The 113,460-nt window shown below is 44.8% G+C and carries 122 protein-coding genes, 2 tRNA genes, 1 other RNA gene, 5 pseudogenes and 3 riboswitches (2 of these 133 running past the window's edge); of the genes and pseudogenes, 32 read left to right on the top strand and 98 right to left on the bottom strand.

Translation table 11 applies throughout. From position 1 onward, the window contains the following. On the top strand, positions 1–794 hold the 3' portion of the coding sequence (locus tag RIN81_RS01310; protein WP_309086948.1) for an NAD(P)-dependent malic enzyme. Its footprint begins 466 nt before the window's first position; the window shows 794 of its 1,260 coding nt (coding positions 467–1,260); its start codon lies beyond the left edge, outside the window; its stop codon occupies positions 792–794. A 519-nt stretch (positions 795–1,313) separates the two neighbouring features. Next, entirely contained in the window at positions 1,314–1,589 is a 276-nt protein-coding gene (locus RIN81_RS01305) for a hypothetical protein (protein WP_242232215.1), read from the top strand. Between the two features lie 29 nt (positions 1,590–1,618). On the opposite strand, the gene RIN81_RS01300 is transcribed toward RIN81_RS01305, so the two are convergent. From RIN81_RS01300 to RIN81_RS01270, 7 genes are all read right to left on the bottom strand, one after another. Next, entirely contained in the window at positions 1,619–2,155 is a 537-nt protein-coding gene (locus RIN81_RS01300) for a divergent PAP2 family protein (protein ID WP_251270404.1), read from the bottom strand. Between the two features lie 88 nt (positions 2,156–2,243). Next, on the bottom strand, positions 2,244–3,143 hold the full coding sequence (locus RIN81_RS01295; RefSeq protein WP_309086947.1) for a diacylglycerol/lipid kinase family protein: 900 nt from the start codon (positions 3,141–3,143) through the stop codon (positions 2,244–2,246). A gap of 72 nt (positions 3,144–3,215) precedes the next feature. Next, complete coding sequence (gene thiE / locus RIN81_RS01290) at positions 3,216–3,845, bottom strand: thiamine phosphate synthase (RefSeq protein WP_309086946.1); 630 nt, start codon at positions 3,843–3,845, stop codon at positions 3,216–3,218. Continuing rightward, positions 3,842–4,648, bottom strand: a complete 807-nt coding sequence (thiD, locus tag RIN81_RS01285) for a bifunctional hydroxymethylpyrimidine kinase/phosphomethylpyrimidine kinase (RefSeq protein ID WP_309086945.1) — start codon at positions 4,646–4,648, stop codon at positions 3,842–3,844. Before thiD ends, thiE begins: the two co-directional genes overlap by 4 nt. Position 4,649: 1 nt before the next feature. Next, positions 4,650–5,450 carry a hydroxyethylthiazole kinase gene (gene thiM, locus RIN81_RS01280; protein WP_309086944.1) on the bottom strand — a complete coding sequence of 267 codons (801 nt, stop codon included), beginning with the start codon at positions 5,448–5,450 and terminating at the stop codon, positions 4,650–4,652. Continuing rightward, the gene (thiW, locus tag RIN81_RS01275; RefSeq protein WP_309086943.1) at positions 5,450–5,947 is read right to left on the bottom strand and encodes an energy coupling factor transporter S component ThiW; all 498 of its coding nucleotides are present in this window, start codon (positions 5,945–5,947) and stop codon (positions 5,450–5,452) included. Before thiW ends, thiM begins: the two co-directional genes overlap by 1 nt. Before the next feature lie 56 nt (positions 5,948–6,003). Next, positions 6,004–6,103: riboswitch (TPP riboswitch) on the bottom strand. 111 nt (positions 6,104–6,214) lie between these two features. Then, positions 6,215–6,652 carry a peptidylprolyl isomerase gene (locus tag RIN81_RS01270; RefSeq protein WP_309086942.1) on the bottom strand — a complete coding sequence of 146 codons (438 nt, stop codon included), beginning with the start codon at positions 6,650–6,652 and terminating at the stop codon, positions 6,215–6,217. 152 nt (positions 6,653–6,804) lie between these two features. Between RIN81_RS01270 and RIN81_RS01265 the strand changes: the two genes are divergently transcribed. Continuing rightward, on the top strand, positions 6,805–8,508 hold the full coding sequence (locus RIN81_RS01265; protein ID WP_309087492.1) for an AAA family ATPase: 1,704 nt from the start codon (positions 6,805–6,807) through the stop codon (positions 8,506–8,508). Between the two features lie 32 nt (positions 8,509–8,540). On the opposite strand, the gene RIN81_RS01260 is transcribed toward RIN81_RS01265, so the two are convergent. Genes RIN81_RS01260 through RIN81_RS01250 form a run of 3 tightly spaced genes read right to left on the bottom strand, consistent with a single transcriptional unit; the run spans position 8,541 to position 10,791 of the window. Beyond that, positions 8,541–9,263 carry an amino acid ABC transporter ATP-binding protein gene (locus tag RIN81_RS01260; RefSeq protein ID WP_309086941.1) on the bottom strand — a complete coding sequence of 241 codons (723 nt, stop codon included), beginning with the start codon at positions 9,261–9,263 and terminating at the stop codon, positions 8,541–8,543. Further along, positions 9,250–9,915, bottom strand: coding sequence for an amino acid ABC transporter permease (locus tag RIN81_RS01255; protein ID WP_251270411.1), 666 nt, complete (start codon positions 9,913–9,915; stop codon positions 9,250–9,252). The genes RIN81_RS01260 and RIN81_RS01255 overlap by 14 nt, the downstream gene beginning before the upstream one ends. A gap of 57 nt (positions 9,916–9,972) precedes the next feature. Continuing rightward, the gene (locus RIN81_RS01250) at positions 9,973–10,791 is read right to left on the bottom strand and encodes a basic amino acid ABC transporter substrate-binding protein (protein WP_309086940.1); all 819 of its coding nucleotides are present in this window, start codon (positions 10,789–10,791) and stop codon (positions 9,973–9,975) included. Positions 10,792–11,104: 313 nt separating this feature from the next. On the opposite strand from RIN81_RS01250, the gene RIN81_RS01245 reads away from it, so the two are divergent. Beyond that, a complete protein-coding gene (locus tag RIN81_RS01245; protein WP_242232227.1) occupies positions 11,105–11,584 on the top strand; it encodes a hypothetical protein in 480 nt (159 codons plus the stop codon). Between the two features lie 70 nt (positions 11,585–11,654). Here RIN81_RS01245 and RIN81_RS01240 read toward each other — a convergent pair whose 3' ends face one another. From RIN81_RS01240 to RIN81_RS01135, 22 genes are all read right to left on the bottom strand, one after another. Further along, positions 11,655–12,023 (bottom strand): 2Fe-2S iron-sulfur cluster-binding protein, encoded by a 369-nt coding sequence (locus RIN81_RS01240; protein ID WP_309086939.1) that lies wholly within the window; start codon positions 12,021–12,023, stop codon positions 11,655–11,657. After that, entirely contained in the window at positions 12,016–12,870 is an 855-nt protein-coding gene (locus tag RIN81_RS01235; RefSeq protein ID WP_309086938.1) for a family 1 encapsulin nanocompartment shell protein, read from the bottom strand. The genes RIN81_RS01240 and RIN81_RS01235 overlap by 8 nt, the downstream gene beginning before the upstream one ends. Before the next feature lie 12 nt (positions 12,871–12,882). Further along, entirely contained in the window at positions 12,883–13,479 is a 597-nt protein-coding gene (locus RIN81_RS01230) for an IMEF encapsulin system ferritin-like cargo protein (protein ID WP_309086937.1), read from the bottom strand. A gap of 103 nt (positions 13,480–13,582) precedes the next feature. Next, on the bottom strand, positions 13,583–15,040 hold the full coding sequence (locus RIN81_RS01225) for a nicotinate phosphoribosyltransferase (protein WP_309086936.1): 1,458 nt from the start codon (positions 15,038–15,040) through the stop codon (positions 13,583–13,585). A 118-nt stretch (positions 15,041–15,158) separates the two neighbouring features. After that, the gene (locus RIN81_RS01220) at positions 15,159–16,457 is read right to left on the bottom strand and encodes a hemolysin family protein (RefSeq protein ID WP_309086935.1); all 1,299 of its coding nucleotides are present in this window, start codon (positions 16,455–16,457) and stop codon (positions 15,159–15,161) included. Between the two features lie 128 nt (positions 16,458–16,585). Further along, a complete protein-coding gene (locus RIN81_RS01215; RefSeq protein ID WP_309086934.1) occupies positions 16,586–17,830 on the bottom strand; it encodes a polysaccharide deacetylase family protein in 1,245 nt (414 codons plus the stop codon). Between the two features lie 136 nt (positions 17,831–17,966). After that, the gene (locus RIN81_RS01210) at positions 17,967–19,340 is read right to left on the bottom strand and encodes a cobyrinic acid a,c-diamide synthase CobB (protein ID WP_309086933.1); all 1,374 of its coding nucleotides are present in this window, start codon (positions 19,338–19,340) and stop codon (positions 17,967–17,969) included. A 16-nt stretch (positions 19,341–19,356) separates the two neighbouring features. Next, positions 19,357–20,439 (bottom strand): cobalt-precorrin 5A hydrolase, encoded by a 1,083-nt coding sequence (locus RIN81_RS01205; RefSeq protein WP_309086932.1) that lies wholly within the window; start codon positions 20,437–20,439, stop codon positions 19,357–19,359. Continuing rightward, complete coding sequence (gene cobM, locus RIN81_RS01200) at positions 20,436–21,209, bottom strand: precorrin-4 C(11)-methyltransferase (RefSeq protein WP_309086931.1); 774 nt, start codon at positions 21,207–21,209, stop codon at positions 20,436–20,438. The genes RIN81_RS01205 and cobM overlap by 4 nt, the downstream gene beginning before the upstream one ends. Beyond that, positions 21,206–21,910, bottom strand: coding sequence for a precorrin-2 C(20)-methyltransferase (cobI, locus tag RIN81_RS01195; RefSeq protein ID WP_309086930.1), 705 nt, complete (start codon positions 21,908–21,910; stop codon positions 21,206–21,208). Before cobI ends, cobM begins: the two co-directional genes overlap by 4 nt. Beyond that, the gene (gene cbiE, locus RIN81_RS01190) at positions 21,910–23,115 is read right to left on the bottom strand and encodes a precorrin-6y C5,15-methyltransferase (decarboxylating) subunit CbiE (protein WP_309086929.1); all 1,206 of its coding nucleotides are present in this window, start codon (positions 23,113–23,115) and stop codon (positions 21,910–21,912) included. The genes cobI and cbiE overlap by 1 nt, the downstream gene beginning before the upstream one ends. Beyond that, positions 23,108–24,196: a cobalt-precorrin-5B (C(1))-methyltransferase gene (locus RIN81_RS01185; RefSeq protein ID WP_309086928.1), complete on the bottom strand. Its 1,089-nt coding sequence runs from the start codon at positions 24,194–24,196 to the stop codon at positions 23,108–23,110. The genes cbiE and RIN81_RS01185 overlap by 8 nt, the downstream gene beginning before the upstream one ends. Beyond that, positions 24,193–24,837, bottom strand: a complete 645-nt coding sequence (locus tag RIN81_RS01180; protein WP_251270425.1) for a precorrin-8X methylmutase — start codon at positions 24,835–24,837, stop codon at positions 24,193–24,195. The genes RIN81_RS01185 and RIN81_RS01180 overlap by 4 nt, the downstream gene beginning before the upstream one ends. Beyond that, entirely contained in the window at positions 24,827–25,606 is a 780-nt protein-coding gene (gene cobK, locus RIN81_RS01175) for a precorrin-6A reductase (RefSeq protein ID WP_309086927.1), read from the bottom strand. The genes RIN81_RS01180 and cobK overlap by 11 nt, the downstream gene beginning before the upstream one ends. Further along, positions 25,603–26,484 carry a sirohydrochlorin chelatase gene (locus RIN81_RS01170; protein ID WP_309086926.1) on the bottom strand — a complete coding sequence of 294 codons (882 nt, stop codon included), beginning with the start codon at positions 26,482–26,484 and terminating at the stop codon, positions 25,603–25,605. The genes cobK and RIN81_RS01170 overlap by 4 nt, the downstream gene beginning before the upstream one ends. A 12-nt stretch (positions 26,485–26,496) precedes the next feature. Next, on the bottom strand, positions 26,497–28,062 hold the full coding sequence (cobJ, locus tag RIN81_RS01165; RefSeq protein ID WP_309086925.1) for a precorrin-3B C(17)-methyltransferase: 1,566 nt from the start codon (positions 28,060–28,062) through the stop codon (positions 26,497–26,499). Then, positions 28,059–28,430, bottom strand: coding sequence for a (2Fe-2S) ferredoxin domain-containing protein (locus RIN81_RS01160; protein WP_242232244.1), 372 nt, complete (start codon positions 28,428–28,430; stop codon positions 28,059–28,061). Before RIN81_RS01160 ends, cobJ begins: the two co-directional genes overlap by 4 nt. A 135-nt stretch (positions 28,431–28,565) precedes the next feature. Beyond that, positions 28,566–28,756: riboswitch (cobalamin riboswitch) on the bottom strand. 70 nt (positions 28,757–28,826) lie between these two features. Next, a complete protein-coding gene (locus tag RIN81_RS01155) occupies positions 28,827–29,345 on the bottom strand; it encodes a PepSY domain-containing protein (RefSeq protein ID WP_309086924.1) in 519 nt (172 codons plus the stop codon). Positions 29,346–29,438: 93 nt separating this feature from the next. Then, positions 29,439–29,942, bottom strand: a complete 504-nt coding sequence (locus RIN81_RS01150) for a PepSY domain-containing protein (protein WP_309086923.1) — start codon at positions 29,940–29,942, stop codon at positions 29,439–29,441. Next, positions 29,939–31,318 (bottom strand): sensor histidine kinase, encoded by a 1,380-nt coding sequence (locus RIN81_RS01145; RefSeq protein ID WP_309086922.1) that lies wholly within the window; start codon positions 31,316–31,318, stop codon positions 29,939–29,941. Before RIN81_RS01145 ends, RIN81_RS01150 begins: the two co-directional genes overlap by 4 nt. Continuing rightward, positions 31,315–31,986 (bottom strand): response regulator transcription factor, encoded by a 672-nt coding sequence (locus RIN81_RS01140; RefSeq protein WP_309086921.1) that lies wholly within the window; start codon positions 31,984–31,986, stop codon positions 31,315–31,317. The genes RIN81_RS01145 and RIN81_RS01140 overlap by 4 nt, the downstream gene beginning before the upstream one ends. A gap of 88 nt (positions 31,987–32,074) precedes the next feature. Beyond that, entirely contained in the window at positions 32,075–32,908 is an 834-nt protein-coding gene (locus RIN81_RS01135; RefSeq protein ID WP_309086920.1) for a TetR/AcrR family transcriptional regulator, read from the bottom strand. Positions 32,909–33,133: 225 nt separating this feature from the next. On the opposite strand from RIN81_RS01135, the gene RIN81_RS01130 reads away from it, so the two are divergent. Beyond that, on the top strand, positions 33,134–34,561 hold the full coding sequence (locus tag RIN81_RS01130; protein ID WP_309087490.1) for a DHA2 family efflux MFS transporter permease subunit: 1,428 nt from the start codon (positions 33,134–33,136) through the stop codon (positions 34,559–34,561). A gap of 48 nt (positions 34,562–34,609) precedes the next feature. Here RIN81_RS01130 and RIN81_RS01125 read toward each other — a convergent pair whose 3' ends face one another. From RIN81_RS01125 to RIN81_RS01100, 6 genes are all read right to left on the bottom strand, one after another. Beyond that, on the bottom strand, positions 34,610–35,065 hold the full coding sequence (locus tag RIN81_RS01125) for a DinB family protein (protein WP_309086919.1): 456 nt from the start codon (positions 35,063–35,065) through the stop codon (positions 34,610–34,612). Between the two features lie 37 nt (positions 35,066–35,102). After that, positions 35,103–35,942 (bottom strand): AAA-type ATPase lid domain-containing protein, encoded by an 840-nt coding sequence (locus RIN81_RS01120; protein ID WP_309086918.1) that lies wholly within the window; start codon positions 35,940–35,942, stop codon positions 35,103–35,105. Between the two features lie 151 nt (positions 35,943–36,093). Then, positions 36,094–36,759 (bottom strand): CAP domain-containing protein, encoded by a 666-nt coding sequence (locus RIN81_RS01115; RefSeq protein WP_309086917.1) that lies wholly within the window; start codon positions 36,757–36,759, stop codon positions 36,094–36,096. A gap of 232 nt (positions 36,760–36,991) precedes the next feature. Beyond that, complete coding sequence (locus RIN81_RS01110) at positions 36,992–37,483, bottom strand: amidase domain-containing protein (RefSeq protein WP_309086916.1); 492 nt, start codon at positions 37,481–37,483, stop codon at positions 36,992–36,994. Between the two features lie 352 nt (positions 37,484–37,835). After that, positions 37,836–38,606 (bottom strand): IclR family transcriptional regulator, encoded by a 771-nt coding sequence (locus RIN81_RS01105; RefSeq protein ID WP_309086915.1) that lies wholly within the window; start codon positions 38,604–38,606, stop codon positions 37,836–37,838. A gap of 51 nt (positions 38,607–38,657) precedes the next feature. Then, a complete protein-coding gene (locus tag RIN81_RS01100; protein WP_309086914.1) occupies positions 38,658–40,814 on the bottom strand; it encodes a malate synthase G in 2,157 nt (718 codons plus the stop codon). Between the two features lie 386 nt (positions 40,815–41,200). On the opposite strand from RIN81_RS01100, the gene RIN81_RS01095 reads away from it, so the two are divergent. Further along, positions 41,201–41,431: a cold-shock protein gene (locus RIN81_RS01095; protein ID WP_242232256.1), complete on the top strand. Its 231-nt coding sequence runs from the start codon at positions 41,201–41,203 to the stop codon at positions 41,429–41,431. A 37-nt stretch (positions 41,432–41,468) separates the two neighbouring features. Here RIN81_RS01095 and RIN81_RS01090 read toward each other — a convergent pair whose 3' ends face one another. Next, the gene (locus RIN81_RS01090; RefSeq protein WP_309086913.1) at positions 41,469–41,780 is read right to left on the bottom strand and encodes a hypothetical protein; all 312 of its coding nucleotides are present in this window, start codon (positions 41,778–41,780) and stop codon (positions 41,469–41,471) included. A gap of 74 nt (positions 41,781–41,854) precedes the next feature. Continuing rightward, on the bottom strand, positions 41,855–42,337 hold the full coding sequence (locus RIN81_RS01085; protein ID WP_309086912.1) for a DUF456 domain-containing protein: 483 nt from the start codon (positions 42,335–42,337) through the stop codon (positions 41,855–41,857). Positions 42,338–42,405: 68 nt separating this feature from the next. On the opposite strand from RIN81_RS01085, the gene RIN81_RS01080 reads away from it, so the two are divergent. Together RIN81_RS01080 and RIN81_RS01075 are read left to right on the top strand one after the other, a co-directional pair. Continuing rightward, a complete protein-coding gene (locus RIN81_RS01080) occupies positions 42,406–42,783 on the top strand; it encodes a nucleotide excision repair endonuclease (protein ID WP_309086911.1) in 378 nt (125 codons plus the stop codon). 210 nt (positions 42,784–42,993) lie between these two features. Next, positions 42,994–43,161: an aspartyl-phosphate phosphatase Spo0E family protein gene (locus tag RIN81_RS01075; protein ID WP_242232260.1), complete on the top strand. Its 168-nt coding sequence runs from the start codon at positions 42,994–42,996 to the stop codon at positions 43,159–43,161. 62 nt (positions 43,162–43,223) lie between these two features. Here RIN81_RS01075 and ssrS read toward each other — a convergent pair. Continuing rightward, positions 43,224–43,424, bottom strand: a non-coding RNA gene (ssrS, locus tag RIN81_RS01070) — 6S RNA. Between the two features lie 127 nt (positions 43,425–43,551). On the opposite strand from ssrS, the gene RIN81_RS01065 reads away from it, so the two are divergent. Next, a complete protein-coding gene (locus RIN81_RS01065) occupies positions 43,552–44,538 on the top strand; it encodes an LLM class flavin-dependent oxidoreductase (protein WP_309086910.1) in 987 nt (328 codons plus the stop codon). A gap of 40 nt (positions 44,539–44,578) precedes the next feature. On the opposite strand, the gene RIN81_RS01060 is transcribed toward RIN81_RS01065, so the two are convergent. Together RIN81_RS01060 and ppnP are read right to left on the bottom strand one after the other, a co-directional pair. Beyond that, a complete protein-coding gene (locus RIN81_RS01060; protein WP_375164484.1) occupies positions 44,579–46,195 on the bottom strand; it encodes a catalase in 1,617 nt (538 codons plus the stop codon). A 95-nt stretch (positions 46,196–46,290) separates the two neighbouring features. Next, complete coding sequence (gene ppnP, locus RIN81_RS01055) at positions 46,291–46,605, bottom strand: pyrimidine/purine nucleoside phosphorylase (protein WP_309086909.1); 315 nt, start codon at positions 46,603–46,605, stop codon at positions 46,291–46,293. Between the two features lie 268 nt (positions 46,606–46,873). Between ppnP and RIN81_RS01050 the strand changes: the two are divergent. The 3 genes and pseudogenes from RIN81_RS01050 to RIN81_RS01040 all read left to right on the top strand — a co-directional run bounded on the left by RIN81_RS01050 (position 46,874) and on the right by RIN81_RS01040 (position 50,209). Next, a pseudogene (locus RIN81_RS01050) lies at positions 46,874–48,321 on the top strand (circularly permuted type 2 ATP-grasp protein). Next, positions 48,302–49,267, top strand: coding sequence for an alpha-E domain-containing protein (locus RIN81_RS01045; RefSeq protein ID WP_309086908.1), 966 nt, complete (start codon positions 48,302–48,304; stop codon positions 49,265–49,267). The pseudogene RIN81_RS01050 and the gene RIN81_RS01045 overlap by 20 nt, the downstream one beginning before the upstream one ends. Before the next feature lie 36 nt (positions 49,268–49,303). Then, positions 49,304–50,209, top strand: coding sequence for a transglutaminase family protein (locus tag RIN81_RS01040; RefSeq protein ID WP_309086907.1), 906 nt, complete (start codon positions 49,304–49,306; stop codon positions 50,207–50,209). 34 nt (positions 50,210–50,243) lie between these two features. Here the strand turns inward: RIN81_RS01040 and RIN81_RS01035 are convergent, their stop codons facing one another. From RIN81_RS01035 to RIN81_RS00950, 18 genes are all read right to left on the bottom strand, one after another. Further along, on the bottom strand, positions 50,244–50,543 hold the full coding sequence (locus tag RIN81_RS01035; protein ID WP_242232266.1) for a hypothetical protein: 300 nt from the start codon (positions 50,541–50,543) through the stop codon (positions 50,244–50,246). A gap of 59 nt (positions 50,544–50,602) precedes the next feature. Continuing rightward, positions 50,603–52,420, bottom strand: coding sequence for an asparagine synthase (glutamine-hydrolyzing) (gene asnB / locus RIN81_RS01030; protein WP_309086906.1), 1,818 nt, complete (start codon positions 52,418–52,420; stop codon positions 50,603–50,605). 75 nt (positions 52,421–52,495) lie between these two features. After that, on the bottom strand, positions 52,496–52,945 hold the full coding sequence (locus tag RIN81_RS01025; RefSeq protein WP_309086905.1) for a MarR family winged helix-turn-helix transcriptional regulator: 450 nt from the start codon (positions 52,943–52,945) through the stop codon (positions 52,496–52,498). Beyond that, positions 52,942–53,421, bottom strand: a complete 480-nt coding sequence (locus RIN81_RS01020) for a glutathione peroxidase (RefSeq protein ID WP_309086904.1) — start codon at positions 53,419–53,421, stop codon at positions 52,942–52,944. Before RIN81_RS01020 ends, RIN81_RS01025 begins: the two co-directional genes overlap by 4 nt. 15 nt (positions 53,422–53,436) lie before the next feature. Then, entirely contained in the window at positions 53,437–53,847 is a 411-nt protein-coding gene (locus RIN81_RS01015) for an organic hydroperoxide resistance protein (protein WP_309086903.1), read from the bottom strand. A gap of 88 nt (positions 53,848–53,935) precedes the next feature. Beyond that, a complete protein-coding gene (locus RIN81_RS01010; protein ID WP_309086902.1) occupies positions 53,936–54,529 on the bottom strand; it encodes a TerD family protein in 594 nt (197 codons plus the stop codon). A 67-nt stretch (positions 54,530–54,596) separates the two neighbouring features. Further along, positions 54,597–55,400 (bottom strand): GDSL-type esterase/lipase family protein, encoded by an 804-nt coding sequence (locus RIN81_RS01005; protein WP_309086901.1) that lies wholly within the window; start codon positions 55,398–55,400, stop codon positions 54,597–54,599. A gap of 244 nt (positions 55,401–55,644) precedes the next feature. Then, the gene (locus tag RIN81_RS01000) at positions 55,645–56,529 is read right to left on the bottom strand and encodes a peptidylprolyl isomerase (RefSeq protein WP_309086900.1); all 885 of its coding nucleotides are present in this window, start codon (positions 56,527–56,529) and stop codon (positions 55,645–55,647) included. 67 nt (positions 56,530–56,596) lie between these two features. Next, entirely contained in the window at positions 56,597–57,226 is a 630-nt protein-coding gene (locus tag RIN81_RS00995; protein ID WP_309086899.1) for a GTP pyrophosphokinase, read from the bottom strand. An 88-nt stretch (positions 57,227–57,314) separates the two neighbouring features. After that, positions 57,315–57,710 (bottom strand): hypothetical protein, encoded by a 396-nt coding sequence (locus tag RIN81_RS00990; protein ID WP_309086898.1) that lies wholly within the window; start codon positions 57,708–57,710, stop codon positions 57,315–57,317. A 64-nt stretch (positions 57,711–57,774) separates the two neighbouring features. Further along, positions 57,775–58,071: a DNA-binding protein gene (locus RIN81_RS00985; protein ID WP_309086897.1), complete on the bottom strand. Its 297-nt coding sequence runs from the start codon at positions 58,069–58,071 to the stop codon at positions 57,775–57,777. A 103-nt stretch (positions 58,072–58,174) separates the two neighbouring features. Then, positions 58,175–58,774 carry a response regulator transcription factor gene (locus RIN81_RS00980; RefSeq protein WP_309086896.1) on the bottom strand — a complete coding sequence of 200 codons (600 nt, stop codon included), beginning with the start codon at positions 58,772–58,774 and terminating at the stop codon, positions 58,175–58,177. Then, entirely contained in the window at positions 58,771–59,904 is a 1,134-nt protein-coding gene (locus RIN81_RS00975; RefSeq protein WP_309086895.1) for a sensor histidine kinase, read from the bottom strand. Before RIN81_RS00975 ends, RIN81_RS00980 begins: the two co-directional genes overlap by 4 nt. A gap of 70 nt (positions 59,905–59,974) precedes the next feature. Beyond that, complete coding sequence (desA, locus tag RIN81_RS00970) at positions 59,975–61,000, bottom strand: Delta(5) desaturase DesA (RefSeq protein ID WP_309086894.1); 1,026 nt, start codon at positions 60,998–61,000, stop codon at positions 59,975–59,977. A 99-nt stretch (positions 61,001–61,099) separates the two neighbouring features. Beyond that, on the bottom strand, positions 61,100–63,580 hold the full coding sequence (locus RIN81_RS00965; RefSeq protein ID WP_309086893.1) for a bifunctional 2',3'-cyclic-nucleotide 2'-phosphodiesterase/3'-nucleotidase: 2,481 nt from the start codon (positions 63,578–63,580) through the stop codon (positions 61,100–61,102). A 379-nt stretch (positions 63,581–63,959) separates the two neighbouring features. Then, complete coding sequence (locus RIN81_RS00960) at positions 63,960–64,913, bottom strand: TRM11 family SAM-dependent methyltransferase (RefSeq protein ID WP_375164483.1); 954 nt, start codon at positions 64,911–64,913, stop codon at positions 63,960–63,962. 79 nt (positions 64,914–64,992) lie between these two features. Beyond that, the gene (locus RIN81_RS00955) at positions 64,993–65,133 is read right to left on the bottom strand and encodes a 3-methyladenine DNA glycosylase (RefSeq protein WP_242232282.1); all 141 of its coding nucleotides are present in this window, start codon (positions 65,131–65,133) and stop codon (positions 64,993–64,995) included. Positions 65,134–65,232: 99 nt separating this feature from the next. Next, positions 65,233–65,409, bottom strand: coding sequence for a hypothetical protein (locus tag RIN81_RS00950; RefSeq protein ID WP_309086891.1), 177 nt, complete (start codon positions 65,407–65,409; stop codon positions 65,233–65,235). A 120-nt stretch (positions 65,410–65,529) separates the two neighbouring features. Here RIN81_RS00950 and RIN81_RS00945 point away from each other — a divergent pair, with 120 nt between their 5' ends. Next, positions 65,530–66,417 (top strand): exonuclease domain-containing protein, encoded by an 888-nt coding sequence (locus RIN81_RS00945; protein WP_309086890.1) that lies wholly within the window; start codon positions 65,530–65,532, stop codon positions 66,415–66,417. A 480-nt stretch (positions 66,418–66,897) separates the two neighbouring features. Here RIN81_RS00945 and RIN81_RS00940 read toward each other — a convergent pair whose 3' ends face one another. After that, a complete protein-coding gene (locus RIN81_RS00940; protein ID WP_309086889.1) occupies positions 66,898–67,449 on the bottom strand; it encodes a hypothetical protein in 552 nt (183 codons plus the stop codon). 118 nt (positions 67,450–67,567) lie between these two features. On the opposite strand from RIN81_RS00940, the gene RIN81_RS00935 reads away from it, so the two are divergent. After that, positions 67,568–68,167, top strand: coding sequence for a TetR/AcrR family transcriptional regulator (locus RIN81_RS00935; protein ID WP_309086888.1), 600 nt, complete (start codon positions 67,568–67,570; stop codon positions 68,165–68,167). A 48-nt stretch (positions 68,168–68,215) separates the two neighbouring features. Here the strand turns inward: RIN81_RS00935 and RIN81_RS00930 are convergent, their stop codons facing one another. The 3 genes from RIN81_RS00930 to RIN81_RS00920 form a co-directional block, all read right to left on the bottom strand. Then, positions 68,216–70,009: a sensor histidine kinase gene (locus RIN81_RS00930; RefSeq protein WP_309086887.1), complete on the bottom strand. Its 1,794-nt coding sequence runs from the start codon at positions 70,007–70,009 to the stop codon at positions 68,216–68,218. A gap of 18 nt (positions 70,010–70,027) precedes the next feature. Beyond that, positions 70,028–71,008 (bottom strand): BMP family ABC transporter substrate-binding protein, encoded by a 981-nt coding sequence (locus tag RIN81_RS00925; protein WP_309086886.1) that lies wholly within the window; start codon positions 71,006–71,008, stop codon positions 70,028–70,030. Between the two features lie 270 nt (positions 71,009–71,278). After that, positions 71,279–71,581 (bottom strand): iron-sulfur cluster assembly accessory protein, encoded by a 303-nt coding sequence (locus RIN81_RS00920; RefSeq protein WP_309086885.1) that lies wholly within the window; start codon positions 71,579–71,581, stop codon positions 71,279–71,281. 252 nt (positions 71,582–71,833) lie between these two features. Here RIN81_RS00920 and RIN81_RS00915 point away from each other — a divergent pair, with 252 nt between their 5' ends. Then, positions 71,834–72,577, top strand: coding sequence for a gamma-glutamyl-gamma-aminobutyrate hydrolase family protein (locus RIN81_RS00915; RefSeq protein WP_242232290.1), 744 nt, complete (start codon positions 71,834–71,836; stop codon positions 72,575–72,577). 182 nt (positions 72,578–72,759) lie between these two features. Here RIN81_RS00915 and RIN81_RS00910 read toward each other — a convergent pair whose 3' ends face one another. Further along, entirely contained in the window at positions 72,760–73,614 is an 855-nt protein-coding gene (locus tag RIN81_RS00910; RefSeq protein ID WP_309086884.1) for a glycerophosphodiester phosphodiesterase, read from the bottom strand. 507 nt (positions 73,615–74,121) lie between these two features. Between RIN81_RS00910 and sspK the strand changes: the two genes are divergently transcribed. Genes sspK through RIN81_RS00895 form a run of 3 tightly spaced genes read left to right on the top strand, consistent with a single transcriptional unit; the run spans position 74,122 to position 74,677 of the window. After that, positions 74,122–74,277 (top strand): small, acid-soluble spore protein K, encoded by a 156-nt coding sequence (sspK, locus tag RIN81_RS00905; protein WP_309086883.1) that lies wholly within the window; start codon positions 74,122–74,124, stop codon positions 74,275–74,277. An 18-nt stretch (positions 74,278–74,295) separates the two neighbouring features. Continuing rightward, the gene (locus RIN81_RS00900; RefSeq protein WP_242232293.1) at positions 74,296–74,472 is read left to right on the top strand and encodes a YfhD family protein; all 177 of its coding nucleotides are present in this window, start codon (positions 74,296–74,298) and stop codon (positions 74,470–74,472) included. Between the two features lie 16 nt (positions 74,473–74,488). Further along, positions 74,489–74,677: an H-type small acid-soluble spore protein gene (locus tag RIN81_RS00895; RefSeq protein WP_309086882.1), complete on the top strand. Its 189-nt coding sequence runs from the start codon at positions 74,489–74,491 to the stop codon at positions 74,675–74,677. Between the two features lie 236 nt (positions 74,678–74,913). Here the strand turns inward: RIN81_RS00895 and trhO are convergent, their stop codons facing one another. Further along, a complete protein-coding gene (gene trhO / locus RIN81_RS00890; protein ID WP_309086881.1) occupies positions 74,914–75,858 on the bottom strand; it encodes an oxygen-dependent tRNA uridine(34) hydroxylase TrhO in 945 nt (314 codons plus the stop codon). A 343-nt stretch (positions 75,859–76,201) separates the two neighbouring features. On the opposite strand from trhO, the gene RIN81_RS00885 reads away from it, so the two are divergent. Next, a tRNA-Cys gene (locus RIN81_RS00885) sits at positions 76,202–76,272 on the top strand. Between the two features lie 162 nt (positions 76,273–76,434). On the opposite strand, the gene RIN81_RS00880 is transcribed toward RIN81_RS00885, so the two are convergent. The 4 genes from RIN81_RS00880 to RIN81_RS00865 form a co-directional block, all read right to left on the bottom strand. Further along, complete coding sequence (locus RIN81_RS00880) at positions 76,435–76,941, bottom strand: GNAT family N-acetyltransferase (protein WP_309086880.1); 507 nt, start codon at positions 76,939–76,941, stop codon at positions 76,435–76,437. Positions 76,942–77,236: 295 nt separating this feature from the next. After that, a complete protein-coding gene (locus RIN81_RS00875; protein ID WP_309086879.1) occupies positions 77,237–77,533 on the bottom strand; it encodes a putative quinol monooxygenase in 297 nt (98 codons plus the stop codon). A 20-nt stretch (positions 77,534–77,553) separates the two neighbouring features. After that, the gene (locus RIN81_RS00870; RefSeq protein WP_309086878.1) at positions 77,554–78,189 is read right to left on the bottom strand and encodes a nitroreductase family protein; all 636 of its coding nucleotides are present in this window, start codon (positions 78,187–78,189) and stop codon (positions 77,554–77,556) included. A 19-nt stretch (positions 78,190–78,208) separates the two neighbouring features. Continuing rightward, the gene (locus RIN81_RS00865; RefSeq protein WP_309086877.1) at positions 78,209–78,640 is read right to left on the bottom strand and encodes a MarR family winged helix-turn-helix transcriptional regulator; all 432 of its coding nucleotides are present in this window, start codon (positions 78,638–78,640) and stop codon (positions 78,209–78,211) included. Positions 78,641–78,874: 234 nt separating this feature from the next. Between RIN81_RS00865 and RIN81_RS00860 the strand changes: the two genes are divergently transcribed. Then, complete coding sequence (locus RIN81_RS00860) at positions 78,875–79,594, top strand: hypothetical protein (protein WP_309086876.1); 720 nt, start codon at positions 78,875–78,877, stop codon at positions 79,592–79,594. A 16-nt stretch (positions 79,595–79,610) separates the two neighbouring features. Here the strand turns inward: RIN81_RS00860 and RIN81_RS00855 are convergent, their stop codons facing one another. Both RIN81_RS00855 and RIN81_RS00850 read right to left on the bottom strand, forming a co-directional pair. Beyond that, on the bottom strand, positions 79,611–80,051 hold the full coding sequence (locus RIN81_RS00855; RefSeq protein ID WP_309086875.1) for a hypothetical protein: 441 nt from the start codon (positions 80,049–80,051) through the stop codon (positions 79,611–79,613). Positions 80,052–80,150: 99 nt separating this feature from the next. Beyond that, positions 80,151–80,846, bottom strand: a complete 696-nt coding sequence (locus RIN81_RS00850) for a hypothetical protein (RefSeq protein ID WP_309086874.1) — start codon at positions 80,844–80,846, stop codon at positions 80,151–80,153. Between the two features lie 178 nt (positions 80,847–81,024). Here RIN81_RS00850 and RIN81_RS00845 point away from each other — a divergent pair, with 178 nt between their 5' ends. Beyond that, positions 81,025–81,405: a hypothetical protein gene (locus RIN81_RS00845; RefSeq protein ID WP_309086873.1), complete on the top strand. Its 381-nt coding sequence runs from the start codon at positions 81,025–81,027 to the stop codon at positions 81,403–81,405. A 35-nt stretch (positions 81,406–81,440) separates the two neighbouring features. On the opposite strand, the gene RIN81_RS00840 is transcribed toward RIN81_RS00845, so the two are convergent. The 12 genes and pseudogenes from RIN81_RS00840 to ltaS all read right to left on the bottom strand — a co-directional run bounded on the left by RIN81_RS00840 (position 81,441) and on the right by ltaS (position 96,780). Continuing rightward, a complete protein-coding gene (locus RIN81_RS00840; RefSeq protein ID WP_251270485.1) occupies positions 81,441–81,590 on the bottom strand; it encodes a hypothetical protein in 150 nt (49 codons plus the stop codon). Positions 81,591–81,769: 179 nt separating this feature from the next. Then, positions 81,770–82,396, bottom strand: a complete 627-nt coding sequence (locus RIN81_RS00835; protein ID WP_309086872.1) for a TVP38/TMEM64 family protein — start codon at positions 82,394–82,396, stop codon at positions 81,770–81,772. 66 nt (positions 82,397–82,462) lie between these two features. Next, positions 82,463–83,350, bottom strand: a complete 888-nt coding sequence (locus tag RIN81_RS00830; protein ID WP_309086871.1) for a TIGR01777 family oxidoreductase — start codon at positions 83,348–83,350, stop codon at positions 82,463–82,465. Between the two features lie 159 nt (positions 83,351–83,509). After that, the gene (locus tag RIN81_RS00825) at positions 83,510–84,166 is read right to left on the bottom strand and encodes a hypothetical protein (protein ID WP_309086870.1); all 657 of its coding nucleotides are present in this window, start codon (positions 84,164–84,166) and stop codon (positions 83,510–83,512) included. Positions 84,167–84,408: 242 nt separating this feature from the next. Then, complete coding sequence (locus RIN81_RS00820; RefSeq protein WP_309086869.1) at positions 84,409–85,023, bottom strand: 4'-phosphopantetheinyl transferase family protein; 615 nt, start codon at positions 85,021–85,023, stop codon at positions 84,409–84,411. A gap of 9 nt (positions 85,024–85,032) precedes the next feature. Beyond that, entirely contained in the window at positions 85,033–88,608 is a 3,576-nt protein-coding gene (locus RIN81_RS00815; RefSeq protein WP_309086868.1) for a non-ribosomal peptide synthetase family protein, read from the bottom strand. Between the two features lie 49 nt (positions 88,609–88,657). Further along, complete coding sequence (locus RIN81_RS00810; RefSeq protein WP_309086867.1) at positions 88,658–90,394, bottom strand: methyl-accepting chemotaxis protein; 1,737 nt, start codon at positions 90,392–90,394, stop codon at positions 88,658–88,660. A gap of 132 nt (positions 90,395–90,526) precedes the next feature. Next, positions 90,527–90,610: riboswitch (cyclic di-GMP riboswitch) on the bottom strand. Positions 90,611–91,397: 787 nt separating this feature from the next. After that, positions 91,398–92,618, bottom strand: coding sequence for a hypothetical protein (locus RIN81_RS00805; RefSeq protein WP_309086866.1), 1,221 nt, complete (start codon positions 92,616–92,618; stop codon positions 91,398–91,400). A 222-nt stretch (positions 92,619–92,840) separates the two neighbouring features. Continuing rightward, positions 92,841–93,336: pseudogene (locus tag RIN81_RS00800) on the bottom strand (GGDEF domain-containing protein). A 27-nt stretch (positions 93,337–93,363) separates the two neighbouring features. Beyond that, positions 93,364–93,729, bottom strand: coding sequence for a PAS domain-containing protein (locus RIN81_RS00795; protein WP_309086865.1), 366 nt, complete (start codon positions 93,727–93,729; stop codon positions 93,364–93,366). A gap of 74 nt (positions 93,730–93,803) precedes the next feature. Beyond that, a pseudogene (locus RIN81_RS15730) lies at positions 93,804–94,151 on the bottom strand (histidine kinase N-terminal 7TM domain-containing protein); the annotation flags it as partial. A gap of 715 nt (positions 94,152–94,866) precedes the next feature. Further along, positions 94,867–96,780, bottom strand: coding sequence for a lipoteichoic acid synthase (ltaS, locus tag RIN81_RS00790; RefSeq protein ID WP_309086864.1), 1,914 nt, complete (start codon positions 96,778–96,780; stop codon positions 94,867–94,869). A gap of 256 nt (positions 96,781–97,036) precedes the next feature. On the opposite strand from ltaS, the gene RIN81_RS00785 reads away from it, so the two are divergent. Next, positions 97,037–97,216, top strand: a complete 180-nt coding sequence (locus RIN81_RS00785; RefSeq protein WP_309086863.1) for a hypothetical protein — start codon at positions 97,037–97,039, stop codon at positions 97,214–97,216. 438 nt (positions 97,217–97,654) lie between these two features. Next, positions 97,655–98,644 (top strand): S-layer homology domain-containing protein, encoded by a 990-nt coding sequence (locus tag RIN81_RS00780; protein WP_309086862.1) that lies wholly within the window; start codon positions 97,655–97,657, stop codon positions 98,642–98,644. Positions 98,645–98,685: 41 nt separating this feature from the next. Here RIN81_RS00780 and RIN81_RS00775 read toward each other — a convergent pair whose 3' ends face one another. After that, positions 98,686–98,979 (bottom strand): HNH endonuclease, encoded by a 294-nt coding sequence (locus RIN81_RS00775; RefSeq protein ID WP_309086861.1) that lies wholly within the window; start codon positions 98,977–98,979, stop codon positions 98,686–98,688. 286 nt (positions 98,980–99,265) lie between these two features. Between RIN81_RS00775 and thiT the strand changes: the two genes are divergently transcribed. Continuing rightward, on the top strand, positions 99,266–99,799 hold the full coding sequence (thiT, locus tag RIN81_RS00770) for an energy-coupled thiamine transporter ThiT (protein WP_309086860.1): 534 nt from the start codon (positions 99,266–99,268) through the stop codon (positions 99,797–99,799). 117 nt (positions 99,800–99,916) lie between these two features. On the opposite strand, the gene RIN81_RS00765 is transcribed toward thiT, so the two are convergent. Both RIN81_RS00765 and RIN81_RS00760 read right to left on the bottom strand, forming a co-directional pair. Then, the gene (locus RIN81_RS00765) at positions 99,917–100,438 is read right to left on the bottom strand and encodes a cupin domain-containing protein (protein WP_309086859.1); all 522 of its coding nucleotides are present in this window, start codon (positions 100,436–100,438) and stop codon (positions 99,917–99,919) included. A gap of 67 nt (positions 100,439–100,505) precedes the next feature. Continuing rightward, on the bottom strand, positions 100,506–100,889 hold the full coding sequence (locus RIN81_RS00760; protein WP_251270500.1) for a sporulation protein: 384 nt from the start codon (positions 100,887–100,889) through the stop codon (positions 100,506–100,508). Positions 100,890–101,128: 239 nt separating this feature from the next. On the opposite strand from RIN81_RS00760, the gene RIN81_RS00755 reads away from it, so the two are divergent. Continuing rightward, the gene (locus RIN81_RS00755) at positions 101,129–101,272 is read left to right on the top strand and encodes a hypothetical protein (protein ID WP_251270501.1); all 144 of its coding nucleotides are present in this window, start codon (positions 101,129–101,131) and stop codon (positions 101,270–101,272) included. A gap of 284 nt (positions 101,273–101,556) precedes the next feature. On the opposite strand, the pseudogene RIN81_RS00750 reads toward RIN81_RS00755, so the two are convergent. Then, positions 101,557–101,721, bottom strand: a pseudogene (locus tag RIN81_RS00750) (low molecular weight phosphatase family protein); the annotation flags it as partial. A gap of 357 nt (positions 101,722–102,078) precedes the next feature. After that, the gene (locus RIN81_RS00745) at positions 102,079–102,273 is read right to left on the bottom strand and encodes a hypothetical protein (RefSeq protein ID WP_309086858.1); all 195 of its coding nucleotides are present in this window, start codon (positions 102,271–102,273) and stop codon (positions 102,079–102,081) included. Between the two features lie 533 nt (positions 102,274–102,806). On the opposite strand from RIN81_RS00745, the gene yyaC reads away from it, so the two are divergent. Continuing rightward, positions 102,807–103,388, top strand: coding sequence for a spore protease YyaC (yyaC, locus tag RIN81_RS00740; protein ID WP_309086857.1), 582 nt, complete (start codon positions 102,807–102,809; stop codon positions 103,386–103,388). Between the two features lie 11 nt (positions 103,389–103,399). On the opposite strand, the gene RIN81_RS00735 is transcribed toward yyaC, so the two are convergent. After that, positions 103,400–103,753: a hydrolase gene (locus RIN81_RS00735; protein ID WP_309086856.1), complete on the bottom strand. Its 354-nt coding sequence runs from the start codon at positions 103,751–103,753 to the stop codon at positions 103,400–103,402. Positions 103,754–103,845: 92 nt separating this feature from the next. Further along, positions 103,846–104,274 carry a MarR family winged helix-turn-helix transcriptional regulator gene (locus RIN81_RS00730; RefSeq protein ID WP_309086855.1) on the bottom strand — a complete coding sequence of 143 codons (429 nt, stop codon included), beginning with the start codon at positions 104,272–104,274 and terminating at the stop codon, positions 103,846–103,848. 139 nt (positions 104,275–104,413) lie between these two features. Here RIN81_RS00730 and RIN81_RS00725 point away from each other — a divergent pair, with 139 nt between their 5' ends. The 3 genes from RIN81_RS00725 to speD all read left to right on the top strand — a co-directional run bounded on the left by RIN81_RS00725 (position 104,414) and on the right by speD (position 106,727). Next, complete coding sequence (locus tag RIN81_RS00725; protein ID WP_309086854.1) at positions 104,414–104,881, top strand: DUF2798 domain-containing protein; 468 nt, start codon at positions 104,414–104,416, stop codon at positions 104,879–104,881. Between the two features lie 94 nt (positions 104,882–104,975). Next, positions 104,976–105,761, top strand: coding sequence for an SDR family oxidoreductase (locus RIN81_RS00720; protein ID WP_309086853.1), 786 nt, complete (start codon positions 104,976–104,978; stop codon positions 105,759–105,761). Positions 105,762–105,893: 132 nt separating this feature from the next. Next, a complete protein-coding gene (gene speD, locus RIN81_RS00715; protein ID WP_309086852.1) occupies positions 105,894–106,727 on the top strand; it encodes an adenosylmethionine decarboxylase in 834 nt (277 codons plus the stop codon). Here speD and RIN81_RS00710 read toward each other — a convergent pair. After that, a pseudogene (locus RIN81_RS00710) lies at positions 106,645–107,304 on the bottom strand (NAD(P)H-dependent oxidoreductase). The gene speD and the pseudogene RIN81_RS00710 overlap by 83 nt on opposite strands. Positions 107,305–107,423: 119 nt before the next feature. On the opposite strand from RIN81_RS00710, the gene RIN81_RS00705 reads away from it, so the two are divergent. The 3 genes from RIN81_RS00705 to RIN81_RS00695 all read left to right on the top strand — a co-directional run bounded on the left by RIN81_RS00705 (position 107,424) and on the right by RIN81_RS00695 (position 108,590). Then, complete coding sequence (locus RIN81_RS00705) at positions 107,424–107,858, top strand: MarR family winged helix-turn-helix transcriptional regulator (protein WP_309086851.1); 435 nt, start codon at positions 107,424–107,426, stop codon at positions 107,856–107,858. Between the two features lie 199 nt (positions 107,859–108,057). Then, the gene (locus RIN81_RS00700) at positions 108,058–108,321 is read left to right on the top strand and encodes a DUF3243 domain-containing protein (protein WP_375164482.1); all 264 of its coding nucleotides are present in this window, start codon (positions 108,058–108,060) and stop codon (positions 108,319–108,321) included. Positions 108,322–108,504: 183 nt separating this feature from the next. Then, a tRNA-OTHER gene (locus RIN81_RS00695) sits at positions 108,505–108,590 on the top strand. Between the two features lie 108 nt (positions 108,591–108,698). Here RIN81_RS00695 and RIN81_RS00690 read toward each other — a convergent pair. The 5 genes from RIN81_RS00690 to RIN81_RS00670 form a co-directional block, all read right to left on the bottom strand. Further along, on the bottom strand, positions 108,699–109,700 hold the full coding sequence (locus tag RIN81_RS00690; RefSeq protein WP_309086849.1) for a LacI family DNA-binding transcriptional regulator: 1,002 nt from the start codon (positions 109,698–109,700) through the stop codon (positions 108,699–108,701). A gap of 77 nt (positions 109,701–109,777) precedes the next feature. After that, positions 109,778–111,166, bottom strand: a complete 1,389-nt coding sequence (locus RIN81_RS00685) for a glycoside-pentoside-hexuronide (GPH):cation symporter (protein WP_309086848.1) — start codon at positions 111,164–111,166, stop codon at positions 109,778–109,780. A gap of 493 nt (positions 111,167–111,659) precedes the next feature. Then, on the bottom strand, positions 111,660–112,166 hold the full coding sequence (locus RIN81_RS00680; RefSeq protein WP_309086847.1) for a hypothetical protein: 507 nt from the start codon (positions 112,164–112,166) through the stop codon (positions 111,660–111,662). Positions 112,167–112,312: 146 nt separating this feature from the next. Continuing rightward, positions 112,313–112,864: a general stress protein gene (locus RIN81_RS00675; protein ID WP_309086846.1), complete on the bottom strand. Its 552-nt coding sequence runs from the start codon at positions 112,862–112,864 to the stop codon at positions 112,313–112,315. 111 nt (positions 112,865–112,975) lie between these two features. Beyond that, a protein-coding gene (locus RIN81_RS00670) for a mechanosensitive ion channel family protein (RefSeq protein ID WP_309086845.1) crosses the window boundary here: on the bottom strand, positions 112,976–113,460 show its 3' portion. The gene runs 568 nt beyond the window's last position; the window shows 485 of its 1,053 coding nt (coding positions 569–1,053); its start codon lies off the right edge, out of view; it ends in the stop codon at positions 112,976–112,978.

The following is a 113,460-nucleotide window of genomic DNA, read 5'->3' as shown; positions in this document are numbered from 1 at the left end:
TTTTTCATGACGACCAGCACGGTACAGCGATCGTTACAGCTGCCGGTTTAATTAATGCGTTAAAGATGGTGGACAAGTCCTTTTCTAATATCAAAATTGTCATTAATGGTGCTGGTTCAGCTGGTATAGCCATCGCTAAACTGCTTCAGGCATTTAACGTAAAAAATATTATTATGTGTGATACGAAAGGAGCGATTTACGAGGGACGGACCGCTGGGATGAATCCGATTAAAGAAGAAATTGCTTCGTTTACCAACCCGGATAAAGTGAGCGGACCGCTTGAGGAAGCTGTAAAGAATAGCGATGTGTTTATCGGCGTCTCTGCTGCCGGAGCGCTGACACCAGCTATGATCCAGACGATGAAGCAGGATGCGATTGTTTTTGCAATGGCCAACCCAACACCGGAAATTCTGCCGGCAGATGCCAAAGCAGCCGGTGTACGCGTAATCGGCACAGGCCGCTCCGACTTTCCAAATCAAGTCAACAATGTTTTAGCTTTTCCGGGCATTTTCCGAGGGGCGCTTGATACACGGGCTTCAGATATTAATGAGGAAATGAAAATGGCTGCTGCTTTTGCCATTGCCTCTCTTGTAGGCGATCAAGAACGCTCTGAGGAATATATTATTCCATCTGCATTTGATCCGCGTGTAGCACCGGAAGTCGCTGCTGCTGTCGCGCAGGCAGCGATGGACACTGGCGTTGCGCGAAAACATGTTTCCGTTGAAGCAATCCGCCATAAGACGTACCAGCTTTCTTCCCTTCAAGTAAAGCCGGCAGCGATCTCTCTTTCTTAAATCGTTATACAAAAAAACCCTTCTATTTAGGTTTTTTTCAGGCCGCTGACAAATTATATGAACGATCCGTGCACATGAATGGGGTGGATCGGCGGCAAGATTGTACAGAGCTCATAAGGTCGTATCTTTCTGTTTAAATAAAGAGAGAATTTTTATTCAGTTCCGGCTTATGGATCATCAACACCACTTAGTGAAGCCTGTTGGACGAAGACTCCTGCGGGAAGTACAGTGAATCGGGAGACTCCGCAGGCGCAGCCGAGGAGTCTCCCGCACTGCCTTAGGATTCGCGAGGTCCGGCAGGCTTCACTTATCGGCTCTTTTTTAAAAGTGAAAGACTTTATCTACACACTGAAAAAAAACCATCTGTTTAGGTTTTTTTTTTCATATAAGGCTGTTTATGGCATATAAATTAAGGTAATGTAAATAAATATCATTTAATTATTAATTTATTGTAAATTTTATGTTAAGATATAAATAGAAGTATTGACAAACGGAATGGAGGAAGGAGTGGAATGAGCTATGACAGTAGCTGAATTTTACGGAGGAGTTGAGTATTCTGTTACGCAATTTGCGATACAGCTTACAAACGAAATAAAGGAGAAAATCGTTAAGCGCGATTTATTTTATAAAGAGCAAATTACCCACTATATCGAATGCCACGCATTACGCTTTATTCAATCATTAACCCTCTCACCGGCCGTTTCAGCTGTGATGAAAAAGGAAATCATCCATCATGTGCTTTTCAAGCTGAAACCGGTTATGAACCGTCATGTTGTTTTCCAAGTAATCAAATAAAAAAGCACCCGCGACGGGTGCTTTTTTCGTTACCATTGATGTTTACGCCGATTGATTTCACGCCGATTGTAAATTTGTTTTTTTTGTTCTGATTTTCGCAGTCCGTCTTCAATTTTTGCAGAGACAATGCCAAGGAGAATGCCTAGCAGGGCACCTGCCCCTACTTCGACCGGCTGGTGGCCGAGCAATTCCTTTAATTCTTTTTCGCGCTGCACGTATTGAAAACTCGGAAATTCACCGGAAAATTTAGCGAGATTGTCTTCAAGATCATTGACCAGCTGGGCAATTTCCCCCGTATGACGGCGGATGCCTTGAGCATCATACATTACAATGACACCAAAAACAGTCGCTAATGCTGTTTCCGTATGGCGCCATCCTTTATTTGCAGCCACATAAGAAGCCAGTGCCGACACGCCGGCCGAGTGAGAGCTTGGCATACCGCCTGTTGTAAAAGCCTGCTTTACATCCCAATTGCCACTCACTTTTTTATGAGTGAAGATTTTCAGCCCTTGCGCAATACCGATCGCTGACAGTGCTGTTAAAATACCGCGGTTCATTTTTTCCATTCCTACGCCTCCACTTCGCTTGTGCACATATCTTCTCCTTTTTTCATACCCAAAACCTGGCTCTAATATGCAAACAAGTTTCATTTTGTTACGTAGTGATAATGAGATAAAGGGCTTTCTCTTGAATAGAAATGGCAGCAGGCGTTGCGCCAATTACTTCACCATCAACCATTATCGGCACCGGCCGGCTCGTTTGAACCATGATGCTTTTGCCTTTTTTATAGGTAACCCCTGGACGTAGTACCGGGTCCCCTTTCATAAGAAGCGGAAACAGCCGAAAAAGCAGCCGTCTTCTCGACACAGTATGTACAAGTGTAACGTCGGCTACTCCATCAATAGGATGGGCATACGGGCAAATGACAAGCCCTCCCCCATACAAAGACGTATTGCCGCTTGCGATCATCCAGGTGCGGTCTGATATGTATTGATCCTGATCAATCGTAACAATGCTTTTAAATGGCTTGTAGCGAATAATGGATGAAAGGGCGCTCAGCTTATAAGATAGGCCGCCTGCCCCAAGTTTATGAAGCGTTTTTTTATAAAAAGCCCGGGATGCCTGTCCGGCAATATGAGCATCCAGGCCAATACCGGAAACCGTCAGCCCAAAGCTGTTGTTGACTTTCAATACATCGATCCGCTGCGGAGTTTTTGACAGCATGCCTTCTACAAAGGCATGCGGATTTTTCGTCAGGCCAAACATACGGGCGAGATCATTCCCCGACCCGGCCGGGAGAAAAGCGGCCGCTGTATCCGTGTAAACAAGGTCTTGTATAACCGCGTGAAAGGTTCCGTCGCCGCCGATCACCGACACAGCTTTTATCTTTTTTTCTTTCATCCGCTTCCAAATAAACTCACGGGCTGCTACGTCCGAACCTCCCACAAGCGCTTCATAAGGAATCTGTTTCTTTTTTACAATACCCTCAACTTTTTTCCACAAAAAAACCGCCTGTCCGTTTCCGGAAGACGGGTTGATAATAAATAGGTACATTGCTTCACCCGGCCTCGTTCTAAATACGTTTTTCTTATCATAGCACGAAAAAAGGCCTGCTGCTTTTCTTTTTTATAAGGAGTTGTTTTTTAAAAGTGCTGCAGCGGAAGCAGGATTTTCAGCCAGGCTGATAGCCGTAATCACAGATACTCCGTCGGCTCCGGCCCTGATGACCTCTTCCGCATTTTCAAGCGTAATGCCGCCAATACCGACTACTGGAAACTGGGGATAACGCTCTTTCATACGGCGGATTAAGCCCGTGCCTGCCACCGGGCGGGTATCCTTTTTCGTTGCGGTGGCATATACTGGACCAGTCCCGACATAATCAGCTCCATCTTTTATCGCTTGTTCAAATTCTTCCATCGTATGAACGGATACTCCGACAATACCGCCTTTTAACTTCTCACGTACGATGGATGCCGCTTCATCTTCCTGGCCAATATGAACACCGTCTGCACCAATGTCGATAGCAAGCTCAATATCATCATTGACAATAAACGGGATGCCTGCTTCCCGGCAGATCGTCTGAAGGCGCTGAGCGGTTTGTTTTTTGGCAGCTCCCGTGAGCGCATTCTTTCCTTTTTCCCGGAACTGAAACATCGTAATGCCGCCGGCAATGGCTTCCTGCAGGATGGTTTCAATCGGCCGCGGACAGTTCGGCGTACCGGCAATAAAATATACAGCCAGCTGTTCGTTTCTCATAGCTGTCCTCCCCGCTGGCGATGTGCCCAATGATTAGTCGGCCCATGGCCTTCTCCGATATGAAGGCCGTCTTCAATCGCCGCCTGAATAAAAGATTTAGCCGTTTGAGCCGCTGAGTGGACAGATGAACCCTTTGCGATTTCCGCCGTCATAGCCGCTGAAAAAGTACAGCCGGTCCCGTGAGTGTCTTTTGTATCAATCCGCCGGCCGGTAAACGTGTGGAACGCCTCCCCGTCATATAAAAGGTCGGATGTTTGATCTCCTTCCTCATGACCGCCTTTAACCAAGACGTTTTTCACCCCGTAAGAAGCAATCCGCTTCGCCGCTTCTTTTTTATCGGCTTCTGAACGAATGGTCATTCCTGTCAGCACTTCTGCTTCAGGAATATTAGGGGTCACAACAAGCGCAAGCGGAAGCAAAACCTTTTTCAATGCTTCAGATGCTTCCTTCTGCAGCAATGAAGCACCGCCTTTGGCAATCATCACAGGGTCAATAACAAGATTTTGACATTCGTATTTCCGGAGTGTCCAGGCAGCGGCTTCAATAATGCCAGCTGAAAACAGCATCCCTGTTTTCACGGCATTTACTCCGATGTCTGACAGTACCGCTTCAATTTGTTTTTCTACGGCTTCAGCTTCGATCGGGTACACACCGTGTACACCGAGTGTGTTTTGTGCTGTAACGGCCGTTAAAGCGGACGTGCCGTACACACCCAATTCTTGAAATGTTTTTAAATCCGCTTGAATGCCAGCGCCGCCTCCGCTGTCAGATCCTGCAATTGTTAATGCTTTGGCTACTGTCATATTAAAGCACCTCTACTTTTCCATTTTCAATTATGTCCTGGCTGCTTGTTTGATAAAGTTGATTGATAAACCCGGCAGCGAATGTACCCGGTCCGTCTGCACCCGCCGCAGCGGCAGCACGTTCCGCAGCCACGCCATAAAAGGACAGCGCTGCTGCGGCTGCTTTTGCGTAGTTTTTTTCAACCGCGCAGAAAGAAGCAATTACAGCCCCAAGAAGACAGCCTGTCCCTGTAACGCGCGTTAAAATAGGATGGCCGTTTTGAATGGCATATGCTTCTTCCCCAAACACATTGTCTTCCTTTCCGGTAATTACACAAGTAAGGTTGAGCAGCTCGGCTGCCTCCATTGCCAGTCTGCGCACATCTTCATTTCCGCCGCCGTCTACTCCTTTTACTTCAATGGACCGTCCGCACAGCACGGCAACTTCTCCTGCATTCCCACGCAGTACATCCACTTTTACCTCTGATAAAATGCGCTTGGCGCTTTCTGTGCGAAATGGAGTGGCTCCTGCCCCAACGGGATCAAACAAAACAGGAATCCCTTTTTCATTCGCTGCTTTCCCTGCTGAAACCATGGCTTCTACCTTAGAAGCTGAAAGTGTACCGATATTAAGAACAACCGCAGATGCAATCCGGGCCATATCTGCTGCTTCTTCCACGGCATCAGCCATAACCGGGGAAGCACCCAGTGCAAGCAGGCCGTTTGCCGTAAAGTTTGTCACAACAGTGTTGGTTAAATTGTGAATAAGCGGCTTTTCCGCTCTTACTCTTTGGAGCAGCTGAGCTGCATCGTGATTATTCATTAGAATTGATCCTTTCGTTGAAACATTCTTGTTTTTTTCAAGCGGACGGCTAGGAGAAGGCCAAGCACGGCCCCTGTCACGCTGCTGATAAGAAATGCCGGCATAAAGGCAAATGCGGCTGCTTTCATACCGAGAAATAAGTTGGCGATCGGTACAGATACAAGCGAAGCGACCACACCGGTTCCTGCTATTTCTCCCACTGCGGCAAGAGAAGGCTTCTTCCATTTTTGATAAGCATACCCGGCCAAAGCGGCACCAATCATACTGCCTGGAAAAGCGAGAATCGTTCCAAGCCCTAATAGGTTGCGTACAGCTGCAATCAAAAAAGCGATGATGACTGCCGGGCCGGGACCGAGCAAAATGGCCGCCAGCACATTGATGGCATGCTGGACGGGAAAGGCTTTCGCCGCTCCTGCGGGAAACCAGATAAAAGTGGCGCCGAGTACGCCAATTGCGGCCAGGAGAGACATTACTGCCATTTTTTTAGGGGTAAACAACTGATTTTTCCTCCTTCATACAAAAAACGGCTCAGCAATACGCTGAACCGTTTTTTCGTCAGTGATTGCTACTTCCCTACGCCGGCATGATCCGGATCAGGTTATTGGGGTTAAGGACATTCCTCTCTCAGCCTGAAGGCACCCCCAGTAGGCTTTTATGTATGATGTGTTTTATTTTTACACAGTTGTATGAACCTCGTCAACTGCACATCCGAAATACTTGTTTTTCCCATAAAAAAACCGGCAAAAGCCGGCTTTAGTGTATCATTACACGTCGAATACTTCTACTTTCTCCATTACATCGCCATTTTTCATAGACTTTACAGCTTCGATGCCCGATGTTACCTGGCCAAAAACAGTATGAACGCCATTCAAATGAGGCTGTGGCTCATGAACGATAAAGAACTGGCTGCCGCCTGTGTCTCTTCCTGCATGTGCCATAGACAGAGATCCTTCCTGATGTGTATGCGGGTTTCCTTCTGTTTCGCATTTGATTGTGTAACCCGGACCGCCCATTCCTGTTCCAGTCGGATCGCCGCCTTGGCTTACAAATCCCGGAATAACACGGTGGAATACAACACCGTTATAAAATCCTTCATTCGCTAGTTTCTCGAAGTTTTCTACTGTACCTGGTGCTGCTTCCGGAAACAAGTCGAATTCGATTTTTTCTCCGTCTTTCATCTGAATATAGCCTTTTTTCGCCAAAGTAATCGCTCCTTTAAATTTAATCTTTCTTATCATACCACGCACCATTCGATTTTAAAACAAGAGTGTTTTGGAGCAGAAATGTTTTCCGCTTTCATCGATTCTCGTTTTCTCTTATAATAGAGAGAGACTAAAAAGGGAGTGTGATGTCAATGTTAACACGTCCCGGACTGTGGTGGAAAGCAGCGATTGCTTTTTCGCTGCTCATAGCAGCCGTTGTATTTCTATATGTACGGGATACGAATCAAGCGACTGTCGTTCCGTTTTCATCGGTTGAATCTATTATTCAAAAAGAAAACGGAAAAATAGTTGAGCTAGAGGAGCATCCTGACGGCAAGCTGCATATTTCCACACAAAACGGCGAGTTTACTTCTTATATTTCTCCGGGAAGCGATGCGGTTGACCAATTAAATAAAACATACAATATTCGCTATGAATATGTAAAAGCCAATCCATATGAAAGCTGGATTATTGTACTTGTTTTGTTAACAGCATCAGCCATTGGGTTTTACATTTACCGAAAAAAAGGCGGCGGCATGGGTGTGGCTCACTCGATGAAAAACAGCCTTTCACAGGCCCGTCCCCTTCCGGATATTACGCTTGATGATGTCGGCGGTCTTGCGGATGAGATGAAGGAAGATATTCTGCAGACGCTGTCGATTTTAAAAGAAAGAGATTTATCTACCCGCCTGGGTCTTGAACCGCCGCGCGGTATTCTGCTATACGGCCCGCCGGGAACAGGAAAAACGCTGCTCGCTCAGGCTATTGCCCGTGAAATTGGCGCTTCTTTCTTTTCATCAAGCGGTTCCGCTTTTACAGAGCTGTTCGTCGGTGTTGGTGCATCGCGTGTGCGCAGCTTGTTTACAGAAGCACGCAAACAAAAACCAGCTGTTATTTTTATTGATGAAGTTGACGCATTAGCCGGGCGCCGGAAAGCACACGGCGGCGAGGAAGGCGAAAAAACATTGACCGAGCTGCTTGTTCAGCTTGACGGCGGCCTTGACAATGATGGCATTCTGTTTATCGCTGCGACAAACCGGCGCGACATGCTTGATGAAGCTTTCCTCCGCCCCGGCCGTATTGATTTCTCGTTCCATGTGACTTTGCCGGATGCAAAAGGACGGAAAGAAATTATTGATATTCACGCCAAAGGAAGAAAATTAACCGACAACGCCGCCGCCATGCTTCAGGATTTGGCAGAGTCTACCGTCGGATTTTCCGGAGCTGAGTTGTCGGCGCTGTTTGAAACGGCAAGCCGCAATGCCATTCGAAGCGGGCGTGATACGATTGGAAAAGAAGATTTTGACTATGCGCTCGACCGAACCATTCTGGGCACAACAACACGGCCGCTCGCAGACCCTGCTACAAAGCGGCGTGTCGCGATTCATGAAGCCGGCCATGCCCTGGTAGCTGCTCTCACGAAGCCCGGCTCTGTCCGCAAGGCTACGATTATTCCGCGTGGACAAGCGCTTGGTTATGTTGCTCCTGTGCCGAAAGAGCTTCATTTATCAACGGCCAGCGAATTGATTGACCAGGTGGCTATGATTCTTTCAGGCGGGGTAGCAGAGCGCCTTTACCTTGGCGAGCATTCAATTGGCGTAAGCGGTGATGTTCAGCAGGCAAAACAGATCTTAGAACGCATGGTAGATACCGGTATTTTCCAGGATCGTTTTTCCCTGACATTCCGACAAGCAGACAAGGAAACAAAAATGAATGAGCTGTTTGAAGTCGCACTCGAACGGTCCCAAACATTAATTGAGGAAAACCGAGAGGCGTTCGAACGGCTCGTAGAAGATTTAATGACCAAAGAAACGCTTGAAGGCACAGAAATCGAAATGCTTATTTACCAGCACTAAAAAAAGCCTCCTTTTAAAAGGAGGCTTTTTTGTTATAGTACCTTGCTTAAAAAGGCTTTCGTCCGTTCGTGCTGAGGAGCATCAAATAGTGCTTTCGGTTCGTTTTGTTCCACTACATAGCCATTATCCATAAAAATAACCCGGTCGCCCACTTCGCGGGCAAAGCCCATTTCATGCGTTACGACAATCATGGTCATCCCATCCTTAGCCAGCTGCTTCATGACTTCCAGCACTTCCCCGACCATTTCAGGGTCAAGAGCTGATGTTGGTTCATCAAACAGCATGACCTTCGGCTCCATCGCAAGTGCACGCGCAATCGCCACACGCTGCTTTTGTCCCCCGGAAAGTGAATCCGGATAAGCAGAGGCTTTTTCGGCAAGACCTACTTTGGCCAGCAGCACCCGCGCTTTTTCTTCTGCTTCTGCTTTTTTTACACCCCGCACATTGATAGGGGCGAGTGTAACATTTTCAAGAATCGTTTTGTGAGGGAATAAGTTAAAGTGCTGAAACACCATTCCTACGTCTGTTCGAACCTCGTTAATATTTGTTTTCTTATCGGTTAAATCTTTTCCATCAATGATTACGTGCCCGCCATCAGTTGTTTCCAGCATGTTTAAGCAGCGGATAAACGTTGATTTTCCTGATCCGGATGGACCAATAACCACTACCACTTCCTGCGGTGATACATCAAGGGAAATGTCTTTCAGCACTTCATTGTCGCCAAAAGATTTTTTTAAGTTTTTAACGCTTATCATCAGTGCTTAATCTCCTTTCAACATAATTCATCAAGTAGGTAAGTGACAGTGTCAGTACAAGATAAATAAGTGCAACGGTCAGGTACGGCTCCCATACACGAATATACTGGCCTGCCGCAGCACGGCCCCAATACATCAGTTCAGGCGCAGCCAGCACTGAACCAAGTGAAGATTCTTTTAGCAACACGATAAATTCATTGCCGAGCGGCGGAATTACACGCTTGAACGCCTGCGGCAAAATAACGAGTTTCATCGCCTGTACACGCGTCATCCCAAGAGAGCGCGCAGCTTCCATCTGCCCTTTATCAATAGATTGAATACCTGCCCGGAAAATTTCCGCAATATATGCTGCCGCATTCAGAGACAATCCAATCACAAGAGATACAACGGGGTTAGAAGGCGACATAAACAACGGTACTATCCCAAAATGAATAATTAATAGCTGAACAAGGAGCGGTGTTCCCCGGAAAATATTAATATAAATATTAAAGGGAAGACGAATCCATCTATTAGTTGACATTTTTCCGAGTGCGATAAAAAGCCCGAGTACAAGCCCGGCCAGCACACCGGCAAGGGAAACACCGAGCGTGACTTTTAAGCCCTGCAGAAAAAACGGCATATAATCTGTGATAATATCAAAACGAAAATCCATTTTTTTCTCTCCTTTCATAGAAAATGGCTGCCCGTTAAGAAATGGACAGCCATTTTTTTATTGCGCTGCTTTTTTTAAGGTTTCCATATCCGGCGCTTCATCAAACCATTTTTCGTAAATTTCAGCGTATTTACCGTTTTCGTAAAGCGTATTTAATGCTTTGTCAAAATCGTCCTTATACTCGCTTCCTTTCGGGAAAGCAATACCGTAGTATTCAGCTGCAAACTGATCATCTGTGACTGTTTTAACACCGGCATTCGGATTTGATTTTTCATATTCAAGTGCTACTGCAATATCTGTTACTACAGCTTCAACGTCTCCACTTTGAAGAGCTTGGAACATCAGAGCGGCTGTTTCATATTTTGAAATAGCATTGTTGTTTACACCCACGATGCTTTCAGCTGCAAATTGTCCAGTTGTTCCATTTTGAACACCAATTTTCTTGCCTTTTAAATCTTCCGCTGCTTTAATATCTGTTCCTTCTTTGTAGACGATCATCGTTACGGATTCAAAATATGGAACCGAGAAATCATATGTTTCTTTACGTTCATCGGTAATAGTAATGCCCGACATGCCGATATCAAGCTGTCCGCTTTGAAGACCGGCAAGCATGGAATCCCATCCTGTATTTTGAATGTTGACGTCATAGCCAGCTTCGTCTGCTGCGGCATTTAAAAGATCTACGTCAAAGCCGGATACTTCACCTTTATCCATAAATTCAAACGGAGCGAATGTAGCTTCCGTTCCAACATTAAGTACCTTTTTCTCTTCAGAAGGACTGCCGCCCTTTTCTTCTTCTCCGCCGCCGCACGCTGCTAACAGCAAAGCAGTGCTGGCCATGATAGCGGCTGCTGCTTTTTTAAATGAATAGGTCATCTAAAAATCCCCTTTGATTTTTTTATATAGTACGATAATACTCTTTTCACTTTAAAAACTCAATCACTTTTTATGCATTTATTTATTTTTATACATGAATATTCATCGAAAATGCGCTTTTTTTGCATTTTATTACAGAATACTGAATAGATTTTGCATAAAGAACGAATTTTCTGAATAGTATTAAGTAAAGCGGAATGCTCTTTTATTCTGTACAAAAATACGCAGTTCATGCTTCCTTAACTTCTTATTGACAATGATTATCATTCCCTTTAAGATGAAAGAAGAACGACGATGGAAAGAGGGAGACTGCATGAATGGAATGCTTCACGGACTCAAAGACATCCATATGGTTATCGCCAATAGCCGAAAGCTAGGTGGTGCTGCGGAAGCCGAGTCGATTACACTTTCATCCGGTGAAACATATACCAATCCGGTTTTTACAAATGTTGATTTGTCTCAGGGAAAATACATTTCGTTCAGCTTTGTGGCAGATAGCGGCGAAAACGTTACAGCACACGTTGATCAAATCGGCGTCATGCGGGGACTTCGCCATAAATTGATCTGCCAGCTTCAAAATGCAGCCGTTCGAGAACTAATGACAGAAGAAACCCTTCGCTACTTGCGTAAGCTGTGTGAAGTAAATGAAGGATTTGTCACTCATTCCTTTAAAAAGGAAGCATTAAAGCTTGTACGGGACGTCAGTATAGACGAACTAGAAAAGCGGCATGTTCATTTGCCATTTGCAATTGAATCGAATGTAGTTGCCATCAATACGAAAAAATTTGCTTAATATATAACAGGCCTTGTTAAAAGGCTTTTTTTTTGTGAAAAACAGGGTGCCAAATCGGCTTCCCTGTTTTTTACGCCTCTCTCATTACCGCCTGGCAGGCCAGCCTGCGTAAAGAAGCACCGAGCTTTTTTTGTTCGGCTTCATTTTTAGGTGAGAGAAAAGCTTCTCCTGAAAGAATGTCCACAGCACACCGGCCGCATGTTCCTTTACAGCATTTGTAATCTATACTGCACCCTTGGTCAAGCGTCGCATCGAGCAGTGTAACACCCGGCTTGACTGATACAGTGCAGGAGGCTTCTTTTTGCTTCCAATGAACAGCTGCTGCCAGCTTATCGAGAGATGGCTGTTTTTCTTCCGCCAGGCGGGCCGGCGGCTCCAGCGGTACACGCCGTGTTTCCCTGCCTGGAATGAGCGAACCGACCGTCCACTCCCTATTCATCATCTCTTGGGTCGGCGAATGTACAAATTGCAGATGGACGTTTGATCCGGAGCACTGCCGTTTCGTATACACGGAATGGGTGGTTCATTCCTTCTTCGCCGAGATAAGCGGTTTCGAAATCTTCCGATACCGCCAAATCAAGATTATTACGACCTGTATTCACAAGCACACCTGTTTTTCCTTTTAAAACAGGCGATTGAAAAACGCCGCCTGTTACAAGCTCACGCACATGCTCAATTTCGAGCACGTTTGTATCACGGTGTACCCGGTGCAGCAGTGCATACAGCTCTGGCGACAGAACAAGCGCATACGGACCGTTATGGTTCATCTCCATCAGCTTTCCGCGTGCTTCCACTACGTCCTGGAATGCGGTTCCGGATTCGTACCAATTGCTGATTAAGTGTGTCTGGCGTCCTTTGACATTCATTAAACCAGGTATGTCAAACTGGGCCGCGCCATGAAAAATCATTTCGTCCTCGAGCAATGCCACATCACGTGCTGCATTGGCTGCTGCGGAAAAGTCGATCGGAATATCAAGTGCTTTTGCCTGCTCAATGTCACGCCAGTATAAAACAAAATCCTTATATAACATAGGAATGGTATAATTGACGCGCTTGGATGATTCCACTTCCGTGTCAAACAATCCCTGCAAATCCATATGAGCTGCGCTTTTTTCAGAAAAAATGTCTGCGTGAATGCTCTGTACGCCGCGTCCAAGCGGGCCGTATAACTCAATGAACCGCCGGCCTGTTAACTGCCCTCTGGCCGCTTCAATCATAATTTGCTCCAGCTGATTAAAGTCAGCCTCTGATAATGGTGCGTCTGGATATAAGTGTAATTTGCTCATTAACTCTTCCTCCTACTTTGAAATAAGGGACCCTACTGTAAATGTCCGCTTTGGTCCTGCCGGTTTTTCCGGAAGCGCCGCCGATGTATGCACATGGGAATGATGATCGCTGTGTGCATGATGGTTTAAATGATCGCCATGCTCGTCATGATGCGCATGCGGGTCTGCATACCCTGTGTCAAAGCGTTTGTTAATGCCGGCAAGCTTTTCTTTTACAAACTGATAACTTTTATAATTGGATTCACGCATTTGGGACAGCTTGGCCTGGCGCTCTGCATCTTTAAATTGAAAAAGAGCAAGATCAAGATGCTCCACAAAGTTATGCAGGCCGAACTTTTCAAGATTCAATTCCTGCAGCAGCCGGTTGAACGTATTGTTGGACGGTGTGAAATCGCCTCCCCGCCCGGCCTGAAAGGTTTCAATCAGCGGGATCAACTCGGCAAGCCTGGAAAGCCGCTGTTCCTCTTCTTCAAAAATATGGTGATAATACAGCCGCTCGTGGTCATCTTTTGCATTGTTAATAACCGGATCGAGCATTGCCATAAAACTTTCAATATCTTTTTTAGTGCCGATAAAGATATCGTAAAATTCACTCAATTCTTCCTTCACGAGACGCACCTCCTAGTGTACCTTCTTCCATTATAATCGCTGCTTTTTACAGGGGCAAAGATTACATGAAAAAAAGCGCCGATTTTGGCGCTTTTTCGGACCGTTACAGCTGCTCCTGCGGCTGCGCTTTAACGGCTTCAATATTTTTCATTTTATTATCCCAACAGGTCTGGCTTAAATCGACCGGATATTCTTCCGGATTAAGCGCCCGCTTGTATTCGCTCCATAATAGCGACAGATTATCCGCCGTCCGGCTCCGAATCGTATGGATATCGGGCAGTTCATATACACGCGTGCCGTTGATGAAAATCGGTTCATGCAGTTCGCGCGCTTCAAAATTGGTCACAAATTTGCTGACAAAGGTGTGTACGGGATGAAACATTTTCAGCCGCTCGGCATGCTGTGGATCTTCATGTTCCATCGCAATATAATCCCCTTCCGCTTTGCCATTCAGCTTATTGATAATGCGGTACACGCGTTTTAATCCAGGTGTTGTCACTTTTTCTGGATTGGCTGACAGCTTGATCGTATCCGTCATCCTTCCGTTGTCATCTTCAATTGACACCAATTTATAAACGGCGCCAAGAGCAGCTTGGTCATACGCGGTAATCACCTTTGTACCGATACCCCATACATCAATTTTGGCACCTTCTGCTTTTAAGTTCATAATCGTGTATTCATCCAGGTCATTGGACGCCACAATATGCGCTTTTGGAAATCCTGCTTCATCAAGCATTTTACGTGCTTCCTTGGAAAGATAAGCCATATCACCGCTGTCGAGGCGGACACCAACAAAGCGACTCTGGTCTCCCAGCTCTTTTGCGGCCCGGATCGCTGCCGGCATACCAGACTTGAGCGTGTCATAGGTATCTACGAGAAACACACAGTCACGATGCCGCTCTGCATATTTGCGAAAAGCTGTGTATTCATCTTTGTACGTTTGCACAAGTGCATGGGCGTGCGTACCGGAAACAGGAATGCCAAACAGCTTGCCTGCCCGGACATTGCTTGTTGCGTCAAAACCCCCAATATAAGCAGCACGCGTCCCCCATACTGCTGCATCCATCTCGTGCGCGCGGCGCGAGCCAAATTCCATTGCCGTTTCGTCGCCAAGCACCTGTTTAATCCGAGATGCTTTCGTGGCGATCAATGTTTGATAGTTCACAATATTAAGCAGGGCGGTTTCGACAATCTGAGCTTCCGCCAGCGGCGCTTCAATACGCAGAATCGGTTCGTTTGCAAAGACAAGCTCACCTTCCTGCATGCTTTTTAACGTGCCTGTAAACCTCATATTTTTTAAATAAGCTAAAAAATCTTCCTTATAGCCGATATCACGTAAATAGTCGATATCGCTCTCTGAAAAATGAAAATTCTCCAAGTAATCAATAATCTTTTCTAATCCGGCAAAAACACCGTATCCGTTTCCGAATGGAAGCTTGCGAAAATATAATTCAAATACGGCTTTTTTTGTATGGATGCCATCATGCCAGTACGTTTCGGCCATATTAATCTGATAAAGGTCGGTATGCAAGGCAAGGCTGTCGTCTTCATATCGTGACATTGTTTTTACTCCCTTTGCTTTTCCATCGTATTTCATTCCTATTATCCTACACCTTTTTGAGCGTTCCGGCAACTTGTCCCGGACTATTTCTTGTGACAACCACGAAAAAAAGCGCCCGTTATGTGCGCTTTTTCGCTTCAATATATAAAATATGATGATCTTCCATTTCGATAATCGTAAATACCCAGTCCTCTTCTTCGAGCATGTCATAAAGGGATGTATCAATTTTTTCTGTTAAAAACCAGCCGCCAAGCGTATCGACATCTTCATCATTTAACTCGGTGCCAAGCAGGGCATTTACTTCACTTATTAATACTTTTGCGCTGAATAGATAATGGCTATCATTCACTTTTCGTACTTCGGGAATTTCATCTGTATCATATTCGTCACGAATTTCCCCGACAATTTCTTCTAAAATGTCTTCTACCGTTACAAGACCTGATGTACCGCCATATTCATCAATTAAGATTGCCATATGGGTCTGCTCTTTCTGCATTTTCACAAGCAGGTCATGAATTAGCATGTTTTCAAACACGCGAATCACAGGTTTTACAAATTGACGCAGCGGCTGCACTTTAGGAAGCGGCTTGCCTTTTACGGCGACGCTTAAAATTTCTTTGAAGTTCACCATGCCGATTACATTGTCTTTGTCTCCGTCAATAACGGGATACCGCGTATATTTTTCTTCTCTGATAATAGCCAGAACATCATCGAGTGTATCATCAATCGATAAGCTGACCATTTCTGTACGCGGCACCATAATTTCTTTTGCAAGGCGCTCATCAAATTCAAAAATATTATTCACATATTTCAGTTCAGTTTGATTTATTTCGCCGCTTTTGTAACTTTCAGACAGCAGCATCCGCCATTCTTCCTCTGTATGAACCTCATCATGTTCAGATGCCATTTTCAGCCCGAACAAGCCGGTCACAAACCGTGCAGAGCCGTTGAGCGTCCATATAAACGGATACATAATACGGTAAAACCATATAAGCGGGACAGCAAGCGCCAGCGTGACTTCCTCCGCTTTTTGGATAGCGACTGTTTTAGGCGCCAGCTCGCCCACAACAACATGAAGAAACGTGACAATGGTAAAAGCAAGGATAAATGACAAAACTGCAGCGAGAGAAGAAGCAAGCTCAAAACGCTCAAACAGCGGATGAAGAAGCTTTTCCACCGTCGGTTCGCCAATCCAGCCAAGCCCGAGTGCCGTAATGGTAATGCCGAGCTGGCAGGCAGATAAATACTCATCTAAATGGGTTGTAACGCGTTTGGCTGCCATAGCACCCGGTTTTCCTTCCGCTACAAGCTGATCGACGCGTGAAGCTCTCATTTTTACAATAGCAAATTCCGCAGCCACGAAAAAAGCAGTAAGGGCGATTAATAAAGCAATGCCCAATAAATTCACAATCTCCAATGACAGGCTCCGATAGCTCGGAGCATCCACCTCCTGTTTTTCAAAAAATAACCGTCTTTTTTCTTATCATATCACGTTCCGCTTTATGAACACAAAATCCGGCTCAGCTTTCGCCGAGCCGGATCTCTTTACAATTCACTGACTGTGACAAGTTCATAGCCCTCCTTTTGCAGAAAAGACACGATCTTATCAAGCGATTGGGCAGTAGTTTGATGAATATCATGCATTAACACGATTGAACCGTCCTTTGCTTCTTTTTCGACAATCCCGCAGATGGCTTTTGGATTGTGCGATTTCCAGTCCATGGTGTCAATGGTCCAAAGCAGCGGTTTTGCTCCAATCACTTCATTTACACTGTCATTTGTCGCTCCATAAGGAGGCCGGACCGTAAATGGCGAAACACCGGCAGCCGTTTCTACTGCTGAAGCTGTCCGCCGAATTTCTTCTTCTATACCCTGCTTATCGAGTGTAGTCAGGTTCCGGTGGCTAAAAGAATGATTGCCGATTTCATGGCCTTCTTGTACTACTTGATCGGCGAGCTCCGGGTATTGCTCCACACGACTGCCGAGCATAAAAAAGGTGGCTCTTGCATGATGTTTTTTAAGCGTAGCCAAAATCGCTTTTGTACTCTGCGGATTTGGCCCGTCATCAAACGTAAGCGCAATTTTTCTAGATGCTTTTCCGGCTGGCTCTGCCTGAGGCTGAGTCTCTGTCGCTAACTTGTCCCGCCATTCCTTTTTTAAAAACGGCGCTGCCTTGCGAAGCGGCACACTTCCTTTATGCTTTTTACGATCACTAATAAAAACCATTTCGCCATTTTTCACATACAAACCGGCTTCGTTTATCGAAACAGGTGTATGAAGAGCCGTAGAAGCTTTTTGCGGATTGATAAATAAGTCCGGCGCTTTTGCAAGGAGGCCCGCTGCTGTATCCACGATAAACGTTTCATTTAAGATGCGGGTTTTTTCAGCCGTGATATACGTTTTTTCATTGAAAAGAATCGAGTAAATACCGCTGCTGTCTGGAACAAGCTCAAACGTTAACCGCAAGGAAGCAGGCTGTTCATTTCGCATTTTTCTATCGGTTTTCCCAGCTTCTTTTAAAAAACCTGACTCTTTTTGTTTTACATACTGTTCGATTTTTTTATTTAAGGAAGCCTGTTGAAAAACAGGATACTGTATCGCGATATCGTACCTCTTTTCATGGGCTTCTTTCGTTTTAATGTTAATATTTTCATAAGACGATTTTACTGTGCTTGTTGCCCATACCGTTTTGTTATGGTGGGTGGCTGTTACAATCAAATTGACCAGTACCATGGCGAGCATCAAAAATAAACTTGACAGCAAAGCAATGATGGTCGTTTTTTTGTTCATACGTATCCCCTAATCAAACATAATATTGGATGCACCTTCCATTTATGATTGTAAACAAAGAGATACTATAATACAATAGTTTCGTAAAAATATGGCTATGTTTTTGTCATCATTTGACGAAAAACGTACAAGTTATTTAGACTGTCGCTTTTTTCCGCTGGTAAGTCCGGGCCGCTTTCACGAATGCTTCCGGGATTCCAGTATTTGATGGAAAATAAAGATGGGCATAGCCTGCAACAGCATTATGCACTACACAGCCGTCCGGCTTCTGCCCAAATCGGCTGCCGGATTGAAAAGCCGGAGCTGGTTTTTCCTGTCCTTCAAATACAGAATAATGAAACTCATGTCCTTTTAGCTTCTCACCTTCTGGGATCCACGCACCCGGAAAAGCGGTTAATTCCCGGTAGCCTAGGGCTGCTCGGGTTGATTTCATGACCGTTTTCCCCTGAATAATGCCGCACATCGGATAAGAGTGTCCATCAACGGTGATCAGTTCTTCCGTTAAATACATAAAACCGCCGCATTCAGCCAATGTCGGCATACCGGACTCAACAGCCCGCCGGACGGACTTCCGTGCTTCGCACTGGGCAGCGAGAACGGGTGCGAATTCTTCCGGAAATCCGCCGCCAATATAAAGAGCATCTGCTGCTTCGGGTACGGTCTCGCCGGCAAGAGGCGAGAAAAAGTGAAGGTCTGCCCCATGCGTACGAAGCATCTCCAAATTTTCCTCGTAATAAAAGTGAAAGGCGGCATCCTTTGCAACCGCAATCGTCACATGGCTGTCTTGTTTTCTTCTAAATAAACGGTTTTCAGACTGCGTCAGGTCCGGCACTTCTGCAAGGCGGAGCAGTTCATCAAGGTCAATCGTCTTTCGGGCCGCCTCTGCAAGCGTATGGAAAAAGCCGGCCAGGTCTCCTCTTTCAACGGCCGGGACAAGGCCCAGATGGCGCTCTGGCACACTGGCGCCAGGCATTTTCAGCAAATGACCGATAACCGGGATTCCGCATTCCTGCTTTACTGCCTGCTCAATCAAGCGAAAGTGTCCTTCACTGCCGGTTTTGTTCGCAATAACGGCTTTGATCTGCCCAGGTGCCATCATTTGAAATCCTTTCACAATGGCTGCCGCGCTTCGTGCCGTGCCAGATGCATCAATGACCAGCAGTACGGGCGCGCCTGTAAGACGGCTGATCTCGGCTGTACTGCCGTCATCTTTGAGAGGGTCTTTTCCATCAAACATTCCCATGACGCCTTCAATCACTGAAATATCGGCATCCCGTGACGCTTCAGAAAATATCTCACGGATCGTGCTGGCATTTCCCATCCAGCTGTCCAGGTTGCGCGAAAGGCGCCCGCATATAGCCGTATGGTACGTTGGGTCAATATAATCCGGTCCGCATTTAAACGGCTGTACAGAAAGGCCTTGCTGCTTCAGGGCGCCAAGCAGCGCCAGCGTAACCGTTGTTTTTCCGGAGCCGCTGCCCGTTCCGGCAATAACGATTCGTTTTCCCATCTTATTCTTCTCTCCTTTACTTCTTGCCAAATTCGATCAGCGCAACCGAAATGGTTACGTTGCCGTTTTTTTTCTTTGGCAGAATAACTTCTCCCCCTTTTGACGCTAAATAAGCAGCCGGTTCACTGACTCCATACGCACCGGTATACTTAAACACCGTTTCTGAACGCTCTTTCATCGGCGCTTCGTTTAACTGCTCAGGCGGGAAGGTGAAAAACGGCCAGTCGTTTTTTTCGGCAACCGCCAAAATACCCTCTTCATCTTTTTTCAGGTCAATGGATGCAATGGACTGAACGCTTGTTTTGGAAAAGGCAAGATCGCGAAGGGCCTCATCGATGACCTGCTCAATTTCCTCCGCTTCTGTTCCACGATTGCAGCCAATGCCAAGGACGATTGATTTTGGGCGGTATACAACAGGATAGTGAAGCCCATCGAGTTCTTCTGCATCGAGTAGTCTGTGGGTGACGACGAGAGCGGCATTGTGCGGCGTTTCAAATGCTTCTTTTACCGAAGCCGCTGTCTTGATATGAACCGGCATCGGCCGGTCATGCTTCCACCAGTTCGGCTCTCCTGATTCCTGCACGACAAGTACCGGCTCTTCGTTCACTACGGCAGCTGCCGCCTGTGTTAAAAAGCGGTCATATTCAAACTTCCAGCCGAATTCACGGCCAAACATATCAACTGGAATCGTTTTTTGCACATCGGATGCAGTTGTAATTACCGGCCGGGCACCTGTCAGTTCGGCCACCCGGTGTGTAAGCTCGTTGGCGCCCCCGATATGGCCCGAAAGAACGCTGATTGCATGCTCAGCTCGGTCATCGAGAACGACCACTGCCGGATCGGTTTTTTTATCGCCTAAAATCGGGGCAATCATCCGGACAACAGCACCGAGTGAAATAATCAGCACAATGCCGTCGTATTCTTTAAATAATTTTGGCAGCTGAAGGCGGACAGAACCATCAAACAGCGTAATGCCCCTCTCTTCTTCATCACCGCGGCAAAATTTCCGCATGTAGTACAAATCCGCCTGCATCTCCTCGGCAAGCTTACGTGCTGTTTCGGTTCCATGTTTTGTAATGGAAGCAATCGCAACCTTCATGGCTTGATTCCCTTCCGGAAACCATGGGTAAAGGTTTTATCATATAGTTTCGAACGATGCCCCGATTTTCCAATGTCCGGATCAAGCGCTTTGCCGGCTAAAATCATCGCCTGCTTGCGAATGCCGTTTTCACGCATCGCCGCATCGAGTCCGGCGATCGTTGAGCGGACAATTTTTTCGTCCGGCCACGTGGCACGGTATACAACAGCTACCGGTGTGTCTTCCGGCCAGCCTGCTTCAACCAGCTCACGCGTTACCTTTTTGGTCAGTGTTGCGCTTAAGAAAAAAGCAATTGTACATTCATGCTTGGCTAAATCCTTCAGCTGCTCTTTCTCGGGTACCGGCGTTCTTCCCTCGGCCCGCGTTAAAATAACGGTTTGTGTAACATCCGGAATGGTCAATTCCGCACCAGCTGCCGCAGCTGCTGCAAAAACAGAGCTGACCCCAGGTACGATTTCTGTTTCAATACCCGCTTCTTTCAAGAGAGCGATTTGTTCGATGATCGCTCCATAAATAGCCGGGTCGCCTGTGTGAAGGCGGACGACTTTCTTTCCTTCCTTCACGTAATTAACCATGGTCTCTACCATCTCTTCTAAATGCATGCCGGCCGTTTTCAGTACAACAGCACCTTCCTTGCAGCCCGTCATTAATTCCTCGTTAACGAGTGAATCGGCATACAAAATCACATCTGCTTCCTTTACAAGCTTCATCCCGCGGACCGTAATTAAATCAGGGGCGCCGGGTCCTGCTCCCACAATGAACAGCTTCATTTTTTCTTCACCACCATCAGCGTCAAATAGTTCGGTTCTGCCCGCTCAAATTCATCCAGTGTCCAGACAACTTCATCACTGGATGTAACTTTTGTGACCGCATGGGCGTGCTCCTCAAGTCCAAGCTCCCGGATCACACTTGAAATAAGGGCTGCCACCTTCGCGACTTTCAGAAAAATAACGCAGTCATGCGTCTCAATTGCCTGTTTCAGCGCGTCGCGGTCATTTGTTGCTGGAATGATCGCGACATGCTCATCTCCGTCGGCAAGCGGAATGTTCAGCCTTGCCGCGGTTCCATTTACTGATGATATGCCGGGCACTACTTCTGTTTTTACGTTCGGCATTCTTTTTTGCAATACATTTTTCATGTGAATAAATGTGCTGTACAGCATTGGGTCGCCCTCTGTCACAAACGCGACGTTTTCGCCGGATTCCAGTTTTTCCGCTACGGCTTCTGCTGCTTTGTTCCATTCACGCTCTAAAATGACCGGATCCTTCGTCATCGGAAAAACAAGACCAAGCATGTCTTTTTCCTGCGGATCAATATAAGCATCAATAATCTGACGCGCGTAGCTTTTTTCACCAGACCGCTTTTTCGGAAACGCAATAACCCTGCTTTCGGACAAAATGCGAAACGCTTTTACCGTTAACAGTTCCGGATCACCCGGTCCTGCACCAATTCCATATAAAATACCTGTCATCACTGTTCCTCTTTTCTTTTAGCACATATAATGTAAACCGGATTTTGCGCCTCAAAGCGCGTCATGTTTAAAATAGGCTTGGACAAGGATACTTGAGCAAGAGCCATATCTACCTCAAAGCCGGATTCCCGGAATAACTGATGGGCTTTTGACATGTTTTCAATCGTTACGGCATTCAATACGATTGTCCCGCCCGGCTTCAGCCGCTTCGCACACGTGTCAATAAGCTTGTCCATATTACCGGCCGTGCCGCCCATAAACACGCAATCTGGATTAGGGAAAGCCTCTAATCCATCTGGCGCTTTTCCATGAACGAGCGTGACGTCCGTGCGAAATTTTTGAAAATTCGCTTCAGCATTGGCGAGGTCCGCTTCATTTTTCTCGATGGCAAAAACAGCACCGTTTCGGGCTATTTTAGCTGCTTCAATCGCGATGGAACCGGTACACGTTCCGATATCCCAAACGGTACTGTCCGGACGGATGTTCATTCGGCCAATGGTAAGAATGCGGATATCACGCTTTGTAATCAAGCCTTTGTCCGGCTTGCGCTGGCTGAATTCTTCATCTGGAATACCAGTAGTCCATGTTTTCGATGGCCGGTTTTTCTTTAAAATCACCACGTTCAACGGAGCAAACGACGCTTCACTCATTTCTTCAAGCGTTAAATGACGGCAGCGTTCGTCCGGCGCACCCATATTTTCAGCCACGAATGCATCGTACTCGGTCATGTTAAACCGAAGCAGGTAGCGGGCAATCACATCCGGTGAATGCGTTTCATCTGTCAGCAGCGCCACTTTATCTTCACCGTCAATTTTCTGGGCAAGCCCGGTGATTGGACGGCCGTGCACACTGATCGTTTTTGCATTCTGCCACGATTCATTCATCCGGGCAAATGCAAGCTGTACACTTGACGGCTGCGGCTCAATAACAGCTTCTGTACTCCCTGACAGATACGCTCCGATTCCGTAAAAAAGCGGATCGCCCGAAGCCAGCACCACGACTGGACCTTCTTCGTCCTGAACCCTTGTTTTTACTTCTTTTAAATTCCCGCCAATCACGAGCCTCTCCCCTGTGAAACCAGGAAAAAACGACAGCTGCCGTTCTCCGCCGACAAGCAGCCGGCTTTCTTCAATACGCTTCAGCTGGCGAGGGTGCAGCCCTTCCGCTCCGTCTGCACCGATGCCAATAATATGTACGTTACTCACTGTATTCCGCCTTTCCTAAAAGCTGTCCTTTCATCGCAAACAGCAGCGTTTCAACTTCCATGCCGCCGCGCACTTCCTGAACGGCATTTCTTGAGCAATTGCGGCAGAAAAGCGCAAAAAATGCCGGATAGTCCGCCATTAATTCTGCTGCATGCGTCGCTGTGTTAGCTGCCCGCACTTCTTCAATTTCATTCTCGGAGGCGCCTGCTTCTTCCGCCATCTGCGCCAAAAAATTCATATCGACCGGTGCGCTTTTGGAGTGCACCATCATGACACCTTGAGCGACTTTTGAAAATTTGCCCGGCATCCCGGCAAGTGTAACTTTTTGAATACCGAGCCGTTTACAATGCTTGAGTGTAAAGCCGACAAAATCGCCCATTTCAATAAATGCTTCTTCCGGCAGGTGCGGCAAATGATTCATGGCATATTTTTCACTGCGTCCGCCTGTCGTAGCGGCCACCTGCTTACAGCCGGCTGCAACGGCCACTTCAATAGCCTTTACAATACTGGCTCGAAAAGCCGCGGTTGAAAACGGGCGGACAATGCCGCTCGTCCCTAGAATAGACAAGCCGCCTAAAATGCCAAGTCTTGCATTTAAGGTTTTCTCAGCCAGCTTCTCGCCGCCTGGAATGGAAATGATCACGCGGACGCCTTTTCCGGCCCCCGCTTCTAAAAGCAACTCTTGAACCGCTTCAGTAATCATACGGCGCGGCACCGGATTGATCGCGGCTTCTCCCGGTGCTACGTCGAGTCCCGGCTTTGTCGCCCGGCCGACGCCTTCCCCGCCATCAAGCTCAATGCCTGGTTCGCTTGTCCAGCTTACTTCTGCACAAATAACAGCTCCGTGTGTAATATCAGGATCGTCTCCCGCATCTTTTTTAATGCCGACTTTCACAGAGCCCTCTCCTACTTCGATAAATTCCGGTGTAAAGTGAGCCCATTGCTTCGCCGGCAGATAAATAGAAACTGATTCGGGCGGCTGGCCTGTAAGAAGCGTCTGCAGCGCAATTTTTGCCGCAGCAGTCGCACAGGAACCCGTTGTGTATCCTGTGCGAAGCGGCTTATCAGGGACCGGCTTCATTTTACGGCAAGCAGCGACAGGGCATTCAGCGCTGCCACGGTGACCGTACTGCCGCCTTTACGGCCAATATTCGTAATAAACGGAATATCCAGTTTTGCCAGTTCTTCTTTGGATTCCGCTGCCGACACAAAGCCGACCGGCATGCCGATAATTAAATCAGGCTTGGCAAGGCCTTCTTTGGCGAGGCGGATAATTTCCAAAAGAGCGGTCGGGGCATTGCCGATCGCGTAAATACCGCCTTCTCCAATCGCAGCCGCTTTACGCATAGAGATAATCGCCCGTGTCAGCCCAAGTTCTTTGGCTTCTTTCATCACATCATCATCCGAGATATGTACATGCACAGAACCGCCAAACTGCTCAATACGCGGCTTTGATACACCTGATTGAATCATTTGTACATCACAAATTACACGCGTACCCTGCCGGATCGCGCGAATGCCGGACTCAATGGCCTTTGGATGAAACAGTACGCTTTTCCCGAGTTCAAAATCGGCTGAAGCATGAATCACCCGCTGTACAACAGCGAACTCTTCCGGTGATAAATCATGGGGGCCAAACTCGTCTTCAATAATCGAGAAACTAAGTGATTCAATTTCCATTGGTTTCACTGTTTCCGGTACAAAAGTTGTTTTAAAGTCCATGTTTCGTTTCCTCCAGGCGGTTTAATGTGTGGATCACTTGCTCAAATTGCTCGCATTGATTTGGGTACTGCACTGGCGGCCGGGAAATGACGATCGTTTCGATACCAAGCGACACGGCCGCTTCGATCTTTTCCGCTACCGCGCCGATCGCGCCGCTTTCTTTCATGACGGTCGTCGTCACGCCGTAATGGCGGTACAGTGCAAGGTCAAACTCTTTCGTAAAAGGACCCTGCATAGCCACAATATTTTTCTGAGACAGTCCAAGCGCAACGCATTTTTCCATATTGTCCGTACGCGGCAGCATCCGTGCAATCAGTCGGATATCCGTGTGGGGCAGCAGCTTTTCCGTGAAAACCTGCAGCGTCTTGCTGCCGGTCGTCAGGAGCACGACACCTCCCCGCTCTAGTGCCGCTTCCGCTGCTTCTTCATACGTATCCACGCGTGTGACAAGCGGATGCTCAATAACCTGCGTGCCGGCCCGCTCAAAGCGGATATAAGGAATACCGGCACGTTCAGCAGCTTCGATAGCATTTCGGGATGCTTCTTCAGCAAACGGATGGCTGGCGTCGACGACTGCCGTATAACCCTTTTCGAGCACAGACGTCATTTCATCTCCCGCCAGCCGGCCCACACGCGTTGAAATGCCCGCTGCTTCAAGTTCAATTGACGCATTCTGGGTGACCACAGATGCTGTAACCGGGTGCCCCGTTTCCTGCAGTTTCACAGCGAGCTCCCGGGCATCACTTGTCCCCGCTAGAAAGAAAATCATCGAATCGCCTCTTTTTCATGATCATGGTCATGACCGTGTTCGTGATCATGATCATGGTCATGGTGATGGTGATGGTGAATACCCGCTTCAAACCGGTACTGGCATGTATCACAATTCATGAGTGATTTACCGCCCAGCGCTTCATCAATCCGGTCTGCCACAATGACTTTAAGCTTCGGATGAAACCCGAAATAATCCGCAAGCGTGAAAGACAATTCTGGATATTGCTCACGAAACAGGGCCAAATCCTGTTCGATTCGTTTGATCAGCACACCCGTAAACAAAAAGTACGGCAGAATAATGACCTTTTTCGCGCCAAGCTTTTTAACTCTTTCCACCGCTTGGGGAAGTGATGGCTTCGTCACACCGTAAAATGCCGGTTCAACGGTTTCAAAGGATGTTTTTTCCCATAAAATACGGGCAATTTTGCATAGATCACTGTTGGCATCTGCATCGCTTCCGCCGCGCCCAAGCAGAATCACCGCATCCTGTTCGCCCGCTTCACCCGGATCAATGCCGGCATCCTGCAGGCGTTCTTTTAAAATCGCAGAAGTTTCATAATGGATACCAATTGGCTTTCCATAGGTAAATGTCACGCCCGGATACTTTTCTTTTGCTGCGTCAATCGCTGCTGGAATATGAATTTTCGAGTGCCCCGCCGGCAGCAGCATAAGTGGTATGAGGGCAACTTCAGTTGCTCCTCGGGCTATACACCGCTCAATCCCTTCCGCGATATCGGGACGCGCAAACTCTAGGAAACATGTTTCATATAAAACGAGCGGATTTAAATCCGGCAGAAATCCTTCCACAAATTGACGAATTTGGTCATTGCCTTCCGGGTCACGGCTTCCGTGCCCAACAAAAAGTACAGCTTTCATTCTTTTTCCCCCTTATTCTCCGCACGGCATCGGTTCAACGTCCGGCACCGGCATATCTCGATGGGCAAATCCTTCTATTTCCCCAACCCGTTTAAAATATTTGAAAAAGCGTTCATTTGGATGACCGGATTCACGGTATTCTTCTACAATTCCTGTGAGCATCGGAACAACTCGTTCCGGCGGAATGCCTTCTGCCACATACACACCTGGGTGCGCAGTCCGGCTGACCACTTTAGCGCCTAAAAACAGGTCAAACGCTCCTTTACGGTATACAATGCCAATATCCTCGTTCACTGCACCGTAGCACGCCATGCCGCAGCCATTCACGCCAATACGAAGCTCTTTCGGCACGTCGAGACCGCCAAGCTCCCGTCCAAGCTGCTCAGTATATGGAATCGCGTCGCCTTTATCACCGTTGCAGAAGTCACATGCTTTTACCGTGACAACATCACCGGTTGGCGCAAGGCTTAGTCCCGCTTCTTTCAACTTTTCAATAATCGGCTGCGGGTTACTCGTTTCGGTTTTTAACAGCACATAATGATGTGGTGTATATTCGATCGTACCCCTTTCGCCCGCCGCTTCAGATATAGCGATCAGCTGCTGCGGTGTAAAATGCTTGTTTACCAGCCCTGGACTGACCGCTGCTTCAAAGATTTTTTTCACAGCTGGCGGCGCCGTCTTCTGTCGCTTCAGTGCGGCGAGCGCCTGCAGGCCAAGCTCTTTAAGCTCGGGCTTTTTTTCACTTTGGCCTCCATGCAATGCCCACGGTTCGTTTTCAGGGCGAAGCCGCTCATGCGGCCGCAACGGCTGCTTTTCTTCTGTTAATGTATATTTGCGTGTGTATCCACGCGGTGTAATCATCAGTCCATCATAGAAAAAAGTCGTTGAATTGCCGATCACGACTGTTGTCAGCATCCCAATTTCGTGGTCCAGCATTTCCGCAAGTGTCGTCATCACGACTTCTTCTCGGTCACGGTATGCGCTTTTTACAAGCCCAACCGGCGTGTCCGGTTTTCGGTAATTGAGCAAAATCCGCTGTGCCTCTTCAATTTGTTTCGTGCGCCGCCCGCTTTTCGGGTTATACAGCGCAATCACAAAATCAGCAGCACCTGCAGCATCTATCCGTTTCGCTATAAGCTCCCACGGCGTTAAATGGTCACTTAAGCTGATCGTACAGGCATCATGCATAATAGGGGCGCCGAGCAAAGATGCGCATGAATTGATCGCCGATATTCCCGGAATGATTTCTACACGAATGCCGGTATCCCGCTTCCATCCCTGTTCCGCCAATACTTCATATACAAGACCCGCCATGCCGTATACACCGGCATCACCGCTTGAAATGACAGAAACGGTTTTTCCGCGCTCCGCCTGCTTAACCGCTGCTTGTGCCCGGCTTACTTCCTCACTCATTCCGGTTGAAATAACGTCTTTCCCTTCAATCAAAGGGGCTACAAGCTCCATGTAGGTTTTGTACCCAATGACGTAATCACTTTCTTTCAGCGCTTGTTTCGCCCGATCGGTAATATGATCTTCATGGCCGGGTCCGAAGCCGACAACATACAATGTGCCCGTCATTTTTTCTCCCCTTTTTCTGTTCCCTTAAAGCGGCCGTTCAGCAGCTGCATGCCTTCTCCTGACCGCTCATAGGCAATCCATTCTTTTATTGGCTGGTTGTTTTCAAGATGCGAGGCGACCATCTCTTTGGCACGATGCTCGTCCATTTCAAAATACCAGTCTGCTTCCGGGTAAACGACAACCACACACCCGTCTTTGCAGCGTCCATTGCATCTTGTTCTTGTTGTATGTACATATGCATCCAAATCCCGCTCGGTAATTTCATTCCGGATTGCCTGTGTCACTTCTTCGCCGCCTTTTCGCATACAGGTAGACCCGTTGCAAATCAGCACATGCTTGCTCATACTCGTTAAGTTCCATGTTGCCACTTTATCCGCTCCTTTTTTAAAGCATGCAAAAAGCCCCCGCTTCTACGGCAGAAGCAGGGGCAGAAAATCGCATTAAAGAAATGACTTATCCAAAAAAAGCCATGCGTATTCATCCCGTTCTTCCCACCGAAGAATGATGTTTCAGCATTAAAAGCAGGTCTCCTGGCTTGCGGTCACTTTACTTCTGCCTCCCTTCCCGGATAGAATCCAGTGGGTTTCAGACAGGTTCATCACGCATACAGTAGCGGGGGCTGCACCGGACTTTCACCGGTTTCCCTATTATCCCGGACGTAGAAACTCCGGGCACTTTTAATGATTGCTTTATTTAGTTTTGTTGTCTTTAACATTAGCAGGGAAGAGCTTCTTTTAGCAAGGGAAAAATGAAAAAGACCCGGATTAATTATCCAAATCTTCTTCCTCGATTACGACTTCACCTGTTGTTCCATTTACCCATACATCCGTTTCTGTTTTGCCGTCCCTGATTTCTAATTCATAGTGTCCATCATCCAGCTCTATTTTTTCAATTGTGCCTTTTACTTGTTTTTGAGCGGCGGCTTTCGCTTCTGCTTCCGTTATCGTCACACTTGTATTCTCACGATCATCATAATCATCGCCGCTATCATCATCCGTATCCCGTTGTTTTTTTAACACCTTGCCAGAGTCTCCATCCATTTTTATATCATACTCCTGCGTATCGATTTCATAAACAGGGCCAGACAGATTTTTCTCCAATTCAATGCTCTCAACTACAGACTGCGTTTCTTTTTCAGCTATTGCTTTTGCTTCTTCCATCGTCAGCTTCGCGTCAAAGCCGGGAACTTCCGCCTGGATTTTGTCGTTCTGTACGCCCCAGAGAACCCCTCCGCCTAAAAGACCTAACGTTAAGAAGCTGCCTGCGATGGTTGTTTTCTTCATTTTTGTTTCCTCCTCTTTTTTCTTTTCTGCTTTTATCATAGCCATGCAAAATGAGAAAAAAGAGAGGGAAAAATGAGAGTTTGATGAGAACCGTTAGTCATCCCAGGAAATCGACAGCACTTCTCCTGAAATCTCATTGATTCGCACCGTCGCTTCTTCGCCATTTTGAGCGTCTATATCAACGAGGTAAGAGCCGGCTTCTTCTCCGTCGCCTTGTTCGATATCATCCACTGTTCCCGGTACTTTTTTAAGCGCAATCTCTCCTGCTTCTTCCGGTGTCAGCTGTCGAGCACCTTTTTCAGTTTTTTCTTCTTGGGCAGCCGAATCATTTTCTACTGTTTCAAGGCGTGTCATAGCCATTAATTCGCCCGTCTCACTGTCAACCGCCATGCTGTATTGGCCTTCACCGGGTACTTCTATTGTATAGTGAAATTCTCCATCTTCCTGCTCCGCCTCCTTCACCGTGCCGCCGTACTGCTCAGCCAGCTTTTCTCCTGCTTTGTTCATCGTGACATCCGGCGGCTGCAGGGACTGGTATAAAAAAAACGCGGCTGCGGCGGCTGCGATGGCGATGGTGGCCGTTATGACTTTTTTCATTCCTCTTTCCCCCGTTCGTCTTTTCGTTCAGCAGACGAGCATTCGCTAAAAGTAAGAATCACGATTGTTCCTCTTCCTTCTTCACTTTCAATCCGGAGAATGATCCCAAGGGCCTCCGCCAGCTCTTTTGCGAGAGACAAACCGAGGCCAAACCCGCCCGTTTTACGTGCTCTTGCTTTGTCCACCCGGTAAAATCGGTCAAATACTTTTGGCAGGTCCGATGCTGGTATGCCCATTCCCTGATCTATCACACGAATTTCCTGTTTCTCGACTTCTAGACAGATTTCCTTCTCAGAATATTTGCGTGCATTATCCAAAAAAATAAATAACAGCTGCCGCAGTTTAGCCCGGTCCGTCTTCACGCTGCATGTTTCCTTTATTCGAACGTCAACACGCCGCTTATATGCCCGCTGAAAGGAGTCGGCTGTTTCCCGTACAAAAGCAGCCATATCGATCGTTTCCATTTTCACATTCCATGTTTCATCGCGCCGTGCGAGCGCAAGCAGCTGCTGGGTCAGTTCTTTCATGCGGAGCGCTTCTTCGTAAATGGCTTCCACCGATTCATCGAACAAATCCGGGTAGTCCTTTCCGCGGCGTTTCAACAAACGGGCGTATGATTCTACAACGGTAAGGGGTGTTTTTAATTCATGCGAAGCGTTTTGTACAAACGCTTCCTGCTTTCGGTAATTTTCTTCAAGCAAATTCATCATATCGTTGAAGGTAAGTGCCATATCCTGCAGTTCATCATGCCGGCCGCCGCTTGTTTCAATCCGTTCATGTGTACCGCTTTTACGGATCCGGCGCATCGTTTCCGTCATCTGTTCAACCGGGTTAGAGATAATAGCGCCCAGTACGCGGGCTGATATCACAGCAGGAATAACCGCTATCAGCAAAGCAGCAGAAAGCACGCCGCGCAAAATCGTTAAAATTCGCTCTGTTGCCTGCAAATCCTCCCATAATTCAAGCGAAGCCACTTCGCCGCCGCGCCAAATAACCGGAAGTGCGACTCGGGCATAGGCAGAACCCTTATCATCCCTTATGATCTCCCGTTTCTCTCCTTTTGTAAAAGCAGCCGCCCGCTCTCTGAGCCTGGAGGCATCCGGTGAAGCTGCCACGCCATCAACCGTTCCATCCGGCAATATCACACGAACCATTCCATTCGGCGGCGCATAAGCCCGGAGCAAATCACTGCTTGTTATAGACTCGGCTGGACTCGACACGTCTCCGGCTATTTGTGCTGCATCCGCTGCCGCTCTTTCAACATCTGCTTCCCTCAGCATAAAAGAAGCGGCAAAATAAACGGCCGTATTCATCAAAATGACAATCACAACAAGCAGGACGCTCGTGCCGAGGTGAATTTTATTTTTCAGCTTCATGATTCTTTCAACACGTATCCAACGCCGCGTACCGTGTGAATAAGGGGCAGGTCAAACGGTTTATCAACTTTGTTTCGCACATAGCGGATATATACATCCACCACGTTTGTGTCACCGTAATAATCATATCCCCAGACGCCATCAAGCAGCTGCTCTCTGGACAATACGTGACGCTTGTTTTTCAACAGGTAAACGAGCAGGTCATACTCACGCGGTGTAAGATCGATAGGCTGGCCCGCTCGTGTAACTTCACGAGATTCTTCTTTTACGATTAAATCCGCTGCAGACAGCGAGCTGTTCGAAACCGTTTTACGAAGTGCCGCCCGGATTCTGGCTAAAAGCTCATCCATATCAAACGGCTTTGTGACATAATCACTGGCCCCAAGATCAAGTCCGGTTACTTTGTCGGCCACTTCATCCTTGGCTGTCAGCATAATAACAGGTACATCGCTTCCCTGGCGGATTCGCCGCAGAACAGCCATTCCATCCATTCCCGGCAGCATCACATCTAGCAGGACAAGGTCAAATGTCTCTGTTCGAAACAAAGCAAGAGCATCCAGCCCGTCCAGCACTTTTTTCGTTTTATATCCTTCATGCTCAAGCTCCAACTCAAGCACCCGGGCAATCCGCTCTTCGTCTTCTACAATTAAAATACGCTGTTTATCCATCCCTTTCGCTCCTCTCGCTCTCTTTATTATCATAGCCCCGCTGGTCTTTGTCCAAAAAAAAGACGGCCCTGTCTGGACCGCCTGGCGTTTATGAAAAAAATTCCTGTATACGCAGCATAAGGGTTTCATTGTTTGGAATGGTGCCGGCCACTGTTTCCATCACAAGACGGCGAGGTGCTTCTTCCCTCATTTCATCCTGTAAAAACACCAGCAGCTCTTGGGAACGTTCATCCGCCTCCCTCTGCATCGCACCGATTTCCTGCAGCACACTGCTTTTTTTCCGCTCCCTTGCCCGCTCTTCTTCGGGCTGCCATTTTTCGAGCACATGCGGGTCAAGCAGTGCATCGTTTGTGTGGATAATTTCCTCTATAGCCGCATCTACCCGGCGCATTGCATACCCAATGACTTGATCTACATCAACACCTGCCTCGATTGCCATCACAAAGTGAACCGTATGATGGATCATGCCATGCATCATCACAGCCAGGTCAAGTGAATAAGGATAAACCTGCATTCCATACACTTCTATAACCCTTCTTTGCATCCAGCGCAGCTCGCTTATATGATGTTGCTTAATAAACTTTTTTAATTCTTCATCTTCCGATACAAATACACCTTGAAATAGAGCAAACAAATTGTTTTCCTTGCTGACTTCCATCTTGACTTTCACTTGCTGGATGAACGCTTCTTTATCGTGAACAGGCCGTCCGGCAATGACATGCGCCCGGCGCTGGTCCGTTTCAAGATTAATTTTTTCAAAGATACTCATCAGCAGCTCGTTTTTAGATGGAAAGTAATTATAAAACGTTCCTTTCGAAATGCCGCTTTGATCGAGGATATCTTGAATCGAAGTAGCCGCATACCCTTTTTCTACAAATAAAGCATGCGCTGCTTCCATTACATTTCTTTTTCGTTCGTTCAATGAATGCACTTCCTTTTTTGAACTGTCGGTCTATTCAGAGACTAGCGCAATAACCTTGTTATTTCAAGCTTTCATATATAAATTTAATTTATTTGTTGATTTTTCTGAACGATCGGTATAAGATAAATACCTGTTAGAACAACAGTATAAAAATTGAACGGTGAGTATGTATAAGGAGGATATAAATTGAATACACAGGGAGTACCGGGAAAACCGCCTTACGCAATGATTGCCATTTTGTTTGTCGGCGCTTTTGTTTCCCTTTTAAACGAAACGCTTCTCAACGTAGCGCTTCCGTCTATTATGAAAGAATTTGATGTATCGGCTTCTGCTGTTCAGTGGCTGTCGACTGGATATATGCTGGTAAACGGCGTTTTAATTCCAGCAAGTGCTTTTTTCATTCAGAGGTTTACAAACCGGAGTTTATTTCTTACAGCAATGACGTTATTTACGGCGGGATCTGTTCTCGCAACACTTTCACCGTCGTTCGGCGTGCTGCTCGCCGCTCGAATGATTCAGGCATCCGGTTCTGCGATTATGATGCCGCTTTTAATGAATGTTATGCTCGCAAGCTTTCCGGTGGAACGCCGCGGTGCGGCCATGGGGATTTTCGGGCTTGTGATGATTACGGCACCAGCGATCGGGCCTACCCTTTCCGGCTGGCTCATTGAGCATTACACATGGCGCACCCTGTTTGACGTCGTCATTCCAATCGCTGCTCTCACGCTTCTTTTCGCCATCTTTAAATTAAAAAATATTACGCCGCAGCGCCCTATTTCGCTGGATCTTTTGTCTCTCGCGCTGTCGAGCATCGGCTTCGGCGGCATCCTGTACGGATTCAGCTCTGCCGGTGAAAAAGGCTGGGATTCTGTTTACGTTTACGGCGCAATTGCGGCAGGTGTCATCGGCTTAGTTTGGTTTGTTTTACGCCAAATGAAGCTGGATGAACCGCTGCTTGAGTTCCGGATTTATAAGTATCCAATGTTTGCCCTGTCTTCAGCTATTTCGGTTGTGATTGCAATGGCTATGTTTTCTGGTATGCTTCTTATGCCGATTTATGTACAGACAATCCGCGGCATTTCTCCGCTTGATTCCGGGCTGTTAATGCTGCCGGGTGCAATCGTTATGGGGATCATGTCTCCGATTACCGGAATACTGTTTGATAAATTCGGCGCACGGGTTTTAGCTGTTATCGGCTTATCTATAACAATTTTAACGACCTTTATGTTCAGCAATTTAACGCTGGATACTTCGTACGGCTATATTATGTTTGTATATACACTGCGTATGTTTGGGATGTCTATGGTTATGATGCCGGTTATGACAAACGGGCTGAACCAGCTTCCGCCGGCTATGAATCCGCACGGAACGGCCATGAACAATACCTTGCAGCAAGTATCCGGCGCTGTCGGGTCTGCCCTGCTCGTTACACTGATGCAAAACCGGACCGAGTCGGAAGCTGAACAGCTTGCCGAGTCCGCTGCGGGTGATCCGGCTGCGATGGCCAATATTGCCAATGAAGCGATGCTGCACGGCATTAATTTCTCTTTTACCATTTCTGTCTTTATTGCCGCTGTTGCCCTTGTCCTGGCTTTCTTTATGAAACGGGTAACGCCTGCCAGTCAGCTGTCTAAGCAAAAGTCTGCTGGTTAAGCTGCCCACAAAAAAACGCCCTTTGCCGCATCCGGCAAGGGCGTTTTTTTATACGATTTTCGTTAAGCTGTTTATAACCCCGGTATGCATGCCTTCGTGGAACGTGACAAACTGCAAAAGAGCTTCTACGGTTGTCATTTCAAGCGGACCGATTGTAACGGGCTTGGCTGCTTTTTCACCGAGCTTGGCAGAAAAATGACGCTCTACACGATTCAATTGTTCCTGCAGGGCGTTCGTAATTTCTTCTGCTGATGGAACCTCTGCCGGCCAGTCAGCCGGACGTGTTCCTGTAGCAAACAGGGCATTCCAGTCAGGATGCACAATCTCATAGGCTTCATCTGCTAAATGAAGCAGCCCCTCCGCCGATACGAAAATATGCCCGGCATTCCAGCGGATATTGTTTGAAAATCCTGCAGGGATTTCATCCCACTTGTTTTCCGGTGTCTTAGCAATAGTGCCAAGCGCTGCGTTTCTTGCAAAAACAAATTGCTTAATCGATTCCATACCGTTTCCTCCTCTATGTATGACCGCTTCTATTCTATCATAATCCGTACTCCCGGCACTTGTCATAAAGCTTCGTTTTTCCGATGCCGAGCAGCCGGGCTGCTTTAGTTTTATTAGCAGACTGACAAAGGGCATGCTGGATCGCTTCTTTTTCTGCTTTTTGAAGAATATATTTTACCGGCATAACAGCTACAGGCGTTTTTACGGAACGGATTCCGGCTTCTTGAGAGGGTTCCTCCTGTAAATAAAGCGGCAAATGATCAAGCCGAATCACAGATCCATCCATCACGTTCACCGCTCTTTCCAGCACATTTTCTAACTCCCGTACATTTCCGGGCCAGGTATGAAGCAAAAGATGGTTTTCCGCTTCTTTGGATAAAGTGTTCACAGGCCGGTCAAAGTTCTTCTCAAGCTTTCGAAGCAAGACAGCCGCAATAGCCGGAATATCTTGTTTTCGTTCCATTAAGGAAGGAATATCGATTTTCATTACGTTCAGCCGATAATATAAATCCTCCCGGACCTTTCCCTGTTTGACCATTTCCTCAAGATTGCGGTGTGTGGCAGCAATCACCCGTACATCAACAGGGGCTGTGCCTTGTCCGCCAACCCGCCCGATTTCTTTTTCTACAGCTTTTGTTTCCTCTTCTTCTTCTAAAATGTCGTTGTTTAACCCGTAGTAGCCTTCACCGGCTTTGGAGGCTTTCTTCCGGCGCATCTCCAAATACAACAGGCCTGCGCCAAGCACAAATACCGCTCCGATGATTCCTAGAACCGGCGCTGCGTAAATATCTGTTTTAAAAAAGGTTGTCGGAATGAAATTTGGAATTTGCGGAGTTCCCGGCGAGAGAAACGCTTCAATTTTTCCGGAATTATGCAATTTTCCGATTCTTCGAAATTTTTCTTATTTTCATCTGCTGCCCGAACCATAAGCATTCTTTCGAATAACATCTAAAGTTCTCACCGTCCACTATTCAACATACAATGAACGTGCAAAAAAGCGGAAAATGGTCTCCATTTTCCGCGCGTTTTTATTTTCCGGTAAACATTTGTGTCCAGTGGCCATCTACATACCCAACACCGATGTGAGTGAATTCAGGGTTTAAAATGTTTTTCCGGTGGCCGTCACTGTTCATCCACGCTTCCATTACTTCTGCTGGCGTTTTTTGGCCTTTGGCAATGTTTTCGCCTGCTGTTTTATACTTAATACCGAATTTTTTCATCATATCAAATGGTGATCCATATGTTGGTGACTGGTGAGAAAAGTAGCCTTTATCTTTCATATCCTGTGATTTCGCACGAGCGACTTTGCTAAGCTCAGTGTCTAACGTTAAAGCCTTTAATCCCGCTTTAGCGCGCTCCTGGTTTACAAGCTTCGCTACTTCCTGTTCAAAAGCATTTACTGATTGAGAAGCTGCCGGCTGTGCCGCCTGCTCTTGCTTTGGTGCTTCTTGTGAAGGCGCTGTCTGCTGAGGCTTTGCTTCAGCAGCAGGTGCTGTTGGCTGTGTTACTTCTTTAGATGGAGCAGCAGCTGCTGGCTGTGCCTGCCATTTTACTTGATAATATTTTTGGTAGGTTTTTACCTGAACAGTCTTTGGCGTATCACAAGTCAGGGAGGCTGCTTCCACCTGTCCTGCTGTGAAAAGCCCAATTGACACAAGACCAGCGATTGCGGCAATGCGTACATTTATTTTCAAGGTCAAAATCCTCCTGCGTTTTTTATGTGTTGCCCGGGCTGCGTGATTACTATAGCCCGAAACACGAAAAAACGGCAATAGATTTTGAGATGGAAAATGATAGCCTCATTTCATAATGATAGTTTCCTGCTTTGCCCACAGTGCTCAGTCCCTATCCCGTCAGCGCTGTGCTATTTTCACTTGCAAGCAGAAACAGGCAGCGACATATAAGCGTAATTCTTTTACAAAACTGTTACAAGGATGTGTTTTCATCAATATGGAAAAAGTAGTAACGAATGCCGGCCGTGTGTGCCGGTGACGTCGTATAGCTCCAATGACGGTGATAGCTGTCAGCCGTGTGCGCATTCACAAGCGGTACACCGTTTTGGCGGCTTACGACAAAAGCAGCATGATCCATACGGCCATCACCGTTAAAATCATAAATGATGACGTCTCCAGGAAGCAGATCTGCTGCTGATGCTTTCCGCACAGCCTTTAACCCCTTCTTCGATCCTTCTAAATACCACCTGAGCGAATGGGTCACACTCCAGCTGAAACTCCACGTACCGCCTCCAACCCACCAGCCAATTTTGCGGTCGGCGTAGCCGCCTCTCATAGGGGCTCCTCCGGCCAGCAGGCATTGTGAAACATAATTGGTGCAGTCTACAGCAAACGCCGGAAAAGTCGGATTGCGTTTGTTCCACCACTTTTCCGCATAACGGACTGCGGATTCACGATCATACATCGCCATCTCCTCCTTTCCTACAGCGTATGCCGGAAGAGAATAGAAAAACCGGCCTGAACGGATCAGGCCGGTTTTTTTTATATTTATTGGGTAACTCACAACGTTCCAAGGATAAATCTTTTTCTTTATCCTTTGTTAAACCGCCGCGGTATATTAATTCCACATTATCGTTTTTGATGTCCCTAAACGACCTAAGCCCTTCCTGCTCTTAAGTCCTTGCAGCTCCGAAGCTGCTCCAGTGTGAATAAGTAAAGTCAACACTAGCAGAATGCCAGAATGTTATATGAACGTTCTAAGTTACGATCTCAATCAGAAGTTAATCATAACACTCATCAAATAAAAAGTCAAGAAATTATTTCCTGTTCCATCCAAGACGCTCTGAAATGTCGCTTCCCGCTTTTATCATGCGCCCTCTTAACGCTTTTAAGCGCTCATCCGTCATGCGGAGAGTGGGGCCGGAAATTGATACAGCCGCTGCAATGGCTCCATGATGATCAAATACCGGTGCTGCAATACAGCGGATTCCAGGCTCGTTTTCTTCAAGATCGAGCGCATATCCTGCTTCTCTTACACGCGCGAGCTCCGCCAGATACGCTTCTTTCGTTGTAATGGTCTGGTCTGTATGGACTGGCAGCCCTCTTCGTTCCAATATATCGTTTACTTCTGATTGGGGCAGATGGGCTAAAATCGCTTTTCCGACAGACGTGCAGTGAACCGGCGCACGCCTGCCGACTTTTGAATGCATACGCAGCGCTTCATGTCCGTCCAGCTTTTCAATATACACCACTTCTCCACGGTCATACACGACAAGGTGAACCACTTCATTTGTTTCCGCCTCCAACTGGCGCAGAACATCCTGTGCTTCTGATCGGACATCGAGTGATTCCAGCAGCCTTGAGCTTACCTCTAAAAAAGCGTAGCCGATTCGATAGCGGCCTGTTTCCTTATGCTGTTCAATATAGCCGTATTGCTCAAGTGTCGCTAGTGTCCGAAACACCGAGCTTTTATTAATATCCATTCTATTCGCAATTTCCGTTACACCAAGCCCCCTCGGGGATGCACTGACAAGTGCAATAATATCAAGCGCACGCGCGACCGATTTAACGACGTTTTCTCTTTCCAACCGAATCCCTTCCTCACTATGCAGGAAAAGCCGGCCGGGGCCCGCTTTCCTTTATGATGTAATACGATATTTTTCTTTTGCCTGGAGCCGTTTTTCGTGCAGGATCGGTTCTGTGTAGCCATTCGGCTGCTTATATCCTTTAAAGATCAACTCACAAGCAGCCGCAAAGGCAACCGAATCATGATAATTCGGCCCCATTGGCCGGTAGCCGGGATCTTCCGCATTTTGCTCATCAACTACTTGTGCCATTCGCTCCAGCGTGTCCATAACCTGCTTCTTTGTGCAAATTCCATGATGCAGCCAGTTGGCCATGTGCTGGCTTGAAATTCGGAGAGTCGCCCGGTCTTCCATCAAGCCGGTATTATGAATATCCGGCACTTTGGAACAGCCAATCCCCTGTTCAACCCACCGGACAACATATCCTAAAATTCCCTGGGCATTGTTATCGAGCTCCTGCTGAATATCTTCTGCACGCCAATTTGCTTTGGACGCAATTGGAATTTGCAGCATCATATCCTGAAAAGTGGAAGCTTGATCGGCGATTTCTTTCTGGCGGTCAAATACGTTCACTTCATGGTAATGAATGGCGTGCAAAACAGCTGCTGTCGGGGACGGAACCCAGGCTGTATTGGCGCCAGCCTGCACATGGCTGATTTTCTGCTCCATCATATCAGCCATCAAGTCCGGCATTGCCCACATTCCCTTACCGATTTGCGCCCGGTGTCCGAAGCCCGCTGCCAACCCGCTCGCTACGTTCGATTTTTCATAGCCCTCCAGCCAGGCTGTTTTTTTCATTTCGCTTTTTTGAATCATCGGACCCGCTTCCATTGAAGTGTGCATCTCATCGCCAGTCCGGTCTAAAAAGCCGGTGTTAATAAAGACAATCCGGTTTCGAACAGCTGCGATACAATTTTTTAAATTAAGAGACGTTCGGCGCTCTTCATCCATCACTCCAATTTTCAGTGTGTATCGCGGCATATTTAATAAATCCTCAATTCGGTTAAATAAATCGTCTGCAAAAGCCACTTCCTCGGATCCATGCATTTTCGGCTTCACAATATAAATGGAGCGCTTGCGTGAATTTATCCGGTTCGGCTGTCCGAGTACTGACGGCTTGGCAATGGCGCTTGTGATCACACCATCCAAAATACCTTCAAAAATTTCATCACCATGCTCGTCCAGTATGGCATTGTTGGTCATTAAATGGCCAACATTTCGAACAAACATGAGAGAGCGGCCGGGAAGTTCAAACGGTGCACCATCCGGCGATATATAAGACCGGTCTGCATTCAGTGTACGGTGGATCTGTCTTCCGTTTTTTGTAAAAGAAGCGGATAAGTCTCCCCGCATCAAGCCCAGCCAGTTTTCGTACACAAGGAGCTTGTCTTCGGCATCGACAGCCGCTACAGAGTCTTCACAATCCATAATGGTCGTTATGGCTGCTTCCAGTAAAATATCTTTGACCCCCGCTGGATCTTTTGAGCCAATTGGGTGCTCCGGATCCACTTGTATTTCAATATGCAGGCCATGATGCACGAGTAAAATCCCTTCTTCACTCGTTCCTTTCAATTGTTCTGGGTTCTTCAGTGATGTCTCGCCATTTTGTAAAGAAACGATCAGGCGGCCATTTTCTACACGATAGCTGGTTGATTCTGTATGTGAACCTGCTTCAAGCGGTGCTGCTGTATCTAAGAACCGGCGTGCAAAAGCAACAACTCTTTCGCCGCGGATCGGATTAAAGCCGGCTGACTTTTCCGCACCGTCCGTTTCCGGAATGGCATCTGTACCATATAACGCATCATACAAGCTCCCCCATCTTGCATTAGCTGCGTTAACGGCATAGCGCGCATTATTTACCGGTACAACAAGCTGCGGACCGGCTTGAAGCGCAATTTCATCATCTATGTTTTCCGTTTGGATCGTGAAGTCGTCCCCTTCAGGCTCAAGATAACCGATTTCCTCCAAAAAGGTTTTATACGCTGCCGGCTCAAAAGAATGCTTTCGATGCCAATCGTTGATTTGAGCCTGCAAGTCATTTCTTCGCTCTAAAAGCTTCTTGTTCCTTGGTGTAACATCCGCTACAAGCCGGCTGAAACCCGTCCAGAACGATGCCTCATCCACCCCTGCCTGAGGAAGCACACGGCTGTTTACAAATTGATACAACCGATCATCTACTTGCAGCGACCCCGCTTTCACATAATTCCCCACGTACAACATCCCCTTCGTTTGTTATTACGCAACATCGTTTCAAAAAAACCTTAAAAAAAGAGTAGCACGGCTTTCAGAAAATTTCAACTTATTTCTGAAAGCCCTTTCTCATTTTTTCCATAATTTCTGCAAAATCGGATAAAGCTTCACCATGGCCAAAATGACTACTGCCCAGACTATAATTTGTAAAATAAGATCATTCATCGCTATCTTCTCCTTTACATCCCAGTATATCAAAAATAAAGGGATATTTAACGGATCATCGCACGCCCGATTCGAAATAAGAACTGCTTAAAAACAAAAATAAACAGCAAAATGTATCAGAACGAGGCAAAGTGTGAGATAATAGACAGGATTGACCAATAATCCCGGGGGTGACGTTTAAAATGTCTTATTACAGCAAAAATCGTACGGAACCATTGCCAAACGTTGATATCGAGACATGGGAATGCCCGTCGGAGGGCTGCAAAGGCTGGATGAGAAAGAACTTTTCAGATGATGATTCACCAACGTGCCCATTTTGCGGGAGCGAGATGGAAAACGGAACCCGGCACACGAATTCGCTGCAAAACAATACGTTTCGTAAACCGGCAGAGGCCGAACAAAAAAAAGCGTGATCCCTCTTGGGAATCCGCTTTTTTCTTTCGCCTGCTTTTATTGATTTCCCGGTTCGTCAAAAGCATTTGTTTTTTTCGATGCTTTAATCCTATACCGCTTATTACTTTCTGTTTTTGGAAAAAATTCAATTTCTTCCTCTATTACAGAAGGTTTCTCTTCCTTTTCTTCCATTACTTCTTCAAGAAGATGACCTTCCGCCTCTGTCATCCGGGCATCATACTTATCCATCAATTGCTGCAGATCTTCCAGTGTTTCCGCCCGTCCATCACGCTGCACTTCTTTTAACAAGCGATTGGATTCTTCTTCTGTTAATTCCATATATCCAACTCGTATCCGTTCAGCTGCCATTGCTCAATCCTCCTGTATGCTCCTTCATGGTATGCTCTATACCCTTACAGAGGAAGCATCCAAACATGGAGCCGCTACAGGATTGCTTCTGCCAAAAACCAGCCGATCATAATAAGCTGGATTACCACTTTGGCCAGCGTTCCGCTTAAGAAAGCAATAAGCGTTGCGTACGCAACAAAAAAAGCCTGTTTTACATTTTTTAAAACAATGAGTTCAACGGCAAAAACCGCCACAAACGGCACAATCAAAATCCCAAAGGGCGGGATGATAAACGAACCCGCAATAAGAGCAATCACCGCGGTCCACTCGCCCCATTTGGAACCGCCGTATTTTTTCACAAAGTAGCTGTTTGCCAAAAAATCAGCTAAAAACATAAGCGCTGTTAAAACAAACATGCCAATCCAAAAAAGAATGGATAATTCCTCGCGGCTAATGCCAACATAATAAAGACCAAATCCTGCCCACAAAACGAGAACCGATGGAACAATTGGAAAAATGAAGCCGGCAAAGCTTGCGATAAACAGTAAAATAATAACTGTCCAAACAAAAATAGACACACATATCCCTCTCTTCTCTGTTATGATAGCATTGTACCATTATGCAAAGGAATAGGAAGTGATTCACATTGATTAACATTGAACTGCCTCAGGCTGACTACATTTTAACAAGAAAACGGAATCCGGAGGACACAAGTGAAGCGCCAATCGCACGCGAGTACGGATTTACCGATTATCATAAAATTCCGCGTGATAAAGCAGGCGTTTTTCTTTTTTATGATGCACAGGACCGTCTTCTGTTCGTGGGTAAAGCCCGTAAACTCCGCATGCGTATCCGCAAACATTTTGAAGATAATGTATCCGACATTAAAAACCACCGTGATGACGTTCACAAAATTGTTGTTCTTGTAGTGGATAACCCGATGGAACGGGATATTTATGAAACCTACATTATTAATACGTTCGAAGCGAAATACAATACGGACAAAGCATTTTTCCGTTCTTAATCCTGCAGCCGGTTTTTTTTGAAGCCGGCTTTTCTTCTCTTTCTCTGCTGCTCTTTTTTCGAAAATTTCTCCTTTCTATCAAACAACCCGCTCCATCTGTAACGTTTTGATACGTTTTGTCGAATCTGTTTTAAATAATATGATCTTTTCGTATACTAGATGCTGTTCTCTTATAAAAAAAGTATGGAAAGTACTCACGGAGGTTTCAAAATGAATACGTTGGTAAATCGTGATGAGTTAATGAAAAAAATTAAAAAAGTCCGCCGGGACATGATTACATCCGGCACAACAAAAGGATTAAGCCATGCAGAGACTGTTCAGTTCAGCCAAGAACTGGACGAGCTGATGAATCAATTTCAGCCCTATAGAAAGTTTTAAACATTTTTTCTCCTTATTGTTTTTCAGGCACAAAAAAACCAGCTCCCAAACGGGGCTGGTTTTTTCGTGCCGCTTTTGCCGTATTATCAAAAATAAGAAAGTTTTAAACCACCACTCCTCAAAGTGGGTGTTTGCAAAAACGTTCATGTCTGTCCTCCCTGCCGAACCGGCAGAGGCTTGTCAATCCCGCTTTAATGTTAAACTCCCTATTACAGCTTAAAGGTTAAAACTTAATTAAAAAAACACGTACAATGCAGCTGTATTCGTATCTTACTTCTTTTTCGCCTGAAATGCAAGCCGTTTTATTTTGCCACGCGAAATATTCCTGCTACACTAAACAGACGAGAAATGAGTACCTTTACTTACCTTATATGAAAGAAGTGTTTATAGATGTCTATCTCTTATTCTGTTCTTGACCTTGCTCCTATTACAGCGGGAAGCACCGCTTCAGAATCTTTTCAGCGTTCCGCTGACCTCGCCCGTCATGCAGAAAAATGGGGTTATAACCGGTACTGGCTTGCTGAGCATCATAATATGCCCGGCATTGCAAGCTCTGCCACATCCGTGGTGATCGGCCATATTGCTGCCGCCACCAAAACAATCCGGGTTGGCTCCGGAGGCATTATGCTGCCTAATCATGCGCCGCTTGTTATCGCAGAACAATTTGGCACCCTTGAGTCCCTGTTTCCTGGACGCATCGATCTGGGGCTTGGCCGCGCTCCTGGAACGGACCAGGTGACGATGCGGGCACTGCGCCGCCAAAATATGAGCGACGGACACGATTTTCCAGAGCAGCTGGCTGAGCTGCGCGGATACTTTAACGGTACAAATCACGTTCATGCCGTTCCAGGTGAAGGCTTGTCCATTCCGATCTGGCTGCTTGGCTCAAGCGGGTTCAGCGCTCGCCTCGCTGGTGATTTAGGCCTGCCATTTTCTTTTGCAAGCCACTTTTCTCCAGATCATACGCTGCCGGCGCTCGCCCTTTATCGGCGTCATTTTACCCCATCGGACGTTCTCGAAAAGCCGCATGCTATGCTTGGCGTAAACGTTATTGCCGCTGATACGGACCAAAAAGCAGAGCGGCTTGCTACATCCATGCAGCAGCAATTTTTAAACCTGATCCGCAACAAAGCGGTGCCTCTTCAGCCGCCAGTGGACAGCATGGACGGCATTTGGACTGAATTTGAAAAAGCAGCACTGCAGCAGCAGCTCGGTTCCTCTATCATCGGCGGTTCGGAAACCATTAAGAAAAAATTAGCCGCTTTCATCGAAGAAACCGGCGCGGACGAACTAATGATTAACGCGCAAATCTATGACCATGAAGCAAGGCTGCGTTCCTTGAAACTCACAGCAGATGTTTTGCGTTCACTCGAATAAAAATCAAAAATCCCCCTTCACTATGGTGAAGGGGGTTGTTTTAGTATGGATCCGCCTCGTGGCCTTCTTGTTTTGCAGTATCTGCCGCTTTTTTCGCTGCCGCTGAACCGGTATCTCCAGCTGTTTGGTCCATCTTCTGTTTTGCTTTTTCAAGCCCTTCCGCTACACGGCGGCCATATTCCTCGTCTGCTTTTGTAAAGTGGCCGATCATGGCTTTTTGAATATCCGGGTGTGATACGCTGAGCGCATCAACCAAATTGCTGATCAGCTCATCGCGTTCCCAGTCTTCAAAACTCCGGTATGTATCACCGGCCTGCCCGTAATCGTTTTTGCGGTCAATCGGCTGCTTTATTAATTTAGCGTTGTAAGCAGGCTGATGGTCTGCACCGGCTCTTTCTGCTTCTTTTAAGCCATCCAGCATAGACGGCTCGTAATTTACATGCGGATTCCGTCCATCGTCTACATAGTGGGCATGCTGGCCATCGCGCTGATTGGTCGCAACCCGCTTTTTCGGTTTATTGATCGGAATTTGCAGGTAGTTTGCTCCAACACGGTAACGCTGGGTATCTGAGTAAGAGAACGTGCGTCCCTGGAGCATTTTATCATCAGAAAAATCAAGGCCGTCCACAAGCACTCCTGTCCCAAAAGCCGCCTGCTCAACTTCTGCAAAATAATTTTCTGGATTTTTATTAAGTACCATTTTCCCAACCGGCAGGAACGGGAATTGATCCTGTGGCCATAGCTTTGTATCATCAAGCGGATCAAAATCAAGCTCTGGGTGCTCATCATCACTCATAATTTGTACGCAAAGCTCCCATTCCGGGTAGTCACCTTTTTCAATCGCTTCATAAAGATCCTGTGTGGCATGGCTTGTGTTCATTCCTTGAATTTCATTGGCTTCTTTTTGCGTTAAGTTCCGAATGCCCTGCTTTAACGGCTCCCAATGATATTTCACCAGCACCGCTTCACCCGCTTCGTTTACCCACTTATACGTGTTAACACCCGAGCCTTGCATTTGGCGATAGTTTGCCGGAATGCCCCAAGGGGAAAACAAGAAAGTAATCATATGAGTCGCTTCCGGTGTCTTGGAAACAAAATCAAACATGCGCTCCGGATTTTGAATGTTTGTCACCGGGTCTGGCTTAAACGCATGAATCATATCTGGGAATTTCAGTGGATCACGAATAAAGAAAATTTTCAGGTTGTTGCCGACAAGATCCCAGTTGCCATCTTCTGTATAAAATTTAACCGCAAATCCACGCGGATCACGGGCTGTTTCTGGAGATTCCTTCGCTCCGGCAACTGTTGAAAACCGGACAAATACCGGTGTCCGCTTGCCTGCTCCTTTAAATACCTTTGCCCGTGTATATTTAGCAACATCTTCGTCGCCGACTTTCCCATACGTTTCAAAATAGCCATGTGCCCCGGCACCACGCGCATGCACAACCCGCTCCGGAATACGTTCACGGTCAAAATGGGAAATTTTTTCGATAAAATGATAGTTTTCGAGCGTTGCCGGACCACGGTTTCCAACAGTTCGAATGTTTTGATTGTCTACAACTGGATGTCCCTGACGGTTTGTTAACGTTTCTTCCGTTTCACCTGTCCCCGTTTTTTTCTTGTCTTCGTGTTCCACATTTATTCCTCCCCGCCAAATTGAATTCACATTTCCATTATTTATATCCTTTTTCCAAAAATTTAAACAAAAAAAAGCGCTCGAAAGGGAGCGCCAAAAACGAAAAAACAACTTGATTACTCAGACAGATAAGAGCAGCAATAATCCACAATTGTATGTACTTTTAATTCAAATGTTTCATTGGCTGGCACGAAGAAAACACCCGCTCCGTCAATCGTTTCCCAGTCACTGCCTTGAAGCTTGTATTCGAGCTTTCCAGCTGAAATATCCATTTCTTCTTTTAACTCCGTTGAAAATGTATATTCCCCGGGCATCATAATACCGAGCGTTTTTTTAGTTCCATCCTGCAGGAAAATGGTTCTGCTCGTCACCTTCCCTTCGAAATAAATGTTTGCTTCCTTTGTAATATCTACATTTTTTAATTGAGTCATATTCTCCATCCTTTCACTTTCTCCCAATAACTTATCATAAAAGTCCGGCTCATTAAACAGAATTTTCCCACTACTTTTCGCTTTTTCTTCTACATGTTAGAAATTCTATCTTTTCTTTCAAATCTTCTGTTTGCATTTTATTGTTTTTTACACTTCAATTTTGTAAAAAAATCTCACATATTTATGTAATATTTTTTTACAAAATTGAAGGTATTTACCATTAGTTGTTGTATTCTTACAATAAATACTTTTAAGGAGCGTCCTGACAATGTTTAAACCATACAATAGTGATCCTTATTTCGACGAAATGATTGACCAAAACGGAAACCCTAGGGAACATTACCAACGTTTTTATATCTCTCTTCTACAATTGAATCCTGAAGAATTAAAAGAAAAACAGGATACAGCAAATTTAAATTTTTTACGTCAGGGTATAACGTTTACCGTCTATGGAAATGAGGGTGGGACCGAACGGACGCTGCCTTTCGATTTTATTCCTATTATTATCCCATCTGACAAGTGGAAGCAAATCGAAAAAGGAATGGTGCAGCGTGTCAAAGCATTAAATTTATTTTTAGATGACATTTATCATGATCAAAATATTTTGAATGATGGGATTATTCCGCCTTACTTTTACTACCAGCAAGCAGGCGGGGTAGACATCCCGCTTCGAAACCATATTTTTTTGGCAGGCATTGATTTAATCAAAGATGAAAAAGGTGTTTATAGGGTACTTGAAGACAACTTGCGAAACCCTTCCGGCATGTCATATGTATATCAAAACCGGTATGTGATGCGCCAGGTTTGCCCGGAATTCTTCTCAAAGCATTTCCTTAACATGCTGGAAGAACAAATCGGCCACCTGCACGCTGCTTTAATGTCCCATCTGCCTAAAAATGCAAGAACAACCGCCGATCCACGAGCTGTTTTGTTAACACCGGGCATGTATAACTCCGCTTACTATGACCACGTTTTTTAGCACAGCGGATGAATATTTCTCTTGTTGAAGGGCGGGATCTGATTGTTAAGGACAAAATCGTCTACATGAAAACAATCAGGGGACTAAAACGGGTTGATATTATTTATCGGCGTATTGATGACGATTTTCTTGATCCACAGGCATTTCGAAAAGATTCCCGTTTAGGCGTTCCCGGCCTGCTCGATGCTTACCGGGCAGGAAATGTTTCGATCGTAAACGGCATCGGCAACGGGGCTGCAGATGATAAAGCGATCTATGCGTATGTACCTGATATGATCAAATACTATTTAGATGAAGAACCAATTATCCCAAATGTTGAAACCTATATGCTGCGAAATCCTGAACAGCGCAAATGGGTGCTTAAGCATATTGACCAGCTTGTTGTTAAAAACGTAGGAGCTTCCGGAGGCTACAATATGTTGATTGGCCCGCAAGCGTCTGAAGAAGAAATCGCTATTTTCAAAGAGAAAATTATGGAAAACCCAACTCAATATATTGCGCAGCCGACCATCAAGCTGTCACGAGCACCGGTTTATCAGGATGGCCGCTTTTATCCTTGCCATGTAGACCTTCGTGTATTTGTGATGAAAGGGGAAAACATTAATGTTTTTCCAGGCGGTCTGTCACGTGTTGCGTTAAAAGAAGGCTCACTCGTTGTGAACTCTTCACAAGGCGGAGGAGCAAAAGATACCTGGGTATTAAAGGAGGAAGCACAGCATGCTAAGCAGAGTCGCTGATTCATTATATTGGATGTCTAGAAATGGTGAAAGAACAGAGCAAAACGCGCACATCCTCAGTATGCAGCTGATCAAAATGCTCGAATCATCCGAGCAGGAAACGGCTGCACAAGATGACTGGGAAACCGTTCTTGATATTTGCTCGTCAAAAGAGGAATTTTCTTTTTTGTGTAATAGTATACAATTAGATAACATAGTAAATTACTTAACATTTTCAAAAGAAAATATAAATTCGACCGTAAATACCGTGTCAATCGTTCGCGAAAATGCCCGCATTACCCGCAATCATATCCCGAATGAGCTGTGGGAGGTCTGGAATGAATTTTATTTGTCTCTTCCGAAGATACCTCAGACAGTAAACTGCTCTCTTCCGGATATCCATTTCTTTTTAAATCAAATTAAAAAAACATCGTTTACCGCAACAGGTGTGGTAGACGCTTCTATGGCACGTGATCTTCCTTATCACTTTATGAAGATCGGCAGATGGCTTGAACGGGCAGAGAAAACAGCGCGTATTTTGCACGTTTTTTACCAAAAATCAAAACAGGCTGGCGACACTGCGACCGATGATGTTGCCTGGCGTTCTGCGTTGCAGTTTGTAAACGGAGCTGACACATACTTTAACCGTTTTTCTCCTATTATCAATCCGGATTGTGTGATTAAGTTTCTCGTGACAGACGTCTCTTTCCCACGCTCGATCCGCTACTGTATAGACCATATTTGGGAAGCCATCAAAAAATTAGAAAATGAAAAAGTGTCCCATTATTCTTGGCGGATGTATGCGCTGCTCGATACAATGATGACAGAGTTTCATGAAGATTACCTGAACAGCCTGGCAGAAGAAGAAATGGAAGATTTCCTGCTTCAATCGTTAGATCGCTGCATAGAATTTGGCAAAATATTCTCTGAGACGTATTATTTAATGGAGCGTGAATCTATTATGTGAACGAATAAACCAACGCACTTGGAGAGTGATGGCTTTATGAAGTATGAAATTACCCATACTAATATTTTCGAATACGAAAACGATGTGGACCAAAGCATGAACCATATTCGTTTAAAACCAAGTACGGACGAATGCCAGCACCTACTTTCTTATCAGATTGATATTACTCCTCCTTCTATGACAAAAGAAAGTATAGATTTGTGGGGAAATACCGTGGAGAGCTTTCTTATCCCGCAAAAACACCGCTCATTAGAAGTAAAAACGACTTCTGTTGTCAGCATTCAGCGGGCGCCGTTTATTGAACGAATTGAATACTCTTCTGAAATGAAGTCCATTTTTCATTCAAGGCGGTTCAAAGAGCACTATCTTCCTTTTTTAAAGGAAAATACATATACCTTTCTTAGTCCGGAACAAGTAGAAGAAATGACGCAGTCTGTCGGTAATATTGAAAATCCTGTTCAATTTCCACTGGAATTAATGCAGTATTTGCATAAGACATTTACGTATGATACTGAAGCCACGAATGTCCATACAACGGCCCAGGAAGCTTTCGCTTTGAAAAAAGGCGTCTGTCAGGATTATACGCATGTTATGCTCGGCATGCTTAGAAAAAAAGGGATCCCAGCCAGATATGTCAGCGGCTATTTATACACAGGAGACAATGCGGAATTTATTGGCGACTCAGCTTCCCATGCCTGGGTAGAAGTGATGGTGCCTGGAATTGGCTGGATTGGGCTTGATCCAACCAATAATGTAGAAGCACTAGAAAATCATATTCGAATTGGCATTGGCCGGGACTATACAGATGTCAGCCCTCTTCAAGGGATTTACAGAGGCGGGAGCCAGACACTTGAGGTAAAAAGTAAGTGTGAAAAAACTGGAGTCTCTTTAACACATAAAAAGGGGGTACCCCAAAAGTCCACTCCCATGACTTTGGAATAACCCCTTTTTTATGATAAAAACATGTAAAGCAGGTTTATTCGCTGTGAATATCAAATGTAATATCCTGATTGCGATGGTCTATATAAGCAACGCTGAAAAAGCGGTCTCCTGCTTTATAGCCATCGGGTGTTTCAAATTTATAAAATGTTTTTTGGCGGTCTTTTCGATCTGTTATATAACGGTCTGAAACCATTTCGTAAAACTTTGATGTTTCGCCGCACTTGATATGAAAGTGAGTGCCTTCGCCGAGCTTGAGTTCTTCTTCGAACGACTCGCCTTGTTTCCACTCACCTTGCCCGTTTCTATATACACATGTCATTTTATTTGTTTTCATTTTCAGCACTCCTTTCGTATTTGATTACTATATTCCCCGATTTCCTGCTCAAAAACATTTTATTTGTCATAAAACCTAACAGAATATTCTTCAAACCATTCGTGCATTTGAATAAAATAAGCAACAAGCTGCGGTCCAGTCATCAACTGGCCAAACCACGGATATTGAAAAGACGCCCCGCCGGTCTGTGCGAGTTTCTCAAGTCCTTCTTTTGAGAAAAAGTGCAAGAGTGGTGTATCCTTCTTTAAAATATCCTGCAGCATGCTTGACACGGCTGCTGTATACGCTGGATGATGCGTCTTTGGATACGGGCTTTTCTTCCGATACAGCACATCTCCCGGCAGAACACCATTCAGTGCTCTTCGAAGAATGCCTTTTTCACGCCCGTCTGCCATTTTCATCTCCCACGGTATGTTCCAGACGTATTCAACAAGCCGGTGATCCGCAAACGGTACACGCACTTCCAGTCCTGCCCCCATGCTCATCCGGTCTTTTCGTTCCAAAAGTGCGGTCATAAATGATACCATATTTAAATAAAACAGCTCTCTGCGCTGACGCTCCACATCTGATTCCCCATCAAGCTTTGGTGTCTCGTCCCGCAGTTTGCCGCTTTGCTCCCGTCCGTATTCTTTTAATGGAAGAACCTGCCGCCATTTATCGTTTAACAGCTGGGATTTTTCTTGCATGGAGGTAATCCACGGAAATCCTTCTTCTGATCCGTTCCGGTGAAACCACGGATACCCGCCGAACACTTCATCTGCACACTCTCCTGACAAGCCGACAGTAAAGTCCTGCTTGATTTCATGGCAGAACCAAAGCAGGGACGAATCCACATCGGCCATGCCCGGGAGGTCACGCGCGCACATGGCTTCTTTTAATGCATGAGCCAATGTCTCCTGATCAATCACTTTTGTGTGATGAACGGAGCCAATGTGCTGCTGCATTTTTTCGATCCATGGCCGGTCTTCCCCCGGCTGAAAAACGTTTTGCTTGAAAAAGCGGCTGTTGTCTTCGTACTCAATCGAATACGTATGAAGCGGTGTGTCGAAAAACTGAGCTGCAAATGCACTGATTGCACTGGAATCTACCCCTCCAGACAGAAAGGTACACACCGGTACATCTGCCGTCAGCTGACGCATTACGGCATCCTGCAGCAGCTCCCGGACACGCAGGGCTGTCTCAGGAAGGGAATCAGCATGCGGGGCGCTCTGTACATTCCAGTATCTCCATACTTTCACCCCGGTCTTTTTTACAGATAGCGCGTGCGCCGGCCGAAGCTCTTTTATCCCTTTAAACACTCCCTGTCCCGGTGTACGGCCCGGTCCGATCGCGATCAGCTCCATAAAGCCTAATCGGTCAAGTTCCGGTTTCACATCTGGATGGGCAAGCAGCGCCTTGATTTCTGAGCCGAAAATAAACGCGCCATTTTTTTCTGTATAAAATAACGGCTTCACACCGAGCCGGTCACGTGCCATAAATAACTCCCCACGTGTTTGGTCCCACACACCAAACGCAAAAATGCCGTTTAGCCGCTCCAGGCACTTTTCACGCCACTCGATAAATGAGTAAAGCAGCACTTCCGTGTCCGAATGTCCTTGAAATGAGTGGCCGCACTTTTTGAGCTCAGCCCGGATTTCTTCCGTATTGTACAGCTCACCGTTGTATACAATGGTGTACGTTCCGCGCGTCATCGGCTGGATCCCGCCTGTCGGATCTACGACGACAAGCCGCGTATGACCGAATGCTACATGTTCCGCTGTCCAAATGTTAAAATCGTCCGGCCCCCGTTTTTCAAGTGTCTGCGCCATCTGGCGGACTGTTTCTTTTTTACTGGCAAGCTCTTGATTAAAATGTACAAAGCCTGTTATGCCACACATGCGCATCACCCTTTCCCGTAATACGATATGCGCGACCTGTCCGAAACATGACAACAAAAAAATTCCGCCGATGCACTACGCATCAGCGGAATTTGTTCTTTTTTTGAGTTTTTGATGCAAATCATTAAGCCTGGTCATCAATTCTTTGTATTCGTCCACGTTAATTTGACAAAGTTCGATTTCCTCTGCGACACGCTTCGTAATAGCCCTCTGCTGCTGGTGCGCTTTTTCTTCTAAATAGATAAATACTTTTCGTTCATCTTCTTTGGAGCGCTCTTTACGCACCCATCCATTTTCCTGCATACGTGAAATCATCGGTGTCAGTGTTCCAGTACCAAGGTCGAGCTTTGCACCAAGCTCTTTCATCGTTACTTCATCTTTTTCCCATAAAGCTAAAAGCACCAAATACTGCGGATACGTAAGTCCAAACAGCTGCAATACGCTTGTATACAGCTTGTTAAACTCGCCAGCTGTTTCATAAACAGCAAAACAAAGCTGGCTGTTCAGTGAGCGGAAATCATTCATGATAGGATTTTTTTTACATCCTCTTCTATTTTTTCAGGGCTTGTCTGTGGTGCATACCGCTCGACAACCTGCCCGTTTCGGTCGACGAGAAATTTTGTGAAATTCCATTTGATTTTTTTGGACAGCATTCCTTTTTTCTCGGTTGTTAAGTGAACAAACAGCGGGTGTGCATCCTCACCATTTACATCAACCTTGGCAAAGATGGGAAACGTAACACCATAGTTTACCCGGCAAAATTCGGTCGTTTGATTGATATCGTCATATTCCTGGTTGTTAAACTGATCACACGGAAACCCGAGAACAACAAAACCGTCGTCTTTGTACTTTTCATATAAAGACTGCAGGCCGCCAAACTGCGGCGTAAATCCGCATTTGCTTGCCGTATTGACAATCAAGAGCGGTTTGCCCCCGTACTCTTTTAACGGCATTTCATTGCCGTTCGGTTTTTTAACGCTAAAATCGTAAACAGTTGTCACAGAACTCCCTCCTCCTTATTGCTTTACAGACAATTCAACATCAACGTTACCGCTGATCGCTTTTGAATATGGGCAGAAGTGGTGCGCTTTGTTCACATATTCCTCTGCTGTTGCTTGGTCTACTCCTTCAATGGACACTTCAAGCTTAACACCTTTATCGGTTGTGTCCGGGTAAAGAGCAATGGTTGCTATAACCTGGCTGCTGTGGAATTCAACACCTCCCTGTTCAAGCATCAATTCAAGTGCACTGTTAAGGCATGCACTGTAGCCCGCTGCAAATAACTGCTCTGGATTTGTAGCGGTTGTCGCATTGCCGCCAAGTGCCTGTGGTTTTTCAACGTCTAAATTAAAAATGTTGTCCGGTGAATGAACTTCTCCATCGCGTCCGCCTGTGTTAATAATTGTTGTTTCAAAAATAGGTTTCATTCGAAAACTCCTTTAATCTTTTTTAAATCTTCTACGATTAAATCGTGCACGATTTAAATAAAAAACACAACTAAAAAAGCTGTTTTATTTAAAACAGCTTCTCAATATGCAGCGGGGAGATTTTATTCATTCCTTTTTTCTTATTGAAAAACCCTTCTGGCAAGGATGTGAGGCCGTACGCACGACAAATAGACTGAAAATCGCCGGATACACCACTTCCGGTCAAAACGATTCTCCAGCCTCTTTCTGCCCGTCGGACATCACCAATCACGACGCCAGCTGCGTCCGAAAAGTCTTCTCCTAATTCATACCGGACAATTTCTTCTTTTATTTCATCATTGATCATCCGGACAAATGCAGCGTTCACATCGCAGAATGTCCGCCCGCCCGATTCGTGAAGGGCAATGGCAAGAACAATTTTATCCACTGTATCAGGAAGCATCGACAGCTGTACGTAAAGCTCTTCATCATCACCGCTGCCGGCTCCTGTTTGATTATCGCTCGATAAAAGAAGCGCTCCGTCGAAAGCAGTGAGCTGATTGTAAAAAACAATATGTTCACTTGAGCGCACACGGTTCCTCCTATCTACAAGCAGCGCCATCATATCCAGGTCAAAAAGCGAAGCGCTTCCATCCCATCCTAACGCAATTTTCATAGATCCTTTCAGCCGGTTCGGTTTCATGCAAATCCCCCTTTTGTTTCATCCTAACAGGTGCGGGCTTTCTTTCCAAGCAAAAGCCCGCTCGTTTTTACCGTACTTCCTGCTGAAGCTGAAACAGCATTTGATCCGCAATAGCATGGTAGCCAAACTCGTTTGGATGAATCCCATCATCTGACACATTCTGCGGTGTTTCACTATTGATTACTTCAGTTGTATCAACGACAACCGCATAATCGTGCTTGGCTGCCAGCTCGTAAAATTGAAGGTTCCATCTTGGCAGGAGCCGGTCTGCCATTGAATACAATTCAAATTCTTTATCAAGCGGATTGTACAATTCTAAAAGCAAAACCGTGGCTTCCGGATTTAACGTATGCACCCGCTCCATGATGTCGGTCATATTGGTATTAAATGTTTTTTGAAGCGAATCCACGGATTGAACAGCCTCATAAAACCCTTTTTGGAAGCCAAGCTGCAAAATATCATTGCCGCCAATATTAATCGTCACAATATCCGCTTTCTTGATCTGGTCATCAAACTCGCCGCCTTGCACGAGACGGTTTAATTCAGTACTTGTAATTTCATTAATGCCTTCGTTTTGGAATTCAACCTCTTTTTGGATGGATGACTCAAGGCTCTCCGAAAAAGACTTCACGAGATTTTCTTTCGGCGGTGCACCAAAACCGGTAATAATAGAATCTCCAATTGCCAGGTGGCGAAGTACCTGCTTGTCACTTTCGCGGAAATAATCGATATATGTCTCTTTCTGCTCACTTGCAAGCGTCTGCGGTCCTTCTTTTAATTGTTCTATCTGATATTGCGGGTAATAAATCCAAATCGCGAAACCTGCCACACACACTGCTACAACACTTAAAATGGTGGCGATGACTTTCATGCCTCTTTCTTTGTTCCTCCTTTTATTCGGAAATACTGTTCATTGTTGCCGTATTAATTGTTCATTATACGTACGATTTCGCTGTTTTCACAACTAATCTGTTTGAAGAAAAAGGGCTGCAAAACAACGTCCCCAAAAGCCGTTTTCTCCCATCTTCTTTTATCCATACCCACTTTTTTTAGAAACAAGACCCATGCTGTCGAGAAGAAAAAGAAACTCTGCCCCAAGGACAGAGTTCTTTCTTTTATTCAAATGAATTGTAAATATCATAATCTTTCTTTTTTTCTTCCAGCCAGGTTGTATATTCACTCGACATTTTTTCCTGCTTGAGCGTTTCTTTAATTTCCTCTTTGCTGTCTTCCAAGTTAGCGGCTTTCGCTTCTTTCTTTCCTGTTACTTTAATAATATGATAGCCGTAATCGGTTTTAACCGGTTCGCTGATTTCACCAATCTCCATCGCAAAAGCGGCTTTCTCGAATTCCTCGGTCATTTCCCCTGTACCGAAGTATCCCAGCTCACCACCATTTTCCGCACTTGTTGTATCGGTAGAATATTCTTTTGCCAGCGATTCAAAGTCCCCCCCGTCTGCAAGCTTCGCTGTAACTTCTTTTGCTGTCGCTTCGTCATCTACTAAAATGTGGCTGGCTTCTACCTGTTCAGATGTGGTAAACGTATCTTTATTTTCATCAAAATAGGTCTCGATTTCTTCATCTGTGATTTCGATGCGCGGCTCAAGCAGTTTCACCGTCTCAAGATATACTTTAATTTCTTCCTTCATATCTGCTTCGGTCATACCGCTTGATTCAAGCGCTGACTTGTACGCTTCTTCTCCTCCGTACGACTCAATGGTTGCGTCCAGTTCTTCTTGAATCTCCTTATCCGTTACCTGCACCTTTTCCTTAGTGGCTTCTTTTTCCACAATCTTGTCCGCAATTAACGATTCCGCTGCGTCTGCCCCGTACATTTTTACGAGTGAATCATACAACTCGTCTTTCGTAATTTTGGTTCCGCCTACCTCCGCAATCGTTTCTGCACTGCTGCCGGCTGTGGCAAAAAAGAATCCAGCCGACGCTATTGCTGCGATAATCGCAGCCCATACATACGTTTTTCCTTTTTTTAAAGCGTTCATTTTTTCTCTCCCTGCTATTTATTTTCCGAGTTCAGTATAAGAAACAAAAGTGAAAAAACGGTGAAAGTCAAATGAATGTTCCGCCGTTTTTAACAAAATCCATTTCCTGCTTGATCGCTTCCATTTTTTGATCGAGCGCGGTCATCGTGTCCGCTGCACTTTTCAGTTCTTTTTGCAGGCGGGGCGGAATGATACCATCAAATTTATAAAACAGCTTATGCTCCAGTCCCGCCCAGAAATCCATCGCAGCCGTACGGATTTGCACTTCAACTATCGTTTTTTCGGTTGAAGCCGCCATAAAAACAGGGATTTCAATGATCGCATGTAAACTTTGATAACCGTTTGGTTTCGGCTGTTTGATGTAATCTTTTACATGTACAAGTTGAATATCCCGCTGTTGCTTGAGCATTTGCAGCACATGGTAGATGTCGGATGCAAACGAACATGTAATGCGAATGCCGGCAATATCGTGCACATGGCGCCGTGCATTTTCCGGGGTTAACGCGTAACCTTTTCGGTTTAACTTTTGAATGATGCCATGCTGATCTTTCAATCGCGATTTAATATGTTCAATCGGGTTATACTGGTGGATATGCTGAAACTCTTCATTTAAAATATTCAGCTTCGTATTTACTTCATCCAGCGCAAATTTGTGAATCAGCATCAGTTTTTTCCATTCATCCATTTCCTGCTCCATCTATCGCACTTCCTTTGTAACGTGATCTCCCTTTTATCGTAGCGGAAGAAAGTGAAAATAAAATGAAAAAAGCACCCTTAAAGGATGCTTACTTTTCGTCATGTCCGCCTATTAACATAAAGTCTCCAAATTGGTTTACATCAACATTGATCCTGTCACATGCATTCAAGTATCTTAAAATGATAATAAACCGGTCTTGAGAAATCCCCTTTTTCTCCATCTGTGCCCGCATTTCTTCAATGGGGGGAAGCTCGTCTGTTTCCGTCTTTGTCTCCATAAAAGGAGAAAAATATCGGTACACCGTCTCCACTTCTTCTTTCCGGACAACGGAGAGCTCCCCGAATTCTTTCGTCAGCGCTTCTTCAAATCCATTTTTAAGTCCGTAAATATGGCCTTTATCGGCTTTGTCAATGCCCTGCCGGCTTTGAAGATCGTATAGTTCTCCCATTATTTTTCCGAGGATCAATGTCAGGTTTGTATCCACTTTATCCCTCCTTTTTTTCTTTAGTCTTAGGCAGATGAGCGCTATTTATACAGCTTGGAGCCTGTTAATCGGAACGAATCTTACGTGCTGCCAGCCACTGGCGGAGAGAAGTTCTTGAAAAATACGTTTTTCCATTTACATCAATAGACGGAATATCCCGATATTTTTGAAGCAGTTCTTTCGTATCCTGCTTCGGTGCGCCAAAAAAACGATGCAAAGTATCCTCCTGAATAAGCTCAGACTGACCTCTTCGCTTGAAATGATCGATAAACGTTTTTTCAGATGGATTTTTCCAATTTTTAAGCCCGTCTCCGATAAAATAGCCAGCCAGTGCAATACCAGCGCCTAAAAATAAACTCATAGCTTGTCCTCCTTTTTCTTCTGTACTTTTTTATCTTATGAGCGAATGGCCTCCCTCATCTCTTTTTCTTCCATAAAAAAAGCGTGCTTCTGCACGCTATCCTTTATTTAAACCAGCCTTTTTCTTTAGATTGAGAAATGGCTTCTATTCGATTTTTCACTTCCAGCTTATCGAAAATCGTAGAGATGTAATTGCGGACGGTCCCGTTTTTTAAATTCAGCTGCTTCGCAATCTCTCCTGTGCTTTTTCCTTCTGAAACAAGAGCCAGCACATCTTTTTCACGTTCCGTCAGCGGATTTTCCTCACTGTATAAGTCATCCATCAATTCCGGGGCATACACTTTTCGGCCATTCATAATACTACGGATGGAGCTCGCCAGTTCATCGCTTGGACTGTCCTTTAGTAAATACCCGCTTACTTTTGCTTTTAGCGCCCGCTGGAAGTAGCCTGTACGGGCAAATGTCGTTAAAATAATCACCTTGCATGCATCATTTTTTAATTCTTCAGCCGCTTCAAGCCCTGTTTTCAGCGGCATTTCAATATCCATTATACAAATGTCCGGCTGCAGCTCCCGCACAAGTGCAACAGCTTCTTCTCCATTTGCAGCTTGTCCAACCACTTCTATATCATCTTCCAAGCTGAGCAGCGACCCAAGTGCCCCAAGGAGCATGCGCTGGTCCTCAGCAATGACAATGCGAATCATTTCATTCCCTCCCTGTCATGCTGTGTGACATTGTTCGGTACCGTCATAACTAAAACTGTGCCATTTTCACTTCGGATCTCTAAACTTCCATTTACGAACTCAAGCCGCTCCCGCATACCAGGCAGTCCGCTTCCTTTTCCAATATCCTGGCGGCTGAGCCCTACACCATCATCTTTTACGGTCATTCGAACGGAATCCTGAAGCTGCTCAATCGATATATGACAGGAAAAGGCCTGGCTGTGTTTTACGATATTCGTTACCGCTTCTTTCATGCACATACTGAGCACATTTTCCACAAACAGCGATACATTTACAAGCTGAAAAGAATCAGCGCCTGTATACTCAATTTGTGCAGCCCGCAGCATTTGCTGAACAAGCACAATTTCATCATTCACTCGGATGCCCCGCATGGACGAAACAAGGTTTCTCACTTCATTCAGTGCGGTTCGTGCCGTTTGCTGCACATCTAGCAGCTCTCCCTTTGCCCGTTCCGGGTCTTTTCCGATCAGCTTTCGCGCCAAATCGCTTTTTAATCCAATGAGGGAAAGCTTCTGGCCAAGCGTATCATGCAGATCACGAGCGATCCGCTGGCGTTCCTCCTGTTTCACAAGATCAGCAATCCGATTGTTGGCAAGTTGCAGCTCAGCTTCAAGCTTATCCTGTTTTTTTCGGTTGTACAATGAAAAGGGCAGCAGCACAATGCCAATAAATACGATGACAATAATGGGAATCTGCTGAATAAACAGCGGGTCCTGAACCACAAGGTTATAGTTAATAGAACCAATGGTGCTGACCAGGTGGATCACGTAAGCCGTTATAAAAGCCGCACGCTTACGGATATTTCCATTGTAATAGGCAATGTAGAATGAAAAATAAATAAACTGATACATAACCGTCATGGCTACAGAAATACCGACAAGAAGGCAGACCCAGAGATAAACCGGCCACCTGGATGATAAAAAAGCAAACCTGAAGCTGATAAAAAACAAAATCGTCAATGTAATGCCGATGACAATTTCATTCGTCGACGACGACTGAAAAATAAAATAAAACGGCAGCAGACTTAAAATAATCCATATATAAGGAGACAAGCCGGAGCTTTTCCCAAACGATGCGAATCTTTTTTTCATACGACACCTTTTTTATTTTTATTTTACCATAAAAAAGCTGTCCTCACTTGAGTGGGGACAGCTTTTCAAACTACTGAATGGCACTTCGTTTACCAAGTGAGCCATATGTTTTTTTAGCTTGTTTAAATGTAACGAATTTATCCTGTTCCTCATCCCAAAGGCGAAACTTTACAGACTGGATACTGGTCCAGAGTGTGATAGTCGGAACACTTTGAAGCGGTTCGGAATTTGAGTGCGCTGCTTCAAGCTGATAATTTGGCACGCGCGGGCTTAAATGATGCACATGGTGAAAGCCAATATTACCGGTAATCCATTGAAGCGGCTTTGGCAGTTTGTAAAACGAGCTTCCTTCTACTGCTGCTTTTACATAACTCCAATGTTCATCTTCTTCAAAGTACGAATCCTCAAAGGTATGCTGCACATAAAACAGCCATACACCCATCGCACCGGCGATCCAGAACATCGGGCCATGTACAAGAAGAAACGCCTGCCAGCCGACGAGCCAGCACATAAGAGCGACGCCAAGAAGAAGAAGCACATTCGTTAAGTATGTGTTCATGCGTTCTTTTTTGCGGGCGCCTTTCACGTTAAAACGGTTGGTGATCAAGAACACCCATATTGGACCAATAACGAACATGACAAATGGATTGCGATATAACCGGTAGGCAATACGTGTTTTCAATGGCGCTTCATAATATTCATTAACCGTCAGCATCCACATGTCTCCTGTACCGCGCTTGTCAAGATTTGAGCTTGTTGCGTGGTGGACATTATGGCTGTGCTGCCACTGGTCATACGGGAAAAACGTTAAAACACCTGTGATCGTGCCTACTACCCGGTTCAGCTTGCGGTTTTTGAAAAAGGAGTGGTGGCAGCAATCGTGAAAAATAATAAAGATGCGTGTAATAAACCCGGCACCGATTACCGATAACCCGAGTGTCAGCCAGTAGGAAATTTGCAGGCTTTGGTATGCAAGAAACCAGACCAGCAAAAACGGGCCAATTGTATTGATTAATTGAAGGATGCTTTTATGCGTATCAGATTTTTCATAGGGGGCTACTTGTTTTCGTAAAATTTTTGTATGTTCTTTGCTCATGTTTACGTTCCCTCCGCTCAGTAATAACTTTACTATAGCGGAAAGAAAACGTGTTGTGCAGTAGCACCCGTCATACAATAAATATGACAAGTGTCATATTTATTTTTGGCCGAGCAAATAAAGCACTTTTGCCGCCTCGGCCCGTGTTGCCGTGTCGCCCGGCTTAAATGTTTTGCCTGTTCCCTCCATCAAGCCGAGCTGATACGCTTTCTGGATGGATTGTTGAATAGATGTGCGGTATTGGCCTACATCGTTAAACGGCATAGAGCCCGTTACTTTGACTGCTCCGTGTTCTTTTTCATAAGCGCGCACGAGCATGGCTGCCATCTCGGCACGGCTGATCGATTTAGCCGGTTCAAACGTTTTAGCTGTTGTGCCCTTCACAACACCTGCTTCGAATGCAGCCGTAATATCCTGCTTCAGCCGGCCCTTTACATCGACAAACGGTGTTTCTTTTTGGGCCGTCCATTTCATGGTACGGACAAGCATGCTCGCAAACTGGCCGCGTGTCACATCGCCTTCAGGATCAAATGTTGTATCTGTTTTGCCTTTAATAATGCCTGCTTCAGCGAGTGCCGCGATATACTCAGCTGCCCAGTGATCCGCTGGCACGTCTGCAAAGGACGGCGCACCTGCTGTGCCTTTGTTTAAGTCAAGCTCAAAAATGCCAAATCCTTTTTCATCGATTTTGCCCGTATACGTAATGTTATCCGTTTCTCCGGCAAGCGCTTCTGCTTTTGGATTAGAGGTGAACGTTGCTTTCGCTTTTGTTTTGGCAAACGTCCAGTTGTTGTCTACTGCTGCGTCAATTTCTTTGAATTCTTTTACATAATTCATTACCGCCTGGCGGTTGGAATCCGGTGCTTTTAATACCGTGTTTACGCCGCCTGGGTTCATCAGCTTGCTGCCTGCTGCCCGATAATCATTGGTGGCTACGATAAACTCCATCCCATCTGTTACCGGTTGGCCATTAAATTTCAAATTTTTAATTCGGTTTGCCGATGCATTGATCACATTTTGTCCTTTGTCATATTTCGGCAGAGATGTCACATCGATCTCATAGGTAACGCCGTCGATCACGTCAAAGTTGTAGGTCGGGAAGTCCGGGTTAATCAGTGCTTGTCCATTTCCTTTTGCCGGATCGATCGTGTTAAACTGTCCTGCTGACCATTCAAGCCACTCTTTCAAAGTGGCACCGTTTACTTTAATGGCATTGACGACATTGTTGTCGTATAGGTACAGATCCGCAATGTTTTTCAGCACGAGCGTACCTGCTTGGACATCCGTATAATCTTCTACGCCGCCGCGTCCTGCTTTAAATGGTGCCGCTGCTGAAAGAACAGGAAGGTTCTCATACTGCGTACCTTTCAGTGCATCTTCTACATACCACGTTTGTGCCCGGTTTAAAATTTCCATTGCCGCATTATCCCGCACAAGACCAAAGTACGTATTCAAATTTCCTTTGAGCTCCCCTACTGGTGTCTCCATATATTTAATCGTCGCTTCGTGCTCGGCTTGAACAGATGCTGCAACAGCAGAATCCGCTTCTACAGTCACATCACCGGATGTAATCGGCTTAAGCGAACCCGTTCCGCTTGTTACATCCCATTTTCCGTTCACTTTTTGAATCTGGAGATCAATCAGCCCAACGTTATTGCCCCATGAGCCAGGCATAACTGTCGGAACACCATTAATGGTCCCATTTGTGTTATCGATACCGCTTCCATCCGGAAAAGACGGCTTGGCCGCATTCGGAAAGCTCAAATGCTGGTGGCCTGTTAAAACAGCATCCACATCTGGAATTTTCGTTAAATAATAAGAAGCGTTTTCAAGGCCTTCTGTATACTCTTTCATGGCGCCGTTCTGATCATACTCGGCAATGCCGGAATGCGAAAGAATCACAATCACATCCGCTCCCGCTTCCTTCATTTGCGGCACCACCTTTTGAGCAGACTTTACAATGTCCTCCACCACAAGTTTTCCTTCTAGGTGCTTGGCATCCCATTTCATAATATCCTGCGGTACAAAACCGGTAACGCCGACTTTAATTGTATGTACTTCTCCGTCTATATCTTTTACTTCTTTTTCAATGATTTTAAACGGCGTAAAATAAGGATTTCCTTCCGAGTCATAAACGTTCGCATTTACGTATGGGAATGCTGCTCCGCTAAGCGCTGTAGCCATATACTCAAGCCCGTAGTTGAATTCATGGTTGCCGATTGTTGCTGCATCATAGCCAAGATGATTCATCGCTTTGTATACCGGGTGAATATAGCCTTCCTTCATTAATCCGTTGTTATATACGTAATCACCGAGCGGACTTCCTTGAATTAAATCGCCGTTGTCAAAAAGCATGCTGTTGTCTGCTTCCACGCGCACCTGTTTGATTAAGGCAGCCGCTTTAGCAAGCCCGTAGGCGTTTGTCGCCGAATCCTTATAATAATCATAGTTCATTACATTAGAATGAAGATCGGATGTTTCTACAATACGCAGCTTTACAGTATCCTCGGCTGCCTGTGCCATCTGCGGCACAAATAATCCTGCTGCAATAACGGTTCCTACTGTCCAGGCTTTTTTCATTCAACTGCCCCCTAAACTATTTTTTTAATATAGGAATTATAGCATGATCGGCGGAAATAAATGAGAATATTTACAATTATCTAAATAAAACTTTACATTATGTCAAATAAAAAAAGACATTTCAACTGAAATGTCTTAGTGTGTAAACAAAGTCTTTCGCTTTTAGAAAAGAGCCGATAAGTGAAGCCTGCCGGACTTCGCGTTCCACGGACGGCGCAGACTCCTATGGGACTAGCCGCAGCGGAGACCGGTTGAGCTGCCAGGCGAAGTCGGGCTCAGCGCCTGCCCCATGGAAAGTGCAGCCGATCCATCCTACTCATATGTACGGTCGTCCATATAATTTGTCTGCAGTCTGATACACTTGAAGGGAAGGGCCTTCTTATGAACAGGAAAGAATGCGTCTGGAAAAAGTACTTTTTCTTGCAATGCAACGGTCTTGAATAGCAAAACCTGCTTTCTCAACCATTTCTTCAATCGGATCAATAGACACGACAACGAGCCTGTCGGCAATGCGCCGTGCATGCGTTAAAATGGACTGCAGCTCATCAGGCGTTGCATGTGTATACAGATTATATGGCATATCAACAATCGCTACATCATAATGCTCTTCTACTTCTTCAATTGGTCCGAGTGTGACACAGCCTTCGAGGCCAAAGTAAGCCAGGTTTTCACGCGAGCCTCCGACAACAAGCGGATTGATATCGCGCCCCTCAATGTCCATCCCCATTGATAAAGCTTCCACTAAAACAGTCCCGATCCCGCAGCATGGATCGATAGCCCGAATGCCTTCGGGCTCCGGTACAGCAATATTCGCCATGACCCGTGCATCCCGGGCACTGAGCGCTGTTGAATATTCACGCGGCTTTTGAATATGTTTCATCCATACACGCTTGTTTTTCTCATAACGCCCCAGATACCAGCGTCCGCCGCAAGCCACAAGGCCAAAAAGGTGATCCGGATTTTTCAAGTCCGCTTCCCCAATAATTTCCCAGCCAATGGCCCGTTCAATTTCCAGCCGTTCCTGGTATTCCACCTTTTTTTCAGGCGGAAGGTCGTTCGTTTTTACAAAAATCGCTTTAAATGTTTCACTTCCTATATCGATGCTGCCAGCTTTTTGAACGATGTCAGCCACCGAATCCGCCTCAAGAAGCACTTCTATTTTTTCTCGTATAAACGGGCTTCGATTTACATCCAGATCGACACTGCTTTTCACTACCGGCCCGGAGGCAGACGAACCGAAAAAAGCGCGCAGCTCCATTTCAGCCAGTTCTTCGTCTTCCTCACTATAATTCACTGTATAAATAAATTCGTTCACATTGATCCTTCTTTCTATTATCCTCTGCTTCATTTATTTTGACATACTTTTCTCCATCCAGCTCCTTTTTTTCATGGAAAATAAAAAACCCTGACGATTATTCGAAATCGTCAGGGTTTTTATCTTCAGGGCGCTTTTCCTTTTTATCCTGTGCGCGCTGCGGTTCGATATCTTCACCGCGCTCTTTCTTTCGTTGCTGCTCTATTGAGTCATTGGACTGTTTGTTTTCTTCTGTCATGTGAATGTGCCTCCTTTGATCTGTCTCTTTTACGTTATTTCCACATTTTCTTGAAAATAAACAAAGATTATAATCTGGCACCATGTAAAAGCAAAAGAACTACTTCTTTTTTAAGATGCCCACCGTTCGCACCATTGATCCAATAAACATAACGAGTGCGCCTGCAACGAGCAGGATGAGAAACGCATTTCTTGGAATGACGCCCATCGGATAAAGAAGCCCGCTCAAAATAGCGATGAGTCCAATAACTGTTAATGCCCAGCCGAATTTAATCATCATCTTACCTGCCTTACCTGCTTTTTCTGCTAGTGTACCATACGCCCGATTGTATTTCATACCTAAAACCAGTACACTTATTCTACTATAACTATGATTAACGTAAAGGATGATCCAGACGTGAAAAATTTCACTGCACTTGATTTCGAGACGGCGAACGCCAGCCGAAGCAGTGTTTGTTCGATTGGGCTGGCAAAAGTAGTCGATGGAGAAATCAAAAAAACTTACTATTCGCTTGTTAATCCGAAAGAGCGGTTTGACAGCCGGAATATCGCCGTGCACGGCATCCGGCCGGAAAATGTAGCGGATGCGCCCTCGTTTAGCGATATTTTCGATGAAGTAATAGCTTTTATTGGAGAGGATCCAATTGTGGCTCACTTTGCCCAATTCGACATTAGCGTTCTGCGCAGCACAGCTCAAAAACATGGGCTGTCCCTGCCGAATAATCCGTATTTCTGTTCCTGTATGCTGGCAAAATCTATGTTGAAGCTGCCTTCCAACAAATTGAATGTAGTAGCCGGCCACTTTAACTTTACATTCAATCATCATAATGCGCTGGAAGATGCCGTTGCCTGTGCAGTCGTGGTAAACGGTATGATGGAACGCCACGCTTCGCTTGCTGCCTTTCTCCAGGAAGCGCAGTATGGATTCGGCTATATTCACGGCGAGTCTTTTCGCAAAAAGAAGCCGGACAAGCCGGCTCCAGTTCAAAAGCCAAAAGCAGATGCGGGCGTACATCCTTTTGCGCAAAAAGCCATTTCATTTACCGGCACGCTTACGTGTATGAAACGGCAGGAAGCCATCCATATTGTCGAAAGCCTTGGTGCCAGTATTCATCCTACCGTTAAAAAGAACACTGATTATTTAATCGTCGGTGAATCTGATGCGAAAAAATACCGAGACGGACAGCTTTCCGCCCAAATTCAACGGGCAAGAAACTGGCAGTCAAAAGGCGGAGCCATCAAGCTCGTTTCTGAGCAAAAATTTTTCAAAGCAATCCGTTTATAAAAAGAACGCACTTCTTATTTGAGTCCGTTCTTTCAGTATGTAGCCAAAGTCTTTCGCTTTTAAAAAGAGCCGATAAGTGAAGCCTGCCATACTTCGAGCAGTGCGGGAGCCTCCTCGGCTGGGCCTGCGGGGTCTCCCGACTTACTGTACTTCCCGCAGGAATCTTCGTCCGCCAGGCTTCACTAAGAAGTGGTCTAGAAGATCCATAAGCAAGAAATGAATAGAAAACTTACCTTTTTTGCCCAGAAAAATACGACCTTATTCTCTCTATACCATCTTGTCGCAAGCCCCTTGGCGGCGAGAGGGGGGCGCAGACTCTTATGGGACTAGCTTGGAAGCTGAGACCGGTGAAGCCGTCAGGCGGAGCCGGGCTCAGCGCCTGCCCCACGGAAAGCAGAGCTGCCTGGACGCCCCCGGTCCATCCCATTCATGTGCACGATCATCCCTATCACTTGTCTCCAGCCTGAAAGCACGCACTTCTTATTTGAGGACGTTCTTTTTGCTCTGTTTTGGCCAAATGAAATAGCTGGCTGTTATTAGAAGATCGATCCCTAATACAAGCGTCCAAATGCGCAAAATCTGCCAGAGGGCTTCTGTTCGTTCTCCCCCTCCAATCAGCAGGATGATGCCATACAGCAGCCCAGCTCCAATTCCGTAAGCGAAAACATGGCGTATAGTATTTTTCAAATCCTGCTTAGCAAAAGCAAAGCCTGTTTTCGACACCGGCTTGCTGCCCTCTTTCAGCACATAGTGGCGGAATGTCTCATCGGCCCATCTGATCATGCTTTTCCCATAAGCAACGGAAACACCGATATAAACGGCCGCAATGCCATGAGCCATGCTGGCCGATGCCCCTCTTTGAAGATCTGTTACTGTAGATACCAGCAGCAGCAAGTCTATTATAGGGGTAAGCGCTAAAAAAAGCAGACCCGCTTTTTCTTTTTGGAATACATATCTTAACGTTAAACCCACTCCGATAACCACCCAAAACGCTGCTTCACACACAACAATAAGCCAGGCAATGGTATCCATCTTTTCCCCCTCTTTTAAATAATACAGTTGTATTATTTAAAAGATAACGCATTTTCTTATTAAATACAATCGTATTAAAAAAATGGTTTCTTGCCCTCTTTTTTGTTACAATCGGTATATGCCAAAAATCGTCGATCACGAAAAGCGAAAAAAACAAATTGCCGAAGCAACCTGGACTATTATTGTAAAAAAGGGAGTAGAAGGGGCGACCGTTCGTGCCATTGCTGCTGAAGCCGGCGTTTCTCTCGGCTCGCTCCGTCATTATTTTTCCTCCCAGGAGGAACTGCTCCTGTACGCGATGGATCTCGTTAAAGAGCGGGTATCTATCCGGATTAACCGCCTTTTACAATCAGAGGATTCTCCAGAACAAATTAGTATTCGCATCTTGCTTGAGCTTATTCCATACGATGCTGAAAGCCAGACAGAGATGTCTGTCTGGTTTCACTTTGTCATGAACAGTCTGCCGCATGCCCAAGAAGAGGAGGATGGTATACGTGAAGGGATCGAGCGGATTATGACAGGACTGTTCGAGGGCGGATTGCTGAAAAAAGAAGCGGATGTAAACCTGGAAATCGAACGGCTTTATGCTCTAGTCGACGGTCTTGCTCTTCATGTGATGCTCCACCCTAAGCGGCTGTCAAAGGAGAAAATAAAAAAGGTGATTATTCATCATATGAACACACTATTTCACCAGCCCGTCGAAGAAGCAAACATATAAAAAGGAGCAGGGTTACAAACGGTTGATTGTAACCCTGCTCCTTTTTCTTTATGAAACCGGCAGAGTCATACAAAATGTCGTGCCGGCTTTTGAGGTGGACATTAATTCGATGGTTCCACCATGGCTTTCCACCATTCGCTGGACAAGCGGCAGTCCAAGCCCTGTCCCGTCTTCTTTAGAGGTTGAAAAAGGATCAAAAAGCGTTTTTCGCATCCTGTCGTCTATTCCTGTACCCGTATCCTGCAAGTAAATGCGGTACCAGCCTTTTTCAGTCGTTGAATGAATGGAAATATGGCCTTTTTCCTCTATCGCTTCTATACTATTGCGAATCAAATTATGAAAAATCTGCTTCATTTGATTAGGATCCACCTGTAGAAGATGCGGATCCAGTGAAAAAGTAAACTCAATATCTTTTTGCAGTGACTGTGTGATAAGCGGGAGGATATCCTGGATTAAATCTTCTATTTTGACTTCTTTTAATCTCGGGGCTTCCGGCTTCGACATCAACAGCATATCTTCAATAATCGTATTAATCCGGTCCAGCTCTTTTAAAAGAAGAGGCAGATAATACTGCTCTTTTTCTTCTCTGGAGAAAGAGTGATCCATTAAAGAAAGAAAGCCTTGAATAACAGCGAGTGGATTTCGTATTTCATGGGCAGCACCAGCTGCCATTTCACCTACTACTGCCAGTTTTTCCGACTGCTGCATCCGCCGTTCAAGCTCGCTCATTTTTGTAAAATCGATAAAATAAAAAATGCGGCCAATTCTCTCTTCCCGTTTATTTACTAATTCGGCTTGAGACACAAGCAGCTGATAAGATTGTTTACCAGTCATAAAAGGAATTTTTTCATTTTGGCAAATGCACTTATCTTTTAATATTCCCCAGAACTTCTTGTTTTGGTGATCTGTTTGGGCTAAATGCTGTACGGTGTCTTCTCCTGCCTCTAATAAGTGCTTGGCAAACGTATTTAAAGAAAAGGCGTCCGTTTTATCGTCACTCGTTATAATTCCAACAGGCAATGAATTTAAAATTTGTTCCTGATAAATTTTGCCCTCTGTAATGGTATGAAACGATTCTTTTAAACTGGCAGACATTTTATTAATAGAGTCGGCAATCAGTTTCAGCTCTTCCTGCTCTACTTCTGTCACTGTCAAGCCGTAGCGGCCGCCTGCAATTTGATCTACACTTTCAACCATTTTTTCAATTGGTTTTGTCAGCCCCTTGCTGATCCGGTGTGACCCATAAATCGACATGATCAATGCAGCCGTTGTCAGAAATAATAAAATTACGAGAGCCGCTTCAATAATTCTTGAAAACCGGTCTGCCTGCCCGCTTAGCGAAGAGAGTGTCTCCGTTTCTTTTTCTCTAAGGCTCAATTTTAAACGATCCAGCTCCGGCAGGTATTGCTCTGTCACATACGCTGCTGTCTCATCTGTATTGCCATTAAGTAAAAGCCCCTGGACATTATTTTCGATTAAAAAGTCTAAACGGTCGATATCCCGGCTAAACGTCTCAAGTGCCGGCGGAATCACGACCTTCTCGTTCCCGGGAAACTGGGCAGCTTTTTTGTCCTGCTCCTTGTATACTTCTACAAGCGTATCATTGAGACCGCCGGATAGATAACTTTCGACGATATACTTTTTAACATTAAGATCTTCCTGCCAGTAAGAAATCCAAACCATTTCAGGGATATCGTTTTTATTCATCTGTTGACCAACGCTTTGAACGTCTTCAATAGATCGTACAAAAACAAGTGAAAACCCGCTTAATAAGAGGGTATTGACTAACAGTACGGTTAAGATTTTGTGACGGAAAGACATATGAAGAAATTGTTTTTTCATAACCTGCTTCCTTTTGCATCAGTTCAACTTATCCGTTTCCTCTTGAATCTGCTGCTTTTCTTTTTCTGTATACATGGGGCCAAGCGGCGCAAGGGAATACACACCGTCCTCATTGGTTAACATGGCAATCCCGCCGGGCATCCCTTCCCGGCTGAAATAATCATCCATGATGGCCTTGTAAACTTGTGGTATATCGTTCACTACACTGGTTAAGACAACCTCTCTTCCCATGTAAGACTGATCATCCATATAGCCGATTACGTAAACTCCCCGCTTCAATGCATAATCAATGACCGCCCGGTTAAACTCATTCCCTCTAGAGTAAAGAACGTCCACTCCATCGTCAATCATTTCTTTGGCTATTTGAACGGCTTTTGTCCCATCTTCCCAATCACCCACGACCTTATAGTAAAACTCCGCCTGTGGAGCCGCTTTTTTAAGCCCTTTTTCAAATCCAGGATGAAACAGCCGGTCTTCTATAGGATCGATAAGGCCTATTTTATTCGTTTTTGTTTTCATAGCAGCAGCCAGAGCGGCGATTCGCTCAATATCAACCGAATTCTGCTTGTACATATAAGCAGTATGGTTCTTTTCTTTTGACTCACCATTTAAATTTGCAAACTGCACGTCCGGATAATCGGCGGCAGCTTTATCAAAAGGCAAGCTGTACTCACGTCCGTGGCCAATAATGACTTTTGCCCCACTTCGAACGGCCTGGTCAATGATTTTCCTCATTTCCACCTCGGAGCGTATCTCACTCACCAGCTTCGCCTCAACTGGAAACTCATCTTCTATTTGAAGCATTCCTTTATAAGCAAGGCTGCTCCAGCTTTGGTCTTCTATGGCATCAGCTGTTAAAATATAAACTTTTACCTTTTTTTCTGTTTGAACAGCTGTTTCCTTCTGTACAATCTCTTCTGCTTTTAAACTAACCATAACCAGGATCGCGACAGCTGCAGTCAAAGCTGCCGCTAAAATGAGCCTTCCCCGTTTGACCATAAGTACTAAACACCTTCTAACCGGTTTATTTATCGAAAAGTATTATTTCTACTTTGATAGTAAATCATGAAACTGTAAAAATCGACATTTTTTCTTTGTGGAACCGCTTTATCGATTATTTTTTTAAGCTTTATCGTGATTAATTTTCAATGAAAGGATAGAACGAACCTGACAAAATAAAAAAACGCCGTAATGGCGCTTTCAGGCTGTTGACAAACGCCTGCTTTCTTACGTTGTCTACACTTTCAAACGCCATGCGGCGCCCTTTTGTTAGTGGTGATGGTGCCCGCCTTTTGATGAGTTCGTTACAACAAATCCTTCCTGCGGCACATAGAAGTACTGAACGAAAATTCCATCAAGAAACTCTTCACGGCCGTCGAGGATAATATCAATATCTTTATCAGTGTGAACGACTACATCATGCTCTTTTGGCGTATCGAGCGTAATCGCATAATGCGCATGATTGCCATGATGTTCCGTGACTGCAACACGAATCATTTTTCCTTCCGCTTCAGGTGTATCAAGCATTTTTTTCAGTGCTTTTGCGGCTTTTTGGTTGACCTTGCATCTCATTTTCTTTTTCCCCTTCCACTGTAAGGACTTCTTTCAGTGTAACGCTTCACAGCCGAGAATGCTAAAGTTCTGCTTTCTTCTTATTTTCTTTTTTTTACTAGTCAGCTTCTCTTCCGCTCACAAGGAAACCGGGTGCTGAATAAACTAAATCAACAACTCTTTGTACCCTTTTGCAAAGAATAAGCATACATTTTTCGTAATGCGGCAGCTTTCATGAAAACACCCCAGCTAAATGGCCAAAGGAGGATTCACATGAAGAAAGCGCCTATTATCGGCATCACCAGTTCATATGTCCGCCAAACGTTAAATTCAGAAGGAGTTTACGTTCATCATGATTACCATCGTGCTGTACTGAAAGCCGGAGGTATCCCCGTTATTCTGCCGTCTGTCCCCCCAAATACTATTCCTTACTATCTTGATCTGTGTGATGGTTTTATTTTAAGCGGCGGGGAGGATGTGGACCCGATGTACTACGGCCAGGCTCCTCATGCAAAAATGGGGTCAGTGTTTGCAGAGCGCGATGAGTTTGAGCTCGAGCTGACAGCTTTGCTTTTAAAGAAAAAAAAGCCGATTTTGGCCATTTGCCGTGGTCTGCAGGTATTAAATGTCGCACTCGGCGGCACACTCTGGCAGGATGTTCCGAGCCAGGTGAGCAGTCACATTCAACATGCACAAACTTATCACCGCTCTCTTTCCATTCACGAGGTTACTCTCGTTCCCCATTCACAGTTAGCCAAAATGATGGAAGCAGATAAAGTAAACGTTAATAGTCTTCATCATCAGGCTATCGATGCTTTAGGAAAAGGACTCTCAGTTGTCGGCCACAGTCCGGATCACTTAATTGAAGCGGTAGAGATGGACGGAGATGTTTTTGTGATCGGGGTACAGTGGCACCCTGAATCGATGGTGCCAGGGAGCACGGAGATGAACCGTCTTTTTTCTTCTTTTATTTGTGCTGCCGCCCATGGCAATAAAGATAATGAACGAGGGGCATAATAGCCTTTTAAACGCTTTGTATCCTGCAGCAAGCACTACAGGCTTGATTTAAAAAACGCTCGGATTTTTTCATCCGGGCGCTTTTCTTGTTTTAACTGTATCCTTTATCTGATCCTTGAAATTTTTTTGATTAAAGCCGGTTTGTTCTTTCACCGGCCATCTCTCAAACGGCTGCCTTCACCTTATTTCCCTTTTTTCACTTCGTGAAGTAAGCCTGGAAAATTAGTGAAGATTCCAGTTACACCCCAGTCAATCAATGTTTTCATTGTTTCTTTATCATTCACTGTATACGGGTGAATTTCGAGTCCGCTCGCCGTTACCTTTTGCACATATTGTTTGTCAATAAACGTATAGTTCGGACCAACGCCGACGGCATAGTCTTTGATCTCTTCAATTTCTTCATCCGTAATCACAGCGTCGGCTGTATACCAGAGCAATTGAACAAGCTTCACGGAAGGGTCAAGCTCATGCATTTTCTCAAGACTTTCCGTGCTAAAGGATTGGACAAGAAGCTTATCTTTGTCAATTCCGTATTTTTCTACAAGGCGAAGCAATTCTTCTTCCATGCCTGGATACACTTCCGGAGATTTCGTTTCAATGTAATAGAATTTGTTTTTTCCAAACTTTTGAAAAACCTCTTCAAGCGTTGGCACCGTTAATCCTTCATACGATGCTTTTGCATACTGCGGGTAGGTTTCATTAAACCAGCTTCCTGCATCGAGTTCTTTAATTTGGTCCAGTGTAAAGTCTTTTACAAGCCCTGTTCCATTTGTCGTACGGTCGAGCGTTTCATCATGCATCGCAATGAGCTGGCCGTCTTTTGTCATTTGCAGGTCAATTTCAATATAATCGCCTTTTAATTTTTCTCCCATTTCATAGGATACAAGAGTGTGTTCAGGTGCGAACCCGGAAGCACCTCGGTGCGCTACGTTGACAATGTCTTTTTGTTTTTCTTTTGCCATAGCCCCGCCCGCTCCCGAAACAACGCTTGCTCCTACCAGAAGTGTCAAAGCTGCAGCCATCCATTTTTTCTTCATTTTTTCATCTCCTATCTGCTTTTCTATCCCTTTAACACTCTATCAGCATATTGTTAATTTTCTTTTAATTTAAAATGAAGTTTATTAGGAGATAAGATTAATTTTTAATGTTGGAAACACATTTACTCGAAAGAGGTAAAATAATACAGTTGTTGAACTATAGAAGCAGAAGCGAAAAAATATCCTTTTGCGGATCAAGAGTTCTCCTACGCGCTGGAGTTACTTCCTGAACAAATGAAATATTAAGCGATTTCAAATATAAAATGCGCACGCCGTGATTAAGATTCACTCTAACGGGCAAGCTAAACTGTTCTTTCATATCTATTCATTTGTTTTCGCCGTGCCGGCTTCTCTGTATATGGCGTAAACGTTTTACTTACAGTATTTCCTCAATTGCCTGACTCATACGAGCCATCATTTTCATTCAAAATGGCCTGATAATTTTTGTCCAACTCCCCATACTATATCAGCGGACACGCAAAGTTCATTCACTTGGGAGGGATGGAAATGAGAAATAAAGCAAAAGATTTTCCAATAACAACTATGAAAGGTGAAGCCGAAAAAGCACGGGCTAAAGCGGTTTACGCCTCTAAACGGGCTGACGGCTCCATTAATACCCATCCACAGGAAAGAATGAATGCTTCCTCGCATCGATCAGAATAGCGGAAGGAGATTACACCAATGGGAAGAGACGAGCATAAAACAGGCAGCCACGGTGACCGGGGTCTTTCACAAACACCAAAAAATTTAAAAATACCGGCTGACAGTGTGAATGAGGAATATGCCCGCGAGCTGGCGGAAATCACCCGCTTACGAAACAAACGGCTCGGCAAAGCCGGCCATTCCGAAAAATCATAAAACGGGAGGTGGCAGCATGGAACTACAGCGCGCTAAACAAATCGTTTCCAATTCATCCGTTGATATTGATGTTGAATTTAACGGTGTGTCTGTTTGGATTGACGAAGTACACGAAGACACAAATACAGCGACCGTTCACCTGCGTGGTCCTGGCGAAGAACGGACACAAGTTGGGATTGATGACTTAAAGGAAGTCACACACTAATGAGAGAGGGCTGTTTCCTTTTAAAAGGAAACAGCCCTCTTTTGAAGCTTTTATTCACATTTTTCAACACAGGCTGATGAAATTTTTTAAGCCGGGCTAGGCTGAGCACTTCCGCTCTTTTCCTTGTCATAACCTTTTCCTGCTGTAAGAATAAATTGGTTTTCACTTCAAAGGAACGAACAAAGCCCCCTGTTTTCAAAAAAACTGGGGGCTTCTTCCGTATATATCTATCCAATTTACATCGTCTGCTTTAATGCTTCAAGACGCTCTTCTACTTCTTCTTCTGTTAGTCCGTGCTCAGCGATGTACCGGTTGCGCGGATGTGTCCGGCATTCGTCTGAACAGCTACGCAGGAAGCGGTGTTCGGACTCTTCGGATGCCAAAATCTTTTTGTTGCATTCCGGATTGGCACAGCTGACATACCGTTCGCACGGTTCACCGGTAAAGTAATCTTTGCCGACTACATTCGGGTTTACGCGGTTGATCGGCACACTGAGGCGGTCGTCAAACACAAAGCACTGGCCTTCCCAATTCTCGCCGCGTACTTCCGGATCCTTTCCGTAAGACACAATACCGCCGTGCAGCTGGACAACATCTTCAAAGCCCTCTTTTTTGAGGAAACCAGAAAATTTCTCGCAGCGGATGCCGCCCGTGCAGTACGTAAGAATTTTCTTTCCTTCAAGTTCTTCCCGGTGATCCCGAATCCATTGCGGCAGTTCACGGAATGTTTCTACATCCGGACGGATGGCGCCTTTGAAATGGCCAAGTTCGTGTTCATACGTATTACGCGCATCAAGAATTACCGCATTTTCTTCTTTCATCGCCGCCAAAAATTCTTTTGGCTCTGCATATTTACCAGTCAGCTCAAGCGGATTTACGTCATCTTCAAGGCGAAGCGTCACCAATTCAGGACGCGGACGCACTTTTAATTTTGCAAAAGCATGTTCTTCTGCTTCATCGATTTTAAAGACCATGTCTTTAAAACGCGGATCCGCATGCATCGCCTCCATATATCGCTCCGTTTGTTCGACTGTTCCGGATACAGTGCCGTTAATGCCTTCTTTGGCAACCAAAATACGCCCTTTCAGCTCAAGCCCCTCGCAAAACTGCTTATGTTCCTTCGCAAACGTTTCTGGATCATCTATTGGTACATATTGATAATAAAGCAATACTCTGTACATCTTTTTTCCTCCACCTGTTTACTTCTTTTTTCTTTTGGTATCATATCATGTTTATCCGCATTATGGGGATTTGATGCACTGGGTGCTGGAGAGGAGTTTTATCCACTTTTTCATTCTTTGACCTCCACTGCCTCAAGCTGTTTATCAGCTCAATGGCCCTTTTGCTTCTTTCTATTCATTTCATAAAACTTTTTCTTTTTCATAGGAATAAGAGATCAAATAGATGAATAGAATATTCGCAGCTTAAAAAAATAGATAAAAATTTTAAAAGAAAATACTTACATAAATACAGCAAAATGTATAAGAATTAACAGCTCTTCTTATCAATCTTTAAGAAAAATATGGTGGTATAGCCAAGCGGTAAGGCAAAGGCCTGCAAAACCTTCACACTCGGTTCAATTCCGAGTCCCACCTTTCAAAAGAAAAGGCCGGGTCCACAGTTAGTATGTGGATCCGGCCTTTTCTTATGCAACTGTGGACATCCTTTGCAAAAAGGAAAAGAACCTTTTGCCTCTGTTTTCTTTTCCTGCCGGCTAACCTTTCACTGCCTGTTTCCGTGCTGACAGCTACATGCATTTATGTGACAGAAAGCCGGTATGCTTTGACAATAATTCCGTCGTTAGCTGGTTCAAAATCAAACTGAGGCATGCGCTCAAAGCCCAAACGCTCATAAAGGCACACAGCTGCTTCCATAAAATCAGCTGTATGAAGGCCAATATAAGGAAGACCGTTTTCTTTTGTCCGCCGGATACATTCATTGATCAGCGCTTTGGCTGCCCCTTTATTTCGGGCCTGCGGATCAACCGCCAGCATTCGGATCTCTGGGTAATCCAGCATATCAACAAGCCCCGTATATGCGTCTGACTTCGCCGGAAACAGAGCTACACTGCCGATCACTTGCCCTTTTTCAACCGCTACAATCAGTTCAACGCCTTCTTGCTCATCTGCGTTAGATGAGACAGCGCTTTTTAATGCCTCCCAATGCCCGGGAGGGATTTGTTTTGCATGCTCTTCATACGATTTTATTCTTTGCTTACGAATAGATGCTTTTTCACTTGGTAATGCCTGCCGAATCGTAATCATCTGATCCACCTTTTTCACATTCCTTTTTTGATTATTTCATCTATGAGCCGACCAGCTGGCAGCAACACTTTTTTGTTCAATCTGTTTGTGGGCTGACAAACTAAACAGATTCTCACATAATGTCGGGAAATTCTGAAGCCGCTCTCTTTATACTTACGACTAAACACAACTGCCGCTGATTTTATAAACATGTTACCATTGGATTAAGAGGGGTGGAATCTTTTTTGTTGAACACAGGGACTTTAGGTGCGAAATAAAAAACAGCCGAAATCACTCCAGCTGTTTTTTCTATTCTTTATTTGGACAAAGGAGACGCTTCATAGCTGTTTACATCCAAAGGCGCTGTTAAAAATTCGGACGCTTTACCAACGAAAGCTGTAAAGTGGCTGCTCGTATTATGGAAGGCCACTGCATCTGCATCCTTCCATACTTCTACCATTGTGTACGCATGCGCCTGCTCGGTGTCTTTCATTAAATCATAAGCAATGTTTCCATCTTCCGCTCTTGATCCTTCAATAAGCGGACGAATTTCCTCCAAAAATGCCTGTTCTTTTGCTGGATTCACTTGAAAGCGTGCATGAATAATAATCATTTTTATATCCCCCTTTTTTCTTATCGCCACTCTGTAATTTGGTCAACAGGCAGCTGAACCGACTGATAGCCTTGATTTGCCGCTTTGCCAATAGAAATAAGCATAACCGGATAATAGCGGTCCTTGTCCAGGCCAAATGCCTGGGCAATCTCAGCTTTCTCAAATCCGCCAATTGGATTTGTATCATACCCATGTGCCCGGGCTGCAAGCATAAGCTGCATGGACACAAGCCCGGCATCGATCAAGTTCATTTCCTTTAACTGATCCGTTGTCATAACTTCAAAAAAACCTTTGATTGATTTGACCTGCTGATTTTTTACATCTTCTGGCATAAACCCTTTTTTAACGGCAGTTCCATAAATTTCGTCCAAATAGTCACTGCTGTTCATATCAGCAAACACGGCGATTACAGCAGCAGACGTTTCGACCTGGGACTGGTTGAACCCGGCAAGCGGCGCAAGCGTCTCTTTTCCTTCCGGTGTCTCGATCACAAGAAAACGCCATGGCTGCAGGTTCACCGAAGAAGGTGCAAGCGATGCCGTTTCTAATATTTCCTTTATTTCCTTACGGCTGATTTTAACCGACGGATCATAATACCGAATCGAACGACGGCCGGTTACAATTTCCTGAAAATCATTTGTTTTGATGTGGTTCATCGATGTTTTTCCTATATGTTCACTCAATGTTTTCGACGTTTTGCTGTATACGGGCAAGCAGGTCAGCAAGATGAGTACGATCAGCTTCCGGCACATTCTGCAGAACCTGCTGAATAAACCGCTTTTTTTCGCTGCAGTAGCCTTCCATCCGGCTGCGCCCTTCTTCGGTCAAACGAACGAAGGTAACGCGGTTGTCAGCCGGGTTTTTGCGCCGCACAACAGTACAGCGCTCCTCCAGCTGCTTGAGATGCCGCGTTACAGCCGCATGATCAATATTTATCCTTTTCTGTAAAGCCGTCTGGCTGATCTCTTCTACTTTAAACAACACGTGCAGCAGCTCTAAGCGAGACTGGCTTACACCTGTACATCGTTCAAACTTTGGCATAATCCCCTTGTTGATTTCGTGCAAGTGGTAAATGATTTGCTCATCTTCCTCATATAAATTGGTCAAAAACACCTTCTCCTATCCGTCTCCTCAATTCATTGACGGGTCAACCTTTGATCTATCAACTAATATACAGGGTGTGTATATGTGCGTCAAATTATTTGCCCTGACAGCGGATACGGCATTAAACAACGGCTATATTAAAAATGAGCAGGCCCCGAATGTTTTCAACCGGCACTCTTTGGATAAAAAATGAACACGACGTTTATAGGAAAAAGTGTCCCAAAAGGAGTGTTTTTTATGTGGATAGATATCATGGTACCGATTGACCGCCCTGGTTTTTTACCGGGCTTCCAGGCTGTTGCACCCGAACCATATATGTTTGACCAGCAGGACCGGTTTACAAGCTATCGACACGATGATTTTCCTTATACACTTATGAAAGATGACCATCATCAATGGTATCTTGCCGTACGCTGGAAATGTGAATCGCTGACCGAGGTGAAATATGCACGTCAGGTTCACCGCCCTTCCTATATGGACGAGCAAACAACATTAAAGTTAGTCGATTATATGAATGAAACAGGCTTCAGCGCCAGGATGGCTGACTTCGACAAAGCGTTTGTTCATACAACGGTTTTTGCCGACAGGCTGGAGAAAGTGCCGGCAGACCGGCAGCTGCGAATAGCCAATGCGGATGGAGAAGATGATCCCGCAGTTATCCGGAACCTGCACTTTATCGATAACCTATATAAGAGCAGGCGGACACGCTTTCTGTCTGGATTTGAAACATACTCGATCGCTACCATTACCGAAAACCGCTTCTACCTCGAGCAGGTGCACCTGCCCGCATCGGCTTCTCTTTATTTGCAGTATTTTGTTTATTACCATCGATATGGACATGTTCCTTCTAAACAAATGATGGCCAGGCTGCTCGAAAATTTATGGGCCTCTACTCAGGCGATGAACACAGGATGGAATCCAGCACTTTTCACAGCAGAAACTATCCCGGAAAATTGAACCATCTGACGGACGGCTACAGGGTGCCTGCTTTCTCACGCTGGTGAGTAAAGTCAATACGGCACCCGCCTTTTGTTTGATTGCCCCCAACGATAAGTGAATGCAGCCGATGTTCGGCGGTAAACACAATAGTGCCTTCTTCGTCTTTTGTAAACGTCCGGCTCCAGATTGGAGATGTTCGATCCTGCCACCCGAGGTGCAGTTCTCCTTCTTCGACCTTCACTTCATAGGCAAGCGTGACTGTACTCCCTTTGCTGAAGTAGAAGGAATATTCATCAACACCATGGAACCTTTTATAAGAAATCCGCAAGTGTTCAAAGCTCTGCTTATACACATAGCGGATTTTCGTTACAGTCCTTACTCTCAGCCTGCCTGTTTTCCAAAGAAAAAAGCCAATGAGCCCGATGACTACGAACGGTGCGGCCTCAATGATATAAGTGATAAAATGATTTGGCATATACGTATTTCTCCTTCGGGGATCCTATGTATTTTTTACTATTATGCTAAATGCAGTTTAAAATTTGATACAATAAAAAGGAGCGGCAAGCGCTCCTTTTTACTCTACCTGGCTTTCAAGAAACGGCTTAATGTCATCATCCAAAATCGCTGTATCCCATGGATGCCAGTAGTAGGTCATTCCATCATATTGCACGCTGTATTGATACGCAACCGCCTCGCCGGTATACAGTACGATATGATACGAGACACCTTCTTCTTGCGTATTTGGTGTAAAAGAATCAACCGGTTCGCTCGTCGTTAACAGTTTTAATAAATGCTTTAAATCTGAACCGGAGGTACTTCTTCCCTGTTTTTGTCCATCCGGGAAAACTTCGGCCCGGATTACCTTTTCAATTGGCACATTATCAAAATGCCACCTATAGCCGCTCTCTTTTGTTGAGTAATAGAGCTTGTATCCATTCTTCGCTTGTTTATCCCTTACAGCCAGCAGACCCGGATGTTCTTTAACGGCATAAAGCCCTGTTCCTTTTCCATAAAAAGCGGCATCGCCATCCTTTGGTTTATAGGATGGCTCGGTAATATGGCCCGCTACCGTAAAGGTGACCTGTCCAACTTTTTCGCCAACTGCATTTTTGTCTGCCAAAATTCCGGTATGAATGCCGTGATACTCCACTCCATTCCATTTAACAAAATCAACCCAATCAATGGCATCTGCCTGGCCTTCTTCCGGATCACCGGAACGACAGCCTGCAAGCAAAACAGCTAACAGAATCAAAAAAGCGTAGTGTCTCAACAAATCCCTCCTGCCTTGTGAATGGCTTTGCCTCGCTGCTCTTTTATAGTATTCGATGCAGGCTGGAAGATCCCTCCGTGCAGAAAGAACGATTGGAAAAATGGGGTATTATTGTTTTAAATATCCTTTGGAAGGGCATGCTGATTTTTATTTGTCATAAAAAGAAAGGAGCAAAAAAATGAATGAAGCAATCCGCTTGGTTCTGTCCATGGAATGGCTCACTGAACAAAATATTGTGCGTGTGGTCTCTTATAGCTTTTTCTTTGTAACGATCGCTGTGTTTCTCTGGCAGCTGTTCCGCTCCATTGCAGCAATTAAAACGGCAAGAGCGCAAAAAAAAATTGGATTTCGAACCATCGTACAGTGCCTGGGCGCGTTTTATTTGCTTGTTGTAACCCTCCTTGCCGCCGGGATTAATGGGCTTTCGGGTATTTTCTGGGTACATTCATTTATTGGATTTTCCCTTACCTGCATTTTTTTTATGGACAGGGCTTCCAAAAAAGACGTGCAGCCGGCGAAACTAAAACGGCGTTCCATGAAAAAAGCCAATTCTCATTAAAAATGAGAATTGGCTTTTTGGTTTATATAAAAAGATTATCTTGATTTTACTTTAATGATTGCTTCTCCATATTGGTCCATAGACTGGCGGAAGCTGTTTACTGCTGCAGCGATTGCCTGTACATATTTTCCAAAACCTGCTTTTTCTTTTAATACCATTGCTGTATCGATCATATATTTAGTCATTTTATTATCTCCCCTCATCGCTCGTGTCTTGCCTTTATTATCCTATACGCCCTCAAAATTGAAAAACCCAAAGAAAACGGAAACATTGGCTATGTAAGCGTGCATCATCGCCTTTTTTCTAACTCTTGCTTTCTTTTTCTTTGTTTTTCTTCTTTTTTAAAAATAAAAAAGCGCCGGTATTATTCCGGCACTTTGTTCATTCGTTTATAAACAATTACATAATTGACAGCCATAATAATCAGCACATACACGCCGTACAGCCCAAACGAAAACCATTTGTTTTCCGCAAAGCTTGCACCAGCAAATGACAGCAGAAGAATATTAGGCAGCTTTCCAATCGCTGAAGCGAGTAAAAACACAAATCCGTTAACACGGCTTAGTCCGCAGACAATGTTTACAACAGGAGATGGAACAACCGGCACTATGCGCACAAGCAGAATCGCCAGAAATGCATTTTTATGCAACTTGTCTTCATAGTCCTTCACCTGTGGATATCGGTCAAGTTTTGCCTGTGCCCATTCTTTAAAACCGTACCGGGCAATGTAGAAAAACAGCATCGTTCCAATCATTGAACCGCTGAGTGTAACAAGTACGCCTTCTGCCGTGCCGAAAATACCACCAATGAGTCCGGCCAGCACCGGAAACGGCACGATCGGAACAAACACACAGATCGCCACGAGCAGCATGCTGACTAAAACAGCATATGTGCCTCCTTCATTTACAGTAGCAAGCAGCCCTTCTTTTTGTGTAATGCCAAGCAGCAGAATGCCGGCCAGAACGGCAATGCTGACGATTCTTTTGATCATACTGCACCTCTTCTTTCCTCACGTTGCTGTGTTTAGTTTACCATAGACAGCCTGTGCAAGGCTCGTCTAAGAAGATAAAATAGATTGAAGAGCTTTGTCTAATGACGGAAATAAAAAAGTATAGCCCGCACGCTCCAGCCGCTCTGGAAGCACCCATCGGCTTTTAAGCACGAGCTCGGTTTCTGTCCGGATTACTTTAGCGCCAAGCTCGAGCAGCCATTCGGGCGCAGGGAGGCCAAACTGCACATTTGACGCTCTGCGCAGGGCTGCCATTAACTCACTGTTTTGAACGGGGTTGGGTGCCGCACAGTTAAACACTCCATTTAATTCAGTCCGCTCATTTAAAAACATAATAATCCCAAACAAATCTTCGAGATGAATCCAGCTGAACCGCTGCCGGCCGCTTCCTTGAGGGCCTCCGAGACCATATTTAACCAAGTTCCGGTAAGGTGTCATAACGCCTCCCCCCGGTCCAAGCACAATGGCGATGCGCAGGGCAGCTTGCCGCGTTTTCGGCAGGTCGAATGAAAAAAACGCTTCTTCCCAGCTCCTAGCAACATCAACTGAAAAACCTGATCCCATCTCTCCTGCTTCTTCCGTCATTGGCCTGTCTTCTGCATGCCGGTAAATGGTAGCTGTGCTTGAATTGATCCACACCTTTGGCGGATGTTCACATGCCTGCACAGCTTCACCAAGCCGGTTCGTGGTACTTGTCCGAGAAAGCATAATAGCTCGCTTGTTCACTTCATTATACCGGCAGTTGACTGATTTTCCCGCTAAATTTACAAGCAGCTCCGCCCTGTCCAGTGCTTTGATCATACAGGCCTTGTTTTCCCAAGAAATATGAGGCTCCTGCCGGGAAATGATGTGTACTGTATAGCCAAGTTCTTTACATCGTTCCTCCATGTACCGGCCGATAAATCCCGTTCCGCCTGCTAACACAACTTTTTTCATGTTAAAACCCCGCTCTTTGAAAGATTGGTTTTTCTGAAACGTGCTTCGCTGATTCTTCTTTACTTTAGCATATAAAGGGAATATGTCCCTGAAAAACATCTCAACACTGCTGGAGCAGGCGGGCCCGCAAAGAATAAAAGCTGCTCTTTGTCATTCTTCTTACATCATAAGAAAAATAACGGCAAGCAGCAGAACTAAAAGAATGCTCCCGGTCATTAGCAGTACTTTCCGCTGATCATCCATATAAGGCTTGACATCATAATCAATGCCGTAATACGCAAAAACCTCTCCGTTCTCATCCAAATATGGTTTAACGACTGTAAGCCAGGTTCCATAATTATCTGAATAAGGCTTGGATATGATAGTGGTTTTCTTTTTTTTCATTTCTTCTATTACATTTGCAATATTGGCCGGCTGTGTGTAAAAATCCCCTGTTTCTAAGCCGTTTTTCTCGGTTGCATCGGCTAAGTCCGTTGATGCTGCTACGAAGCGGGTATCAGTACCGTTTTTCAATTCTGCGCCAAATATATATCCGTGTGCCAGCTGCGGCTCATACCGAGACAGCCGGTTAAAATGCTCTTCAAGCTTCCGGGCTGCTTTACTGTCCCTGCTTTTACTTTGAATAACCTTCTTTATTTCTTCTTTTGTGATCTCTTTTGACCATGCCTCCGCCGTCCTTCTCGTATCCAGGGCAATACGGCTGATTACTTCCTTTGTGTCCGCATACCTGACTGCCCCAACAGCAGTAACCACTGCAATGGCCGTTATGAGACAAACAAACAAGATCCATTTTGTTTTTGCAGATAAGGCTCCCACCAATGACCACGCTCTCTTTTAATTCTTTATAAATCGTGCTCTAAAAAAATCCGGCTTCAAGCTGTACGCTGCTTTAACAATCAATCCCACACGTAAAAAAGTTTACTTTCTATACATAGATCTATAGGTTAATGGTCACAGCTTTACTTTTCTCTATCATAGTACGAACCTACATAGATAGCAAACTCAAGAATTTCTCAGCAGCTAAAAGTAAAAAAGCGCCCCTGCGGCGGGACGCTTTTTTATTTGTTTTGAAGTACAGTATCTTCAAAACATTCTTTCAATTGGAAAAAAGCTGGCTTTTCTGAACAAATAGTCAGTACCATGTCTTTGTCAAAACATTCTGTGTGAAAGTTCCATCGGCTTCTTGGCGCTGCTGCCTCCTGAAACAAAAGGGCAGGGTCTTCTTTAAATCCACAACCGATCATCTTAGCGTATGCTTCTGTCCGTGTCCATAATACGGTGAATGGAAATGAATGCAGCAGAGACTGGCCAGCCGCTGCGAGCATTCGTCTGCCTGCTTTTTCCTCGACATTTTTCTCCAAGTCGATGCCGATTCTCCAGGGTGACACAACAGCCGCTGTGATACCACTGCTATGTGTGATCGATATCTCCTTTTCACTCCCCTTCATAACCGGCTTTCCTTTCACATCATGAACCAGATTTACGCAAGCTCCGGACAGCTGCCTGGCCAACAGAAGGCCAAGCAGGGAATCATAGCGGCTTTCAAACGACCGGTATGCCTGAAGGTACATCCTTTCTTTCTCGCTTATTTCTTTATATAACGAGTCGTAAATGGATAATCGGTAGCTTGCACGCACAAAGCCGACGGTCACAGCTTCCTGGAACAAATTCATGATTATCTGTTACCGTTCATTCGGCTCTGGAAGGTATCCAATACGAACGGCGTATTCCAGCATCCGATGAATAAATGCTTCGTCCGGTGCCGGACAGTAGATTCCTTTCGGGCGAAGAGCTTTCTCTATTTCCGTGCAGTCGTACGTAATAGGCGAGTTTTTGGCCCCGTCTCCTTCTAGCCCTGCCATGGCCAGCTCGAGTCCTTCTTTATCCTTGGGCTCTTCTGAATAAAGCCAGTCTTCAAACTCCGTCAGCGTCTGCAGCTCGATCGTATAACCATAGGAAACAAGGCTTTTAATCAGTGATTCGAAACGGATGCTTTCCGGATTACACAAGTGAAACACGCCGCCGATGGATGTATCATCCATGATGATGCCGGTGACAGCGCGGCTTGCGTAATCCACCATTGTGAAATCCATATTGGCTTCCACTTTTGGCGCTCTTTTCAGTAAAACAAAGCTCTTAATCATCCGGTATACTGCATTGGCGTCAATATTTTTTTGGAAAATACCTGTTTTGTGCTGACTGCTGATATTTCCCGGGCGGATAATCGTCACTGGCAGGCCGTCTTGCCAGGCGGCTTCTACACGCTTTTCGGATTCAAGTTTGCTGTTTGTGTATAAACTGCTGACAGGAGGTGCCTCAGAAAGACGGCCGGATGACAAAAACGTTTCCCAGTGTCCTTCCATCGCCAAGTCTTCTGGAATACCAATGGTTGAAATATAGTGAAAGCGACAGCCGCCTAGTTCAGCAGCCAGAGCCAGTATGTTTTCCGTGCCTCTTACATTCGAAGCCTCGAACGACTCTTTATCACCGAAATGTCTGACGTCTGCTCCACAATGAATGATCGAATTGATATTTGCTCGAACCAGCTTCATATCTTCATTAGACATTGCAAGCTGCTCTTTGCTGAAATCTCCAACAATGATCTTAACCCGCTCTGAGACATTATATGCTTCAAAAAAGCCGGCTGGCGCATACAAGCTCACCGCTTCCTTCAGCTTATCTGCTGCTTCTGCCTGATCTTTTCCTCTAACCAGTACATACAAGCGTGCGGCAGTTTCTCTGAGAAGATCAATCAGCATATGAGAACCAAGGTATCCTGTTGCACCTGTTAGCAAAATATCCGTCTGGCCAGCCAGGACGGGGACATGAACCGATTGCAGTCTTACCGGGTGCTCCACCAATTTTATTTCTTTTTTTGGTGTGAAATTTCTTTGGCATTCTGAATCTGCGTGATCCGCTTTTCGGGCAAGCTCCTCAATCGTCGGATATGTAAAAAAGTCGTTAATTTTCAAATGCGGAAAATCTTTTTTTAGCAATGATAAAGCACCTAATACTTTGAGAGAATGGCCGCCTAATTCAAAAAAGTTTTCGTCCACTCCAATCGTGCGAATGCCCAGGCTTTCCTGCCAAGCTTCTGCAATTCTTTTTTCCGTGTCTGTAGCAGGCGGTTTCTTGTCCACCTGCTCTTGTTCAGCCAAAGGCAGTGAAGCTAGAAACTTCCGGTCTACTTTTCCAGTTGGCGACAGCGGAATATCCGGCAGTTCTACGAAATAAGATGGAATCATATAAGAAGGGAGCTTTTCGGAAAGATGACTGATCAGCGTTTTAGCCTGAATCTTTACACCATCTTTTGTCGAATAATAAACAGCAAGAGACAGGTCCCCATTCACTTTTTTCGGAACAACTGCTGTATTAGCAATTAAAACAGACTGCGCCAGTGCATCCTCAATTTCACTCAGCTCCACTCGGTAGCCGCGCACTTTAACCTGCAAGTCTTTCCGTCCGACAAATTCGATTTCCCCCTGCGGCAGCATTTTTGCTAAATCACCGGAACGGTATACAAGGTTTTCGGTAAAAGGTGCTTGCACAAATACCTCTGCTGTTTTTTCAATAAGATTGAGGTAACCGGTGGAAAGTCCTTCCGTTTCGATTATGAGCTCCCCTTCTACACCAACGGGGCATATATTCATATTTTCGTTTACAACGTACATTTTATAGTTGTGAACCGGCTTCCCAATAGGAATATTAATCATGCCTTCTTCTACCCGGCTGCTTACTTTATAGGTAGAAGCAATAACAGTCGCTTCCGTTGGCCCGTACAAATTCACAAGTTCAATCAATCCAAACTTGTTTTGGAACAAACGGACAACTTCTCCTGTTAGTGCTTCCCCGCCAACGCCCCATGCCTTTAAGCTCGAAAAGCAGGCTGCTTCTTCTTCACTTGCGTACATTGAAAATTGTTTTAACACACTGACCGGTACAGCAGGGATGTAGGTAATGCCTTCTCTTATCATCATCTGGGAAAAAGAAGTAATATCCACTCGTTCTGTCTGTGTAAGAAGGTGAAGGCGTGCACCTGTAAACAACATAGGACAAACCTCTAAAAATGAGGCATCAAACGTTAAAGTAAAAAATTGCGTCAGCACATCTTTAGACGTAGTAGGAAAAATATCTGTTAACGCATATCCAAGTCCTACAATACTTTTGTGCGCGATCTTAACTCCTTTAGGGTTTCCTGTGGATCCAGATGTATAAATAATGTAGGCAAGCTGTGTTTCTTCTATATCCAGCTCAAGAGGCGATTCGTCCGCTTCAATATTGCTGACTGGTACAATGGACGTCTGTTCTCCCGAAAGCATGGCTTTAAGCTCCGATGTGTAGGTTTCCTGTGTAAGCACCGCTTTTGAGGCGGAGTCCTGGATAATATACTGCGTTCTTGGCTTGGGGTTGTCCGGGCTTAACGGCACATATACGGCTCCTGCTTTCATAATACCGAGCATAGCGGTAATCATCTCTATACTCCGTTCCATATAAACCGATACGTAATCTCCTTTTTGGATTCCGCTTTCCCATAAATACCGGGCAATTTGGTTTGAACGGCTGTCCAGCTCTGCAAATGTAATGGCACCGATTTCTGATGAAATAGCAGTTTGATCCGGGTACAGACGGGCTGTTGCTGAAAAGACAGCAGGTAATGTTTTGCCGCAAGGGTATTCTTTTTCTGTGCTGTTAAATTCAATCCAAAGGGCTGTATCCTCAGGGGTCAGTATTTCTAGATCTAAAATATTTTTGTCGGGACAAGCAATCATGTTTTGGGATAATCGTTTAAAGCTGTGTAAATAACGCTCTTCACAAGATGGATTGAGGATCGATTCCAAGCCGGACAAATAAAACTCCGTCCCTCTTTTTGTAAACTGGAGGCAGGCTGTCTCACTCAGCACACCGCTGTCTGAAAAAGCGAGTGTACACGCAGCAGTCTTTGTTCCCGTTCCTGTTAACGCCTGTTCTACTTTCTGTATAACCTCGTTCGCTGTTAAACCATTTGTGAATACAAATTCCGCCGAATAATACATTTCGTTTTGATAAAGGTCCATCTGCAGCGTTTCTTCTCCGGTCATCCGGTGCACCCAGATAATAAAAGCGGCTGCCAGCGTCTCATATTGCCCATAAGGAAGAGATTCCTGCCTGCTTAAAAACAGCGTGTCCTTCCCTCTATAGTGATTGTCTGACGGAAACGGAAGAGTTCCTTTAACAGGCTGTACAGCAGATATGTGTTGTCCTTTAGATAATGTATTCATGATCGTTTCTCCTTGTGAAAGGGTCCCTTTTAAAGAGGACCCTCGTTGTTTATGCGTTTAATTTCGATACAACGTTTTCCAAATCACTCACGACATCGGTCATTTCCTGGGCTGTGCCGATAATATGTTCAAACGACCGGTGCTGTTGTTCAATATTGCTGGCAATCGCTGTCGTTGTCTGGTTGTTTTGCTGGGCCAAATCGGACAATTGCTTGAATGTCGTAATGATGTCGCTGTTTTCCGCCGCCATTTCTTCTGCGGCGGATGATACTTCCTGAATGCTGGCGGTTACTTCCTGGGCAGCGGCTAAAATATCTGCGAAAATAGCCTCCGTTTCTCCAACCGCTTTAACACCTTCATTCACATATGCTGCATTGTTATTAATGGAGTTAAAAGCATCATCCGTTTCTTTTTGAATGTAGGTAATGAGATCATTAATCTGCTTGGCCGACTGTTTGGACTGCTCCGCGAGCTTTCTTACTTCATCCGCTACAACCGCGAAGCCTTTCCCCTGCTCGCCAGCACGCGCCGCTTCAATCGCTGCGTTCAGCGACAAAAGATTCGTTTGGTCTGCAATACTTGTAATCAGCTCAACGATTCCACTGATTTCTTCTGAACGCTTCTTCAGCATAGAAATGCTGTTTTCTGAATTCCTCGTCGATTCATTGATAAGTGCCATCCGCTCCTGAACAGATGTAACGGAATGAGTCCCGTTCGTCGCTCTCGTTTCCATATCCGCTGCCAGCTCACTTACCGCTGATGTATTTTTCGCTACAGTTTCAACGACTTGTGACCATTCTTCGAGTGAATGCAGCACGTCTTTTGTTGAATTCGTCTGTGCTTTAAGACGATTGGACATATCTGCTACTTCTTCTGTTACCTCGGTAATCCGGTCACCGGCAGAATAAATGGAACTGAACAAGCCTTCCGAGCGAGCATTGGTTTCATAAGATGCCGCTTTGATCGACTGCAGAAGCCCGCCAATATTTTTCGTCATTTTATTAAACTTTCCAACAACTGCACCAAGTTCATCATTTGATTCCTTTAGTTCTACGTCAAAGTTTCCTTCCGTGGCTTCTTCAATTCCACGTACAAGTTCTTGAATCGGCTTAAAGGTTTTCGTTACTGACTTGTACTGCAAAAAGCTGAATAAAAGCAACAGCACCAATAAAATGGAGCCGACGATCCAAAGCATTTTTCTTTGGTTATCTACATATGGTTTCGCATTAAAATCGACTCCATAATAAGCAAAAACCTCTCCCTCTTCATTCAAGTATGGTTTAACAACCGTTACCCATGTGCCCAAATCGTCTGTGTACAGATCGGATACAGCCATCGCTTTCTTTGCTTTCATTTCTTCGATAACCTTTACAATATTGTCGGGCTGTGTGTAAAAGTCTCCCGTTTTTATATCCGATTCTATCAATGCATCTACTAAAGCAGTCGGTGCTGATACAAAGACCGTATCCGTCCCGTTTTTTAATTCCGCTCCAAAAATGTATCCTTGAGCAACCTGCGGCTGATATTGCGACAATTGATTAAAATGAGCTTCCAGCTTACGGCCAGTCTTACTGTTCCTATTCGCCTCCTGCATCATGTCAGCTACCTCTTCTGTGGTGATATCTTCTGACCAGGCTTTAACTGTTTTTTCCGAATCGGATGCAAGCTGATTAATCGCCAGCTTCATATTCATGTAATTACTGATTCCCGTGATAATGACTCCTACTACAATTGTGATAAAACAAGCGAAAAGAATAGTTTTCGCTTTTACTGACAACGTTCTCACCACTAATCACTCCCGTTCCCCTTTATTTGTTGGCTGTTTTCTTTACTTAAAACCCATCAGAAAAATAAAAAAAGCCCAGCCAAAAGGTGGACTTTATTTAAACCAATGGTTAAATAAACGTATATCCATCTTTACGGCGGCCCGGCTGTCATAGCAAACTGCTTTAGACCCGTGGCTTTGCGTCCTTATCTTTCAATAAGTTTGCCTTTTCAAAAGAAAACTAATTTTCCAAGTTTTTATTCTTCTGAACTAGTTACTTTTAACTAACTAAAACAAAAATCCGACAAATTTCTTCTTTTTAAAAGAAACAAAAATAGGTTTTTAGTCACTATTTCTAACTTTATATATCATAATACGAACTCAAACAGTTAGCAATTATAAATTATATTATATTTTTTAGTTCTCTAGAATTATACTTCTTCACACAATGAAAAATAGGTGATATAGTAGAAAAACAATTGAAAAGACGTTCACTTTAAAGAAGCTTCACTTTCATGAACTATTTGAACAATAATTGTCGCAAATTGTCTCCTGTATGTTTTTTTTATTTGAAGACACCTATGCATAATCATTCATACAAAACAGCGGCCATTACTCTGGCTGCCGCAAAATTATTTTCCCACTAAAACATTTTAATAACTATACTATCTTTTCTTCGGTATCTTTTTTTATATCAACTCTCTTTTCGCTTTTTCCTTTAAAAGGGAATAAATACCTCAAAAAAAGCCTGTTCGCTTGTATAAGCAAATCAGGCTGTTAGCAGACGTTTATTTAATTGATTCATTTAAACCAACCCGCCCAGCACCGTTTAGGCGGATGCCATGCATGACTCTTTCTCCTTCCAGCGGTGAACAATAATTGTTTCTCCACCAATCATCTGCCGATTATGCACACTAATAGCTGTGCCGCTCCTTCAGTAAGTTCAGTTTTTTAGTATAAACCTTCATCAATCATTTTACTATTTACGGACGGCTTAAATTGTCCTTTTGTCCAAATAAATTTCTTAAGAAAATACGATCTTTTCTTCCACTTCTTTTAATAAATGAATCGTCGCTTCCACATTCACAGTTCCATCTTCATTCGTTTGCAAATAATCGTTTTTCACCATAATCGTCATCGTTTTTCCATTTTGGGGACGGCCTGGTTTTTCAAAGGAGAGATCTTTTACTGCTGGTTGCTCCAGCAGACGCGCAAAAGTCTTCATACGTGCCTCCCGCTGGCGGAGCGGATCTGGCTCTGCTAGTTTGATACATAAACGGCTTTGTTCAAGCTGGAAATAACACGCATGATTTCTGTTTTTTGCCCACCAGAACCCTTCAAATCCACCGGCCATATTGGCCATATAACCCCAATTTCCATTTTGAAGCTTACGTTGAAGCAGCCGGTAAAATCCCTGCCATGAGAAGGAGGTCCAAGCTGAAACTGGAAGCCACCGGTATGATTGATACCCTGCTTCGATTTCCTCCAGCCGTTTTAAATAATCGAGGAAAATTTGATTTGTAATACCTGCTCTCTTGCCTTCGTTCAGTACATCAATCATGTCTTCCCGTAAAAATGGCGCATAACCCTCTTTGTCGCACGACCGATAATGACTCTGGCTTGCTGGCTTATAGTAAATCGGCAGCAGTTTTCGGTGAGGATACGCTTTTTGAACCGCTTCCAAACAACGGGCCAGCTGATCGGAATGATCGCTTGTATTCGTTTTGTCTTCAATTAAAACAGCGGCATGATCATTTACTAGCAGTAACACATCCAGCCCTTGAAACTGCTGGATTATCCCAATGGACTTCACTTCTGGAAGTACTTCTCCATGCTTTTTAAACATCCGCTCCAAAAACAACAGCGCACATTTATGTAAAACCTCATCTGCTGTTTTCCCATATGGTGCCGCCCATTGCGCAAACCAGCACAAAAACGCATCTTGTGACAGCTCACTTCTCGCAAATTGGAATAAGCTTTTTGGCTCATCCGATTTTTCCGCATAAGCATTGATCCAGGCGGCCACATTTTCTCCCCTGTACTCGTTCCAATAGCCGGACTTTAAAATAGCCTCGTAATGCATCGCGGCATACAGTTTATTTTCATTTTTTATGTATACGCGGCCTTGATCATGTGAGTAGAGAAGCAGCAGGGCATCTCCCCGGTCTGCGATGACTTGCGGATAAGCTGTTCTATCCGCTGTCTGTTCTGCATCTCCGAGGTCTAAGTATGTTCTTTTTTCCATTTCTCTCCTCCTTTTTCATTCTATTGTATCATGAATATGATCATAAAAAATATTTATAAAAGCTCCTGATAACCACCGTACTGTACAATTCATCTTTGTTTAGATATACATTTCCTATAAAAGCAGGCGCCTTAATCGATGGTTTCTACATAGAAAAAAAGAGAACAGGCGTGATGTTCTCCTTCTCTAATAGATTCCTTGTCTCCTGGAAGTTGCTTTCACTTAAAGTGCCTGCTTAAACACCTGCACACGATTTCGGCCATTTCGTTTAGCCGTACAAAGCGCTTGATCCGCTTCACGCATCAGTTCCTGTACCGGAGAATCGGGACTGCCTGCTTGGATCCGCGTATGGGACAGGCCAAAACTCGATGTTACACTGAGCGTCTCTTCTCCCAGCTGGATGATCGTTTCTGCGATAGCTGTACGGATGGCTTCTGCCCGCTCGCATGCTTCAGATAAAGAAGCGTGGGGAAGGAAAATAATAAATTCTTCTCCGCCATAACGGCCGAATAAATCGTTTGCCTGCATGTTCTTCCCGACCCGGCGTGCAATTTGTGAGCACACGGTCTCCTGCTTCATGGCCGAATGTATCATTCACCCGCTTAAAATGGTCAATATCAAACATAATTATCGAAACGACGCCTTCTTCTTTTTGAAGCTTCCTGCAGGCTGCTTCTGCCTGCCCTAAAAAGAAAGTCCGGTTTAATATACCAGTCAAGCCGGCCAGACGAGCCAGTTTTTGCAATTATTTTTCCATTTGCACCCGCTCGGTTACGTTGATAAACATGACGATTTTGCCAACCATCTCCCCCTTTTCATCTTTTAAAGGGGGAAAACGGACTTGGAAATGAAGCGTTTCTTCGGGCTGATCGAGCTTATAATCACATTCCTCCCCCTGGCACAGAATGGAGGCCAGCTGATCGTTTGCCGAAATCACTTCTCTCAGCGGCCGGCCAACCGTGTGAACGGTCAAAGCAGGCAGAACGGTTTTCATTGCCTGGTTGTAATCTACGACAATATCATTTTCATTTAAAACGACTACTCCTTCTTCCAGTCCTTCAAAAACGGTTGCACGGGCGATAGAAACTACATCAAACATTTGAAAGCGCAAAAACGCTGCTCCTTGAAACAAAAAAGCAAGACACATAGACACCGGACCGAGATCGATTCCCCTGCTCCAGCCGCTTATATAAAAAAATACTTGAAACTGGCGGGACCAAAAGGCCCGCTACCATCAATAAAATTTGCATTCGAAAACGAAAAGTTACTTTTCTCAGCTGCCAGAGCAGAATGCATACACTTGCTGCCATGCAGAATAAGCGTGGCAGCCGGAATGCCAAGCAGGGGAATATACATCCATCTTTTGACGTTTCGCCCGGTATAATCAAGGCACATAAGCAAAATCACCGCTGGCAGAAAAGAAATCGCCACATATTCAACGGTGACCCAAAGCAAAATATCCTTCAATGATTGAGACATCAGCTCAAACGCATAAGTTACCGCAAAAAAAGCAGCCAGAAAGGCAGCCCTGCAAAAGTACTTTCCACTCTATTCCTACTGTAGTATATTGTGTAGTAGTGATTTAAAATCAGCACCTGTTAAAAGCATACTGGCATCCAGCACTGATTATTGCAAGGTACTGATATTTATTTTCCCTATTTTATCCATATTCTTCGTTTTAGACGTTTTATAAAAAGAGCTTGAGGATCACTTCCTCAAGCCTTTTTATCCACGATCATTCCATTAGCTAAACAAAAAGAAACATCTACCCTAACGGTTAACAACAAAATGGGTTGCGAAACCTGATTTGACACCGATGACATAAAAGAGAATGATGAACATCGTGAAGAAATCTTTTTCTTGTACAGCTATGACTACATCCTTTGAGACCATGATCGCTGGACACGATAAAGAAATCATCATGAATCCATTTTACACATTCATCGTGCAGATCTAAACATCCACATCGTCTGAAATGTTTTTCACAGTCATGAACATGTCTATCAAAACAGCCACAATGACTGACCTGTTCATGAAAGCAACCGCAGCGATTCTTCCGCTTCTTGCAACTGGAGCACATCTCTTTTCCTCCTTTCAATGAATCTATTAACAAGATATGCAGGCGTCTGCAAAGCTGAAGCGGCTGTTATCAAGCAGCATCATTCGTTTTTACCAACTAAAGTAAAAGAGCATCTATTTGTTATATAAAAAAGCCCGCAGAATGGCTCTGCGGGCTTTTATTACAACCTTATTCCTCGGCTGTTTCTTTTCCGTACTGGTATTGAGTTGGGTCAACCGGCTCCATGCCTTCTATATCATGGAAGCGCAGTAAATCACCATACAATACTTGATCAGAGAAAGATAGCTGATCAGCTACTTTCTTTTTAGCCGCCTGCATATCGGCGGTCGGCTCTAATGTTGCACCTGTTTTTGAATCATAGTACGTTCCATCAATCGATGTGTACTTTGGCGATACAAAGTCGCCGTTTCGGAATGCTACTACTTCATCGTGCTCCGGTGAAAGAAGGTCCGTACCGAACTGAATAAATTCTTTATTGTCAATGCCTAAAAGGTGAAGCATCGTCGGCAGGACGTCAATCTCGCCGCCATACTGGTGTTTCACTCCGCCTTTAACGCCTGGCACGTGGATAAACAGCGGTACGCGCTGCAGCTGTGCGTTTTTAAAGTCCGTAATCTCTTCGCCCATAATTTGCGCCATCGCTTTGTTATGGTTTTCGGAGATGCCATAGTGATCACCGTAAATGAGAATCATGGAGTTATCGTATAAACCAGCTTTTTTCAAGTCTACAAAAAATGACTGGAGTGCTTCATCCATGTAACGTGCCGTCTGGAAGTACCGGTCTACAGTACCGTCTCCCGTTGTCGCTGGCTCAATCGTTGCATCTCCTTCATCCATAACAAATGGGAAATGGTTAGTCAGCGTCATTAAATGCGCGTAAAACGGCTGCTCCATTGATTGAAGCATTGGAATAGACTCTTCAAAAAACGGCTTGTCTTTCAAACCGTAGTTGATTTTCCGGTCACCTTCCATGTTGTAATAGCTGGCATCGAAAAACGTGTCTACGCCCATTTGCTTGTAAATTTCATTTCGGTTCCAGAATGTTTTATAGTCACCGTGCAGAACAGCACTTGTATAGCCTGCTTTTTGGTTCAAAATTGCCGGTGCAGCCTGATAGGTGTTGCGGCCTTTGAGAACAAACGCAGATCCCTGCGGCAGGCCGAACAGCGAAGTATCCATCATCAATTCAGCATCAGCGGTTTTCCCCTGTCCGGTTTGATGAAAGAAGTTATCAAAATACATATACTCGTTATTGTGCGCCAGTGAGTTTAAGAACGGTGTGACTTCCTGGCCGTTTAACTTGTAATCAATCAAAAATGTTTGAAACGACTCAAGATGAATTTTAATCACATTCATCCCTTTTGCTTTCCCGAAATACTCTTCATTTGGCGCTGCATAATGAGACTTTGTGTAGTTTTCCACATTTGTTAAGTCGTCACTGCTCGCAAAAGCGCTTTGCTTCTCGTTTTTCACCGTTTGAATTGCATCATATACCGTGTAATTGTATGCGCCTAAATATTTGATTAAATAGTTGCGGTCAAACGCTCTAGACAGAAGCTGCGGACGGTCTGCTTCCGCAAGACCCAGATTTACCGCAAAAATTACTGCACCGGCTGCCAAAATCGCCAGTACTTTTCTTTTCGGTGTAACCTGAAGCTTCCATTCTTTTCTTTTCATCCAAAGAACCACTGCAAGAATCACTAAATCTGCGAAATAAATGACATCATGCCATTCTGTTAAATCGGCAATGCTTCCGCCCAAATGCCCGGCGTTGCTCGTTTGAAACAGTGTCGGCAGCGTAACAAAGTCATTGAAGAAACGGTAGTATAGGATGTTGCTGTATAAAATCAGCGTCATAATAGTACTGAATACAAGAATCCATCTGCCGCTTCGTTTTGAAAACAGGGCGAGCCCTAAAAAGAGAACCGCTGAGCTGAGCGGATTTAAAAATAGAAGAAATGTCTGCATCGCATTGTTGATCCCCAGCTGAAATTCTGTGAGGTAGGCAATGTACGATTTCAGCCAAACCAAAATAACCGCTAAAGCAAAAAAGTGTAACGGCTTTAAAAACAATCGATTCATTTTAATTCCCTTCTTCCAACCTATTCATAATCATCCAAAGTCTTTTTTATAAAATTATCTTTTAATGAGAAGCGCATTTATAAAATATACAACATTTTGCTGTTACCGTCGAGTATCTTCTCTATCACGCAAGGATGGAAGAATATAAAACGCTTTGAAAGCAGCCGGTTTTGTTCTTGGTCAAATAACCTGACAGACTCGTTGTCTTTAGGGTGATTCCCAGGCACAATAAGCGGTAAGGAAGGAGCTGTTTTTAATGGACGGACTGTTTGTTTTGCATAATCTGCTCGCTGTGCTGTGGATTCTTTTATTCGTGAAAACAAAGCGGGAACACCGTCTGCAGATCACCCATGTCCTGTTTTTAGCGATAGCAGTCGGCATTTTAGTTCATTCATGCTGGACCGTTTTTTATTCAACAGGAATTCGGGATTTCTGAGTACGAATCACCTTGATCAAAATCTTCTGAAGGATAATGTTCAAATTCGGGGCTCTTTTGAACAGTCCCCATTCTCTTTCTCCTATATCTGCATCTCCAAAAAATCTTCTTTGTTCCCTAGTTTCACTACCCCGATTGCCGCGGCGTCTCCGCAAATAATCCGCAATGGTCATCCTCTAAAAAATAAAACAGAGAAGTACCGATTCTTTTGAACCAACTTCGATATTAATAGATTACGTTATATTCCTTTCCACAAAAGACAACCACTTTTTACAATGCTTCCCTCCATCCTCTTTTATCTCAGCAGGCATTTCTTATAGAGTCTGGTTCCCTTGCTCTTTTTGAACTATTTTCCAATTAAAGGTGGTAACAAGTGTAAAATAATGTTATTGTAAAAAAGTGACAAATAAATTATTTTTTTACAAAAGGAGAGGAATCATGAAGAAGGTGTGTGCTGTTTTACTTGCTGCAGGCTTGTTGTTTACCCAGTCCATATCCACATCAGCTGCGTTCAAAGACGTCAGCAAGTCGTACTGGGCGAACGAAGAAATTGTTTATTTAACGAACAAAAAAATCATTAGCGGCTTTAAGGATCAATCGTTTCAGCCAAATGCGCCTGTTACTAAAATTCAAGCCATGATTATGACAGCAAGAGCGCTGAATCTGGATTTAACAAACCGCCCGGCTCCCGGATTTAACGACCTGCCGAAATCAAGCAGCGGCTATGCCGAAGCAGCCGCGGTTGTGGACGAAGGATTATTTCCCAAAAGCACAACTTTAAAACCGGCAGAACCGATCACACGCGCCCAGATGGCACGGATGCTGACTGCCGCATTCAAATGGAAAGCATCTGATGCTGTTTCATTTAAAGATGTACCGAGGAGCTTCTGGGGGCATCCTTATATTACTGCGCTTGCCAGCCAAAATATTACGCTCGGTTATCCCGATGGAACCTTTAAGCCGAATCAGGCTCTGACACGCTCGCAATTTTCGGTCTTTCTAGCGCGTGCCCTAAATGACGACTATAAAACATATACCTACACGAATACAGCACTTAAATATAAACTGGAACTGCCTAACTATATGAAAACGCAGGTAACGACAGAAAATAAAAAAGATAAAATCGGTTCATATGGAACGTATTTTTATTACAACAACGCGGCCTACCTGGGCCACAAGCCGATACTTGCTATTATTTGGGCCGTACCGGAGTCGAAGCTGCCTCGCTATGAAGGCGCACCTTTCGAACTGCTGAAGAAGCAGGGGTCAACGTATTATTTCTATCAAGGACCGAGCGAGCACCCGTATTTGTTTATGGATAATCAAAATCGTGTTGTTGATAAAAGAAACACAAATGAAGCAAAAGCTTATGAGCGGATTCAGTATAAGCTTGCCCATATGATAAAAGGCATCACGCCAACAAACTAACGAAACGTAAAGACGGCTTCCTTTAAGAGCCGTCTTTACGTTTATCTGGACCGCTTTCGTTCATTTGACTTGCGTACACGGACAAGCGTTTCAGCCGGCTGCTTGCGGATCCATTTTATATACTTGCTGATTTTTTCATCCTGGCGCAGCCGCTCAATCGAATGGAGACGAACAGCCAGTTCTTTATTAGTGTAAAGTGCATGAATCTGCTTGTGGCACGGCAAGCACAAGTCAGCCGTCGGCCCATGCGATCCTCCTTCTTCCCTCGGCGTTAAATGGTGAACGGTCGTTTCAACCGGCGAGCGGCCGCACAGCTCGCAAACAGATGATTTCATCCAATATGTCGCCTCCATTTTTCTTCTATTGTAACAAATCCGGTTTTACAGCCGGAGTATAGAAAATCTGGCTATTTAGCTGCCAAACCTGCCCTTTATAAATGTTCCCATTACTGTATCATTTTGTATTTTCTTGTTCTTTGCTACAATGAACAAGGCCATATGGGGAGCCTTCGGGCTGAAAACAGTGTTCATCTGGTTCCATGGAGCATGTCGGATTATGCCGGCGAAAGGATTGGTACCTCTTCTTCCTTCTTCGCGTACGGCAAAGAAAGGAGGAAAAACATTGAATCGAAAACTGCCGCTTCAAGCCTTAATTGAAGCAGCGATCATAGCTGCTCTTGCCTATATTATTGATGTTCTGCCTGCTATTGAGCCTTTTCCATGGGTAAAGATTTCAATTGCCATGATTCCCGTTCTGCTTTTGTCACTGCGCTGGGGATGGAAAGCAGGAATGGCTTCCGGCTTTGTTTGGGGGCTTTTACAGATTGTACTGGGCACTGCTTACTTTTTAACACCACTTCAAGCATTTATTGAATACTTTATTGCGTTTTCATTTATTGGTCTTGCCGGGCTGTTCACCGGCCGTAATATTACGGCAAAATCCATTGTCATGGCTGTGTTCGTCGGCTGCCTGGCCCGTTACTTTTGGCATTTCCTTGCCGGATGGGTGTATTTTGGAGAGGCTGCACCGGAAGACATGCCGGCCGCCCTTTACTCTCTGGCTATCAATGGCAGCGCCGCCCTTCTCACCTTTCTAGTATGCACCATTGTTCTTGTCTTTCTTTTAAAAACCGCACCGCGGCTTTTTAAAGTATAATTTTGCGGCCGGTTTTTTATAAAAAAAACCGGCTCCTTTAAAAAGATGGTTTTTAAAAAAGGACGGCTTTCCGCAGAAGCACTGCCGTTCGGCATTTTTGGCATAAAAAAAAGCTGCTCAATCGCAGCCGTCTTCTTTACAATCCTTCCAATAGTCCAGCAGCGGCCCTTTTTCGCCAAAAACGGGATCCGTTTCGGCTGCTGGCACTTGTTCAATTTCGCTAAGAGACTGTGCCCGGGAACCTGTATCACGCTTTTTTAAATTAGGGCTTTGCCCATTCGGGTACGCACCGACTACAGAAAAATCCAGACTGTGGCTGAGCCGCTTATGGCCCGTCCCAGCGGGAAGTACGATCACGTCGCCCGTTTGAATCTCAAGCCGTTCTCCCTGCTCCCCGCCGATCTGTACAACCGCGTCTCCAGACTTTACTCCAAGCACTTCATGTGTATTGGTATGGTAATGATGATAATCGAAAATACCATTCACCCAGCTGTTCGTCCAGCCATGCCGGTTAAATGTCAGCTCTATCTCGCTTGGTGTATCCGTAAATACCTGCTTATAAACGATGACCGGGAACCTCCCATTATTCGGGATTTCACCATCATCTTTACATTGAAAGGTCTGTATATCCGGTTTCATATACATCCGCTCCTTTTCGCATAACGGTTCTTTCGTTATACCCTTCTTTGGAACGTCTACTCACGATTTAAGAAAAAGACGGCTGCACAACACGAATAGGATCTTGTCCAATGCATTTTTTTCCTTCACCAAAGCAAAGCTTCGTTTGAAAATAATAACGGCTTTCACTTAATTGCTCTGGCAGCTGAAACGAAAATGGAATACGCTTGGACGCATTCGGCGGAATATGCTCTGACATAAAAATCATAATCGCATCTCCAGCGGGCGCCTCATCGCTTCCTGTCAGTAAATCACACTCAAGCCGGCTTAATTTCTGTTCAAACAAACCGCCTTTTATGACAAATGAACCCGTCACTTTTTCGCCGGGCATAAATTCATTTTTATCCAGCAACAAGTCGATATGCGGTGAACCGATGCGGCCTTTTACCTGGTTCATTAACTTAGTCAACATACCTCGCTGTTCCCTCCATTGCTCGTAAATAAAGATTGGCGCATACGCCTGATAAACACGTACTATACGCCGGTTTTGCCCATTTGTAAAGGGGTATGGAAAAATTTATATTGTTAAAAAACTGTAAACGTTTTATTAAGGAATAAAAACACAAAAATACTTCATAAACCAGTATTTTCCCACATAAAAAAGAACGGCCAGCTCCAAGCTAAACGTAAATAGAGAAAGGAGTGGACAGGATGGAAAAACCGCAAAATACAGGTCAGCGCATTCAGGAAACAACAGATGCTTTAATGAAGCAAGGAGTTCCGCCGCGTGCTGCTGCTTTCGCTGCTTCCATGGGATTTTTACGTGAACTGCAAAGATCAAAAAGCGGCAAATGAGAACAAGCTGGCAAATATAGTCTTCACCGGCAGTACCGTTTATTCCTGCAGGAGAGCTAAAACAAATGCTTCTTAGGCAAGATTCACCATCCAATGTTATATTGCTGCTCCGCCGGAATGTGCTCCCTGCATAAAAAACGGGCGGAAGCCTTCCGGCGGTGTCTTGATCTACTTCCCACATATAGTATTGCCTATTGGCACCGCTTCTAAAACCGGTACGCCCGCCATGCTCCTATGCTTTACCCTCATAGTAAAAAAGCCGAGAGAAGCCTCCTAAATGTTTCTTACTCACCTGTTTGAGCAAAGCGGCTGGTACGTTCACCAATTTCGTCACATACCCGCCGAAAAAAGCCCACATTTCTTCTTCGGTTCCTTCTGCCCTGGCTGGATCGTTAAATCCCCAATGAACACGTTTACTGGGAGGGAGGTGTTACCGGGCAGCAATCCGCCTCTCTTGTCTGCTGCAGCTGCCTTCATCTGATTTTACAAATAAAAACGCACTATTAATCTCGCAATCATCCCAAAAAGACCGCTCGTTATTCTACATTAAAGCTAAAAACAGCTTTAACACCATTGGCCTGCTGCAAACGGTGTTAGATACTGATTATAAATAAACACATGCCAGCCCGCCCAGTTGAATATGAGCTGGCGCGGCACTTTTTTCCCATTTTTAAAGCTTGTTCCTGCAAGCTTTGCAGAAACTGGTTTATTTTCTCTCATAATAGGATAAAACATGACTATTCATAAGCATATAACGGTAGGGAATTCAATGCTTTCACGCCTGGAGACTTTGACAAAGTCTTTCATTATGCATGTTTCCGGAAGATTCTTGCTTCTGCGTATACAGCGCATTTCGAGCAGACACTTCGCTTTCGATTGTGCTGATTCACTTGAAACAGTGGCTCTCCTTTTGTTTTACATAAAGCACATTTTGACTTCCCCAGCCGGTTTACCACATGAGACGTAATCGATTGTAAGTATGTAAGGTTGCTCGTTTTCACAATAATCATCCTCCTTTATTTAATTATTTCGCTAGAATACAAGATTTACCTGTAAAAATCGTTCATCAAATGCCGACAAAAAGCGCATTCTGAAAAGGCCGCGCTCCTTTTTCTGTCTTTTTTTGTCTTCTTGCAGCGCATTCAAAACAAGCGGCAGCTGCCATTACTGCCCGCCGCAAGAAACATACTTAAACGTGCAGGATCCTTCTTAAAAAATATGCAAAGCCGTTTCTATAATAACTTGCGATAATGGGCATACTATATTTAAGAAGCCTTTAAAAAGCGGTCCAATCGAGAGCGTGCCGGCCTATTTGGATGTACGCTGCTGCCATAAGCGGCTTAAATCATAGGCTAAAGATTTCAATTATTTTTTCCACCTGCATTGCCTCACTCAAACAGATGTGAATCAAATGCCGTTTTATCTGTTTTGCCAAGCATGATCTTACCACCATTTGGTAAAAGATTACTTTCTTTATAAAGAGCTATATAATAAATTTAATTCTTAATAAAGAACAGAAGGGGGTTTGTCGGCAATGAGACAATGTGTAGACGATACATTTTTTGTGCATGATTTAAAAAACGAATTAAAACCTATTTTATCCAGCCGCCGGGAGATCGTTTTTGTGTGCATAGGCACGGACCGGTCGGCCGGTGACAGCTATGGTCCTTTCGTTGGTTTTAAATTAAAACAAACCTTTTTCCTCCGTAAATACACGCATGTTTCTGTGTATGGGTGCCTGGATCACCCAGTTCATGCTAAAAATTTAGCCGAAACGGTTGAACAGATCCGGCAGCAGCATGCAAACCCGCTTATTATCGCGATTGACGCCTGCCTGGGTGCCGCTGCTAACATCGGCACCGTCAGTTTAGAACAGGGTGCCTTAAAACCTGGTGCCGGCGTTCAAAAAGACCTGCCGCCAATCGGCGATTATCATATTTCCGGAATTGTTAATGTCGGCGGGTTTCTTCCGATTCAGGTACTTCAAGGTACACGCCTTTCACTTGTTTATAAAATGGCCAATAAAACGGCCGATTTTATTACGCGGGCACTTGTAGAACTAGAGTATGAGAAGAAACGGACAACTGTTGCTGCCCATGAAAAAAGGTGCGTATAACACGCACCTTTTTACCTGAAACGCTGAATTTCATCCGGGTCATCCTCTTTTCGGTCTGTTAAAATCCCCATCTGCTCAATATGCTGTTTTGCTGCTTGGTTTCCCAACAAATAAATCAGAGAATAAAGCACCCTTTGTGAAGCGTCGTAACGGTCGTTTTGCGGATCATGATGATACTCTAAATAAGGAATATGCGCACGAACAAATGCCTCCACATCGGCTCCGTGTTTATCATCCATTACCGCTTTTAACACATCGGCTTCTTTTGGGGTCGCATGAATAACAAAGCTTGGGCTGTCTATTGGCTCGGGCAGGATACTTTCACTGTTTAAATCCACATAGTATATCTGCTTTTCCTGTTCCATCTTGATCATCTCCCGCTTTTTTTATCCTGTACCCCCTGCTCCTCAAACACAAACGAAAAAAGGACAGCGTTTGCATATAAGCCGCCGCTCATTTACATGATTTTATTGTCCCAGTTCTCCTCCAGCAGCTTTTTTAGCCAGATTACGTTTTCATGTCCAATCTTTTCGGCAATCTCTTCTTCTACTTGCTGCTTCACCTCAATGATCTCCCTGCAAAAAGCGCTGCCTTTGTCCGTGAGTACCAGCACTTTGTCACGCTCATTTTTTTGTATCGTTTTGTCGTCAATATATTTTTTTTCAATAAGCCCTTTAGCACATCGATGAACGGCCTGGCGTGAAATATTCATTTTTCTTGCAGCACCGGCGATGGTTTCCGGCTGCTGCTCAAGTAGACTGAGCAAGTGCGACTCTGCCAGTGTCACATCTTCCCTGCCTGACTGTTGCCAAAGCATTCGAACCTTTTGGCGGAGCAGCAAGTGTTTGTCACTTAGCAAATCCGGTAAATAGCTCTTTTTTTGCATAATCAACCTTCCTTTTCTAATAGTCTTTTCTTAACAATAAAGAGGCTTTCACTTTATGTCAACGCCGTTGACAATAAGAAAGCGAGCCGATATAATAAATCGTCAACGATGTTGACAATATAAAAAAGGAGTTTGAATAATGGGACAAACAAAAAAGGAAAAATTCATGTTTACCATGTTGATGTGTGCAGGCATGGTCATTTTTATGAGTATGTATAACCTTCTGCTGCTCGAAGGCTTTTCTTCACACTTTTTTGGGCACTTGATTACCGGATTGATTCCCGGATTTGCCGTTGCTCTTTTGCTGGATGTATTCGTAGCGGGTCCTGCTGCACGGCTTCTTTTGAACAAGATCACAACCGAGCAAACAAAACCAATCCAGAAAATTTTATGCATGTCCTGCTTCATGATTTTCTTTATGGTTTTATTTATGTCTCTGTATGGTGTTGTGGTGAATGTAGGCATTACACCTGCTTTTCCCCAGCTCTATGCAGATACACTTTGGAAAAACGCTCTGTTTGCTCTTCCTCTGCAGCTGCTTGTAGTCGGCCCTATTGTTAGAGCCATTTTTTTGAAACTGTATGCCGAAAAAAGGGCGTTAGCTTAATCTGCTGTGTTTTTTTCTGTTCTATTTTAATGTTTTACTGCCTGTAAAGAGGGAACGTCAAAAGAAACACGTTCTTTTAACAGGAGGCATACATATGAAAAAAACCATATTCATCACGGGCGCAGGAACAGGGCTCGGACGAGGAGCTGCGATCGGCTTGGCCCAAGCAGGCCATCGCGTAATTGCGGCCACTGAAATTACCGCCCAAAAAACAGACCTGCTTCAGGAAGTTCAGGAGCAGGACCTTGATATCGATGTAATTAAGCTTGATATTACCAATCCGCGTGATACTGCCCAGATTGCGGACTATGATTTTGACATTTTCGTTGCCAATGCGGCGATTAACGAAGGCGGTCCGCTTGCCGAAGTACCAATGGACCGCTTTCGGGCCCTGTTTGAAGTAAATGTTTTTGCGACGCTCGAAACCGTTCAGATCGCAGCCCGACAGCTGGTCCAGCGCGGCAAGGGCAAAATTGTGTTTATGAGCTCCATGGCCGGTATTTCAGCCACACCCTATGTAGGTCCTTACACCGCGACCAAGCATGCGATTGAAGGGGTTGCCCAAACGCTGCAGGCGGAATTGAAGGAATTCGGCGTGCAGGTGGCGACGATCAACCCTGGAGCGTACGCAACCGGCTTTAACGACCGAAGTGCTGAAGAAAAATGGAAATGGTTCAATGAAGAAACGCATTTTACCCGGAAAGAAGATATGAAACGGCAGGAAGAAGCCCTGAAGAACCAATTCGACCCGGCGGACATGATTGCCAAGATGGTAGAAATTATACCGGCGGATCATCATAAATTCCGCACTGTTCACCCGAAGGAAACAGAAGACCAGCTAAAGAAAACCGAACAAGAACGCTGGGAAATGGACATTTAATGAGTCAAAAAAAGCGGATGCTTTTCCGCTTCTTTTTTGTGAAATTTTTTCTTAAAGGGAAAGGGTTGTTTTTTCCTCGTCTGGACGGGTAACATAAACATATCCATTATGGAAACAAAGGAGTGCGTAACAATGGTCATTAAACAAAGCCAAGGTATTCAGCTGCACGATTTTAATAACCTGACAAAATCGCTCAGCTTTAATATGTACGATATTTGCTGGACAAAAACAAAAGAAGAACGAAAAGCGTACATTGAATATATCGATGAACAATACAACGCAGACCGGCTGACAGAAATTTTAAAAAAGGTAACCGATATTATCGGTGCTCACGTGTTAAACATTGCCAAGCAGGATTATATCCCGCAGGGTGCAAGCGTAACGATGCTCATTTCAGAAGGGCCTGTTCACCCAGACTCGCGCGGGGAATCACAGGAAGAGTCACCAGGTCCCCTGCCTGACACGGTCGTGATGGCGCTTGATAAAAGCCATATTACCGTTCATACGTATCCGGAGTATCACCCAAACGAAGGAATCTCCACATTCCGGGCTGATATCGATGTATCCACCTGCGGCGAAATCTCTCCGCTAAAAGCACTCAACTACCTTATTCATTCATTTGATACAGACATTATGACGATGGATTACCGCGTGCGCGGTTTTACGCGTGATATTAACGGCAATAAGCTGTTTATTGATCACGATATTAATTCCATTCAAAACTACATTCCGAAGGATGTAAAAAATCTGTATCATATGATTGATGTGAACATTTATCAGGAAAATATTTTCCATACAAAATGTAAACTGCGCGAATTTGACCTGGATAACTATTTGTTCGGTCATACGAAAAACGATTTAGACAAAGAAGAAATTAAAAATATTACCGAAAAGCTCCATCATGAAATGGATGAAATTTTTTACGGAAAAAATATCGTCCGCGATGCAGATATTGAATCTGAATAAAATAGCCTGGGCCCTCCTTGATGAAGGAGGGCTTTTTTTCCTGATCCCCATCTTTCTTTTCCATATTGCCAAACTCAAAAAAGGTTACCCGTTTAATGCCGACAATGCCAAACAGGGCCCTTTTCATCAATACTTGGTGCGCATTATTGAGCCAGAACCGTGGATAATGTGCCGGTCCTTTCATCGTTGATACACAAACCGCCGATTTCCCTGCCAGAAGCCCTTCTGGGAAAAGTCCAGGCCTGTCACGATACGCAAAGTTTGCTGCAAACATTCGGTCAATAAAGCCAAGCAGCATGGCCGGCGGCCTTCCCCACCAGATAGGGTAAACAAACACAAGCTTATCCGCCTAGGTGATCAGCTCTCTGTAGGAAGCCAGGTCCGGATCCTTATGCATATCCCGGCGCCGCTTCGTTTCATTAAATAGTAAAGCTGGATGAAAGTTTTCTTTGTACAAGTCTATCACTTTCGCTTCATGCACCTGATCATTTTCACTGCAGCCGTCGATCACCTTTTGCAAAAAAGCGCCATTTAAGCTTTTATGGTGAGGATACGTATAAATCACCAATACATTCAAAGCACCGCCCCCTTACTTATCATTTGATAACTAAATCATATAAGGAGATTAAAAAGTTGTCAATTGATAATTGTTTTTCGATAATCAATTTGATATCGTACCGATATGAGGTGAAAACAATGACCAGCGATACATTATTCGAGCACTTTGTTTCTTTTATTGCCTCAGTCCACCGCGTTCAGCACGACCTGACAAAAGATGCAAGGCCTGAAGGGCTGACAGCTCTTCAGTACAGCATCCTCGAGCACATTGCCGTCAGCCGTCAGCCTCTTACACCGAGTGATATCAGCTCATGTTTTCATATCTCCATGCCGAATACGAGCCGTGAGCTCAAAAAGCTCACTGAGCAAGGGCTGGTTGAACGAAAAGAAAGTGAGGAAGACCGCAGAAAGCAGTTCATTCACTTGTCAGCGGACGGACGAGCCATGATGGATGAAGTGTTTAAGCAAATTCATGCACGATTTTTGGAACGAATTGGAGACACAACCAACGAAAAAATGGATACGATCGCGCATGCGCTTGATGTTCTTCAGAAACATGTCTTTTATGAATAAAAAACGTTTTTGCTAGACCCCCTTCTGTAAAAGGGCTGCATCATTTACCAGCACATTGAGATGTGTTTTTATGTTTGATTTCTCTCCAAATGGGGCAACCAAATAAGGAATACCGAAAGGAGAGAGATGTTACATGGCAGACTTAAATCGAAATGAAATTCCAGAAACGCAAGGTCAAGTAGAAGAAAAAGTACAGTCAATGGGTCAAGATAAAAAAGAAGACATTCTGGCAAGTTTTGACACCTTTAAAAATTACCTTAGCGAGAAAGTGGAAAAAGGTGAAAAGCTGGGCATGAATGAAGAGCAGCTTGCAAAAACAGCGCAAAAAGTAGCCGATTATCTGGCAGCGCATGAGGAACCGCGCAACCGTGAGGAAAAATTGCTTCAAGAGCTTTGGAAAGTCGGAAACGAAGAGCAGCAGCACCAGCTGGCTCACCTGCTCGTTAGACTCGTTCAGCAGTAATTCGCCGTTCATTTGGTCAACGCTTGAAACAGCTCAATGATCTCTAGCGGTACGATTCATGATGTAGCCTTCGGGCAAAAAAAGGACTGATATGATTCATATCAGTCCTTTTTTTTAGGTGCGGGCTTCAACATTCCGTTCATCTGTGTATAAGATTTCTTTATTTGTTTATACTAAAAACACGGACTTGTAGCTCAACGGCGAGAGCGGCCAATAGCTTCCTGGAATGACTATTGTGTATCTTGCGGGTTCAAATCCCGCCAAGTCCTTTCATGAAACGAAAAAGCAAAAAGCTTTCCCTGCTGCATTTCTTTGCTTTACAGAATAAGCAGGCCCGGGCTGTCTGTTTACCATATAAAAAAATAAGCCGCCTGGGTTTATTTTTTTTGTTTACTGACAGAATTCCTGATCATCAATTCCGTATTTACAAAAATCCGTTCCTCTGTTTCCGCCGAGCCTTCCATAAGCTCCAAAAGCTTCTTCGCACCTTGAACGCTTATTTTTTCAATCGGACGCTTTACAGTCGTTAAGCTTGGCGTGGTATATTGGGAAAAGCCAATATCATCGAAGCCAACAATAGAGATATCGTCTGGCACTTTTAATCCATGCGCAAACACGGCATTCATTGCGCCGATCGCCATGTCGTCATTGGAGCAAAAAACAGCCGTCGGCGGGTCCTCCTGTGCCAGAAGCCGCTCCATTGCCGCATAACCGCTCGGCATATCATAGCTTCCGCATTCAATATAATGGCGCTCAACAGGAAGCTGATGGCGAATAAGCGCTTCCATATATCCTTCTTTCCGCTCTACCGTCGACTTAAATCCTTTCATCCCCTTGATGATCGCAACTTTTGTATGGCCGTTTTGAATTAAATGCTCCACCGCCTGAAATGACCCTTCCCGGTCGTTTGACAAAATATTGATCGCTTTTTGTTCCTCGACCTGCCGGTTCAAGACCACAAGCGGGATTTTTTGCTGCAGAACATGATATACAAACGTGTTGTCCACTTCACTTTGGCTCATCAAAATAATTCCGTCAAACCGCAGCTTTGTAATCGACGCATAATCTTTATAATCATCGATCCCGCGCACAAACAAGTTGAATTCCTCGCTAATTACGCTGTTTACTCCTTTTACCGTTTCGGCAAAAAAGCTTGGCGACGTTCCCGTTGAAATGCTCGTAAAAAACAAGCCGATCGTATACGATTTTTTTAAAACAAGGCTTTTAGCACTGTAGTTGGGTGTATAGTTCAGCTGGGCGGCTAAATCCAGTATCTTTTTCCGCGTATCCTCCTTGATCAATACACTGTTATTCAGCGCTCTTGAAACGGTGGTGTGGGATACATTTGCGAGTTTTGCAATATCTTTAATCGTAACCATTCCATTCACCCTTTAGAACTCAAGATTTACTTCCTCTAATAGTACCATAGCCGTTCCTTGAGCACCCTACATCCCCATTATATTTTTGCTTCAAGATCTTTAATAATCTGCGCATGCTTTTCATCCGTAAGCTTGTACATAAATCCGATAATTAAAACCGCAATAGTCAGCGCTGCAGCCGGATAAAGCGTCAGCATCCCTTTAATGCCGAGCAGCGTACCAGCTGACTGCGCCACATTTGGCACATAGCCGACCAGTGTTAAACTGATACCGGATAAAAAACCAGCCAAAGACTGGGCAAGCTTGCGTGAAAAGTTAAACAACGAGTATGTAGTCGCTTCTTTCCGCTCTCCCGAAACCCATTCGCCATAATCGATAATATCGGAAACAAGCGCCCATGTAATACCGTTCGGAATGCTGATCCCGATAAACGCAATCGCAGATAAAATGGTAAATGAGTAAATGTTCGTCGGAATAAAAAAGTTCAGCAAATCGGCTGCAATACAAATGCCGAACCCAAGCATGGCCGTCCGCTTTTTCCCAAACCGGGCTACAAGCTTCGGCATGAAGATCACACCTAGAAAGGAAGAGCCGATAATAATAAAGCTCATGTTAGCAACGAGTGTCACGTTACCTAGGTTATATTCTGCAAAATACACAAGCAACGCTGATTTGATATTATAAGCAGAGATAGAGAAAATCGTCATCAAGATTAGTGTCAAAAGCGGCTTATTCGTAATGAATGTTTTGATAATTGACTTAAACGACAGCTTTTCTTTTGGCCCTCCTTTTACGACGATGCGCTCTTTTGTATTCCGGTAACAAATGAAAAATCCAATAATCCCGATGACCGACATAATTCCCATTACAACTGGATAGCCGACTTCCGCACGGTCAAACTGCACAATCAGCGGCATCACAATTACACTTGTAATGAGCAGGGCGCCCAGTGAACCGATTTGACGGAATGTGGCAAGAGACGTCCGTTCCTCCGCATTTTGCGTAATGGCCGCACCCAGCGAGCCGTACGGAATATTTGTAAACGAATAAGCAACGCCCCACATCATGTAAATGGCATACGCATACGCAAGCTTGCCTGCGGGCGGTACAGATGGTGAGATAAAAAGCAGTACAGTAACGATGGCAAGTGCTAAGCTGCCGAATAAAAGATACGGCCGAAATTTCCCACGCCTGCCGATGTTTTTTCGATAATCAATCGAGGAGCCGACAAGCGGGTCCATAACTGCATTAAACAATTTGCTGACCAGAAAAATGGTGCCTGCTGCAGCGGCTGAAATACCGGCTACATCCGTTAAAAATTTCAACAAATATAACTGGCCTAAATCGAACATAAAACCGTTTCCAAAATCGCCCATGCCATAAGAAACCTTTTCTTTTAAACTCAGCTTTTCTTTTTTGGTCTCCTGTCCTTTCGGCGCAGGATCTGCTGCAAAAACAGTACTCATCATAACCCTCCTGTGCATTGAAGTGATTGCTTGAAATCTGCTATACTGGAGACAAATGTTCTTTCAAAAGGGCTTTCTATTCTTGGTTTGGCGACTGGCGAATAGAAAGTCTTTCCTCCCTACAATACTAAAACGCTTACAAAAAGACGATACTTATTTTCTGTTATCATAGGATGTTCGGCCTGCGGGCGGCTTTTCTCCTCAGCTCCTTTCCTTTTCATCAAAATGTTAACGTTAACATTTTTATTTATCAAAAAGAAAGCCTACAACATAAACCTTGACATTGAGCAGAATAACCAAAATTTCTTTTTATGTTAACGTTAACATTTATAGAGGTATTATATCAAATCTTCCTTTAAATACAATCCTTTTATTTTCTTTCCCTTCTCTTGCGTCTCCATCAAAACCGCCGCAGCGCGCAAGAACAAGCTGATATGAGCAAAAACAAAAACTTCCCTCGAGAGGAAAGCTTTTGTCTTGAAGCCTTAATCGATCAGTTAAAATACTTTAATTCGTCCGCCAGTTTCGACCGCCTAAATTCTTTTTGACGAAGGAAATCTTTGATTTCCTCTTTCGTTTGGTAAGAAAGCCGAATATGAAAATAATTAATGTATTCAATAAGGGCAAATACGTATAAAAACAAAAACCAATAAAATGTTGCAGGAAATTCGAGCAGCTGCTTGATAAGAATAAGAACACCAACACCAATCAAACATTGATCGATCCGTTTAAACCATTGGAACATTTGCCGCTGACCTTCGGGCAAACGGGTACGGCTCCTGCGCTTGATCTGCCTCAGCTTCAAAAACCAATACATGCTTCCCTGCAGCAGAATCAGTTCTAATAAACCAAACGCATATAAAGGTGGCAAAGAGGTTAAGTATGGTTTTGTCCATTCCATTATCCCTATATACATAATCCACATACCTGCAAAAAGAACGGCGGCGAATAGTTCACCTGTACATAAGCTGACTAACTTTTTCTCTACTTTTTTTTGCATGTCATCCCCCGCTTTATTTTATTCCTATACGATTGAATCGCCCCATTAGTTTCATAAAATGGATAATGAGGAACAAAATGAAAAACCACCCTGCTGTCAGCGCAAGGCGGCTCTTTCTTTTATGGATCATGAAAGCTTGAGCTGAATTATCGTTCTCTATGGTTCCGATACGTCGCTCTTGTAGCCGTATTATGTGTTTCGAATATACGGTTGATTTCGGCTTCATGGTTTTCTTTAGCATCCACAAGCACTACAATGTTTCCTTCCTTTAAATAACGCTCATACTCTTTTGCTTTTTCCTCCGGTATACCCGCTCCGGCGAGCGCTCCAATAATACCACCGCTTCCCAGACCGACACCCGCTCCAGTCAGGCCGGCAACAATCGGTCCAGCTGCCACAATCGGTCCAATGCCTGGAATTGCAATCAAGCCTGCTCCAAGAATCGCACCGAGTGATCCGCCGAGAAGGCCGCCGGAAAGAGCACCGATGCCCGCTCCTCTTTCTGCATGTTCCAGACGTTCACTGCTGTCTGTAATAATATCTGCATTTGTTTCATGTTCAATATCGCGTACGTCCTTGCTGCTTTTTGCAAAAACGGAAATGTCATCAATGCTGTATCCTTTCAGCTTTAATTCTTCAATGACTTTAATCACCGCTTCATGCTCATGAAAGACACCGCCTATAATTCTCATTGCCATTATCCGTTTCTCCTCTCTTTGTTCAATCTTTTTCTTATTACCCATCACTCAGAAAACTAATCAACTAGACGAATAGAAAAAAAGATTCCTGCTCAGGCCAGACAGAAAAAATCATTCATATTTAAAAAGCGCTGGATCAACTGCAGGGGAAGCGAGCGTAATATCATTTTTCCTAAAAAGCTGGACAACAGAGTGACGGAGATGGCTTTCCACCTGCTCCTTGATTTCAAAACTTGTAACCGGAATCTCTACTAAAAAATCCATCGACCGGCTGCGCAAATCCACAAACCGAATATCCGGAGCAGGCACAGATAAAATTCCATCCATTCTCTCCGCTATCTTCACGGCTGCTTCCTGCAAAAGGGCTTCTACTTTTTCTGTGTCCTCTCCGTATTCGACACTGACCGACACCTGGGCCATCGTTTCCGCCCCGGTCCGGTTTTTAATAATCTGTTCAATAAAGTACTGATTCGGCACAATCAAAACGCCTTCTTTCGCTGTCCGGACAATTGTGGATCGCAGGCGGATGTTTTCTACCTGGCCGATTTTTTTATCGATTTGAATGACTTCGCCTACCTCAATCGGCCGCTCAAATA

This window comes from Domibacillus sp., assembly GCF_031181085.1.
Classification (GTDB): Bacteria; Bacillota; Bacilli; order Bacillales; family Domibacillaceae; genus Domibacillus.
The sequence above is the reverse complement of the archived record's forward strand: the minus strand, read 5'-3'. Positions and strand labels throughout refer to the sequence as shown.

Excerpts from the sequence above, each read along its gene's own strand:
- RIN81_RS01305 (WP_242232215.1), top strand. The coding sequence starts at position 1,314 with ATGACAGTAGCTGAATTTTACGGAGGAGTTGAGTATTCTGTTACGCAA.
- RIN81_RS01300 (WP_251270404.1), bottom strand. The coding sequence starts at position 2,155 with ATGGAAAAAATGAACCGCGGTATTTTAACAGCACTGTCAGCGATCGGT.
- RIN81_RS01295 (WP_309086947.1), bottom strand. The coding sequence starts at position 3,143 with ATGTACCTATTTATTATCAACCCGTCTTCCGGAAACGGACAGGCGGTT.
- thiE (WP_309086946.1), bottom strand. The coding sequence starts at position 3,845 with ATGAGAAACGAACAGCTGGCTGTATATTTTATTGCCGGTACGCCGAAC.
- thiD (WP_309086945.1), bottom strand. The coding sequence starts at position 4,648 with ATGACAGTAGCCAAAGCATTAACAATTGCAGGATCTGACAGCGGAGGC.
- thiM (WP_309086944.1), bottom strand. The coding sequence starts at position 5,450 with ATGAATAATCACGATGCAGCTCAGCTGCTCCAAAGAGTAAGAGCGGAA.
- RIN81_RS01265 (WP_309087492.1), top strand. The coding sequence starts at position 6,805 with ATGTTAACACGTCCCGGACTGTGGTGGAAAGCAGCGATTGCTTTTTCG.
- RIN81_RS01260 (WP_309086941.1), bottom strand. The coding sequence starts at position 9,263 with ATGATAAGCGTTAAAAACTTAAAAAAATCTTTTGGCGACAATGAAGTG.
- RIN81_RS01255 (WP_251270411.1), bottom strand. The coding sequence starts at position 9,915 with ATGGATTTTCGTTTTGATATTATCACAGATTATATGCCGTTTTTTCTG.
- RIN81_RS01250 (WP_309086940.1), bottom strand. The coding sequence starts at position 10,791 with ATGACCTATTCATTTAAAAAAGCAGCAGCCGCTATCATGGCCAGCACT.
- RIN81_RS01245 (WP_242232227.1), top strand. The coding sequence starts at position 11,105 with ATGAATGGAATGCTTCACGGACTCAAAGACATCCATATGGTTATCGCC.
- RIN81_RS01240 (WP_309086939.1), bottom strand. The coding sequence starts at position 12,023 with ATGAATAGGGAGTGGACGGTCGGTTCGCTCATTCCAGGCAGGGAAACA.
- RIN81_RS01235 (WP_309086938.1), bottom strand. The coding sequence starts at position 12,870 with ATGAGCAAATTACACTTATATCCAGACGCACCATTATCAGAGGCTGAC.
- RIN81_RS01225 (WP_309086936.1), bottom strand. The coding sequence starts at position 15,040 with ATGTCACGATATGAAGACGACAGCCTTGCCTTGCATACCGACCTTTAT.
- RIN81_RS01215 (WP_309086934.1), bottom strand. The coding sequence starts at position 17,830 with ATGAACAAAAAAACGACCATCATTGCTTTGCTGTCAAGTTTATTTTTG.
- RIN81_RS01210 (WP_309086933.1), bottom strand. The coding sequence starts at position 19,340 with ATGGGAAAACGAATCGTTATTGCCGGAACGGGCAGCGGCTCCGGAAAA.
- RIN81_RS01205 (WP_309086932.1), bottom strand. The coding sequence starts at position 20,439 with ATGAAGGTTGCGATTGCTTCCATTACAAAACATGGAACCGAAACAGCA.
- cobM (WP_309086931.1), bottom strand. The coding sequence starts at position 21,209 with ATGAAGCTGTTCATTGTGGGAGCAGGACCCGGCGCCCCTGATTTAATT.
- cobI (WP_309086930.1), bottom strand. The coding sequence starts at position 21,910 with ATGACAGGTATTTTATATGGAATTGGTGCAGGACCGGGTGATCCGGAA.
- RIN81_RS01185 (WP_309086928.1), bottom strand. The coding sequence starts at position 24,196 with ATGAAGCCGGTCCCTGATAAGCCGCTTCGCACAGGATACACAACGGGT.
- RIN81_RS01180 (WP_251270425.1), bottom strand. The coding sequence starts at position 24,837 with ATGGACTTTAAAACAACTTTTGTACCGGAAACAGTGAAACCAATGGAA.
- cobK (WP_309086927.1), bottom strand. The coding sequence starts at position 25,606 with ATGATTTTCTTTCTAGCGGGGACAAGTGATGCCCGGGAGCTCGCTGTG.
- RIN81_RS01170 (WP_309086926.1), bottom strand. The coding sequence starts at position 26,484 with ATGAAAGCTGTACTTTTTGTTGGGCACGGAAGCCGTGACCCGGAAGGC.
- cobJ (WP_309086925.1), bottom strand. The coding sequence starts at position 28,062 with ATGACGGGCACATTGTATGTTGTCGGCTTCGGACCCGGCCATGAAGAT.
- RIN81_RS01155 (WP_309086924.1), bottom strand. The coding sequence starts at position 29,345 with ATGAAGAAAACAACCATCGCAGGCAGCTTCTTAACGTTAGGTCTTTTA.
- RIN81_RS01150 (WP_309086923.1), bottom strand. The coding sequence starts at position 29,942 with ATGAAAAAAGTCATAACGGCCACCATCGCCATCGCAGCCGCCGCAGCC.
- RIN81_RS01145 (WP_309086922.1), bottom strand. The coding sequence starts at position 31,318 with ATGAAGCTGAAAAATAAAATTCACCTCGGCACGAGCGTCCTGCTTGTT.
- RIN81_RS01140 (WP_309086921.1), bottom strand. The coding sequence starts at position 31,986 with ATGGATAAACAGCGTATTTTAATTGTAGAAGACGAAGAGCGGATTGCC.
- RIN81_RS01130 (WP_309087490.1), top strand. The coding sequence starts at position 33,134 with ATGATTGCCATTTTGTTTGTCGGCGCTTTTGTTTCCCTTTTAAACGAA.
- RIN81_RS01125 (WP_309086919.1), bottom strand. The coding sequence starts at position 35,065 with ATGGAATCGATTAAGCAATTTGTTTTTGCAAGAAACGCAGCGCTTGGC.
- RIN81_RS01110 (WP_309086916.1), bottom strand. The coding sequence starts at position 37,483 with ATGTATGATCGTGAATCCGCAGTCCGTTATGCGGAAAAGTGGTGGAAC.
- RIN81_RS01095 (WP_242232256.1), top strand. The coding sequence starts at position 41,201 with ATGTCTTATTACAGCAAAAATCGTACGGAACCATTGCCAAACGTTGAT.
- RIN81_RS01090 (WP_309086913.1), bottom strand. The coding sequence starts at position 41,780 with ATGGCAGCTGAACGGATACGAGTTGGATATATGGAATTAACAGAAGAA.
- RIN81_RS01075 (WP_242232260.1), top strand. The coding sequence starts at position 42,994 with ATGAATACGTTGGTAAATCGTGATGAGTTAATGAAAAAAATTAAAAAA.
- RIN81_RS01065 (WP_309086910.1), top strand. The coding sequence starts at position 43,552 with ATGTCTATCTCTTATTCTGTTCTTGACCTTGCTCCTATTACAGCGGGA.
- ppnP (WP_309086909.1), bottom strand. The coding sequence starts at position 46,605 with ATGACTCAATTAAAAAATGTAGATATTACAAAGGAAGCAAACATTTAT.
- RIN81_RS01045 (WP_309086908.1), top strand. The coding sequence starts at position 48,302 with ATGCTAAGCAGAGTCGCTGATTCATTATATTGGATGTCTAGAAATGGT.
- RIN81_RS01040 (WP_309086907.1), top strand. The coding sequence starts at position 49,304 with ATGAAGTATGAAATTACCCATACTAATATTTTCGAATACGAAAACGAT.
- RIN81_RS01035 (WP_242232266.1), bottom strand. The coding sequence starts at position 50,543 with ATGAAAACAAATAAAATGACATGTGTATATAGAAACGGGCAAGGTGAG.
- asnB (WP_309086906.1), bottom strand. The coding sequence starts at position 52,420 with ATGTGTGGCATAACAGGCTTTGTACATTTTAATCAAGAGCTTGCCAGT.
- RIN81_RS01025 (WP_309086905.1), bottom strand. The coding sequence starts at position 52,945 with ATGAATGATTTCCGCTCACTGAACAGCCAGCTTTGTTTTGCTGTTTAT.
- RIN81_RS01015 (WP_309086903.1), bottom strand. The coding sequence starts at position 53,847 with ATGAAACCTATTTTTGAAACAACAATTATTAACACAGGCGGACGCGAT.
- RIN81_RS01010 (WP_309086902.1), bottom strand. The coding sequence starts at position 54,529 with ATGAAACCGAACCGGCTGAAAGGATCTATGAAAATTGCGTTAGGATGG.
- RIN81_RS01005 (WP_309086901.1), bottom strand. The coding sequence starts at position 55,400 with ATGAAAGTCATCGCCACCATTTTAAGTGTTGTAGCAGTGTGTGTGGCA.
- RIN81_RS01000 (WP_309086900.1), bottom strand. The coding sequence starts at position 56,529 with ATGAACGCTTTAAAAAAAGGAAAAACGTATGTATGGGCTGCGATTATC.
- RIN81_RS00995 (WP_309086899.1), bottom strand. The coding sequence starts at position 57,226 with ATGGAGCAGGAAATGGATGAATGGAAAAAACTGATGCTGATTCACAAA.
- RIN81_RS00985 (WP_309086897.1), bottom strand. The coding sequence starts at position 58,071 with ATGAGTTTATTTTTAGGCGCTGGTATTGCACTGGCTGGCTATTTTATC.
- RIN81_RS00980 (WP_309086896.1), bottom strand. The coding sequence starts at position 58,774 with ATGATTCGCATTGTCATTGCTGAGGACCAGCGCATGCTCCTTGGGGCA.
- RIN81_RS00975 (WP_309086895.1), bottom strand. The coding sequence starts at position 59,904 with ATGAAAAAAAGATTCGCATCGTTTGGGAAAAGCTCCGGCTTGTCTCCT.
- desA (WP_309086894.1), bottom strand. The coding sequence starts at position 61,000 with ATGAGCAAAGAACATACAAAAATTTTACGAAAACAAGTAGCCCCCTAT.
- RIN81_RS00965 (WP_309086893.1), bottom strand. The coding sequence starts at position 63,580 with ATGAAAAAAGCCTGGACAGTAGGAACCGTTATTGCAGCAGGATTATTT.
- RIN81_RS00955 (WP_242232282.1), bottom strand. The coding sequence starts at position 65,133 with ATGACAGAAGAAAACAAACAGTCCAATGACTCAATAGAGCAGCAACGA.
- RIN81_RS00950 (WP_309086891.1), bottom strand. The coding sequence starts at position 65,409 with ATGATTAAATTCGGCTGGGCATTAACAGTTATTGGACTCATCGCTATT.
- RIN81_RS00940 (WP_309086889.1), bottom strand. The coding sequence starts at position 67,449 with ATGGATACCATTGCCTGGCTTATTGTTGTGTGTGAAGCAGCGTTTTGG.
- RIN81_RS00935 (WP_309086888.1), top strand. The coding sequence starts at position 67,568 with ATGCCAAAAATCGTCGATCACGAAAAGCGAAAAAAACAAATTGCCGAA.
- RIN81_RS00930 (WP_309086887.1), bottom strand. The coding sequence starts at position 70,009 with ATGAAAAAACAATTTCTTCATATGTCTTTCCGTCACAAAATCTTAACC.
- RIN81_RS00925 (WP_309086886.1), bottom strand. The coding sequence starts at position 71,008 with ATGGTCAAACGGGGAAGGCTCATTTTAGCGGCAGCTTTGACTGCAGCT.
- RIN81_RS00920 (WP_309086885.1), bottom strand. The coding sequence starts at position 71,581 with ATGAGATGCAAGGTCAACCAAAAAGCCGCAAAAGCACTGAAAAAAATG.
- RIN81_RS00915 (WP_242232290.1), top strand. The coding sequence starts at position 71,834 with ATGAAGAAAGCGCCTATTATCGGCATCACCAGTTCATATGTCCGCCAA.
- RIN81_RS00910 (WP_309086884.1), bottom strand. The coding sequence starts at position 73,614 with ATGAAGAAAAAATGGATGGCTGCAGCTTTGACACTTCTGGTAGGAGCA.
- sspK (WP_309086883.1), top strand. The coding sequence starts at position 74,122 with ATGAGAAATAAAGCAAAAGATTTTCCAATAACAACTATGAAAGGTGAA.
- RIN81_RS00900 (WP_242232293.1), top strand. The coding sequence starts at position 74,296 with ATGGGAAGAGACGAGCATAAAACAGGCAGCCACGGTGACCGGGGTCTT.
- RIN81_RS00895 (WP_309086882.1), top strand. The coding sequence starts at position 74,489 with ATGGAACTACAGCGCGCTAAACAAATCGTTTCCAATTCATCCGTTGAT.
- trhO (WP_309086881.1), bottom strand. The coding sequence starts at position 75,858 with ATGTACAGAGTATTGCTTTATTATCAATATGTACCAATAGATGATCCA.
- RIN81_RS00880 (WP_309086880.1), bottom strand. The coding sequence starts at position 76,941 with ATGATTACGATTCGGCAGGCATTACCAAGTGAAAAAGCATCTATTCGT.
- RIN81_RS00875 (WP_309086879.1), bottom strand. The coding sequence starts at position 77,533 with ATGATTATTATTCATGCACGCTTTCAAGTGAATCCAGCAAAAGAACAG.
- RIN81_RS00870 (WP_309086878.1), bottom strand. The coding sequence starts at position 78,189 with ATGAACCACATCAAAACAAATGATTTTCAGGAAATTGTAACCGGCCGT.
- RIN81_RS00860 (WP_309086876.1), top strand. The coding sequence starts at position 78,875 with ATGTGGATAGATATCATGGTACCGATTGACCGCCCTGGTTTTTTACCG.
- RIN81_RS00855 (WP_309086875.1), bottom strand. The coding sequence starts at position 80,051 with ATGCCAAATCATTTTATCACTTATATCATTGAGGCCGCACCGTTCGTA.
- RIN81_RS00845 (WP_309086873.1), top strand. The coding sequence starts at position 81,025 with ATGAATGAAGCAATCCGCTTGGTTCTGTCCATGGAATGGCTCACTGAA.
- RIN81_RS00840 (WP_251270485.1), bottom strand. The coding sequence starts at position 81,590 with ATGACTAAATATATGATCGATACAGCAATGGTATTAAAAGAAAAAGCA.
- RIN81_RS00835 (WP_309086872.1), bottom strand. The coding sequence starts at position 82,396 with ATGATCAAAAGAATCGTCAGCATTGCCGTTCTGGCCGGCATTCTGCTG.
- RIN81_RS00830 (WP_309086871.1), bottom strand. The coding sequence starts at position 83,350 with ATGAAAAAAGTTGTGTTAGCAGGCGGAACGGGATTTATCGGCCGGTAC.
- RIN81_RS00820 (WP_309086869.1), bottom strand. The coding sequence starts at position 85,023 with ATGAATTTGTTCCAGGAAGCTGTGACCGTCGGCTTTGTGCGTGCAAGC.
- RIN81_RS00815 (WP_309086868.1), bottom strand. The coding sequence starts at position 88,608 with ATGAATACATTATCTAAAGGACAACACATATCTGCTGTACAGCCTGTT.
- RIN81_RS00805 (WP_309086866.1), bottom strand. The coding sequence starts at position 92,618 with ATGGAAAAAAGAACATACTTAGACCTCGGAGATGCAGAACAGACAGCG.
- ltaS (WP_309086864.1), bottom strand. The coding sequence starts at position 96,780 with ATGAATCGATTGTTTTTAAAGCCGTTACACTTTTTTGCTTTAGCGGTT.
- RIN81_RS00785 (WP_309086863.1), top strand. The coding sequence starts at position 97,037 with ATGGACGGACTGTTTGTTTTGCATAATCTGCTCGCTGTGCTGTGGATT.
- RIN81_RS00780 (WP_309086862.1), top strand. The coding sequence starts at position 97,655 with ATGAAGAAGGTGTGTGCTGTTTTACTTGCTGCAGGCTTGTTGTTTACC.
- RIN81_RS00775 (WP_309086861.1), bottom strand. The coding sequence starts at position 98,979 with ATGAAATCATCTGTTTGCGAGCTGTGCGGCCGCTCGCCGGTTGAAACG.
- RIN81_RS00765 (WP_309086859.1), bottom strand. The coding sequence starts at position 100,438 with ATGAAACCGGATATACAGACCTTTCAATGTAAAGATGATGGTGAAATC.
- RIN81_RS00760 (WP_251270500.1), bottom strand. The coding sequence starts at position 100,889 with ATGTTGACTAAGTTAATGAACCAGGTAAAAGGCCGCATCGGTTCACCG.
- RIN81_RS00755 (WP_251270501.1), top strand. The coding sequence starts at position 101,129 with ATGGAAAAACCGCAAAATACAGGTCAGCGCATTCAGGAAACAACAGAT.
- yyaC (WP_309086857.1), top strand. The coding sequence starts at position 102,807 with ATGAGACAATGTGTAGACGATACATTTTTTGTGCATGATTTAAAAAAC.
- RIN81_RS00735 (WP_309086856.1), bottom strand. The coding sequence starts at position 103,753 with ATGGAACAGGAAAAGCAGATATACTATGTGGATTTAAACAGTGAAAGT.
- RIN81_RS00730 (WP_309086855.1), bottom strand. The coding sequence starts at position 104,274 with ATGCAAAAAAAGAGCTATTTACCGGATTTGCTAAGTGACAAACACTTG.
- RIN81_RS00725 (WP_309086854.1), top strand. The coding sequence starts at position 104,414 with ATGGGACAAACAAAAAAGGAAAAATTCATGTTTACCATGTTGATGTGT.
- RIN81_RS00720 (WP_309086853.1), top strand. The coding sequence starts at position 104,976 with ATGAAAAAAACCATATTCATCACGGGCGCAGGAACAGGGCTCGGACGA.
- speD (WP_309086852.1), top strand. The coding sequence starts at position 105,894 with ATGGTCATTAAACAAAGCCAAGGTATTCAGCTGCACGATTTTAATAAC.
- RIN81_RS00705 (WP_309086851.1), top strand. The coding sequence starts at position 107,424 with ATGACCAGCGATACATTATTCGAGCACTTTGTTTCTTTTATTGCCTCA.
- RIN81_RS00700 (WP_375164482.1), top strand. The coding sequence starts at position 108,058 with ATGGGTCAAGATAAAAAAGAAGACATTCTGGCAAGTTTTGACACCTTT.
- RIN81_RS00690 (WP_309086849.1), bottom strand. The coding sequence starts at position 109,700 with ATGGTTACGATTAAAGATATTGCAAAACTCGCAAATGTATCCCACACC.
- RIN81_RS00685 (WP_309086848.1), bottom strand. The coding sequence starts at position 111,166 with ATGAGTACTGTTTTTGCAGCAGATCCTGCGCCGAAAGGACAGGAGACC.
- RIN81_RS00680 (WP_309086847.1), bottom strand. The coding sequence starts at position 112,166 with ATGCAAAAAAAAGTAGAGAAAAAGTTAGTCAGCTTATGTACAGGTGAA.
- RIN81_RS00675 (WP_309086846.1), bottom strand. The coding sequence starts at position 112,864 with ATGGCAATGAGAATTATAGGCGGTGTCTTTCATGAGCATGAAGCGGTG.